This is a genomic window from Segatella sp. (assembly GCF_977051555.1).
This window is the reverse complement of sequence record NZ_CDRSSE010000004.1, coordinates 1-110,666: the sequence shown is the minus strand read 5'-3', so window position 1 is coordinate 110,666 and position 110,666 is coordinate 1. Positions and strand designations below refer to the sequence as shown.

General features: G+C 45.2%; 75 protein-coding genes and 1 pseudogene. 37 read left to right on the top strand and 39 right to left on the bottom strand.

Translation table 11 applies throughout. The annotated features are described in order from the left end of the window. Window positions 1-55: 55 nt before the first annotated feature. The 7 genes and pseudogenes from ACWJAO_RS01895 to ACWJAO_RS01865 form a co-directional block, all read right to left on the bottom strand. The gene (locus ACWJAO_RS01895) at window positions 56-1,243 is read right to left on the bottom strand and encodes a BACON domain-containing protein (protein ID WP_287798199.1); all 1,188 of its coding nucleotides are present in this window, start codon (window positions 1,241-1,243) and stop codon (window positions 56-58) included. Between the two features lie 9 nt (window positions 1,244-1,252). Beyond that, window positions 1,253-2,527: a DUF4302 domain-containing protein gene (locus ACWJAO_RS01890; protein WP_287798198.1), complete on the bottom strand. Its 1,275-nt coding sequence runs from the start codon at window positions 2,525-2,527 to the stop codon at window positions 1,253-1,255. A gap of 9 nt (window positions 2,528-2,536) precedes the next feature. Then, window positions 2,537-3,433: a zinc-binding metallopeptidase gene (locus ACWJAO_RS01885; RefSeq protein WP_233338496.1), complete on the bottom strand. Its 897-nt coding sequence runs from the start codon at window positions 3,431-3,433 to the stop codon at window positions 2,537-2,539. Window positions 3,434-3,456: 23 nt separating this feature from the next. Then, window positions 3,457-5,034: a RagB/SusD family nutrient uptake outer membrane protein gene (locus ACWJAO_RS01880; RefSeq protein WP_449139069.1), complete on the bottom strand. Its 1,578-nt coding sequence runs from the start codon at window positions 5,032-5,034 to the stop codon at window positions 3,457-3,459. 18 nt (window positions 5,035-5,052) lie between these two features. Next, a pseudogene (locus tag ACWJAO_RS01875) lies at window positions 5,053-8,359 on the bottom strand (SusC/RagA family TonB-linked outer membrane protein). 243 nt (window positions 8,360-8,602) lie between these two features. Continuing rightward, window positions 8,603-9,352 carry a LytR/AlgR family response regulator transcription factor gene (locus ACWJAO_RS01870; RefSeq protein WP_181975323.1) on the bottom strand — a complete coding sequence of 250 codons (750 nt, stop codon included), beginning with the start codon at window positions 9,350-9,352 and terminating at the stop codon, window positions 8,603-8,605. Between the two features lie 397 nt (window positions 9,353-9,749). Beyond that, window positions 9,750-10,733 (bottom strand): hypothetical protein, encoded by a 984-nt coding sequence (locus ACWJAO_RS01865; protein WP_449139068.1) that lies wholly within the window; start codon window positions 10,731-10,733, stop codon window positions 9,750-9,752. Window positions 10,734-11,228: 495 nt separating this feature from the next. Here ACWJAO_RS01865 and ACWJAO_RS01860 point away from each other — a divergent pair, with 495 nt between their 5' ends. Next, complete coding sequence (locus tag ACWJAO_RS01860; RefSeq protein WP_181975322.1) at window positions 11,229-12,131, top strand: sensor histidine kinase; 903 nt, start codon at window positions 11,229-11,231, stop codon at window positions 12,129-12,131. Window positions 12,132-12,429: 298 nt separating this feature from the next. On the opposite strand, the gene ACWJAO_RS01855 is transcribed toward ACWJAO_RS01860, so the two are convergent. The 3 genes from ACWJAO_RS01855 to ACWJAO_RS01845 form a co-directional block, all read right to left on the bottom strand. Then, complete coding sequence (locus ACWJAO_RS01855; RefSeq protein ID WP_449139067.1) at window positions 12,430-13,746, bottom strand: ATP-binding protein; 1,317 nt, start codon at window positions 13,744-13,746, stop codon at window positions 12,430-12,432. 613 nt (window positions 13,747-14,359) lie between these two features. Further along, complete coding sequence (locus ACWJAO_RS01850; protein WP_264901614.1) at window positions 14,360-16,144, bottom strand: ATP-binding protein; 1,785 nt, start codon at window positions 16,142-16,144, stop codon at window positions 14,360-14,362. A gap of 157 nt (window positions 16,145-16,301) precedes the next feature. Beyond that, window positions 16,302-18,491 carry a glutamine synthetase III family protein gene (locus tag ACWJAO_RS01845; RefSeq protein WP_287798341.1) on the bottom strand — a complete coding sequence of 730 codons (2,190 nt, stop codon included), beginning with the start codon at window positions 18,489-18,491 and terminating at the stop codon, window positions 16,302-16,304. Window positions 18,492-18,759: 268 nt separating this feature from the next. Between ACWJAO_RS01845 and ACWJAO_RS01840 the strand changes: the two genes are divergently transcribed. Further along, window positions 18,760-20,133, top strand: coding sequence for an ATP-binding protein (locus ACWJAO_RS01840; RefSeq protein ID WP_449139066.1), 1,374 nt, complete (start codon window positions 18,760-18,762; stop codon window positions 20,131-20,133). Window positions 20,134-20,352: 219 nt separating this feature from the next. On the opposite strand, the gene ACWJAO_RS01835 is transcribed toward ACWJAO_RS01840, so the two are convergent. Continuing rightward, on the bottom strand, window positions 20,353-22,293 hold the full coding sequence (locus ACWJAO_RS01835) for an alpha-L-arabinofuranosidase C-terminal domain-containing protein (RefSeq protein WP_449139065.1): 1,941 nt from the start codon (window positions 22,291-22,293) through the stop codon (window positions 20,353-20,355). Between the two features lie 220 nt (window positions 22,294-22,513). Then, window positions 22,514-25,783 (bottom strand): glycoside hydrolase family 2 TIM barrel-domain containing protein, encoded by a 3,270-nt coding sequence (locus tag ACWJAO_RS01830; RefSeq protein ID WP_449139064.1) that lies wholly within the window; start codon window positions 25,781-25,783, stop codon window positions 22,514-22,516. A gap of 371 nt (window positions 25,784-26,154) precedes the next feature. Between ACWJAO_RS01830 and ACWJAO_RS01825 the strand changes: the two genes are divergently transcribed. The 13 genes from ACWJAO_RS01825 to ACWJAO_RS01765 all read left to right on the top strand — a co-directional run bounded on the left by ACWJAO_RS01825 (window position 26,155) and on the right by ACWJAO_RS01765 (window position 40,745). Further along, window positions 26,155-26,346, top strand: coding sequence for a hypothetical protein (locus tag ACWJAO_RS01825; protein WP_217314088.1), 192 nt, complete (start codon window positions 26,155-26,157; stop codon window positions 26,344-26,346). A 388-nt stretch (window positions 26,347-26,734) separates the two neighbouring features. Then, complete coding sequence (argS, locus tag ACWJAO_RS01820) at window positions 26,735-28,555, top strand: arginine--tRNA ligase (RefSeq protein WP_006848023.1); 1,821 nt, start codon at window positions 26,735-26,737, stop codon at window positions 28,553-28,555. 154 nt (window positions 28,556-28,709) lie between these two features. Further along, a complete protein-coding gene (locus ACWJAO_RS01815; protein ID WP_449139063.1) occupies window positions 28,710-29,183 on the top strand; it encodes an RNase H family protein in 474 nt (157 codons plus the stop codon). 112 nt (window positions 29,184-29,295) lie between these two features. Continuing rightward, a complete protein-coding gene (locus tag ACWJAO_RS01810) occupies window positions 29,296-29,853 on the top strand; it encodes an RNA polymerase sigma-70 factor (protein ID WP_117691847.1) in 558 nt (185 codons plus the stop codon). Window positions 29,854-29,894: 41 nt separating this feature from the next. After that, the gene (locus ACWJAO_RS01805) at window positions 29,895-30,905 is read left to right on the top strand and encodes a FecR family protein (RefSeq protein WP_449139062.1); all 1,011 of its coding nucleotides are present in this window, start codon (window positions 29,895-29,897) and stop codon (window positions 30,903-30,905) included. A gap of 120 nt (window positions 30,906-31,025) precedes the next feature. Then, window positions 31,026-31,628, top strand: coding sequence for an HAD family hydrolase (locus ACWJAO_RS01800; RefSeq protein WP_449139061.1), 603 nt, complete (start codon window positions 31,026-31,028; stop codon window positions 31,626-31,628). Between the two features lie 73 nt (window positions 31,629-31,701). Continuing rightward, on the top strand, window positions 31,702-32,040 hold the full coding sequence (locus ACWJAO_RS01795; RefSeq protein ID WP_117727341.1) for a type II toxin-antitoxin system RelE/ParE family toxin: 339 nt from the start codon (window positions 31,702-31,704) through the stop codon (window positions 32,038-32,040). A gap of 2 nt (window positions 32,041-32,042) precedes the next feature. Further along, a complete protein-coding gene (locus ACWJAO_RS01790) occupies window positions 32,043-32,354 on the top strand; it encodes a helix-turn-helix domain-containing protein (RefSeq protein ID WP_153079658.1) in 312 nt (103 codons plus the stop codon). 327 nt (window positions 32,355-32,681) lie between these two features. Further along, the gene (locus tag ACWJAO_RS01785) at window positions 32,682-36,071 is read left to right on the top strand and encodes a TonB-dependent receptor (protein WP_449139060.1); all 3,390 of its coding nucleotides are present in this window, start codon (window positions 32,682-32,684) and stop codon (window positions 36,069-36,071) included. A gap of 13 nt (window positions 36,072-36,084) precedes the next feature. Continuing rightward, the gene (locus ACWJAO_RS01780) at window positions 36,085-37,479 is read left to right on the top strand and encodes a RagB/SusD family nutrient uptake outer membrane protein (protein WP_449139059.1); all 1,395 of its coding nucleotides are present in this window, start codon (window positions 36,085-36,087) and stop codon (window positions 37,477-37,479) included. Between the two features lie 90 nt (window positions 37,480-37,569). Beyond that, a complete protein-coding gene (locus ACWJAO_RS01775; protein WP_449139058.1) occupies window positions 37,570-38,469 on the top strand; it encodes a glycerophosphodiester phosphodiesterase family protein in 900 nt (299 codons plus the stop codon). A gap of 21 nt (window positions 38,470-38,490) precedes the next feature. Beyond that, the gene (locus tag ACWJAO_RS01770; RefSeq protein ID WP_449139057.1) at window positions 38,491-39,390 is read left to right on the top strand and encodes a glycerophosphodiester phosphodiesterase family protein; all 900 of its coding nucleotides are present in this window, start codon (window positions 38,491-38,493) and stop codon (window positions 39,388-39,390) included. A 14-nt stretch (window positions 39,391-39,404) separates the two neighbouring features. Then, a complete protein-coding gene (locus tag ACWJAO_RS01765; RefSeq protein WP_449139056.1) occupies window positions 39,405-40,745 on the top strand; it encodes an MFS transporter in 1,341 nt (446 codons plus the stop codon). 97 nt (window positions 40,746-40,842) lie between these two features. Here the strand turns inward: ACWJAO_RS01765 and ACWJAO_RS01760 are convergent, their stop codons facing one another. The 3 genes from ACWJAO_RS01760 to ACWJAO_RS01750 all read right to left on the bottom strand — a co-directional run bounded on the left by ACWJAO_RS01760 (window position 40,843) and on the right by ACWJAO_RS01750 (window position 44,990). Then, window positions 40,843-40,986 (bottom strand): hypothetical protein, encoded by a 144-nt coding sequence (locus ACWJAO_RS01760; protein WP_449139055.1) that lies wholly within the window; start codon window positions 40,984-40,986, stop codon window positions 40,843-40,845. Window positions 40,987-41,280: 294 nt separating this feature from the next. Continuing rightward, the gene (locus ACWJAO_RS01755; RefSeq protein WP_181985833.1) at window positions 41,281-42,720 is read right to left on the bottom strand and encodes an AAA family ATPase; all 1,440 of its coding nucleotides are present in this window, start codon (window positions 42,718-42,720) and stop codon (window positions 41,281-41,283) included. A gap of 197 nt (window positions 42,721-42,917) precedes the next feature. Then, window positions 42,918-44,990, bottom strand: a complete 2,073-nt coding sequence (locus ACWJAO_RS01750; protein WP_449139054.1) for a glycoside hydrolase family 127 protein — start codon at window positions 44,988-44,990, stop codon at window positions 42,918-42,920. Window positions 44,991-45,204: 214 nt separating this feature from the next. Here ACWJAO_RS01750 and ACWJAO_RS01745 point away from each other — a divergent pair, with 214 nt between their 5' ends. Next, window positions 45,205-46,023: a Cof-type HAD-IIB family hydrolase gene (locus tag ACWJAO_RS01745; protein WP_449139053.1), complete on the top strand. Its 819-nt coding sequence runs from the start codon at window positions 45,205-45,207 to the stop codon at window positions 46,021-46,023. 84 nt (window positions 46,024-46,107) lie between these two features. On the opposite strand, the gene ACWJAO_RS01740 is transcribed toward ACWJAO_RS01745, so the two are convergent. Then, window positions 46,108-48,069 carry a glycoside hydrolase family 97 catalytic domain-containing protein gene (locus ACWJAO_RS01740; protein WP_449139052.1) on the bottom strand — a complete coding sequence of 654 codons (1,962 nt, stop codon included), beginning with the start codon at window positions 48,067-48,069 and terminating at the stop codon, window positions 46,108-46,110. A 156-nt stretch (window positions 48,070-48,225) separates the two neighbouring features. On the opposite strand from ACWJAO_RS01740, the gene ilvA reads away from it, so the two are divergent. The 3 genes from ilvA (at window position 48,226) to ACWJAO_RS01725 (ending at window position 50,723) form a co-directional block, all read left to right on the top strand. Then, the gene (gene ilvA, locus ACWJAO_RS01735; RefSeq protein WP_449139051.1) at window positions 48,226-49,425 is read left to right on the top strand and encodes a threonine ammonia-lyase; all 1,200 of its coding nucleotides are present in this window, start codon (window positions 48,226-48,228) and stop codon (window positions 49,423-49,425) included. A gap of 93 nt (window positions 49,426-49,518) precedes the next feature. Then, window positions 49,519-49,893, top strand: coding sequence for a RidA family protein (locus ACWJAO_RS01730; protein WP_006848032.1), 375 nt, complete (start codon window positions 49,519-49,521; stop codon window positions 49,891-49,893). Window positions 49,894-49,946: 53 nt separating this feature from the next. After that, on the top strand, window positions 49,947-50,723 hold the full coding sequence (locus ACWJAO_RS01725) for an ABC transporter ATP-binding protein (RefSeq protein WP_449139050.1): 777 nt from the start codon (window positions 49,947-49,949) through the stop codon (window positions 50,721-50,723). Window positions 50,724-51,184: 461 nt separating this feature from the next. On the opposite strand, the gene ACWJAO_RS01720 is transcribed toward ACWJAO_RS01725, so the two are convergent. From ACWJAO_RS01720 to ACWJAO_RS01640, 17 genes are all read right to left on the bottom strand, one after another. Then, window positions 51,185-53,020, bottom strand: coding sequence for a VapE domain-containing protein (locus ACWJAO_RS01720; RefSeq protein ID WP_449139049.1), 1,836 nt, complete (start codon window positions 53,018-53,020; stop codon window positions 51,185-51,187). Window positions 53,021-53,150: 130 nt separating this feature from the next. After that, window positions 53,151-53,603 (bottom strand): DUF6078 family protein, encoded by a 453-nt coding sequence (locus tag ACWJAO_RS01715; protein ID WP_449139048.1) that lies wholly within the window; start codon window positions 53,601-53,603, stop codon window positions 53,151-53,153. Window positions 53,604-54,110: 507 nt separating this feature from the next. After that, on the bottom strand, window positions 54,111-56,309 hold the full coding sequence (locus tag ACWJAO_RS01710) for a glycoside hydrolase family 66 protein (RefSeq protein WP_449139047.1): 2,199 nt from the start codon (window positions 56,307-56,309) through the stop codon (window positions 54,111-54,113). 5 nt (window positions 56,310-56,314) lie between these two features. Beyond that, window positions 56,315-58,393: a glycoside hydrolase family 97 protein gene (locus tag ACWJAO_RS01705; protein ID WP_449139071.1), complete on the bottom strand. Its 2,079-nt coding sequence runs from the start codon at window positions 58,391-58,393 to the stop codon at window positions 56,315-56,317. A gap of 208 nt (window positions 58,394-58,601) precedes the next feature. Further along, a complete protein-coding gene (locus ACWJAO_RS01700) occupies window positions 58,602-58,784 on the bottom strand; it encodes a hypothetical protein (RefSeq protein WP_449139046.1) in 183 nt (60 codons plus the stop codon). 69 nt (window positions 58,785-58,853) lie between these two features. Continuing rightward, the gene (locus ACWJAO_RS01695) at window positions 58,854-60,716 is read right to left on the bottom strand and encodes a leucine-rich repeat domain-containing protein (RefSeq protein WP_449139045.1); all 1,863 of its coding nucleotides are present in this window, start codon (window positions 60,714-60,716) and stop codon (window positions 58,854-58,856) included. Between the two features lie 35 nt (window positions 60,717-60,751). After that, entirely contained in the window at window positions 60,752-60,982 is a 231-nt protein-coding gene (locus tag ACWJAO_RS01690) for a glycoside hydrolase family 97 N-terminal domain-containing protein (RefSeq protein ID WP_449139044.1), read from the bottom strand. A 42-nt stretch (window positions 60,983-61,024) separates the two neighbouring features. After that, window positions 61,025-62,281 carry a fimbrillin family protein gene (locus ACWJAO_RS01685; RefSeq protein ID WP_449139043.1) on the bottom strand — a complete coding sequence of 419 codons (1,257 nt, stop codon included), beginning with the start codon at window positions 62,279-62,281 and terminating at the stop codon, window positions 61,025-61,027. 81 nt (window positions 62,282-62,362) lie between these two features. Further along, window positions 62,363-63,121, bottom strand: a complete 759-nt coding sequence (locus ACWJAO_RS01680) for a FimB/Mfa2 family fimbrial subunit (RefSeq protein ID WP_449139070.1) — start codon at window positions 63,119-63,121, stop codon at window positions 62,363-62,365. 250 nt (window positions 63,122-63,371) lie between these two features. Beyond that, the gene (locus ACWJAO_RS01675) at window positions 63,372-64,769 is read right to left on the bottom strand and encodes an alpha-galactosidase (RefSeq protein ID WP_449139042.1); all 1,398 of its coding nucleotides are present in this window, start codon (window positions 64,767-64,769) and stop codon (window positions 63,372-63,374) included. A 127-nt stretch (window positions 64,770-64,896) separates the two neighbouring features. Beyond that, on the bottom strand, window positions 64,897-65,973 hold the full coding sequence (locus tag ACWJAO_RS01670) for a SusE domain-containing protein (protein ID WP_449139041.1): 1,077 nt from the start codon (window positions 65,971-65,973) through the stop codon (window positions 64,897-64,899). A 33-nt stretch (window positions 65,974-66,006) separates the two neighbouring features. Continuing rightward, window positions 66,007-67,881 (bottom strand): RagB/SusD family nutrient uptake outer membrane protein, encoded by a 1,875-nt coding sequence (locus tag ACWJAO_RS01665; protein WP_449139040.1) that lies wholly within the window; start codon window positions 67,879-67,881, stop codon window positions 66,007-66,009. A gap of 29 nt (window positions 67,882-67,910) precedes the next feature. Continuing rightward, window positions 67,911-71,003: a SusC/RagA family TonB-linked outer membrane protein gene (locus ACWJAO_RS01660; protein WP_449139039.1), complete on the bottom strand. Its 3,093-nt coding sequence runs from the start codon at window positions 71,001-71,003 to the stop codon at window positions 67,911-67,913. Window positions 71,004-71,073: 70 nt separating this feature from the next. Beyond that, window positions 71,074-71,340, bottom strand: a complete 267-nt coding sequence (locus ACWJAO_RS01655) for a carboxypeptidase-like regulatory domain-containing protein (RefSeq protein WP_287861998.1) — start codon at window positions 71,338-71,340, stop codon at window positions 71,074-71,076. A 49-nt stretch (window positions 71,341-71,389) separates the two neighbouring features. Next, complete coding sequence (locus tag ACWJAO_RS01650) at window positions 71,390-73,744, bottom strand: TIM-barrel domain-containing protein (RefSeq protein ID WP_449139038.1); 2,355 nt, start codon at window positions 73,742-73,744, stop codon at window positions 71,390-71,392. A gap of 233 nt (window positions 73,745-73,977) precedes the next feature. Further along, the gene (locus ACWJAO_RS01645; RefSeq protein ID WP_449139037.1) at window positions 73,978-75,654 is read right to left on the bottom strand and encodes a DUF6377 domain-containing protein; all 1,677 of its coding nucleotides are present in this window, start codon (window positions 75,652-75,654) and stop codon (window positions 73,978-73,980) included. A 287-nt stretch (window positions 75,655-75,941) separates the two neighbouring features. Next, entirely contained in the window at window positions 75,942-76,313 is a 372-nt protein-coding gene (locus ACWJAO_RS01640; protein ID WP_218432684.1) for a hypothetical protein, read from the bottom strand. A gap of 248 nt (window positions 76,314-76,561) precedes the next feature. On the opposite strand from ACWJAO_RS01640, the gene ACWJAO_RS01635 reads away from it, so the two are divergent. After that, window positions 76,562-78,142 (top strand): AAA family ATPase, encoded by a 1,581-nt coding sequence (locus ACWJAO_RS01635; RefSeq protein WP_449139036.1) that lies wholly within the window; start codon window positions 76,562-76,564, stop codon window positions 78,140-78,142. A gap of 63 nt (window positions 78,143-78,205) precedes the next feature. On the opposite strand, the gene ACWJAO_RS01630 is transcribed toward ACWJAO_RS01635, so the two are convergent. Together ACWJAO_RS01630 and ACWJAO_RS01625 are read right to left on the bottom strand one after the other, a co-directional pair. Then, window positions 78,206-79,045 (bottom strand): LytR/AlgR family response regulator transcription factor, encoded by an 840-nt coding sequence (locus tag ACWJAO_RS01630; RefSeq protein WP_144153595.1) that lies wholly within the window; start codon window positions 79,043-79,045, stop codon window positions 78,206-78,208. A gap of 33 nt (window positions 79,046-79,078) precedes the next feature. Beyond that, entirely contained in the window at window positions 79,079-81,142 is a 2,064-nt protein-coding gene (locus ACWJAO_RS01625; RefSeq protein WP_449139035.1) for a tetratricopeptide repeat protein, read from the bottom strand. A gap of 161 nt (window positions 81,143-81,303) precedes the next feature. On the opposite strand from ACWJAO_RS01625, the gene ACWJAO_RS01620 reads away from it, so the two are divergent. Then, entirely contained in the window at window positions 81,304-82,974 is a 1,671-nt protein-coding gene (locus ACWJAO_RS01620) for a pseudouridine synthase (protein ID WP_449139034.1), read from the top strand. Window positions 82,975-83,042: 68 nt separating this feature from the next. On the opposite strand, the gene ACWJAO_RS01615 is transcribed toward ACWJAO_RS01620, so the two are convergent. Continuing rightward, window positions 83,043-84,701 carry a putative transporter gene (locus ACWJAO_RS01615; RefSeq protein ID WP_264901667.1) on the bottom strand — a complete coding sequence of 553 codons (1,659 nt, stop codon included), beginning with the start codon at window positions 84,699-84,701 and terminating at the stop codon, window positions 83,043-83,045. Between the two features lie 153 nt (window positions 84,702-84,854). Between ACWJAO_RS01615 and ACWJAO_RS01610 the strand changes: the two genes are divergently transcribed. From ACWJAO_RS01610 to ACWJAO_RS01540, 15 genes are all read left to right on the top strand, one after another. Further along, window positions 84,855-85,724 (top strand): PfkB family carbohydrate kinase, encoded by an 870-nt coding sequence (locus ACWJAO_RS01610; RefSeq protein ID WP_449139033.1) that lies wholly within the window; start codon window positions 84,855-84,857, stop codon window positions 85,722-85,724. Window positions 85,725-85,962: 238 nt separating this feature from the next. Next, window positions 85,963-86,883, top strand: a complete 921-nt coding sequence (locus ACWJAO_RS01605; protein ID WP_449139032.1) for a fimbrillin family protein — start codon at window positions 85,963-85,965, stop codon at window positions 86,881-86,883. A gap of 85 nt (window positions 86,884-86,968) precedes the next feature. After that, window positions 86,969-90,529: a leucine-rich repeat protein gene (locus tag ACWJAO_RS01600; RefSeq protein WP_449139031.1), complete on the top strand. Its 3,561-nt coding sequence runs from the start codon at window positions 86,969-86,971 to the stop codon at window positions 90,527-90,529. Window positions 90,530-90,578: 49 nt separating this feature from the next. Then, window positions 90,579-91,475, top strand: a complete 897-nt coding sequence (locus ACWJAO_RS01595; protein WP_449139030.1) for a fimbrillin family protein — start codon at window positions 90,579-90,581, stop codon at window positions 91,473-91,475. Window positions 91,476-91,531: 56 nt separating this feature from the next. Then, window positions 91,532-92,593, top strand: a complete 1,062-nt coding sequence (locus ACWJAO_RS01590; RefSeq protein ID WP_449139029.1) for a hypothetical protein — start codon at window positions 91,532-91,534, stop codon at window positions 92,591-92,593. 1 nt (window position 92,594) lies between these two features. Beyond that, window positions 92,595-93,590: a hypothetical protein gene (locus ACWJAO_RS01585; RefSeq protein WP_449139028.1), complete on the top strand. Its 996-nt coding sequence runs from the start codon at window positions 92,595-92,597 to the stop codon at window positions 93,588-93,590. A 3-nt stretch (window positions 93,591-93,593) separates the two neighbouring features. Beyond that, the gene (locus tag ACWJAO_RS01580; protein WP_449139027.1) at window positions 93,594-95,240 is read left to right on the top strand and encodes a leucine-rich repeat domain-containing protein; all 1,647 of its coding nucleotides are present in this window, start codon (window positions 93,594-93,596) and stop codon (window positions 95,238-95,240) included. A 35-nt stretch (window positions 95,241-95,275) separates the two neighbouring features. Next, complete coding sequence (locus ACWJAO_RS01575) at window positions 95,276-95,845, top strand: hypothetical protein (protein WP_449139026.1); 570 nt, start codon at window positions 95,276-95,278, stop codon at window positions 95,843-95,845. Between the two features lie 36 nt (window positions 95,846-95,881). Then, on the top strand, window positions 95,882-96,847 hold the full coding sequence (locus tag ACWJAO_RS01570; RefSeq protein ID WP_449139025.1) for a serine/threonine protein kinase: 966 nt from the start codon (window positions 95,882-95,884) through the stop codon (window positions 96,845-96,847). A 73-nt stretch (window positions 96,848-96,920) separates the two neighbouring features. Then, entirely contained in the window at window positions 96,921-98,987 is a 2,067-nt protein-coding gene (locus tag ACWJAO_RS01565) for an AAA domain-containing protein (protein ID WP_449139024.1), read from the top strand. A 15-nt stretch (window positions 98,988-99,002) separates the two neighbouring features. Beyond that, on the top strand, window positions 99,003-99,404 hold the full coding sequence (locus ACWJAO_RS01560; protein WP_118190210.1) for a hypothetical protein: 402 nt from the start codon (window positions 99,003-99,005) through the stop codon (window positions 99,402-99,404). Between the two features lie 62 nt (window positions 99,405-99,466). Then, on the top strand, window positions 99,467-100,831 hold the full coding sequence (locus tag ACWJAO_RS01555; protein WP_449139023.1) for an MATE family efflux transporter: 1,365 nt from the start codon (window positions 99,467-99,469) through the stop codon (window positions 100,829-100,831). A 102-nt stretch (window positions 100,832-100,933) separates the two neighbouring features. Then, complete coding sequence (locus tag ACWJAO_RS01550) at window positions 100,934-101,446, top strand: sigma-70 family RNA polymerase sigma factor (protein WP_449139022.1); 513 nt, start codon at window positions 100,934-100,936, stop codon at window positions 101,444-101,446. A gap of 10 nt (window positions 101,447-101,456) precedes the next feature. Then, entirely contained in the window at window positions 101,457-102,134 is a 678-nt protein-coding gene (locus ACWJAO_RS01545) for a DUF4974 domain-containing protein (RefSeq protein ID WP_449139021.1), read from the top strand. 68 nt (window positions 102,135-102,202) lie between these two features. Continuing rightward, a complete protein-coding gene (locus ACWJAO_RS01540) occupies window positions 102,203-104,773 on the top strand; it encodes a hypothetical protein (protein ID WP_449139020.1) in 2,571 nt (856 codons plus the stop codon). A 4-nt stretch (window positions 104,774-104,777) separates the two neighbouring features. On the opposite strand, the gene ACWJAO_RS01535 is transcribed toward ACWJAO_RS01540, so the two are convergent. Next, window positions 104,778-105,116: a hypothetical protein gene (locus ACWJAO_RS01535; protein WP_449139019.1), complete on the bottom strand. Its 339-nt coding sequence runs from the start codon at window positions 105,114-105,116 to the stop codon at window positions 104,778-104,780. 219 nt (window positions 105,117-105,335) lie between these two features. Between ACWJAO_RS01535 and ACWJAO_RS01530 the strand changes: the two genes are divergently transcribed. Continuing rightward, window positions 105,336-107,882 carry a hypothetical protein gene (locus ACWJAO_RS01530; RefSeq protein WP_449139018.1) on the top strand — a complete coding sequence of 849 codons (2,547 nt, stop codon included), beginning with the start codon at window positions 105,336-105,338 and terminating at the stop codon, window positions 107,880-107,882. A 984-nt stretch (window positions 107,883-108,866) separates the two neighbouring features. Here the strand turns inward: ACWJAO_RS01530 and ACWJAO_RS01525 are convergent. Beyond that, complete coding sequence (locus ACWJAO_RS01525; protein WP_449139017.1) at window positions 108,867-109,229, bottom strand: hypothetical protein; 363 nt, start codon at window positions 109,227-109,229, stop codon at window positions 108,867-108,869. A 130-nt stretch (window positions 109,230-109,359) separates the two neighbouring features. Continuing rightward, window positions 109,360-109,653 carry a hypothetical protein gene (locus tag ACWJAO_RS01520; RefSeq protein ID WP_449139016.1) on the bottom strand — a complete coding sequence of 98 codons (294 nt, stop codon included), beginning with the start codon at window positions 109,651-109,653 and terminating at the stop codon, window positions 109,360-109,362. Between the last annotated feature and the right edge of the window lie 1,013 nt (window positions 109,654-110,666).

The following is a 110,666-nucleotide window of genomic DNA, read 5'->3' as shown; positions in this document are numbered from 1 at the left end:
AGCAAAGAGAGGCAAAGTGTAGATAATAATCTCATGATTACTTATTTTATCAAGTTTATTTTATGATAGATGATTTGCGATACGACTGCCATACTGCAAGCTTGGCTGCCATGCTGCTGGCAGATGGTCCCATCTGTCGGGCCAAGGCTGGAGCCTGACGCTTCGCAGAAGATGCATCACCGCCCTTTGGTATATCCATGAGGAATGGCTGTACCATCCAACCCTGATCGAGCACGTAGTTAGACTTGGAAGGACTCTTCGCCTTGAACACCTGCAGAATCATAGCCAGGAAGTTACCCGACTGGTTTTTGATATTATAGGCTGTACCGCCAAAGAATCCGTAAGTGCCATACTGCTTACTATACTTGAATGTGGCAGAAATAACTCCAGACTCTGAGCCCATGTAGTAAGCGCCATCCTCGTCGAGGAAGGTATCGTAGATAAAGTACTTACCCACCTTACCCAGGCACTGGCTGCTGCGGGTCTCCACGCTACCTGTTTTCTCATTCACAGTGATTGGGAATACCAGTCCCATTTCAGGAATAGAAAGCTCGGTGCGGCTCAATGTAGCATGCACGGTCTGCTGCTCCAGCTTGTCATCCTCGTTGAAATCGTAGTAAGAATAAACATACTCGCCGGCAATATCCTTGTCGAAATCAAACTGCTTCACCACGAAAGAGTCGGTAACGGCTGCCACCTGATACTTGATATAGTCGGCACGCAGATGACCTGTAGTATTCTCACTGAGCGATACCTTCAATTCCTTGCTCACGGTATCAACCGAAGCCTTTGCCCACTCAGGAGCATAGATAACCTTCACATCAGCGTTGGAATTGTATGCCTTCACGAACTCCGTAGCCTCGTCGCTGCAGAAAATCATATCAGCCTTGTTCATCTCGAGCACCAGGCCATACTGAGAAACATTGATTACCACAGAGTCAGCCTCTGTCTTCTTGATAACCAGCTTGGCGTTGCGCGACTGGCGTGAGTCGTTGGCAAGAGCCGCCAACTTCACGGTGCTGCCCTCGATGCTGGCGCTGAGCCATGAAGGTTCGTCGGTGTAAGCCTTGGCAGGAGTACAGTCCACGGTTACTTCACCTTCGCTGGCATTAGGTCCGAGCGAAGTCTGGGCAGAAAGCACGTTGATAGTGCTCTCGGCCACAGCCTGATAATCGCTGTCACTGCTGCATGAGGCCATCAGCCCCATGGCAGCCATACCTATTATATATATAGATTTCTTCATCTTACTTGATTATTTGTTTGGAGTCAAATTAGAAAGATAATACCATTCGATGACAAACACGTACTGGTTGTTCTCCTTGATAGGCTCTCCTTTTGCGGTACAAGCCAGGGCAACGAATGTATCAGAAGCATAGCCCTCAGAAGCCAAGGTTCCATCGTCCTCGAAGTCACCTTCCTGAGATACGCCGTGCCATACCACGTTCATACCACCCTTTCCGAGCAATGTTCCCTTATTCAGGTCTGCATTCATCAGCCTGAGGGCTGGATATTTACCGCTAGGATCTTCAATCAACTGAGATGGCAGGTTAAGATTACCCGTCTCCGGGTCGAAATCCAATCCTATATTATAAGTATATCCACCTGTGGTGAATGTACCCTTCAGCATGTTCTCCTCATCTTCTACCTTAGAGATGGTTATATCGCAGGAACCCTGCATGGCTGAGAGGATCCATTTGCCTACCCAGGTATCGATGCTTGGAGCATAAGTTTTCAAGGTAAGAGCCTCGTTGTCTTTGGCTGACAACACACCAGTCGGGCTGACCAGGAAGTCCTGTACCTCGTTGCCATCCAGAACCACTGGCTCATTTACGGCATGGATACCGGTAGGAGTAACATAGAAAGGCTGCTCTACCATCTGTCCGTCGGCAGTGCGCGAAAGAATGCGGCGTGTGGCGGAGTTAATCTCCACCATCTTGCTGGCATCCGAAGAATTGCCCACGCTGTAGTTCACGCCCAGGCGCTTCTGCACGTCGGCGATGCTGTCCAGATAGGAAGTCCAGTCTACGCCGTCAGCCATGCGGGTGAATACCATCTCGTTCTCCCACTTCTTACCTTTTACGAAGATGCTGTCTTCTGTAAGCTTGGTAATCACAAACTCCCAGTCGCCCTGCTCACCTTCTATATTGCCGTATGTAGGCTCACCCAAGAAGTGGAAGATGTCGTTATAGGTGTTGAAAGAAAGCACAGGCCCCATGCTGCGGTCAACGGTATAACTGGATGTGGCACGCTCGGTAGGTGCAGCAACGGCTGTATCGCCAGCCACGGTCACCTTGCCATTGGCAAACTTCATGAGGAAGGTGTAGCCGCCACCGGTCATTCCCTTGCCTGTGAAATAATGAAGCTGCCATCCGTTCTCAGAAGATTCCAGAAGCTTCTGAGTGTTCTCTACAGTGCTCTCGATGCGGTTGGCAGCCGAGTCGTCGAAGAATTCCTTGTCATCGTGCAGACACGACTGCAAGCTCATGCTGCCCAACAAGCAAACGATAGCTATAAATATATGTTTCATAAATCTATTCTATTTTAAATGTTCCAAATCCAAAGAACTTAACTCCTTACCTCTTCGCAGGATGGCTGCTCGCAATACATCGATATCCACATCCCATGAATCCAGCATATAGTTTTTCACAATGTTAAGTTTCTGGTTCAATGCAGATACAGCCTCGTCGCCACCTACCTTCTGGGCATCGTCGAGGATAGCCTGCCACTGCTCAGGAGTATAAGTGATATAGGTTGACAGCATCTCGGCAAAGTCCTCCAAGCCCTCTGACATGGCGTATGGGGTAACAAAGCCCTTGCCGTGAGCCACAGAATCTGCTATCTGATACCAGTTACCACTCACGTAGCCCGACTCGGTAATCTTGTTATAAGATGTGTCGTAAGGCTTCTTCTGGTTCAGGATGTGGGTGAACTCGTGGTGCATGGTGTGGAAGTAATACTCTGTCATAGAAGCATAGCTCTCCAGCATGGCATCGGTCAGACTGTTCACCTGATAGAGTGTAACCTTCAGACCGCCCTCGGCAGTACCCAGAACTATAGTTCCGTTGCTATTGTAGGCTGGGCTACCAATCAGGTGGATAACTCTTGGCACATTGTGCTTCACGAAATCAGGTCCCAACACCTCGGCGTATGAATCGAGCCAGAGATACTTGATGATGATAGCTAACTTAGCTGACTTGGCAGAATCGGCTGGTGTCAGGGTATACTTATAATCAGACTCGATGTCCTCCATCTTATACTTGAAATCGATGTTGTAAGGACTGGTGTAGTTCTTCTGCAACCACATGTCCAACTGGTCTCTCTCTGGAGAGGTAACAGGGAAGATGGTTGGTCCGTCCGGGTCATTGTCTGAGCAGGACACGAAGCCCAAAACCATCACCAATGCCAACATCAACATATATATATTATGTTTCATTTCTTTCTATTACTTTATGTTTTTTACTTATTGCGAGGGTTTGGTGTAACACCTGCAGTGATAACATCCTGTGGCAACTGGATAGCGAGACGTGGGTCACGAGCCTCCATGGTGTCGGTGATGCCTGTAATCTTGTAGTTGCTCTTCACATCACGACGGTAGATAGTGATGCCGTAGCGCTTTACATCCTGCATGCGCAAGCCCTCATGAATGGTCATGATTCGACGGAGGTGAAGGATGCACTGCAACATAGGCTCCTCTGTATCCTTGTCGATGGCGAAACTGGTGTGCAGCGCCTTGCGTGGAGTTGGCTTCTCAGGAGTGTAATAAGCGGTAACTGCATCGCTATAGAATTTCTTCACATCATCCAAAGTAAGCTGCACGCCCGTCTTGGAGAAGGCAGCCAACTCGGTGTTCAAATCGTTCAGAGCCTCTGTGTAATGACCGAGCAATGCCTGTGCCTCAGCTCTTACGAGCAAAGTCTCATCGGCAGTGAACTCTGCGAACACGGCGTGAGGAGTACCGATACCTGCCTGGATATCACTATACTCGAAATCGTAAGGAACCTTACGTACGATATACTTAGAAAGGGATGCATTGGAGAACACAGTATAGTTGAATACCTTGTCGCTAACACCCCAAGGACCATCAGACTGAACGGTCTCCTTGGTTGCTACGATGGCACTGTGTGCATACTTGTCACCATACTGATATGGACCGCCGATGGCACCCCATTCAGAAGCAACCACCTGCAGCAGCAGGTTTGCCTTCACAGATGAGTCGATGTAGGCATTAGGCTGAATCTGCTTGTTGGCAGAAAGAGCACCCCATGCAGACCAGTCTCTCAGCATACCCTTGGCGTTGCTGCCCAACACCTTGTTGGCATACTCCACAGCCTTGTCATACTTCTGATAATAGAGGTAGAAACGAGCTGCGAAGGCGGCAGCAGAAGTAGATGTGAAGTGGAACTTTGGCTTGTCGTAGGTAGAACCTACCAGCTTCAAGCCTTCCTGCAAGTCCTTGTCAATCTTGGCATAAAGCTCGGCAAGGGTACCACGGTCGTACTTCACATGTACATTGGTCTCAGCCACCTCTGGGTAAGGAAGTCCCAGGTCGGTGGCTGCAGTGGTCTCGTCGTAAGCCATGCAGAATACGTTGGCCAGCTGGAACATGGCATAGGCACGGCACAGGAGCGCCTCGCCCTTCTGTGCAGAATAAGAGCTCTGGTCTGCCTGACTGTTGATGTGCTCCAGTGCGATATTGGCTGTGGTAACGGCATCATAGTAGGTTGACCAGTAAGTAGAAGGAGCCTCATAATCACTGGTTTCTGTAATGTCGTCCCATTCGTATGCCTGCTGCTGGAAACGACTGGCAGCATCCCAACCGGTATTCAGGTTACAATCGGTATTGTCAGAATACATCTCCAGCAGATAGGCTGGATGCACCTGTGGGTAGGCATTAACCAGGAGCTTCGACACATCGGTAGGGCTCTGCAGATCCAGACGGCTATCTGGCTGCTTGTCCAGATAATCGTTGCAGGAAGTCATGCCAGCCGACAGTGCCAACGCTACAATGGCGATATATAATTTCTTTATTTTCATTTTTATTTTCTACAATAATTAAAGTCCAAGTTTCAATGTAAGAGTAAACTGCTTTGGCATTGGCGAAGCCACACCACCCGCATTCATGAACTCAGGATCCTGACCGTTCAGCTTCTTGTCTGCATAGAGCAGCATGAGGTTGGTAGCCTGAAGCTTCAATGAGATGTTGTTCACTGGTGAGTTCTCGAACCAGCGGTGTGGAAAATCGTATGCCAGTGAAATCTCCTTCAGGCGGATGAAGTCACCCTTGGCTGTACGCACAGAAGTATAGTTGTAGGCATTGTAGGCTGTGGCCAGCAATGTATGGTTCTGCTCATACTCATAACGGCTCAGTACACCAGGCACATTGGTAACATTCTCATCACCAGGCTGCATCCAGCGGTTCTTGAAGTTGTGGGTCATTGATGTCAAGTCGTTATACTTGGCTTTGAAAACCGGGTCAAGGCGCACCACGTTGCCGAAGGCGTATGTAAGGAACAGGTTCAGATGGAAACCCTTATAGTTAAAGGTGTTACCCAGGGAACCATTGTAGATAGGGTCTGTAGAACCCTCGTAAATCAGATAGTCTGTATTGTCACGCCCCTGGAAGTTGATGTCACCCACGGTAGCCTGACCCTTCTCGTTGATGCATACAGGATAGCCCTTCTCGTTGATGCCCACGAATGGGATGGAGAACAAGGCGCGGGCTGGATAACCCTGCTTGGCGAAACCGTTACCCTGAACCAGGTCGATAACGCGACCCCGATTGTAGAGTTCGGTAATCTCCGTGCGGTTGTGAGAGTAGATCAGACTGGTCTGCCAGCTGAAATCGTTGGTCTTCACGTTGGTAGAAGAGATGCTCAACTCCTCACCCCATGACTTCATGGAACCCACATTGGCATAAACGGTGCCATAGAGCTGGGTAACAGTAGGAGCAATCTCATCGAAGTTGCGACGCTGATATACATCGAATGTCACGTTCAGACGGTTGTTGAAGAAACCTGCATCCACACCGAAGTTGAACTCGTGCTTCTTCTCGTAAGTAATATCATTGTTACCGAGTGCTGCCACAACAAATCCCAACTCCTTGTCGGTAGTTGTAGGACGGTAAGGGGTGTTCATAGAGAGCTTGGTGAGCACATTGCAGTAAGCTGCATCTGGAGGAGTACCTGTCAAACTGTAAGACACACGGAAGGTGAGGCTTGACAGTGGCTTGAGCTTAGGGAAGAAGCTCTCCTCATGTACGTTCCATGCACCAGATACGTTCCATGTAGGCATCCAGCGTGCCTTGGTGGTACGACCCATCTGGTTAGAACCCTCATAGCGGACTGTTCCGTTCACAACATACTTTCCGTTGAAGGAATAGGTGGCATTGGCATAGAATGCCGCACTGCGTGAATCGGTGTTGCGCAGGCTGTAGTAGTTGGAGTTCTCCTGATCCAGCTTCTTGAAGTAGAGATACTCGAAGTAAGCTGTCTCGCCGCGGTAGTTCATACCCCAGCCGTTAAACCAGGTGCGGTTACGGCTGATGCCGGTAGTCTCGAGACCACCGAAGAGGTTGACGATGTGCTTCTGCGCAAAAGTATGGTTGTAGTTGGCTGTGACACGGAAGTCATAGTCCAACATGCGGTTTTCTGTACGCTGATAGATACCACCCTGCTTCAACACGGATACTGGCAGGGCATAGAGGTCGTCCTTGTCAGTGAAGAGCAGCTTGTTGGCATCGCGTATCAGCGAGTTGTCCATGGCGCGGTAAGCCAACGCCTGGTTTGAATCCTCCAGGATGTTATGCTCCTGCGAAGAAGTGCTATACTTGATGGCACCCAGTGTAGAGAGCTCCAGGTCCTTGAAAGGCTTCCACTTCAACTCCAGCTGGAACTTGGCATCAGCCACGTTCAGGTCGATGTAGTTGCTCTCCAGCTCATGCAGAATGTTGAATGCTGCATAGTTGGCATGATAATATGTATAAGGATCGAGCGCGCGCGATGTGTTCAGCGCGTAAGAGTATGGGTTGATATCGAAGTCACGCTTCACCTGACCTGATACCACGTCCACATCCTGTCCCAGAGTACCTGGTGCTCTCTGCTTACGGTAAGAACCGCCACCAATCAGGTTGACAGAGAGGTTATCCAGAATATGATGGGTCATATTCATGCTCACGGTATAACGGTTCACCTTGCTATCCTTGTACCATCCTGGGTCAACCATAGCAGAAAGTGAAGCATAATAGTTACTCTTCTCGGTACCACCGCTCAAGCTTACAGAGTGGTTCTGCATGATGGCAGAAGAGAAAAGCTGCTTAAACCAGTTGGTATTGCGATACTCAGCCTGCTGGAGATAAGCATTCTGAGACTCCTGATTGTTGGCAAGTCCGAACATACCAGAAGTACTGTTGTAGGTATTGATGAGCTCATACATCTTTCCATATACACCATAGTCGCTACCATTGAGAATATCAGAAAGATTGAGCCATCCCTTATCCCTCAACTCCTTGTAGATGGCCATCTGGTCCTGAGAGTTGAGAATATCAAAATTGTCATAAGATGGAATCAGACGGGTAGTAAACTCACCGGTATAGTTCAGATGAGCCTGTCCCTGCTTACCCTTCTTGGTAGTAACGACGATGACACCTGCCATCGCACGCGCACCATAAATAGAGGTAGCAGAACCATCCTTCAGAATCTGGAAACTCTCGATATCATCAGAGTTCAAGCCTGCGATGGCAGAAGAAATCAGAGTCTCCGGGTCACCGGAAGCCAAATCATCTGCGCTCACATCGGATACATCCTCCATGATAACGCCATCCACTACCCAAAGAGGTTTTGAAGAACCATAGATTGATGTTGCACCACGCACACGGATCTTCGGAGCAGAACCAAAGGTACCACTCACGTTCTGCACAGACACACCGGCAGCACGGCCTTCCAAAGAACGGCTGATGTCGGCAACACCATTCAATTTTGCTTCCTCGGCATTTACACGGTCAGTAGCACCGGTAAATAAGCGTCGGTCTGTTTTCTGTAAACCAGTCACAACCACTTCCTGCAACTGCGCTTCAGGACGAAGCACCACCTTCATGTTGGCAGTAGCAGCCAATGTCTGACTTTTCATTCCCACGTAGCTAAACACGAGTTTAGTTCCGTTAGGAACATTCAGTTTAAATTTACCGTCAATATCCGTGACTGTACCCTTAGTGGCTGCCCCCCCCAGAAATTAAAACAGAAGCACCAATAATCGGTTCATTGTCATCCGCAGATATTACGGTTCCAGATACGTCAATCTGGGCAAACGCAGCTCCAATGCTCATCAAGAGACAAACAAAGAAGAGCGAGAGTCTTTTTTCCATAATTTCTCGTCTTATTTTAAAATTATTATGTAATAATGTGATATCGGCTGCAAAGTTACAATAAAAATATGAAATATTATCTTTTTTTGCATAAAATCTGCAAAAATATTCTATTTTTCCTATTTTTAGTAAGAAAAAAAGGAAAAATGATAAAAAATAGATAGTATAAGACCATGATAAGGCTACAAAATATAACCTTATCATTACCCATTCGTTAAAAGCAAGAAAAGCCCTCTTCCCCTACTATTGGTTCAGCTTCTCCTTCAGTTCCTTCACTCTATCTCTACTCACCTCGAAATCTTTCTCGGGATAGCGGCGGAGCCTGAGGATAAGCTTGGCATTCCAGGTGCTCTCCATCTTCACGATATCTTCGATGTTGATGATATGCTGCCTACTGCAGCGGAAGAACATCTTGGGATCCAATTCGGCTTCGAGTTCGTTCATACTCTCAGAAATATGAACCGATGTGCCATCTTCCAGATAGGCAATCGTATTCTTGCCATCAACATCGAAATGACTGATGGAAAAACTGTTGACGATTTGAAACTGGTCACCTTTTGGTATCAGGAAGCGTTCCCTGTATTTTGGGGTCTGAGGCTGGAGCATGGCGAGGAGCCGGGTGATATCCTCCTGTGGAGAAAGCATTTTTCTGGCTTTCTCCATCGCTTCCTTCAATTCGTCTTCCTCTACGGGTTTTTGGACATACGCCACGCCATTATTTCTGAATGCCTTCAGCGCATACTCATCATAGGCGGTAATGAAAATGACGGGTACCGTCGGCTTCTGCTTTTCAAAGGCATTGAAACAGGTACCTCCGTTGATTCTCACGTCAGAAAGGATGAGGTCGTAACGATTGCCGTCTTCGAGAATTTCTCTCAGCTCAGCCACACTCGTCACCGGACCCTCTATCACCACATTGGGTTCTATCTTCAACAGCATCTTTCTGAGCTGATTGAACATTCTCTTTTCATCTTCTATTACTAACAGTTTCATTGCCATGACTTAATATTTTTGGGGAAGTTTTGCAGGCAGCAAGCATCCAAGACTATTTGTATTTCCCCGAAGGAGCTAATAAGATCTAATCTTGCTTACATTTGTCCCCCTTCGGAAACTGAAAAGAAAAACCTTACAACTTATCCTTAAGAAAACCAAGAATGCCACCTACAAAAACTCAATTGTTTATATTTATTTCATACGTACTTTTTTATAAGAACGATTCTACAATAAATTATTGTATCAAGAACAATAAAAGGATGTTAAACTACAATTTTCTAAGTAAATATAGTTATTACTTCATTCAGATATGCATGTAACTATGACATATTGAACTTTCGCAAGTAAGCCCAGACGTACTTGAGCTACATACGAAAGTTCTGTGAAATATAATAGACTATTTAAAATTATCCCATATTTGCGGACTATAAATAGATACCATTAAACCAGCATAAATCATAGCTTTCTCATCATCATTAAATTCATTATTCGATTCTATAATATTTATATAATCGTTGGTAATCTGTATGATATCATCTACATTTTCAGGATATGTTGTAAAAAGTTTCAAGTATTCTTTTATAGCATTTTCAGCACGAACAGATTCAGTTGGATTTTTTCTAAAATAGCCATTTATATCTAGCTCTCCATCAATGGTAGACTTATCCAAATTGGAGATAATTTTATCAAATTGATTCTTAAAATCCTTACTATTTAATGCAATCTTAACTTTTTCTTTGTCCAGTGTGAGAATAGGTGGTGTTTTAGCATCTACAGGATCTCGTACTACGGTTGCTCTTGTTGAAGGAGAGCTATAGTTACTTCCTAAAAGAAGTTTGTTATGGGCTTCCCCCACATCTTTTAATGTTTCAAAGCCTTTTGGAAGCTTTACATGTATAATTTTAGGATTATACATATATGGAATATAATAATTAGTCGTATCGGACTTTAAATTCTCATTGATAATATTCAAAGAATATTTATAAAAATCCTCAATTTTTGTAGTTAATCCCTTATTATTTCTATAACATTTATACGAAGCAGCAGCACCCCCAATGATTCCACAGCCAATTATTGTGGCAGCAGATCCCGTTCCTCCTGTTGCAATTCCAAAAAGCCCTGCAATAGCTTTTCCAGCATTGATTCCAGAAAATGCACCAACAATATCATGTGCAGCGATCTTTAGTCCACCATTTGTGCCTCTAGTTTGAGGATGCTGTAACAGCATTACTTGATTGTACTCTTGAATTTTTTTAAGCGTAATACTATTAGCTTGATTTACTGTAATTGTATCAGACAAATCTGCATCAGCAGAAGTACATGACACCAACGCTAACATGAGGACGAATGCAACGCCCATTAAATAAACGATTCTTTTCATAACTGTGATATTTAATGATTATTACTAATTGACGATGCAAAAGTACAAAGAGTTTTTCAAGATGGATCCCCATGATTCCCTGAACCGTATTTTTTAAGGAATGAATGGTTCTGCCCCTGTTTTCAATGGTTTGCAAGAGCTGAAGTAACGATTTAAGGCAAAAATAGAGGCATTCATTGCCTGTTTTTCACGATTAATGGGATTTTTGTTTTTCGGTTAAAGCTTTTTATTATACCTTTGCAAACAAAATGTAGAACCAATTAAAAGTTATTCATTATGAAACTTACGAAAAAAAAAATAATGGCATTAATAGGGCTTCCATTCTCAATATTGGGAGTTAGCAGAATCAGTGTCACCACATTTTTCTTCTTTTATATCATAGTATATTTCAGATTTCCAATGTCGATTCTGGTGCAAGATCCATTCTCTGAGACTTCCATGTACCTTGTGTTTTTATATTTGATATTGTTCTCGGGTTACTTTACTGGCAGTAATATGGCATGCGACTATGTAGCCAAACGCATATTGGACAAGGGTATCACCAATGTCAGGATATATATTTTTTGCCTGATATCATTGGCCTTCAATACCGTCTGCAGTGCTTTTTTAAGCTATGGAATCTGTGATATCCAGGAAATGAATGGATTGCAGAATTCTGCCGTGGAACTTTTCTATATCCAACTCGTCATGTTTATCCTGATATCAAACGTGAGCATGGTGCGTTCTTGTGGAATTATTCTGAAGCAGAAGAATGATGAAAACCTGGAGATGGCACAACAACTGAAGGGCGAAAGCGAAAAGGCGATGAAGGCCCAGCTGAACATGCTGAAACTACAGCTTGATCCACATTTCATGTTCAACAGTCTGGGCACATTATCGGGCATCATAGAGGAAGATCCTCGGAAAGCTAGCGAGTTTACCGTCAGGTTGGCCCATATCTACAAATATATTGTAGCCCATATCAGCGACGATACCGTTTCGCTGAACGAAAGTTTAAGATTCATCCGTGATTACTGCCATCACATCGAGATGAGATACACGGGCAACTTTGTGTTTACCATAGATGCTGGTATCTGTCACAGCGATGACGAGAAGATATTGCCACTGAGTCTTCAGCTTCTAGTAGAGAATGCCGTGAAGCATAACCAGCATTCGGAGGAGCATCCACTGGCGATACATATTTACAGGGATGGCGACTATGTATGCGTAGCGAATGCCTTCGTTCCTTATCCGGAAGAAAGTCCATCGGCTTTCTCCAGCTCAGGAATAGGCATCAAGAATCTCTTCGACCGCTATAAACTGCTGACAGCCTTCGTTCCCATCGTTCTGCAATCAGAAAAGACTTATATGGTAAAGGTGCCGATTATAATGATGAGGCAACATCAGGTTCTTCCGTGATTTTTTCTTTAGCTTTACATCGCTGAGATTTCCATATTTTCAACTGACTCCAATTTATTCATGAATATTGCAAATACAACAACGAATAGCAATATATTGTAAATCAACGCGTTACATATTTACACTTTTAGAATAACGAATAGAAATTCTATAGTTGTACGACTATAGAATTTTATTTTGCTGAAAGTGATAAAAAAGAGGAAACATGCATGTTATAATCCATCTTCTCACTGCTAGATTACCCCAAACCAAGAAAGCTAATTATGGATATAAATATTTACATTGCCACATAGCAAGGCTACTGCACATATCCTATCAACTGCTCTGTTCTATCTGCCAGGAAAAGAGGGATATTGACAAAAGTATCATCCTTTTTGAGATTAAGCATGGAATATCTGATGCGCAGACGGGGAGAATACTTCTTGTTATACTCTATCAAACTGCGCCCGGTAACACTTGTTCCCGACTTCACCTCCATAGGAATCACATCCAAACCACGCTGAATAATGAATTCTACTTCGGCCGTATTTCCTGATGCCCAATAATGAGAGCAACTGATTCCATTGGTCACCAGACTCTGAAGAACATAGTTCTCAGCCAAAGCTCCCTTATATTCCTTAAAGATTGGATTATCACTCAAATATGCCTCAGGACTCAACTCTGCAAGAACTCGCAACAAGCCCACATCAAGACTGTAAATCTTGAAGATGCTCAAATCTTCATATGATTTCAAAGGTACCTGTGGAGTAGAACACAAACTTACCTTGTATATCAGTCCTGCATTCTGAAGCCATGTAAAAGCATCCTCATATTCACGGGCTCTCGCACCAGGACGGACCAGCTGATAAACAAATTTTCTATTCTCCTTGGCCAACTGTGACGGCAATGACCGCCAGACATGCGAAATTCGATTGGCAAGCAAAGGCGTGGCATGCTTCACAAAGTCCAAGGAATAATCCTGCAGTATGCTACGAAGCATCGTTTCCACACCATTCAAATCTTTCTCTATCATCTTCATAGCCACTGCCGGCATTCCACCAGAAATACGATAGGCGGTAAAGGCTTGCGAGAGACGGTCGAAAAACACATCAGGAAGTGGTTCCAAACTATCTATCGACATATAATACTGATAGAGTCTGACATCACGCTGTTCCAGAAACTCAGAAAAAGTAACAGGATACATGTTCATGTGATCCACCTTTCCCACTGGAAACGAAAATCCCTGATGCCCAAAAGCCAACCCCTGGAGCGAACCGGCACAAGCCACAGCATACTCGGGGGTCTTTTCGCAGAAATATTTCATGGCACTAATGGCTTCCGGACAATCCTGTATCTCATCAAGGATAAGCAAAGTCTTTTGAGGCAAGATTGGCTCGGATGTAAGATACGACAACTGCTCGATGATTTGCAGCGGGTTCTTGATCTTGCGAAAGATATCACAAACACCCTCTTCTTCATCAAGACTGAAATAAGCACAATGCTCAAAGCTGTCTTTTCCAAATTTCTTCAGCACCGATGTCTTGCCTACTTGTCGAGCTCCCAGCATCATCAATGGCTTGCGGTCTCTACGCTCTTTCCATTGCTCCAATTCGTGAATAATCGTTCTGTTAAACATATCCTTATTTTTCTTGAAGTGGGGAAAATGTGGATTTTTACACATTTTTGATACCTCTTTTGTGTAATTCTCCACATTTTCCACACTTGAATCCATAATCATGGGGCAAAAGTACTAAAAAACAAGCAAGGAAACAAACTTCCTCACGTTCTTTATATTACTTTTAACCAACTTTACCATATTCCCGGAATCTAAAAGGGTGCGTCATAAGATAATTATTCACCCTCTTCTTGTTGTTGGAAGAGATAGGATAAGTTGTTGGAAGAGATAGGATAAGTTGTTGGAAGAGATAGGATATGTTGTTGAGGTAGTCAGTATCTCCGGTCGCACAACAGCTGTTGTGCGCTTGCATAACAGCTGATATACGCATGCACAACAGCTGTTGTGCATGCGGTGATCAACTGTTATGCGCCAACTATTATCTAGACTTATGACATACCCTCTTTTTAATTAGGCATTTCCTAGTCAAGGGTGCTTATTTATTATGCTACTATTATTATTTAAAGCTCAACACCTTATTTTCAACCATCAAGGCATGCTGAGGAACAATTTTTCTTGGCGTTCCGCCAGATTACAATCCGGAAGAACGCCTGGTGGGCTATATATCCGTATTTTACTCAACCTCTTCTATTTTCTTCAATTTCCAACCTTCAAATTGCATCACAATTTTATGAAGCAGGGTATCTTGACGCAATGCCTTAACTCTTGGAGCTTCAGCATAGCGATGAATCTGAGCTACGGCTTCATTCCATTGAGCCTCAGCCTTCGTTGTTTTTCTATCTTCACAAAGAGCAGAGAAATCCTTCTTTGGCAACACCTTCAGTTCTATGATGTAACTATGCTTTACAGCATAATGAGCCAAATTAGGCAATAAGAAGAAATCACAAAAGCCATGATTCAACTCTAACTCAGGTGCTGTGATATAGTAATTGCAAAGATTCAGATATGCCATGAAGAAGCCTTGTATATTCCTCTCCCCTTCTATACCATCACGCACTGAAGAAACCTTAGCATAAGACTCTGCCAGGAACGTCAGCCCTTCTTGCCATTTGCCCTCATAGGCCATGTCGTAAAAACAATCATCGAGTTTAGACGTATCAATAGGCAACTTCTCCTCAAACATCTCCTTGAGATAATCATAATACTGCTTGCGAACATTATTGTTAGGAATCCCTAAAACCATACGATCACCACGAGTGCCCTTAATAGTGAGCATGCCATAATAGAACAACAGACTTGGAAATATATTCGGGTCCGTCAACTGGTAGGCAGAAAAACTCTCCTCTAAGTGAGCTACTATTTCACCCGTTTCTGCTATCGTCTTGATAATACTCTTGCGATCGCCATCAAGTTTGTCAAGCTGAATGAGTTTTTTCATTTTGCTATAGTCGGTCCTAGTGTTACGGTCTATCATTTCCTTTGGCGCCTTTCCCTCGTTTATATAATTACGAAGATAATAAACCACCATGTCGCAATTGAAGACCTTGCTTTGTGTATTCAAAGCCCCCTCTGCAAAACAATAGTTATCATACCAAGGCTTCATATCATTAATCATCCACTCAATGTTGCAATCGGCAGCCAACTTACCCATACTTTTAAAATAGGTGAACATTTTACGTACATCTTCCTGAGAAAAACCAAGCATTTGATTGAAAGCCTTCTTGGTTGAGATGTGCCAACCAATATTAAAGCCACTTGTCACATCATCAAGGGTTACCGGACTTACACCCGTCATGAAAATACGGGTAAATGTACCCTTAAACTTCTTGAATACATCACGATAAAATCCATCGGCATGGGTGATGGCATGATACACATCTTCTCCCTTCTCATTGAGAATCGTATTCGTAAAATTATCATATTCATCAATAATCAGATAATTCTGGAGTCCCAGCTTCTGAGATTCATCATTGATTAAGATAAGTTTCGTATTGGCAGTGGGAGCCTCATACACCTTTTGAATGAACTCTGGAGAATAATGGTCACGATAGATATCCACAAAGCTATCAAACTTCACACGACAATACCGATCGAACTCCACTTCGACATCCTCTATTTTTCCACCAACACTCGAAAAGTCGAGGTGAAGTATCTGATACTTACCTTGCCAACGGGTAGGATGCTGTCCTATCCACAAATCTCCAAACCATCTATTGAATTGCTCAGGAGTTGTATTGCAGTCATAATAAGACTTAAGCATGCTGATAAACAGACTTTTACCAAAACGACGAGGTCGAATGAAGAACAAAAAGCGCCCTTCATTCTCCAATGTAGGTATGTACATCGACTTATCTACATAATAAAGGTTTTCATCCCTCATGACGGTAAAATCAGACACACCATAGGGTATCTCTTTGATTTCATCTGGCTGCAACATCTTAGATTTATTTTCTATCATAACCATGGAGTATTAATAATACAACTGCAAATATAAGCATATTTTTTGAGAAAGCAATCAGAAACGAAGGGAAAAAACAGATAAGACACAAAAAAGAGTGCACTGTAACAAACAATGCACTCTTTTTTTATTATCTTAATTCCTTATCCAGGAAATATTATCTGATGAACAACAGCTCACGATACTTTGGCAAAGTCCAAAGTTCATCGGCTACCAGGAGCTCGAGCTTGTCTATCTGATAACGGATTTCCTCCATCTTTGGAGCTACCGTGTCGTGATATGCTACTGCCTTCTCGCGCTCGCTCTCTATCTTGTTGGCTACCTTGCGGGCATCTACCAATGCCTCTACACCACGCTCTATTGCCTCGGTGCGCTCGGCTATCTCACGGATAATCTTCACGTTGCGGGCTGTCAGTTTCTTACCTTCCTCGCCACCGAAGATGTGAATCATGCCCTCTACGTTCTTTGCCAGACGGCTCTGATAGTGGGTAGCCACAGGGATAATGTGGTTCATGCTCAAGTCGCCCATCACACGAGCCTCAATCTGAATCTTCTTGGTATAGGTCTCCCACTTCACCTCGTTGCGTGCCTTCAACTCGCTCTCGCTCATCACGTTGGTCTTGGCAAACATCTCGATGCTTTCCTTGTCCAGATAACGGTCGAAGACTACCGGGCAGGATGCCTCGCAGTCCAGACCTCGCTTCTGAGCCTCTTCCTTCCACTCATCAGAATAGCCGTTGCCGTCGAAGCGGATAGGCTTGCAGGTCTTGATATCCTCGCGTACAATATCTATAATAGCCGATGTCTGGTCCTCGCCCTTAGCAATCAAGGAATCTACACGAGCCTTGAAGTCTTCGAGAGCCTCAGCTACGGCAGCATTCAGTACGATGAGAGATGAAGCACAGTTGGCCTCTGAACCTACAGCACGGAACTCGAAACGGTTTCCGGTGAAGGCGAATGGAGAGGTACGGTTGCGGTCGGTGTTATCGATCATCAGCTCCGGAATCTCAGGGATATCCAGCTCCATACCCTTCTTGCCAGCCAGGGCGAAGAGTTCTTCCTTGTCTGCCTTCTCGATATGGTCGAGCAGGTCGGTGAGCTGCTTACCGAGGAATGAAGAGATGATGGCTGGTGGTGCCTCGTTGGCTCCCAAACGATGGGCATTGGTAGCACTCATGATAGAAGCCTTCAGCAGTCCATTATGCTTATAAACGCCCATCAGGGTCTCTACGATGAAGACTACGAAGCGAAGATTGTCCTCCGGTGTCTTGCCTGCTGCATGGAGCAGTACGCCGGTATCGGTGCAGAGACTCCAGTTGTTGTGCTTGCCCGAACCATTCACACCAGCGAATGGCTTCTCGTGAAGGAGCACACGGAAACCGTGCTTGTGAGCCACACGCTTCATCAGACTCATCAGGAGCATATTATGGTCTACGGCAAGATTGCACTCCTCATAGATAGGTGCCAGCTCAAACTGGTTTGGTGCCACCTCGTTATGACGGGTCTTGCAAGGGATGCCGAGTTCGAGCGCCTGTACTTCCAGATCCTTCATGAAAGCCTGCACACGCTCAGGGATGGTTCCGAAATAGTGGTCGTCCATCTGCTGGTTCTTCGCAGAGTCGTGTCCCATCAGAGTACGGCCTGTGAGCATCAGGTCAGGGCGAGCCGAATAGAGACTCTCATCTACCAGGAAGTACTCCTGCTCCCATCCGAGATTGGTCTGCACCTTCTTCACCTGAGGGTAAAAATAGTGGCACACCTCGGTAGCCGCCTCACTCAGAGTATGGAGCGAGCGGAGCAATGGAGCCTTGTAGTCCAAAGCCTCACCGGTATAAGATATAAAGATGGTAGGGATACAGAGGGTATCGTCGATAATGAACACAGGCGATGTTGGATCCCATGCAGAATAGCCACGAGCCTCGAAGGTATTGCGGATACCGCCATTAGGGAATGAGCTGGCATCAGGTTCCTGCTGGACAAGCAATTTGCCAGAGAATTCCTCAATCATACCACCCTTTCCGTCATGCTCCACGAAGGCATCATGCTTCTCGGCAGTACCTTCTGTCAATGGCTGGAACCAGTGAGTATAATGTGTTACCCCGTTTTCCTCAGCCCAGAGCTTCATGCCGGCAGCCACGGCATCAGCGATGGAACGGTCCAGACGAGTACCGTTGTCTATCACATCGATGAGTTTCTCATACACATCAGATGGCAGATACTTGTACATCTTCTGGCGGTTGAATACATACTTGGCGAAGTACTCCGAAGGGCGCACCTTGGGAGCCTTTACCTCTACAGGTCTTTTCTTAAAGGCATCGGCTACAACCTCAAATCTCAAATTAGCCATTCTTTCTTTTATTATTAATTATAAGTTTGCGGGTGCAAAGTTACGAAAAAATGAGCAAATTGCTAGCGTTTGAGCGTATTTTTTATGCAAAATTCAAACTTTTCTTATTCTTAGCCTGCAAAAGATAAGACAATTCACGCATATTATTTCTCGGATTTGAGTATTTTATCGCCGATTATTTCTCGGATTTGAGTATTTTAACGCGATTTATTTCTCGGATTTGAGTATTTTCGCTATATTTGCACCTGTTATTCAAACAGTTACGATTATGGCAGAATATATACATAGAAACATAGACTCAGAACTCATCGTCTGGAAGGAAGATTCCATGCGGAAGCCCTTGCTGCTTCGTGGTGCCCGTCAGGTTGGGAAGTCATCAGCAGTTAAAAACTTGGGAAAGCAATTCGAGTATCTCGCCGAGGTAAACTTCGAACGTAACAAGGCAATCAAAGCCTTCTTTCAGGGGGATATTGACGTACGATTGATTGCTAAAAAAATCAGTAGCTATATCAATGTCCCTATAGAAGCAGGTAAGACGCTCCTCTTTCTCGACGAAATCCAGGAATGCCCTGAAGCCATCATGGCACTACGCTTCTTCAAGGAAGATTATCCTGAACTGCATGTCATAGCCGCAGGATCACTTCTGGAATTTACGCTTCAGGAGCTCCCTACTTTTGGAGTAGGAAGGATTCACTCGCTCTTCATGTATCCGATGACTTTCGATGAATTCCTGTATGCCAATCACGAAGAAGGACTCATTCTTCTCCGTAATGAAGCATACGGAAAACAGTCTTTAGATCAAGCCTTCCATGATAAACTCGTGGAATACTTCCGCACCTACCTGCTTGTTGGAGGCATGCCGGAATCTGTTCTGGCATGGACCAAGACACACGATTTCAACCGATGCAGAAACATCCAGGAAGACATCATTCTGACATACGAAGATGATTTCAGCAAGTATAAAAAGAGAGTCAACCCAGATTTACTGCGCACAACGATGCGTGGCATCTGTCATCAGGCAGGAGAGAAGTTGACATACAAGCAAATATCAGCAGATTATCAGAGTTCACAAATCAGAGAAGCCCTCCGCCTGTTGACACTTGCAGGAATCGTTACTCCTGTGGTCGCTACCTCGGGCAATGGTATTCCGCTGGATGCGGAAGCTGACGAGAAAAGCATGAAGGTCCTCTTTCTGGACCCAGGATTACTGTTAGCTGTGCTTCAACTGGAAGGCGACCTGTCTCAGCAGCTCATAGAACTTATTTTAGCCGGCACTCCTCAGGAACTTGTCAATAAGGGAGGCGTAACAGAAATGGTTGCCGGACTCGAGATAATGCGTTACAAACCATGCATCCAGCGCCAGAAGATGTTTTATTGGGAGCAGAAGGGGAAGAGTGTTGCCGAGATAGACTATCTGGAAATCCACAACATGAAGATTACACCTATCGAAATCAAATCGGGCACTCAGGGCGGCATGAAGAGTCTCTGGCTATTCATGAGAGAGAAAAAGCTCACCGAAGCATTCCGTTGTTCCTTAGAGAATTTTGGATCATTTGATTACATTGACAAGCAGGACGATAATGCCATAAGGCATGTCACCATACTGCCTCTCTATGCATTATCCCTATTGAGAAGCCGTTGATAGTCTGCTAACAAGCAGGATTAGGAATAAAAGTGCCTTTTTCCTACATGGCGACGTAATCTTTCCTACGTCCTGACACAGAAACTCCTGCGTCGCCATGTAATTTCAAGGGCATTAGAAGAGAAAAAATCCCTTGCAACCACTAGAGTCGCAAGGGATTCACATTATCCACTTATCTATTTGTACCTTAAGGGTTTATTGAAGATTGGAGGTCGGCAATTAGAAACGGTATACAACAAAGCTGTTTGGCTTCATCTTCACGTTCAACATATTGCCCTGAACCTGTGCATCTGATACTACAGGAACAACCACATTTTTATTGTCTATCTTGTTTTCTGCCTGAATATCGTCGGCATGGAGAGCGGTTACCTTACCTGGGTTCAACTTCTTGATACCATTAAAGGTGACGTTGATTTCCTTTGCCTCGTTAGAGGTGTTGGCAATCTTTACGATGTAGCTCTTGGTAGTCTTGTCGAAACAAGCGGTGGCATAGAGACCATTCTCGCCTGCTACAGCCTTGCCGTTCTCGGTAAGTTTCAACACATTGGTACCCTTGTTCTCACCGTAGAGCTGCTGAACATAGTAGTTGGCAGAACGGACAGAGCTAAGGTTATCGAACCAGATGAGGTCCGGACGCCACTGCCATCCCTCTACATGAGCGAAGAGAGGTGCATAGGTAGCCTGATAAACCACATCAGCATTACGCTCCAAACCGGTCATGAAAGCTGCCTCAGAAAGGGCTGTCTCCCAAGAGTTTGGATCATTCTCGGCATGAGCAGCATACTCACCGGCAAAGACCTTAGGACCCTTGCGGTCGTACTTGTCGTAACGGCTGGCATTGCTGCGGAACCATTCCGGACTCTTGTAGTAGTGCTCATCCACCATGTCTACGCCCAACTTGCGCATCTGCTTCCAACCGTAGTCGAAGTCCTTGCCATCAGCAGATGGACCAGATGAACCGCAGATCTTGATCTTTGGATACTTGGCATGAATCTGTTCCATGAACTTCTGCAGACGCTCAGGATACATCGGACCCCACTGCTCGTTACCGATACCAATCTGCTTCAGATTGAATGGTGCAGGATGACCCATATCAGCACGGAGCTTACCCCACTTAGAGGTGACAGGACCATTGGCAAACTCGATGAGGTCGAGTGCATCGTCGATATAGCTCTGGAGATCCTTGACTGCTACATGTGCATTAGGATCCTTATCATCGTTCTGATACTGGCAAGCCAGACCTACAGAGAGAATAGGCAATGGCTCAGCACCAATCTTCTCTGAAAGGAGGAAATACTCATAGAAGCCCAAGCCCAATGACTGATAGTAGTTAGGGAAAAGGCGATGTGGGAAGGTATCTCTCCAGCGGTTCTCGTTCAGAGGACGGTTCTCAGGAGCACCCACAGAGTTCTTCCACTCATAACGGGTATCGAGGTCGGTTCCCTCTACGATACATCCGCCAGGGAAACGGAAGATGCCTGGCTTCAGGTCGGCAAGATCCTGTACGAGGTCGGCACGGAGACCATTCCAGTTGTCCTCAGGGAAGAGAGAGATATGGTCGAGATCTACGCTCTCAGAACCCTTCTCCAGATAAACACGCATCAAACCCTTGGCATCGGTCTGAGGAGAAGTAAGGGTAGCAGTAAGCTTCTGCCATTTATTATTGGTGATGTTGATGACCTGCTTGGCAATGACATCATTCTTTGAATTGACGAGTTCTACGCGAATCTTGCCCTGCTTGCCATCGATGAGATGAAGACGGCCATATACAGTGAAATCGTACTTCATATCCTTCTTCAAGCCCATGCCGAAGAAGCCACGGTTCTCAAGACCAGTCTGCTTCTCACGTGCGCCTGCGCTCTCAAGTGTTACATAATGAGGGTTGCGGTCGAAGGCAGGTTTTACGTCGCTGAGGGTTACATTTCCGAATGTATTCCATCCCATCAGGCGCTGTGGGAATTCGAAGGAACGGTTCTCTACCATCTCTGCATAAAGACCACCATCGGCACCGAAGTTGATATCCTCGAAGAAGATACCATACATGGTAGGCTGGATTTCTGCTCCAGGCTTGTTAGCCTGAACAGTAAACTGATGCTGTGCGAAAGCTCCGAGTGAAGACATCGCCAGCAATGCTGCTGCGAAAATTTTTGCTTTTCTCATATTGTTTGTTATTTTTATTTTTTAGGTCTGTACTTGCACCTAATTAAATATAGGTGGTGCAGTAATTTGCTGCAAAGATTACACAAACGAGCGCAATGAAAGCTTGCTTTCAAATTGCCGAGTGCAGTAAATCTTCTGCAAAGATAAAAAAAACCACCCCGAATGAGGTGGATTTTCTGTTTAAATATATTGGATTTTCGTATAAATCCCTGCTTTTCTACTATTTATCTAATGGAATGAGCACGAAAGTGAAGTTCTTATCGCCATAATGGAGGCGATATTTCTCCAATGGCCATGCACCCCATGAGTTCTCACCAGCCACACCAGAATGCTCTGCATCGAGGAAGAGATTGGTGAATTTTGACTTCTTCAGGTTGAAACTGTGACGCTGATCCTTGTCATCACCATCATCCAGCTCTTCTGTATCGAAGTGGATAGCGGAAGCATAGAATGGCTTGCAGCTCTTCACCTTGAATCCGAAGCCGGAAGCATCGGTCTGGTTCCACCAGCGCATATCGTCCTTGGTACCACTCTCCTGTGGACGGATGTATGGGAAGTACTGGTTGTCGGCATCATCGCTATAGATTCCGATGCGCATGCAGTCCTCACGGTCTGAATAGTTCTCGATAGGACCACGGCCGTAATACTGGCTCTTGTCCATATCGTATGGCAACTGCATCAGCATACCGAAACGGAACAGATCGCTGACCTTGGCATCATCAGAAGCATCAAACTCCTGGCTTACCTTCATCGCACCGGTGTTAGGCATGATGAGATAATCGATTTCCAGCTCGCCCTTCACCTCTGGCATCTCATAGGTTGCACAGATATTGATGGTGTTTGCCTTCTTGTCCTTCTCTGCAGATACATACTTCAGGTTCATGACAGGGTTCTTCCAAACCTGGAACTTCTTCTGCAGGCCGGCACCGAAATCATTATCGGTAGGAGCACGCCAGAAGTTTGGCTTCAGGGTACCGCCCTCGCCGAGGAGCGACTTGCCACGATAGGTATATTCAGAGATGAGACCGGTGGTACGGTTCACCTTCACGGTCAGATCAGGAGTAGTAACGGTGATATCCTGCTCGCCCTTCTTGTCGATGAGTTTAGCCTTCACCTTCTTGCCATTCTGAGCCTTAGCCATGTTGTCTGCACAATGACCGCAGCACTTCTTCTCCTTCACTGCCAGCTGGGCATAAGCCACAATCTGACCAGCCTCCATCAGAGGTTCAGCCTTCTTCAGACGGAAATCGATGTTGAGGAACACCTCCTTGCCCTTTACCTTAGAAAGGTCGTAAGGGATGGTGAAGTTCTTAGTCTGCTGGGCAGCTACATCGATATCAGCGATGGTACCGTTCTGAGTCTCCACGCCATCCTCAATGAGGCTCCATGCCAAGGCATAGTTGCTCAGATCGCGGAAGAAGTTCTCATTGTATACACTTACTTCGCCCTTCTCTGCATTCACCATCTTAGCCCAGATGTTCTGATACTGGTAGGCAACCTCGTAGGCATGAGGATTGAGCTGACGGTCAGGACCGATGATACCATTGCAGTTGAAGTTATTGTCGCTAGGGTCGTAATTATTGTAATCACCACCGTAGCAGTATTCTATCTTGCGGAGCTCTTCATTGCTCATCTTCTCAGGATTCTTGATGGTCATCGGCTTCAATACCTTGCGGTGCAAGCCCTGGTCAACGAAATCCCAGTCGAAACCACCCTGGAAGATTGGATACTTGCGTACCAAGTCCCAGTAATCCTTCAGGTTACCACCCGAATTACCCATGGTATGGTTGTACTCGCACTGGATGAGCGGCATCGGACTGTTAGGGTCCTTCGCATACTTTTCACAAGCACTTACAGGATAGTACATAGGGCAGAAGATATCGGTACCCTCGCCTCTGCGAGCCTGCTCATACTGAACCGGACGGCTCTGGTCCTGGCTCTTGATCCACTTGTAAGCCTGCAGGAAGTTATCGCCCATCACAGTCTCATTACCCATACTCCAGGTTACGACACTAGGATGATTGAAGTACATGGAAACATTGTGCTGGTTGCGCTCCATAATCTGCTTGGCAAACATCGGTTTCTTGGCAGCTGCATCATCGCCATACTGGAAACCGTGACTCTCCTGGTTAGCCTCAGCTACCACATAGATACCATACTCATCGCAGAGTTCGTACCAGCGTGGATCGTCAGGATAGTGGCAGGTACGGACAGCGTTGATATTCAGGCGCTTCATAGTCTTGATATCCTGAATCATGCGCTCCATGCTCAATACATAACCTCCATCAGGGTCCATCTCATGACGGTTGGCACCCTTGATGAGCACAGGCTGACCGTTGACAAGGAACTGCTTGTTCTTGATTTCCACCTTGCGGAAACCTACCTTGACAGGAGTCATGCTAGCCGATTTCATCTCGTCCTTCTTCTGAGCACCCATCAGGGAAACCTGCAGGGTATATAAATAAGGTGTCTCGGCACTCCACTTCTGAGGATTAGCTACCTGCAGAGAGAAATTGGCAGAACCGTTCTTGGCTACGCCAGTAGTGGTTGCTACCTGCTTGCCGTCCTTGTCGAACAGGATGAAGGCCAATTTGCCATTACCCTTTACCTTGGTAGAGATATTGAGCACACCATCCTTGTAGTTGTTTACAAGGTCAGGAGTAACACGGATATCCTCCAAATGCAACTGGGCATCGCGGGCAAAGAGATAGCTTTCACGAGCCACACCACTCAAGCGCCAGAAGTCCTGATCCTCATCCCAGGAACCATCGCACCAGCGGAAGGTCTGGAAGGCAATCAGATTCTTGCCCTTCTTCAGATAAGGAGTGATGTCAAACTCGGCAGCTACCTTGCTATCCTCTGCATAACCGGCAAACTTGCCGTTTACATAGAGATATATGTTGGAAGTAACGCTACCGAAATGGGCTACAACCTGCTTGCCATCCCAGTTGGCAGGAATGTCGATGATACGGCGGTAAGAACCAACATGGTTGTCCTTGGTAGGAACTGCTGGTGGCTGCTGGTCAAAATGTCCACGCCATGCAAAACCATTATTTACATACTCCGGATCGCCAAATCCATTCATCTCCCAGTTGCCTGGAACATTCATGGTCTTCCATTTGGAATCATCAAGATCTTCCTTGTAGAAATCGGTAGGACGCTGGTCGGCATTAGCCACCCAGTAGAACTTCCAGGTTCCGTCGAGCGAAAGGAAATACTTGCTCTCCGTCTTGTTCATGTGCAGGATATCCTTGCTCACGATCTTACCGTCTTTCTCAAAAACCCAGTCATCTGCCGGATAGGTGAAGAAATTGGTGTGCAACGGAAAACGATTGATGGCATTCACCTGAAGGTCGTGCCATTCTGTGTAAGTTGGCTGTTGGATGGTCGTCTTATTCAACGACTTAATGGCAGTCTTCGGTTTGGTTGCACCAAAGGTTGCCATTGCTAATCCTGCCAAACTCAATGTTACGAACAGTCTCTGTTTCATGTTTGTTAGTTATTTATACATTAGATTGAAATTACACCTTATTATATATAGGCTATTCTATACCTTATTATATATAGGCATATCCTGGAGCATCTTATATACCTCCATGTTGCCGGTAGCCTCAGCTAAGCAACTGCAAATATATGAAAATTAAGTTAGAAACAAGCAGAACGACCGTTTTTTTATTGTTTTTTCAACACCGGAGCACCATTTTTCCAAGAAATAGGTACCCATACCATCATAGAAAGGCATATAAATATATAAAACTTTTTCAATATCCGCTAAAAGAAAATGACAAAAAAGTTTGGTGTTTCAAAAAAAATGCAGTATCTTTGCCATCATAAAATAAACAACGAAACGAGATAAAAATTATGATGACAATCGAAGAATACAGAGCAGCCATCTTGCAGGCTTTGCTCGAAACTAAGAACGAGGACGGCACTCCAGCCATTACTCCAAAGGAAGCACAGGAAGCACTCAACGGATTTACCGACGATGAGTTGCAAGACGGAATCCTATGGAATTCGCCCGAAGACGTGGCAGCTATTATCCTCGAGGGGTAATTCACGGAAGCAAGATCCAACATCAACAAATGAAGTTAAATCCAACTGTCAAATGATAAGAAAAGGAGTAGAGACTTATTCATAGTCTTTGCTCCTTTTTCGCTTTTTCTATCTTCTTTTTTCGTTTTTAGTTCCGTTTCTCTTTCCTTTCTTCCTAAAATCCTCTTATAAAAAGCTTCCTTCAAAAGCCTTGTAAGACTTCATTTCTGTTGCAAAAGCAATAAAAAACTAAAGAATGCGACAAAAAACAAAAGAATGTGCAATTTTTCTTTCACAATTCAATTATTATTTGTAAATTTGCAGCCGCATAAACGGAAAGGGAACTTGCAAATCCCTCTTCAATCAGTTTAAAAAGATAATTTTACCGGTAAAAAAGATATATTAAATAATGAAGATAGAAAACGAAATCATCAGCTCGGTCATCGCTGCGGTGAAGGAGCTTTATGGTCAGGACGTACCAGAGAAGATGGTAGCCCTGCAGAAGACCAAGAGTAATTTCGAAGGTAACCTTACCCTCGTCGTATTCCCATTCCTCAAAATGTCAAAGAAAAAGCCTGAGGATACAGCACAGGAAATCGGCGAATACCTGAAGAAAAACTGCGCTAACGTTATCGCAGACTTCAACGTGGTTAAGGGTTTCCTCAACCTTTCTATCGCTCCTGCCGCTTGGGTAGGACTCTTGAACACCATCAACGCTGACCCTAAGTTTGGTGAGAAGCCAGTTACTGAGAACAGCCCGCTCGTCATGATTGAGTACTCTTCTCCTAACACCAACAAGCCTCTCCACCTCGGTCACGTTCGCAACAACCTCCTCGGCTGGTCATTGGCCCAGATTATGGAGGCTAACGGCAACAAGGTAATCAAGACAAACATCGTTAACGACCGTGGTATCCACATCTGTAAGTCTATGCTCGCCTGGCTCAAGTGGGGCAATGGCGAAACTCCTGAAACTTCCGGCAAGAAGGGCGACCACCTCATCGGCGACTACTATGTAGCCTTCGACAAGCACTATCGTGAGGAAATCGCAGAACTCAAGGCTCAGTATATGAAGGATGGCATGGACGAAGAAGCTGCCACAGAGAAAGCTAAGGTAGAGGCTCCGCTGATCAAGGAGGCTCACGAAATGCTCGTAAAGTGGGAGAACAACGACCCTGAGGTTCGTGCTCTCTGGCAGAAGATGAACAACTGGGTTTACGCTGGCTTCGATGAGACTTACAAGATGATGGGTGTAAGTTTCGACAAGATATATTATGAGTCAAATACTTACCTCGAGGGTAAGAAGAAGGTAGAGGAAGGACTGGAGAAGGGTCTCTTCTTCCGCAAGGATGATAACTCTGTTTGGGCTGACCTCACCAACGAGGGCCTCGACCAGAAGCTCCTGCTCCGTTCTGACGGCACCTCTGTTTATATGACTCAGGACATCGGTACTGCCGACCTCCGTTTCAAGGATTTCCCTATCGACAAGATGATCTATGTAGTAGGTAACGAGCAGAACTACCACTTCCAGGTGCTCTCTATCCTGCTCGACCGTCTCGGCTTCAAGTGGGGTAAGGACTTGGTTCACTTCTCTTACGGAATGGTAGAGTTGCCTAACGGTAAGATGAAGAGCCGCGAGGGAACCGTAGTAGATGCAGACGACCTGATGGCAGAGATGATTAAGGATGCTCGCCAGACAAGCGATGAGCTCGGCAAGTTCAAGGACATGAGCGAGGAAGAGCGCCAGGAGATTTCACGCATCGTGGGTCTCGGAGCGTTGAAGTACTTCATCCTCAAGGTAGATGCCCGCAAGAACATGCTCTTCAACCCAGAAGAGAGTATCGACTTCAACGGCAATACAGGTCCTTTCATCCAGTATACCTATGCTCGTATCCGCAGCATCATGCGCAAGGCAGCAGCCGAGGGCATCGAGATTCCTGCTGAGTTGGGCGCCGATGCTCCTATCAACGAGAAGGAGATTGACCTCATCCAGAAGATGAACGACTTCGCAGCAGCCGTAGCCGATGCCGGCAACAACTACAACCCTGGTGGCATTGCTAACTACTGCTACGAGTTGACCAAGGAGTTCAACCAGTTCTATCACGACTACAGCATCCTGAATGCTGAGAGCGAGGCTGAGAAGATTACCCGTCTGGTTCTTGCAGCCAACGTGGCAAAGATTCTGAAGAACGGTATGTCTCTGCTCGGCATCGAGGTTCCAGAAAGAATGTAATATATACATAAGATATAATAACCTACAATTTAAAAATAAAAAAAATATTGACTATTTGACATAATGAGCATGGCCCTGGAGCTCGACTCCAAGGCGCATGCTCATTTCAGTTTTAGCCAATCCTTTTTGTTTTCCAACCCCAAAAAGAATAAAGATGAATAAAATGCCCGTAAATCCTCCTTCATGGAGAAACGATACCGTTTTGCCTCTACCCAACGAGGTAGTAGCCAACGCCTGGGCTGTGGATGCCGCCTGTTCCGGCAATCCCGGTCCAATGGAATACCAATGCATCGACCTTCAGACCGGTGCCCAGGTTTTCCACTATGGTCCTATCCACGGCACCAACAACATCGGCGAGTTTCTCGCCATCGTCCACGCCCTCGCCCTGATGCAGCAGAAAGGCATTACCGACAAGATCATTTATAGCGACAGCGTGAATGCCCAGCTCTGGGTAAGCAAGAAACAATGCAAGACCAAACTGGAGCACACTCCCCAGACCGAACAGCTCTATCAGGTCATCGCCCGAGCCGAAAACTGGCTCCGCACCCACCCCATCACCATACCTATTATAAAATGGGAGACGAAGAAATGGGGCGAGATTCCAGCCGATTTCGGAAGAAAGGGATAAAAAGGACATTTTTATGTGCCTTTCCCGAAATAATACCCGTAAAAGCTTGCAATTTCAGATATTTTGCTTAATTTTGCAGCTATTATCGTATTAAACATACATAATCGTAAGAATGGAAATAGAAAAAGAAACAATATTATTAATGTCGAAAGGAGACAAGAAAGCATACGAAACGATGTTCCGCAGGTTCTATCCTAAGGTACACCGTTTTGTAGCCATGCTCTTGAAAAACGAAGATGATGCAGATGACGTCAGCCAGCTCATCTTCTTAAAGGTATGGAACAAGCGCGAGAAGTTTGCCGATATCCAAGACTTCGATTCCTACCTCTTTATTTTGGCAAAATATACTGTCATCAACTATATTTCCTCCAAGCATATCATCCCAATAGATATAGACAGTCTGCCAGACAGATACGCCAACGAATCTTCGCCACATGACGATGTGGTGGCAAAGGATACCCAGCTGCTCATCGACATGGTGGTAGAAAGCATGCCGCAGCAACGCCAGCAGATTTATCGCATGAGCCGCGAGCAGCATCTCAAGAACGAAGAGATAGCCCAGCGCCTGGGTATTCAGAAGAAAACGGTAGAAAATCATCTTAACCTAGCTCTTAAAGAAATTAAAAAAGCCTTATATTTGATGATTTTGTTACCTTGGCATTGGGTGTAACACCATTGAAACATGTCTTAAAAGTAAATGAAGTTTTTATTATGGCAACAAAGATAAGGGATATCATAGATTATTATAGCGGGCACAATGTGCCGGATGAAATAAAAGAAAGGGTATTAGATAGGATTTCCAATACACAAGACGATAAAGAGGCGAACGAGGCATTTAGAGAATTATGGGACAAGGCTGATTCAGCCTATATGGAAGAAGAAGAAATTTCTGCTGCATACAACCGCCTCTTCGAAACAGAAGAAACAAGAGAAATAGAAAAGAAAAAATCGCTTCGAATCTTCAACTTTGCCAAACTGGCTGCCGTCTTCGTACCGCTGCTGATGCTGATTGTATTCGGCAAGCTCTACGTCCAGATGAACAACCAACTCAAGGATATAAAACTGGCAACCATGCTCCAGGAGCATACCATCAACGAAGAGAGCAAAGTCATCGCCTTGGCAGACGGAACGAAAGTAAGACTCAGCCAGAGTTCCGTACTCCTCTATCCTTCCTCTTTCAAGGGAGCAGAAGAACGCAAGGTTTTCCTGTCGGGAGAGGCATTCTTCGACATCAGGCATGATGATGCCCAGCCGTTCCACGTCAGCACTCCTCATTTCGAGATTACCGACTTGGGCACCTCTTTTACGGTTTCATCTTATTCAAATACAGATGAAGTATCTGCCACACTCAAAACCGGCAAGATAGAACTCCGCATCATAGGTCAGGAAGACAAGGTTTACAGCATGAAACCTAACGACCAGTTAGTATATAATGTAAAGACCAAGGCAGTAAACCTCCGCAAGGTTTCGGCCGAAGAAGATGGTACAAGCTGGCGCAACAAGGAGATTGACCTGAACGATGTTACGCTGGCAGAAGCTGGTAAGATTCTTGGTAATGCATACGGAGTGAAATTCACCTTCCGTTCAAAGAATCACCAGAACACGAAGGTTACAGTTCATTTCAACCGTGGCGAAACCCTCTCGGGAGCCATGTTTGTTCTGAAGAACCTGGTTCCTGGTCTGAAATATGAAGTGAAGAAAGATGAAGTAATCATCAGATAGGCATATATTATAATAGGTAAAGAAAAGGTGCATTATGTAAAAATGATGCGCCTTTTTTCATAAAAGTGTATCTCTGCGGGGGATATGGAAACAGAAATAATAACATAAACTGGAAATATCATGATAAAGAATTTGATTTTTGATTTTGGAAAAGTACTCGTAGATTACGAATACTTTGAAACGCTTGACCAGATATTCAAGACCCACGAACAGGCTGAAGAATTCTACCACCTTCTGATAGACGGCAAGTGGAATGAGAATATGGATCGCGGAGATTCTTTCGAAGAAACCTTCTGCAAGATGCAGCAGATCATGCCGCAATACAAGGAAGAAATAGCAACCGTAGCCCAGCGCTTTAACGATTTTGTAAGGGGCGAAAAAGAAGGAATGCGCAGTTTGCTGACCCAGTTGAAGGCAGAAGGCTACCACCTTTACGGACTTTCCAACTGGTGTACCAAGGTTCACGAGACGATGGCCCAATATCCCATCTTCCAGCTTCTGGAAGGACAAGTGATTTCTTCAGAAGAGAAAATCATCAAACCCGACAGAGCTATTTATGAAAGAATCTGCCAGAAATACAATCTGAAACCGGAAGAATGCCTTTTTGCTGACGACAGAATGGAGAACGTAGAAGCCGCCCAACATTTCGGAATGCAGGCCATCTGCTTTGAGGATGCCGCACAGTATGAACGGGAATTGAGAAAAATCGTTATAAATAGTTAATAACCTTCCCAAAAGTTTCCATATATAGATTCTTTTACTTATATTTGCACATGTTTTAAATATAAGACAAATAATGAAAGAAAGATTTAAGGTTCTGTTTTCAAAAGACGCTGACGACTTTTTGGAAAGTCTTTCACAAAAAGCAAAGGATAAGATATTGTCAAATATCCGAAAGGCTAAATATGTCTTAAATCCTAAACTCTTTAAAAAGCTGGAAGGAACTGACATATGGGAATTCCGTACAAAATATGATGGAATCCAATATCGTTTACTTGCATTTTGGGACACTTCAACTAATTCATTAGTCGTAGCAACTCATGGGTTTATCAAGAAAGTGCAAAAAACGCCAAAACAACAGATAAAGCGAGCAGAGGAAATCAGAGCATTATATTTTAAAATGAAAAGAAAGTGACTATGGAAGAAATGAAATTTTATAGTGAAGAAGAAATGCTAGATAAGCATGTCGGAAAGATTGGAACTCCTCATCGTGATCAATTTGAGGATGAAATCAACACATTCTTAATTGGCGAAGCTATTAAGGAGGCTCGTAAAAACAAAAAACTTACGCAAGAACAGTTAGGCAATCTTGTCGGAGTAAAGAAGGGACAGATATCTAAGATTGAGAATGGCAAGAACCTTACACTCAATACTATTTCCCGAGTACTTCATGCTATGGGATTACAGGCTCATCTAAATATTCCGACAGTAGGACAATATGCAATTTAGATCCTACATTTAAGATACTCATTAGAAAGAAGACAAGGGCAGAAACTCCCAGTTCAGGAAATCATACTGAACTGGGAGTTTCTGCCCTTTACCTTGCTCTTCTGTCGGCAACCGTTAGTTCTGGATATGTGATGCTTTGCGAGAAAAAAATCAATCGTATATATTATTAGGTGAGAAAATAAAAAAGAAAAACACAGTTGTTTGCGAACACAAGATATTTTTTCCAGAAAAACTTCATTTTAACAGTTTTGTAATTGGGTGTAACTCTCTTTCCCGTTGTCTTCAAGACGTAACAAGAAAATTATTAATAACTTAAATAGATAAAGTATGAATCTTAAACGAATCTCTGCGTCATGCTTCTGTTTGCTTCTGGCAGGCCAGATGACCCTTTCGGCTCAGAACGTCAGCTTCAGCTCAAACAAGGTAACGCTTAAGTCAGCTTTTGAGAAGATTGAAAAGGAATCTAAGTATAAGATTGCCTACAACTCCTCACAGTTGGATGCTAACCGTTCGGTTACATTAACCAAGAAAAGTGATGATGTCTTTGGTATGTTGAACCAATTGCTCAAAGGTACTAATTTTACCTATGAGATGGAAGGCAACTACATCGTCATCAAGCCTCAGCAAAAAGCTAAATCTCAGGCTCATGGCAAGAAAATCAAGGTACGTGGTGTAGTGAAAGACGAAACTGGCGAGCCAGTTATCGGCGCTACCGTCATGGAAAAGGGTACCACCACCAATGGTGTTGTAACCGATATTGATGGCAACTATACCATCGAGATTCCTGCCGACGGTATGTTGGCAGTATCATACATTGGCTGCAAGGACCAGGACATCAAGGTAAATGGTCGCGAAGTAATCAATGTTAACCTGGCAGATGATAATAAGGTATTGGAAGAAGTTGTGGTTGTAGGTTATGGCGTGCAGAAGAAGCGCGACGTATCTACCGCTGTGTCTTCAGTCAAGGCAGAAGCTCTCGCCAATAATCCTTCTACCGACTTCCGTCAGGCTTTGGCTGGTAAGATGCCTGGTGTTCAGGTAACTGTACCTAGCGGAGACCCAGAGGGTAGCGTAAGCATTCGCGTTCGTGGTGTAAGTACCGTCAACGCCGGTAGCGATCCTCTCTATGTAGTAGATGGTGTTCCTATGGAGCGTGGTTTTGCCAATCTGAACACCAACGATATCGAGTCTGTTGAAGTTTTGAAGGATGCGTCTGCAGCAGCTATCTATGGTAGCCGTGGTTCTAATGGTGTAGTTCTCGTTACAACCAAGAAGGGTACCTCTGATAAGCTCTCTGTTTCTTACGATGGTTACGTAGGTGTACAGAGTGTATCAAAGAAACTCGATATGATGAACGCTTACGAATATGCAGAATTCGTAAAGGATGCACACGACAACGCATATTTGGATAAAAATCCTAACGGAAGCGCTAACGATCCTAACAGTTCGCGTAAAGAAGGTTACATGAAGATTCCTGATATGTTGGTTCCATATTTGGAAGGAAAGACTGGTCTTACAGATACAGACTGGCAGGATGCGATCTTCCGTAGTGCGATGACTACCGGACACAACATTTCGCTTTCTGGTAAGTCAAACAGCATCAATTACTTCGTATCAGGTAACTATATGAAGAAAGAAGGTATCATTATCGGTTCTGACTTCGAAAAGTATGGTGGCCGTTTGAACCTCTCTGGTCAGAACAAGCGTCTGAAGTTCGGCGTAAACTTCGCACCTTCTTACTCTGTATCTAACTCAGTAAATGCTTCAGGTGCAAACGGAATCGTTCAGTCTGCATTGATGATGCCTCCTATTTTCCCTGTTTATAATCCAGACGGCTCTTATAATTATCAGGGTAATGGTTTCTTGCGTATCGGTACTGACTATCAGATTAACGAGGTGTTGAACCCTGTTGCTATGGCTCGCTTACAGTCAAATGTTACTGATCGTATGTCTATTACAGGTAAGGCATTTGCAGAATTGGAACTCATGAAGGGACTTTCTTATAAGTTCTCTATGGGTGGTGATTATTATGGTGCTCATAATGATAAATATCGTCAGTCTTCGTTGCCTTTGACGGGAAAGAATTACTATGATACTCCTTCTAATCCAACGGGTTACAGTTCTTCTTCTTTCTACTTCAATTGGTTGATAGAGAACCAGCTTACTTATACTACAACAATTAATAAGAAGCACAATATTTCTGCAGTCTTGGTACAGTCTGCTCAGAAAGAGACAATGAAGTCTGATAATGTTACGGCAACAGATTACCCTAACGACTACATCCATACAATAAATGGAGGTACTGTAACTGAGGGTGGTTCAGACAAGACTCAGTGGTCTATCGCTTCTTATTTGGCTCGTGTTCAGTACAACTACGAGGGACGCTATATGCTTTCAGCAGCAATCCGTACAGATGGTTCATCACGTTTCGGTAAGAACAACCGTTGGGGTTACTTCCCATCAGCTTCTGCCGCTTGGCGTATCAGCGATGAGCAATTCTTCAAGAATGTGAAGGAATTGTCTTTCATCAATGATATGAAGATTCGTGCCAGCTATGGTGTGACAGGTAACTTCCAAATTGGCGATTACGACCATTTGGCAACCATGTCTATTGACAACTATATTCTTGGCAATGGTCTGGCTTATGGCTACAAGCCTGATAACATCAAGCGCGACGACCTGAGCTGGGAGAAGAACCAGATGATCAACGCCGGTATCGACCTTCAGATGTTTGACGGATACCTCGGCTTATCTGTAGACTACTATAATACCAACACCTCAAACATGTTGCTTTATGTACCAGTACCTCTCTTGACTGGTTATAGCACCTCTCTTCAGAATCTGGGTAAGGTAAACAACCGCGGTTGGGAAATCGGCTTGACTTCACAGCATACATTTGCTAATGGTTTGGGATACTCATTCAATGTAAACTATGCAAAGAATACCAATGAAGTGAAAGAGTTAGGTCCTGGTAATGCACCTATTATTTCTTCTGGTAGTGTTGGTCATGCTTATTATATTACAGAGGTTGGCAAACCAATTGGTAGCTACTATCTTTTGAAGTATGATGGTGTATTCAAGAACCAGCAGGAACTTGATAGTTATCCACACCTTGCTAACGCAAAAGTGGGTGACTTCCGTTTCGTTGACGTTGATGGAAGTGGCGATATTGACTTGGACAAGGACCGTACAGTATGCGGCAACTACATGCCTAAGTTCACCTATGGTTTCGGTGGTAAGTTCTGGTACGGTGGTTTCGATATGGACTTCAATTTCCAGGGTGTTTATGGCAACAAGATTCTGAACTTGAACCGCCGTTACATCGACAACATGGAAGGTAACGTAAATGGTACTAAGGTAGCTCTTGACCGTTGGAAGAGTCCTGAAAATCCAGGTAGCGGTTGGGTAAACCGTGCTAACCGTAAGCAAACAGGTAGTAACGGACGTACTTCAACCTGGCATTTGGAAGGCGGTTCATACCTCCGTCTTCAGAACTTAGCATTGGGTTATACTTTGCCACGCACCTTTACACAGAAGTTTAAGGTAGAGAAGATGAGAGTTTATGTTTCAGGACAGAACCTCTTTACCATCACAGACTACAGCGGTTACAACCCTGAGGTAAATGCCCGTCCATCTCAGAACCTGACTCCAGGTGAGGACTATGGTACTTATCCTTTGGCAAGAACTTATATGTTTGGTTTGAACATCACATTATAAAGAATTACACAATATGAAAAAGATATTATTTTTAGCATCTTTAGTAACTTTGCTGATGACTTCATGTGGAGACAGCTTCTTTGATTTGGAGCCAGCAAGTAAAGTAACGATTGATAAGGTGTATAAGACTGCAAGTGATTATAATGTTGCTGTAGTCGGCTGCTACGCTAAGTTGCAGTCTCAGGTAAATTTCTACAAAGAATGCTGTGAGTACCGTAGCGACAACATGGAGGTGAAAGCCCCTACAGCTGGTACTCAGGACCGTTATGACATCAACCATTTTGAAGATAAGCCTTCAAATGGTATTCTGTCTAACTACTGGGCAAACTTCAACAACAACATTTACCGTTGCAACCTGATTCTCGACCAGATTGACGGAGCGCAGTTTGACGAGACTTTGAAAAAGCAATATAAGGGTGAGGCCATGTTTATCAGAGCCTTGAACTACTTCAACATGTATCGTGTATGGGGTGGTGTTCCTGCAACAAAGCATGTAGTAAGTGCTGCTGAAGCTTTGAAGATTGCAAGATATTCTGACGAACAGATGTTCGATCTGATTGCAGGTGATTTGAAGGAGATTGTAGATAACAATTATCTTCCAGAGAAGTATTCAGCATCAGAAACAGGACGTGTAACAGCTAATGCTGCCAAGGCTCTGTTGGGTAAGGTTTATCTTACATTCCATAAGTGGAACGAGGCAAAGAATGTTCTTTCTCAACTCATCGGCAAGTATTCTCTGTTGCCATCAATCGGTCAGGTATTTGACGTGAACAACAAGAACAACGCAGAGATTATCTTTGCTGTTCATTTTAATAAGGAGATTGTAAACGAAGGTCATTCTTATTGGTACGATATTACCAACTTGACCGACGAAAGCGGTCAGGCAGAAGCACTTGTAAACTGCTTTACACCAGGTGACACCCGTAAGGAGATGATTACTTATGTGAAGGCAGAAAGCAAAGCCTATCTGATGACTAAGTTCCTGGATACCAAGAACGTATCATTCAACCAGGTAGGTAATGACCAAATCCTTCTCCGTTATGCAGACGTACTTTTGATGTATGCAGAGGCATTAAACGAACTTGGATATGATGCATCAGAAGGTTCTATCGCATTGAAGCAATTGAATGCAACCAGAACAAGAGCAGGTCTTTCTAAACTGACAGCTGCAGATGTTCCTACACAGGAAAGCTTCCGCAAGGCTATTCTCGATGAGCGCCAGAAGGAGTTCCCATACGAGGGTCATCGTTGGTTCGACTTGGTTAGAATGGGATATGCTAAGAGCGTATTGGCAAAACAAGGCTTGAACATTCAAGATTATCAACTCCTTTTCCCTATTCCTCAAACAGAAATAGAAAAGGTGGGAGATTCTAAAATCCTGTGGCAGAACCCAGGCTACGACAAGTAAAATATTTCATTTCAAGAGGGCTCCGGTCCTCTTGAAATCTATAGTATAAAAAGGTATCGTTTTTCCTCATCTTATAAACTAAAATAAACAATGAAAAAGATATATATACTTTCCGTATTGTGCATGCTTTCTTCTATGAGCTTTGCACAAAGCAATCTGAAAGAGATTCTTAAGAATTTCAACAAGCCAGCAAAAGAAAATGTTATGGTAGTTTCTCATCGTGGAGACTGGCGTAATGCCCCTGAAAACTCTATTCAGGCATTCCAGAACTGTATCGACATGGGTGTTGATATGGTTGAGTTGGACTTGAAGAAGACAAAAGATGGCGTTCTGGTTCTGATGCACGACAAGAAGATTGACCGAACCATGAATGGTAAGGGATTCCCAGAGAACTATACCCTCGATTCTTTGAAGATGCTCCGTTTGAAGAATGGTGTAGGCTGCAAGACCCGCCATCAGATTCCAACTTTCCGTGAGGTAATGGAACTCTGCAAGGGCAAAATCATGGTGAATGTTGACAAGGGTTACGACTACTTCGATGATGCCATGAAGGTTTTGAAGGAGACTGGTACAGTTGACCAATGCATCATCAAAGCAGAACTTCCTTACGAGGTGGTAAAGGCTGAACATGGCGATGTTCTCGACAAGATGATTTTCATGCCTGTAGTTAACCTCGGCAAGCCTGGTGCAGAAGAGGTAATCGACGGTTACATCAAGAACATGAAGCCAAAGGCTTATGAATTGGTATTCAAGACTGATGATGCCAACACTCGCCGTCTGATTAAGAAAGTACGTGATAGTGGAGCAAGAGTTTTCATCAATACGCTCTGGCCTGAGCTTTGCGGTGGACATGATGATGATCGCGCCGTAGAACTCAAACAGCCAGAAGAGAGCTGGGGATGGATTGTAGGTCAGGGAGCTAAACTTATCCAGACAGACCGTCCTGCTTTGCTTCTTGATTACTTGAGAGCCAAGAAACTTCATAAGTAAAATTCAATAGGTTTCGCATATATGTTCAAAAGGTTAACAAGTTTAGGTTTGTTGTGCATGCTTGCTATTGCAAGTTATGCACAGCACCTAAATGAAATCCTCTCAGATTTAGCAGCTCCTGCCAAGCAATCAGTCTTGGTTGTTTCGCATCGTGGTGATTGGCGTAATGCTCCCGAAAACTCACTTCAGGCATTTCAGAACTGCATAGACATGGGGGTAGACATGGTTGAACTGGACTTGAAGAAAACCAAGGATGGAGAACTTATCCTGATGCACGACAATACGCTGAACCGCACAACCAATGGTACAGGAAAACCAGAAGACTATACGCTGGCAGAACTGAAAGAACTCAGGTTGAAGAACGGCGCAGGCTGCCTTACCCGTCATAAGATTCCTACACTTAGAGAAACCATGCTGCTATGTAAGGGAAAAATTCTGGTGAATGTTGACAAGGGCTACGAATACTTTGAAGATGTTCAAAAGATTCTTGAAGAAACCGGTACGGCTAACCAATGTGTTGTCAAGGAAAAGATACCTTATCAAACGATTAAAGAACAGCATGGCGATATTCTAAACAAAGTAATTTTCATGCCTAAGGCTGACTTGTGCAAGCCAGAGGCAGAAAGCATTATCGACAGTTACTTGCAGAATGAGAAACCTTTAGCGTTTGAGGTTAGATTTTCTCAAGTAAACGATAAGGTATTTGAACTGATTAAAAAGCTAAACGACAACGGCATCAAAGTATTTGTCAACGCCTTATGGCCTGCACAAAATGCTGAGCACGACGATGATAGGGCTGTTGAACTGAAACAACCTGATGAAAGTTGGGGATGGCTTATCCAACAGGGGTTCAAACTGATTCAGACCGATCGCCCTGCCCTGCTTCTCGATTATTTGAGAGCAAAAAAACTTCATAAATAACAACTAAGGATTATATGTTTAAGAAAATAATAGACTTCTATAAGGTTTCGGAACCGATTCCGGCTAAAGCCTCAACACCTGAGGAAAACGAAAGAAAACTGAAACGTCTGCAATGGGCTACTTTCCTTTCTGCTACCATAGGATATGGTACATATTATGTGTGCCGACTCAGCCTGAACGTAATCAAAAAACCGATTGTAGATAATGGCGTATTCTCTGAAACTGAGCTCGGTATCATCGGCTCAGTCTTGTTCTTCACTTACGCTATCGGTAAGTTCACCAACGGTTTCCTTGCTGACCGAAGCAACATCAAGCGACTGATGTCTACCGGTCTGCTCGTTACAGCCTTGGTGAATCTGGCTTTGGGCTTTACCAATTCCTTCATCCTCTTTGCAGTTTTGTGGGGATTGAGCGGTTGGTTCCAGTCGATGGGAGCTGCCTCTTGCGTGGTAGGTCTCTCCCGCTGGTTTAATGATAAGAACCGAGGAACGTTCTACGGATTCTGGAGTGCGAGCCATAATATTGGTGAGGCGATGACCTTCATCTTTGTGGCTTCCATCGTGAGTGCCTTCGGATGGCAATATGGTTTTATCGGAGCTGCAATAGTAGGTTTGGCGGGCGTAGTCCTGCTCCTTACTTTCTTCCACGATACGCCAGCCAGCAAGGGTGTTACCCTGCCGGGCATCAAGGTAGAGGAAAAGAAGCAGGATACGGAATCTTACAACAAGGCACAGAGTGCGGTTTTGAAGAATCCGCTCATCTGGATTCTGGCTTTGAGTAGTGCTTTCATGTATATCAGCCGCTATGCTGTTAACAGCTGGGGTATCTTCTATCTTGAGAACGAGAAGGGATATACTACGATTGATGCCAGCTTCATCATCTCTATCAACTCTATCCTGGGTATTGTGGGAACCGTAACATCCGGTCTGGTATCGGATAAGATTTTCAAGGGCAACCGTTATTTGCCAGCCGTTATCTTCGGCTTGCTGAATGCGTTGGCGCTCTGTCTGTTCCTGCTGATTCCGGGGCATCATCTCTGGGTTGATGCTACGGCGATGGTATTGTTCGGTTTGAGCATCGGCGTATTGCTTTGCTTCCTCGGTGGTTTGATGGCGGTAGATATTGCGCCTAAGAATGCATCGGGTGCTGCTCTTGGCGTTGTCGGCGTAGCGAGTTATGTAGGTGCCGGCATCCAGGATATCATGAGCGGTCTGCTCATCGAGGGCAACAAGCATCTGGTAAATGGCGTAGAAACTTACGACTTTACCTATATCAATTATTTCTGGATTGGCGCAGCCCTGATGTCTGTCTTGATGACTTGCATCGTCTGGAAGGCGAAGCCAAAGACAGTTTAAGAAATAAACGAAGCTATCATCAAAATACTCTTCACTCTTCACCTTTCGGCCGGAAACCCCTGTGTTTATCGGCATTCCGAGGGGTGAAGAGTTGTTTTTATCTCTTCACCCACTCTTCACCACTCTTCACCGTCAGGAACGGAAACAGAGGCGAAAGACAGATAGGTGGATTGCAAATCCGACAGAACTGAAGGGTGAAGAGTGGTGAAGAGTAGGTGAAGAGTGCCCGAATACTCTTCACCCCTCAGAATACCGATAAACACAGGGGATTCGGGGCTTTTGGTGAAGAGTGAAGAGTATTTGGCAGGAAGCCTATACGAAAATAAAATAAAGGAGGTTTCGATAACTGTTCCAGTAAAACAGCCGACTAGCGACTCATGCGCTAGTCGGCTGTTTGCAGTTTGCCAGTTGGCTATTTATATTTTGCCAGTTGGCTATTTCCGGTTCTCGCATCAATCATTGCAAGTACCTACATCGACTATCGTAAGTACTTGCATTGACTATCGTAAGTACTTGCGTTAAAGAACGATATCAGTTATTTAAACAAATCATCCATTGTAACGACACTTTGTACCCGACCGGCATATTCGTTGAACTTAAGCCCATAAGTAGTAACCAATGTAAGATGCAAGGAACTCCTGCATTTCGTTTCTTCAGCAAACGTACTCAGTTTATGGCGCAGATTCTTGTCATAAGCAGCATTAATGGAGAAATCATCCTCACAGAATTTCATTTCACAAACATTGATGATACGGTCGGCTCTGTCAATAATCATATCTATCTGCGCACCATCTTTCTCTTTTCTGCTTTTCCAGGGACTCGCCTCTGTCTGCACTCCACTAATACCGAGTGCCTGCTTGATTTGTGGCAGATGATAATAGCAAAGAGATTCAAAGGTAAAACCTCGCCATGCTGTCAGCTCAGGTGTCAGCAGGTTGTCTTGCCAGAAATGCGGATTTGTCGTCTTTCTGCCATCTATGAATGACAAATAGAATTTGCTGTAGAAATCTGTCAGACGGAAATATACCTCACGCTTGGGATAATCATACTTAACATACGATGTTATGAAATCACTCACTTCGAGTGATTTTAATGTAGCTGAAAGTCCACCGCCATCAGGCATTTTTGTAAGCGAAACGATTTCTTTTCGCGTATATCCCTGTCTTTTTTGAGCCAGAAGGCGCACGATAGTCATGCAATCCTCCGCATTAGTAAAGAGAGAAGAATAGAGGCGGTCGAACTCTAAACCGAGTTTGGCTGCAGGTTCGAAGAAAAGTCTGTCCATATTCTGAGCCAGACTTTTGCCTTTCTGCAGCATGGAAATATAATAAGGAATGCCACCTGTAGCCATATAACATTGTATCTGGTCGAACTTAGACATCACGATGTTGTTAGCCTGATAGTATTCTTCGCATTCGCCCAACGTAAACGGGCGCAACTTGATTTCATCAGTTGTGCGATCAAACAAACCGCCTTTGTTGTTTAATAGCTTGTCTGAAATCCATGACGTGGCAGAGCCGCAGACGATAAGCATGATATTCTGCTTTCCTGCAGCCCATCCATTCCAAAAATGCTCTAATGCTGTAACAAATCCCGAGCGGGGAGTGTCAAGCCATGGCAATTCATCTATGAATATCACCTGACGCTTGTCTGCATCTTGCTCTTCCAAGAGATTGATGAGTGCATCAAAAGCTTCGAGCCAAGAGGATGGCACCTTCTTACCCTTGCTGCCATAGCGAACAAGACTGGAGTAAAAGCTAGTCAACTGTTGCTCCATTATTTTTTGACCACTCAACTCGTAAGGAGATAAACCCGTATGGTAAAAGCTCATTTTATCCTGAAACAATTCTCTTACGAGAAAGGTTTTTCCGACCCTTCTTCTACCATATATTACTGCAAAAACAGGTTTATTTTCCTTGTAAAGATCCAGGAGTTCCTTAATTTCCTGCTTTCTTCCGATAATTTTCTGTGCCATAATCCTTTCGTTTATTTTGCTGCAAATATACAAAAAATATCGTTTCGAGCAAAATAAACGCACGCTATTTTGCTCGAAATGGGGTGAAAATACCATTTCGAGCAGAATTTACTTAGCATTTACGAACCGATACTTCACTTCCGCCATCGGATAATTATCGTTCAGACAGCAGATGAATATCAATTTCTAATCATAAATTATTTATCCAACACACTTAAATTCTGATAGAACCAGACGTTCATCTGATTGGCTCCACGATGATTCCAGGCATAGTAAGGAATCAGAGTCAACACATTGTTCTTGACAGATACGCCATTGGCACCCTCTTCCAGAATCTGGGCATCAGCCTTGATAGCCTTGACAGAGAAGGCTGGAGCACCCTTGGTCTCGGTGTTCTGAATGCTGTAGTTATCCACCACAGAGAAGGCAGGCTTCTTGGCCATGACGGCACGGAGCACTGGCTCGTTCTGATTATCCACAGCCTCAGCGCAATATACCAATGGTCCACGCTCTACGGCAACCTTGCCCTTATCATCAGCCACCTTGCCGTTAGCTACAACTGTACGGATAGGCATATCAAAATGGATGCGGATTACATCGCCCTTCTTGATGTTCTTGACAGGCAGATAACCCTTGTTGGCATCGAGATCAGCCTCTACAGCCTTGCCGTTTACGGTTACTGTGTAAGCAGGCTTCTCTGCATCGCTATACTTGTAAAGGTCGCTAGGTACTACCTGGTTGCGAACCCATCCAGGAATACGGACCAGGAGGTTGGCATTCTTCACACCGCTCTTCTTCACAGCAATCTTGATGTCGCCGTTCCAAGGATACTCGGTAGTCTCCTCCAGAACCACATCCTTGCTATTCACCTTGATGGTAGATGTATTACCGGCAAAGAGGTTTACATAGATGTTGTTATCCTTCACACCATAGAGATAACCCGGCACAGAAGGGATGAAGCGGCACAAGTTACTCGGGCAGCAGGCACATCCAAACCATGGCTGGCGGGTGGTGTTGCCATCGGCATTAAACTTATACTTGCCATCGCTTGACAATGGGTTTGGATAGAAGAAACGACCGCCATCCATGCTCATACCCGAGATGACACCATTATATAAGGTACGCTCCATGCAGTCGATATACTTGCTCTCGCCGTGAAGGAGGAACATACGCTCGAAGAGGTAAACCATAGAGATGGCTGCACAGGTCTCATTGTAGGCAGTCATGTTTGGCAACTCATAATCGGCACCGAATGCCTCACCTGCATGGCGGGCACCTACACCACCTGTAAGATAGTATTTCTTGCCTACGATGTTTTCGAAGATACGGTCGATAACCTTCATATAGGCAGAATCCTTGGTCAGGGCAGCCACATCAGCAATACCAGCATACATATAGCCGGCACGAACAGCATGACCCACCGCCTCCTTCTGCTCCAGGATAGGAGCCTGACTCTGAGAATATGGGTTGCGGATATGAGTCTTGCCACGATAGTCGAGCAGATATTTAGCCTCATCCAAATACTTCTTCTCACCGGTCAGGGTATAGAGACGAGCCAAAGCCATCTCAGCAATCTGATGACCAGGAACGATGGTAGCCTGTCCTGGCTTAGGACCTACTTCCTTCACCACGCAATCTGCATAACGCTTGGCGATATTCAGAAACTTGGTGCTTCCGGTAGCCTGATAGTGAGCGCATGCAGCATCTACCATGTGACCGAGGTTGTAAAGCTCGTGGCTCAAATCCTCGTCCTTGACCCAACGCTTGTCACCCGACCACTGGTGTGGATGCTTTGGGTTGATAGTACGAGCGGTATAGAGATAGCCATCTGGCTCCTGTGCCGCACCTACCACATCGAGCACGCTGTCGATATAAGCCTTCAGTTTCTTATCTGGATAAGTCTGGAGAATATAGCTGGCACCTTCAATGGTCTTATAAACATCGGTATCATCGAAAGAGAATCCCATGAACTTGCTCACATCCCACTCCTTGGTATCCAAACCCGGGTGGTTAGGATGCTGCAGGGTATAGGCAGCCATATCGAAATTCTTGTAACGGTGCTCGCTCTCACACTTGCTGAAAGCCAATGGCACGGTTACTTCTCGGGCAGCCTTCAAGCGGGCACCCCAGAAAGTATTCTGTGAAATCTTCACACTGGTGAAAGGAACCTGAGTAAATGGATAACCATTGCCCAATGTCTTTGCATTCTTCGCCATGGTTGGCACAACTACGGCTGCCGAAAGCAATACTGCAGAAATTAATCTCTTCATTTTCAAATAGGTTTTATTAATTTTATATTATTGTTTGTTATTTCGGTTGCAAAGATAAGAAAACTTTCCGACTATAGTGTATAATAAACAATAAAAAACAGGTAATTATCAGTCAAACACCCATATTTATATCATATTTAACGCTTTTTTTTGTTACAATCGTTTTTTTATCTTACCTTTGCAGTCAAATTAGAAATACAATAATATATCAAATATGAATCATCTTCCATACCGTGCCATCGCCCTTGATCTGGATGGCACCCTGACCAACCACGACAAGGTGGTTACCCCGAAAACCCGCGAAGCGCTGCTCCAGGCAGAAGCCGAGGGTGTTGTTATCATCCTTGCTTCAGGCAGACCGACCTACGGCATCGAACCGGTGGCGGAATGTCTGGAACTGGATAAGCGAGGCGGATACATCCTATCTTATAATGGCGGCAACATCGTGAATGCCAAGACTGGCGAAAAACTCTTCGCCCAGTTCCTGCCTGATGAAGTGATACCTATATTATATAGGTACGCGAAGGAGAAGAACCATGCCCTTCTGGGCTATGCCGGCAACGAGATTATCACCGAGATGCCCGACGACCAGTATGTGAAGGAAGAATCGCGTATCAACAAGATGAACATCCGAAAGGTAGAAAACCTGTTCGAAGCCCTGGAGCCTCACCCTACCAAGCTCCTCATGACGGGCGACCCAGCAGATATGCTCAAGGCAGAAAACGAGCTTTCAGAGATTCTGGGCGACAGGATGGACATCTTCCGTTCAGCCCCATTCTTCCTGGAACTGGTTCCTAAAGGCATCGACAAGGCTAAGTCCCTGCTCCGGCTTCTGGCGAAAATCAATCTCACCCCAGCCGATATGATTGCTTTCGGAGATGGCTACAACGACCTGAGCATGCTGAAACTTGCCGGCATGGGTGTAGCCATGCAGAATGCAGCACCAGAGGTCAGGGCAGAAGCTGACTACATCACACTTTCCAACGAAGAAGATGGCGTAGCTGCTGCTTTGGAACATTTCAGAGAAAAGTAAAAAGGTAAAAAAGTAAAAAGGTAAAAAAGCCTAGCGGGGTATAATCTCCCTAGTTTCTTTTTACCTTTTTACTTTTTTACCTTTTTACCTTTCAAGAATCAGTCCACCCTTAGGCTGCATTTCCACCTTCAGGTTTCCCTTCTTATCCACCTTTACGGTCTTCATCTGAGAAACAGGCCAGAGAGCCTTCTTGTCCTTGCTGGCAGTTTCATGATAATAGGTAACGCTCTTGCCGGCAAGCATTGGCAGATTCAGGGTGAGCTTCATCACCTCATCGGTGCCATTCAAACCAGCCACATACCATTTATCACCATGGCGACGTGCCACAACCGCGTATTTTCCAGGATAACCGGCGATGAACTGGGTCTCATCCCAGGTAGTAGGAACGCTCTTCAGGAAATCAATCTCGTGCTGAGGAAGCTCAGAAAGATTGTTCGGATAGATGGCGATGCACTGGATGGCTGCCTGGTTCATGATAGCCGAAGCCATCTCGAAGACATCGGTGGTATAACGGCGATGACGACTCTTGTTATCCTTGGAGAGATACTTGTTCATGATGGTACCACCCCAATCCATCGCTCCCACGGCATTGCGGCAGAATGGATGCATGGTCAGCTCAAAACCCTCCTGCTTGGCATGATAATCTGAGAAGAATACATTCTCTGAAGCCAGGACAGCCTCGCTCGAAACATAGTTAGGATACATGCGTTCCCAACCTCTAGGCAAAGTACAGCCATGGAAGATAACTTGAATGCCATAATCGTTGGCATCGCTGAGGATGTCTTCATACTGCTGCATGGTATGCTGCTTGTCGCCACCGAAGAAATCTACCTTGATACCCTTGATGCCGATACTCTTCATCCAGGCCATCTCCTTCTTGCGGGCCACGATGTTATCCATGATGCCACGAGGCCCCTGAGGTGCATCGTTGGTCACACCATTGGAATTATACCAGAGCATCAGACTCACATTCTTGCTCTGCGCATACTTGCTCAACTCTGCTATCTTGTCTCTACCAATCTGGGTATCCCAGAGCGCATCAACCAGCACATATTCATATCCCATGGTAGCAGCCAGGTCGATGAACTGCTTCTGGTCGTTATAGTTGCAGGATTCATCCTGCCAGATGAGCCAACTCCAGGCATACTTGCCTGTTCCGTATTTCTGGGAAGCCTCGAATCTTGGCTCTACTACATCGTATGGAATGGTGGTCTCTACCAGAGGCTTCAAATCAGAACCCACGGTAATGGTGCGCCAAGGAGTGGAACCCGGAAGGATGAAGGCGCCCGATGTAGAACCGATGCCATCAGCCTCCTTCTCCATTGGGAAGGCGATCTGATAACCCTTTGCAGCATCATAATCGCTGATATGACAACCCGGATAGTTGCCGTGAGTACCCGTCTCGCTGACCAATACCCAGCCATCGCCGCCTACCTTGAAGAGGCAAGGGAAGGTATAGCCATGGCCATAACCCGACTTGGCTGTAAGAGGCTGATCCACCTTATAATCTTCTTCATAACTTGGTTTGGTTCGGGCAAAGCCGATAAGCGGATCCGACTGTGGACAGAGGTAGGTGGTGGTTACCTTCGGCAGATTGAAGGCTGTCTTCTCCTCATTCACGATGATATGCTGAGCCTTCAGTTGATCAAAAGTATAACGGAATGCCACGTCATTGTTGCTTACATTGAAAGTAACCGTCATTGGCTGCTTCTTACCGTTGATGTATGTCACGTTGAGCTGGTTGGCATGATAATCTACATGCGAAACCTTGGCGGTGCGGAGGTCATAGCTCTTCTCCACCTTTATCTCATTCTTGCCCTGATAGGTCAACCCCTGACTGAAATCGCCTACATTGGCAAGGAGTCCGAGCTGTGATTCCTCCATCATTCGCTTGCCTGCATAGTCGATGGAATAATAGAGTTTGCCATCGTGGTCTTCTACCACGACATTCAACTTACCATCAGGAGAACTGACAGTATTCTTCTCTGCGTATGCACCGATGCTCGCCATCAATGCCAGCAATACTGCTAAAACATTTTTCTTCATTTCCAGATAAAAGTAATTAGTTTATTTGTTACTATGTTTTTATGCCGCAAAGTTAAGCAATATTATCGAATAAACAAAAATTAAACCGAATTATTTTGTATTTTCTTCAAATAATAGTAACTTTGCACAAAATAAACTATACACATATCAGCAGTTATGTTACAACTTGACAATTTCTATAAGGCTCGCTTCGTGCTGAGCAAGGTAATAAGAAAGACTGAGTTGGTTCACACGCCAAGAATCAACCCAGAGAGTGATGTTTATTTGAAACCAGAGTGCCTGCAGAAGACCGGTTCGTTCAAGATTCGTGGTGCTTACTATAAGATTTCACAACTCACCGATGAAGAAAAGGCAAAGGGTGTGATAGCCTGTTCTGCGGGCAACCATGCACAGGGTGTAGCGCTGGGAGCTACAGCCATGGGCGTTAAGAGCCTCATCTGTCTGCCTGAAGGTGCTCCTATTAGTAAGGTGGAAGCCACCAAGCGACTGGGTGCTGAAGTCTGTCTGGTCCCTGGCGTTTACGATGATGCCTACCAGAAGGCGCTGGAACTGAAAGATAAGCATGGCTACACCTTCGTTCATCCTTTCGATGATGAGAATGTCATCGCCGGGCAGGGCACCATCGGATTGGAAATTATCGACCAGCTGCCTGATGTAGAGGCAGTAGTAGTGCCTGTTGGCGGCGGCGGTCTGATTTCGGGTGTGGCTTTCGCCATCAAATCGTTGAATCCGCATGTAAAGGTATATGGTGTTCAGGCTGAAGGAGCAGCAAGTATGGTACAGAGTCTGCACGATCACAAACAGGAGAAGTTGCCTTCTGTAGCAACCGTAGCCGATGGTATTGCCGTAAAGGAACCGGGCAAGATTACCTTTGAAACCTGCTCCAACTATGTTGACGAAATCGTAACCGTGAGCGAGGATGAGATCTGTGCAGCCATCCTGAAACTCATAGAGAGCGAGAAGATGGTAGCCGAAGGTGCCGGTGCGGCCAGCGTGGCAGCCGTGATGTACAACAAGGTTCCGGTGAAGGGTAAGAAAACCATCTGCGTGATAAGCGGCGGTAATATCGACGTAACCATCCTGAACCGCGTCATCACCCGTGGTCTTGCCAAGAGCGGCCGTCTCTGCACCATCGAGATGGAACTGGATGACAAACCGGGCGAATTGGTAGAGGTCTGCTCTGTCATCGCCGGATTGGGTGGCAACATCACCGGTGTTCACCACGACCGTTCTGCCAATCGCAACAAGGTGAATGCCTGCGTGCTCCGCCTCACCATGGAGACTCGCGACGAGGAACACGTAAGAGAAATCAAGGAGGCTTTGGAATCAAAGGGATTCCATCTCTGGATAGTATAATATTTAATGTTGAGTGTTGAATGTTGAATGATTAGTGTTCAATGTTTAGTGTTAAGTGTTAAATTATAAATTGTAAATTATAAATTGAAGATTATGAACGCAATTCACACAGACAATGCGCCTGCAGCTATCGGTCCATATAGCCAGGCTATCGAAGTAAATGGTTTTGTTTTTGCATCTGGTCAGATTCCTATCGACCCTGCAACAGGCAATTTCGTAGAAGGCGGTATCAAGGAGCAGACTCGCCAGAGCCTCACCAACGCCCAGAACATCCTGAAGGCAGCAGGTACCGACCTTTCTCATGTAGTTAAGACTACAGTTTATCTGAACAGCATGGACGATTTCGCTGCCATGAACGAGGTTTATGCCGAGTTCTTCAGCCAGCCATATCCAGCCCGTTCTGCCGTAGCTGTAGAGAAGTTGCCAAAGGGTGCCCTCGTAGAGGTTGAGGTTTTGGCAGCCAAGTAATTCTTCCTTTTTTCTATCAGGAAGTAAAGTTTCTAGGTGAAAATATTCTTTAGATGGTATCAAGCATTACATTAAAGAATCTGATTATAGGCTATCGTTCGAAGCACCAGCTCCGGGCGATAGCCTCACCTGTTCATGCCTCGCTCCAAGCTGGTGAACTGACCTGTCTCATCGGAGCCAACGGAGTGGGCAAATCTACCTTACTTAGAACTTTAGCCGGATTTCAGCCAGCACTTGATGGCGAAATCCTGATTCAAGACAAATCTCTTTCCGATTTCTCTGCCCAGGAACTCGCCAGGGAAATCAGCATCGTTCTCACATCGAAGACAGACCATGCCCAGCTCTCTGCCGAAGAGATTGTAGGCATAGGCCGTTCTCCCTATACCGGTTTCTGGGGCACATTATCAGCTGCCGACAAGCAGATTGTTGCTTCTGCTCTTCAGGAAACGGGCATTCAGCATCTTGCCCAGAGAAACATCAGCGAACTGAGCGATGGTGAACGTCAGAAGGTAATGATAGCCAAAGCCTTGGCGCAGCAAACCCGCATCATCATCCTGGACGAGCCAACCGCCTTCCTCGATTTCCCCAGCAAGATAGAAACTCTCCAGATGCTCCACCGTCTGGCGCACGAACAGCACAAGTCCATATTACTGTCAACCCATGATGTAGAGTTGGCGCTCCAGCTTTCCGACCGTCTCTGGCTGATGGAAGAAAGCCGTTTCTCTATCGGCACTCCTAAAGAACTGGCTGCCGATGGTTCCTTATCCAGATTCATCAATCGTGACGGCATCCGATTCAACAAGGCCTCCCTCCGCATCGAAATCAAATGAGTTTTCGTAATTGATTTTATTCTATGGTTGCACGCAAGCACATAAAGAAAAATTCTCAAGTGGCTCAGTTTGCTAACTCAAGTAGCTCAGTTTGCCAACTCAAGTAGCTCTATCAGACAACTCAAGTAGCTCAATCAGCGAGTTCAGACGTCTCAGTTAGCTGATGCAGACGTCTCGATGAGCCTACGGATACGGCTCCGTTAGCCTACGCAGTCATATCCGTAACCCGATGCAGCCACATCCGTAACCCAGCGCAGCCATATCCGTAACCTGATGCAGCCATATCCGTAACCCAGCGCAGCCTTCATACGAATAAATTTTAGACAATTATCTATCACCCATCACGATTTGCACATATCGCATATCTTAACATGTTAATATACAAACACTTAAATAGCGTGACAGATACTCCGAAAACAGGAATATCCATCACGCTATCCATCACGATTTGGGGTTATCCATCACGATTTTCTCACTACTAGGTATCGCATTCCGTCGTTGAAACGCTTGCGATGGATGGTTGGCATCTGAGAAAGCTTGCGACCGAAGGCTATGAGACTGTTCAACTTCAACGATGAACCGATGTGACTCTTCAGCTCCTGGAAAATCTCGGCTGCCGTAAGATATTCGCCTTGTTCGGCATCATCGGTCAGGTCGAAATAGAGATCGAAATACTGGTCTACCGGAGAAAGTACCTCAAACTTCCTGTTGTTCGCCATGATCTGTCGGGTTTGTTCCGCATCAAAATAAGTCTTCTCGCCTGCCCGTAATGCAGAGAGCGCCTGCGCATAGAGCTGTTCATAATTCGGACGCTGACTCACGTTGATAGGTCCCGTGAGCTCCACACCCAGAAAACGGCGATTACCGGAAGGATCGGAGAGAATATCCTCCATATTGCTCGTGGCAATAAAAGATGCCATTCTCGGGAATTCCTGTACATGACTGCCATACGGAGGCTTTATCTTGACACTCGGCAACTGGATGATGTTCTTCAGAAATCCCTGCTGCACCTGAGGAGAAATCTGGTTAAACTCATCCAGGTTGATAACCAGCGACTGGCACATCGCCTGAAGCACCTGCCTTTTTTCTGACAATACGAGATTATCATTATACCCCCATTGCAACTCCGGCGGAACCAGAGACCGGCAGAAAGTACTCTTGTTGTAACCCTGCTTGGAGATGAGAAGTGGTGCCACAGAGTTGCCGTATTTGCGATGACTGTAAGTGCGCCACTGGTCAACCATCGCCAGAAACCAGGTATAGAACCAATCCTCCCAATAAGGATTATCAGTAGGAACCGTGCGCGCCAAGGCACGGATATGATCCTTGCCGTCCCACTTTCCCTCACAATTAAACAGGAAATTTTCTACAGGATTATAGGTAGAAAGAAGATCCGACTCCAGATAATTGCGCACATCCTTGATACTCACACGGATGTTGGCGAGCTGAACCTCCAGCGTCATGCGCTTCTGCACACGGGCATCCACAGGCTGATAGCCCCAATAATCCTTTTCCTTCGGCCGGTATTCTGTGCATTTCATTACCGAATTATAACGGAAATCATATTTCTTACACAGAAATCCTATCATACTCATGATATTGTCGCTCAACTCTTTACCTTCTTTATCCACATCTCCGGAAGACTTATCAACCTCCCTCTCATCAACGCTCTCCACAGGTTTGTCTGCGCCATGAAAGACCTCATTCAACGTCAGGGGCAACGCATCTTCACGATAATAAGGAAAAGAATCTCTTGTCATCAGGAAATCAGAAAAGATAGAAGGCTCGGGCATCTGCATCTTTGCCTTTACAAGCGCCTGATAAAGCGGAGCAAAGGTCAGGAAAGCCTGCTTGTAAATTCTGTCAGCATCGGCCTCCTCATCAGGTAACGTCCCCTTTGCCAGCGCATATTTCGCCAGAACATGCAGACTGATGCCATCGGCTCCCACAAAGGCTGCAAGGGTGGAAGGCAGACTGGCTACTTTCTGCTTGATGGCATCTGCGCCTCCATCCTCATCAATATCAACAAACGTAAGCAGCAGAACGCCGTTGTTTTTCTTCATCTTCAGGAGTCCATTCTCCGATTTCTGAAATTCTGCTGCAGGGTGAACATGCATCCAGGTTGGCATATCCTTATACCCATCATAACCATTCGTGAGATAAGGTACATATTCACGGAAGTTCTCCACGGTATTCCTGGCATCATCGTTTACGATGCGCCCCAGAAAGCGTTCCAAGCTCTTGGTACTGACCAGGAGCTGGTTCTTTTTATCTCTATGTGTGATAGTAAATTTCATTGTCTGTCATTTAAAAGTTTATATTATGATGAAACACTTTATTTCATGCCATGAAACAGTTTGTTTCACCCTGTGAACCAAACCGATACGTCGCATTCCCGCTTTCGATACATCGGCAAGGGATTCTGCTTTACTCGTAAACGAATCCGATTTCTTCTGCATAATGATCATAGGCAGGTTCCCCATAACCATATTCAGCAAAGACCTTCTTCACCTGCTCCTGCATTTCCGGCGTAAGATGTTTCTCTCCCCGATGCACACGATAATAGGAAGTACGGTTCCCCAGAACATCCATGATGCGGTACTTGATGGTCTGCATTTCGGCATGTTTTACCTGGTCGTAGAGATGAGAAAATCCCCATGCTGCCTTGAACTGGTGCACACGCATGAAATGGGAGCATGATGCATGGAGGTTAGCATCGGGATAAACAGCATTTCCGGCAGTAACATCATCGGGTTTGAACTTAGCCGAGATGAATCGGATGCATTCTGCTGCCCGAGGACAATCGGCATTGAAGCAGTACATCCAATGATAATCTACCAGACTTTTGATAAACTCAGGATCATTAAGATTTAATTTCATGAAAGAATAAATTTAAAATTAAACATTAGGTTTCGCAGTGGTTAAAGCCATTGTGGAATCTGTGTTGTCAACTCTCCGCAAAGAAACACAGGGCAGCTGTGGTATAAGCAACAGCCCCATGTAACTTGGTTGCTACAAAGATACAAAATTTTAAAGCCAGATGCAAGCTTTGTCCCGAAAACTTTCATCTTTGTCCCGAATCACGTGCATAAAAAAACCGCTTTCAGCAAGAAGATAAGCTGAAAAACGTGATGGATAAAGGCAATAAGTGATAGATAGCGTGATGGATTTTGTAAACATTTCGGCTATCTATCACGCTACACAGATGAGGCAAACACCTCATTATCAAATGGTTAAAGATTAAAAAAGAGAAAACGTGAGGGATGTGAGGGATAAAAAGAGGAAATGCTTGATGGTACATTCTTCACGATAGAGATTGTCATATCGGCAGTATTCAACTTCACATCATACTTACCAGCCTCGTCAATCTTCCACTTATTGTCGGCATTACTTGAAAACAACCTTCTTACCTTTCTTCACATAAATACGCATCTGATCCAAGTCTATGGTGATGTCATAATATCCTGCTTCTTTTACCTTAAACTTATAATCTTCTTCTTTTCTTATTGATGTGGAAAGATGCGCCAAAGAGACCGCAGAGTTAAACTCGTAGTCTTGATACTCCGCATTGTAACTCTTGCAGACTCTCCAGTCAGGAGCATTGACAAACTTGAATAGTTCATTTGCCTTCAGATAGACGGTTGCCTTGAAGACCTTTCCATCCTCGTCTCGGTTCATCGCTATTGCATGGTCCAAGTCGTAGGCAGCATTGCCTGCTTGTTGCACAGCCTCTCCCGTGATATAGATGCCATCCTCCACATTCTCACCTTCCATCACAGCCATTGTCCAGTATTCCAATGAAGGAAGCGTGAAAGAAACATCATAGCCGTTTTGGGTAAAAGGAAGTTCCTGCACCGCCCCTGCATGACTATCAGGAGTTGCCACCCATACCTTGGAGACTTTCCTCGTAGATTTCACCGTCACAGGAATATTGGTCTTCTTCTCAGGTTTCACACGAGTACCCCAAAGGTCACGCCATGAGAGGTCGTTGGTATTGAGGAAGTTGAGAAAATGCAACACATCACACTTACCTACCTTCTTGGCGAATGTTGTCAGCGAGTACTCCTTAGGAGGCCAAGCTTGCACGGTCAGTCCTGAAGTCGAACTGATGATAGGCAGATAAGCAGACTTAGAGGTCGTACCACGCAACAAGTTCTGATAAGCAGTCTGGAAGTCGTAGTATCTGACAAGTGCCGTCTTCAACTCATCGCTCATCGCCAAAGGTGCTGCGGGGAAATACTCACGAGTCAACATGTGGTCGCCCATCTCAAGATGAGAACCGCCAAGGGCAAACATCGCCGCATCGGCAAGCAAGACTCCTGGCGTATTGACCATCCTATCTCCAGAGCCCCCATTGTCTGCTTTATCATAATTGATGTAAGCCGCAAAGACAGTCGGATGCTGATGGTCGCTATACTTATCATTAGTTTGGATGATACCAAAGAGATTGGCAAACTGGTCCTCCGATGCGCCACCATATCCATTGCCATTGCCCCAAACCTCATTATAACAGAAGTCTATATCATTCCTGACAATTTGCTCAGCCCCATAGCCTGAGACAGCATTCATCACCAAAGACTTATCGGGATGCGCCTGCTTCATGGCTTGGATGAAAGACTCATAAGAAGAAGGCAAATCTACCTCATGGCGATTGGCATCATACACGGTACCACGGTAGCCCAACTGGTCTATCTGGAAGCCATCAAAGCCAAAGTTGTCATACACCTCCTCATTACGTTCAACCATATACTGCAACCACCCTTGATTGCTTGGCACCTGCAAGTAAATGTTGCTTGCCCAAGAATCTGGCAAACCATGATAGTCTTGCTCATAATTGCCAGCGTTATTCTTCAGCAAAGCCCACTCGGTCTTGACCCCATCATTGGTAGCATTCTTCCATGCACCAAAGCAAAGGTTGTAGAAGATGGACTTCATGTTATACGAATGCTGCTCGGCAATGTAATTCTTGACATACTCCACACCGACCCAACGTTTACTGATATCTTGATACCATGAGGTGAGAGAACCATCAGCATTCAACTTCACGGGCTTGTGGTGCATCCACTGCCAATCCTGAAACTGCACACCATTGATATGGAGACGGTTGAGATAAGCCATCTCAGTCTTGATGTTGGCGTTCTTGTCTATGCTACCATCATAGTTGTTGAAATTCGCCACAAAACCATAACGTGGGAAACGCTTCCAGTTGCTTGACACATCAACAGCTATTGTTCCCAACACGACCTCCGTCCCATTCGACTTGGCAAACAATTCCACGAGATAACCTTGGTAGTCGGTAGTAGGTGGAGTCCATGTCCATCGGTTGTTGCTCATGACATCCGACAACTTATGCGTCTCCAACACCATAGCACCATGGCGGTAGCGCACATAGGCATTGCTTGGCAGACTGCCACTTGCACTGAACACCACAACCTGTCCTGGAGTATAACAAGCCTTGTCGGTTGTCATCTCCACCGACAGTTGTGAAGAGATGGTTGCAGCATGGCTCATCATCGCAAAGACGAATGGCAGAGCCAAAGAAAAGCCATACTTGCAACCCAAACGCAAGAGAATAAACTTTCTCATCATCATTATTTCTCAAAAATACTGATGGCATAACCACCACCTGCACCAGCCTTCAACTTGAGTACAGATTTATTTGTAACCACACGCTTCGTAATGACGTATGACTGTTGGTTAGCCTTATAACTTGCATCCTTGCCATCGGCATAGATGGTTGCCACATACTTCTTGCCTGGGGTAAGGAAATCAAGTTTCAAGTTGGAAAGGTGAGCCGTCTCACCTACAGTACAACCAACAAACCAATTACCTGTGCCCTTAGCCTTACGAGCAACTGTAATATACTGACCAGGCTCAGCCTCCAAGTAACGGCTCTCATCCCAGTCGATAGCCACATCCTTGATGAATTGGAAAGCATCTGCATACTTCTCGTAATTCTCAGGAATGTCTGCTGCCATCTGGAGAGGACTGTACATAGTCACGTATAAAGCCAATTGGCGAGCCAATGTAGAGTTGATATGATGATGCTTATTAGGGTCAATCTTGTTCATGTCACCCTCCAAGATGCCAGGAGTATAATCCATTGGACCACCCTGCAAACGAGTAAATGGCAATACTGTGGTGTGGAATGCCTTGTTGCCTGCGAAAGACTCATACTCAGTACCACGAGCCGACTCATTTCCTATCAAGTTAGGATAAGTGCGACAAAGACCTGTAGGACGTGTTGCCTCGTGAGCATTCACCATAATGTGGTGCTTGGCAGCCTCGGTTACGCAATAAAGATAGTGATTGTTGAGCCACTGACCATAGTGATGCTCGCCACGAGGAATGATGTTACCTACATATCCGCTCTTTACAGAATTGTATCCATATTTGTTCATCAAGTTGTATGCTGCCTCAAGATGGCGCTCGTAATTACGAACTGAAGCCGAAGTCTCATGGTGCATCATCAGACGGATGCCCTTGGAATGAGCATAATCGTTAAGTCCTTTGAGGTCGAAGTCTGGATAAGGAGTCTGGAAGTCGAACACATAGTCCTTGCTATGACCAAACCAGTCTTCCCAACCGATGTTCCAACCTTCCACAAGCACCTGAGAGAAGCCATTCTTCGCTGCAAAGTCGATGTACTTCTTCACGTTCTCTGTATTGGCAGGATGCTGACCATGAGGTTTCACCTTAGAATAATCAGTCTCTCCCAACTTCACAGAAGGAAGGTCGTTGGTGTATGACCATTGTTTGCCACCACCAATCATCTCCCACCAAACACCGATGTACTTCACAGGCTTAATCCATGAGGTATCAGTATATTTACAAGGTTCGTTGAGGTTGAGAATCAAACGAGAAGCCAACACCTTGCGAGCATCATCCACGACCATGATGGTACGCCAAGGCGTATGGCATGGTGTCTGCATGTGCGCCATGTTGCCCTGCGCATCAGGAGTAAGCTGTGACTCGAAAATCAAGCTCTTATCATCGAGATTCAAGTGCATACAAGAATAATCTACCAAGGCAGCCTCATGGATATTGAGGTAAATGCCGTCCTTGGTTTTCATCTGAAGGGAAGTCTGCACACCTGTTGGCGAGAAGATGGTCTGCGAAGCATTGCTGCAAACAGCATCTTTAAGCAAGCCTCTGATTTCTGAGAGTTTTGACTCTGTGTAGTCATACTCCTGCGTATCATAGTCGCCAGGAATCCACCAGGCCTTGTGGTCACCCGTCATAGCAAATTGAGTATGCTCTGCCTTCACTACGAAATAAGGGAGGAACTTCTGTTGTGGGAACTCATAGCGGAAACCTACTCCATCATTATATACACGGAAGCGAAGGTTCATGTATCTACCATTAGAAGGCTTTTCCATTTCAACGAAAAGCTCATTATAATGGTTACGAATCTCTTTCTCCTCACCCCATACTGGCTGCCATTTTTCATCAAATGTGGAAGTAGTCGTCTTATTGATACGGAACTTATCCATCAAAGAGTTTTCCTCCGCCAACTCGATGCCCAACGTACTTGGGTTAATGACAGTCTTGCCTTTGTAATCCACCTGATAGACCGGGGTTCCTTTGTCATTGAGCGAGAAAGTAACACTCAGATTGCCATCTGGAGATTTTACAGTTTGAGCAGAAAGCCATGCAGGAAGCATCATCATTAAACTTAAGAGCAAAATACTCAACAGTCCTTCTCGCTCGGAGAGGGATATTGTATGTTTCATCATTTTTATAGCTTTATTCAAGTTTGGTTATTTAAATACGTTAATCTATCTTAGTTGCAGGCAACTCATCCTCGCAAGAAGAAAATGTTGCAACAGCAGTAGCCATCACAGCCTGTTGGGGTGTGATGGTGTAATTAGATTACTTCTAGTAGGAACCGTCGTATTCTTCCTCCTCGTCGTCCATGAAGTATCTCATTCCTGGAGCATGTGCCGCCCCTGGATTGTCTATCTCTCCATTGCCGAAGCCAAGGCTGCTTGCGGCGAGTATCTGGCTCTCAACAGCAATTTCGATAACAGTGATAACCGGTGTTTGATATGTCTTCTTCATATTTTCTTTCATTTTAAATTATATATCGTATATATGTATACCTTTCACCAAGAACCTTGTCGGTCCACATTACTTAAGCACAACCTTCTTGCCGTTGTGGATGAACACACCGTGCTGTGGACGCTGCACCTTAACACCCTGGAGGTTGTAGTAAGCATCATCCTTTACAACTGGGTTGTTGGTGATGCCGTCGATTGCGGTAGAGGTGTTGCCAACGTAGAAGCGCAATGGGCTCGCGCTTACACTATTATCACGACCACCATTAATAAACAAGTAGCTCTTGCCAGGAAGTACCCAACCATCGTTTTTCGACTTCACGAATTCGCCATTATACAAGAAGTAGTCCTGGTTGCGGCCTGTAGACCAAAGAGCATCAACACAACCAATAAGCTGGTTGTCTACTGCGTCAAATTTGGCTTCATCCGAAGCAAGGATAGGCAATGTGTAGGTATTGTCTGCTTCACACTTAAGGATAAGACCAGTATGAGCAGGTACTTTCTTTACCTGTGTAAGGGCAACCGCATCTTTTTCCTTGTCGTACTTAGCGGTATAAGCAGTCAAACCCTTAACGCCTGAGAAGTCGAGATTGTATGCACTGGTGAATGTTGTCCACTCCTTGTCGGGGGTAATGGAGAGATCAGAGACAAACTTCGTGGTGTTACAAGGATTCTCATTTTCATCGTTTTTCAGTCCTTTGAAAGTATCAAGATAATTTGGCACTACATGCACTGTTGGATAATTGTCGAATGGGAAGCCATAACGTCCTGCCACAGGTTCTTTATTAGAAGTGATATAAACATCTGTCAACTTAGGACAGCTCCAAAATGCTTGATATGCCAAATAGCACTCAAGACCATTTACTACGACAGTTGTTAAGTTGGCATTATCACTAAACGCTCCCTGCTCAATAGTACTACAATTTGTTGGTATTACAACATTTGTCAACTGCGAATATTGGAATGCCCAAGCGTCAATCTTCTGCAAAAAGGGAGGAAACGTTATAGAAGCAATGGCTGATTTGAAAAAAGCATTTTTACCTATATAAGTCAAATCTTTTGGCAACTTGACATCATTAAGCTGTTGGCAATTATAGAAACTGCCATTAGGGAGACTTTTTATCTGTGTATTCGACAAGTCAACCGTCGTCAACTTGGTACCCTCAAACGCCCACTCACCAATACTGTTCAATGTATTAGGGAATGTAACTGCAGTTAAAGGACAGTTCTTAAACACATGATGTCCCAATGTTGTGCAACCCTCATTCAATTTAACGTTAGACAGAGAGGTACAACCTTCGAACACATTGTTGTATATCCCCACAACAGTTGAAGGCATAACTATATTATTGAGAGCGGTGCAACCATAAAAGGCATAATCCCAAAAATTCTCAAGTTTAAGAGGCAGCGTTATAGTAGTCAGAGAAGTATTTCTAGCGAACACACCATCCTTCATAATGGTTACGTTTGTATTCGACAAATCAACACTCTCTAATGCAGTACCCTCAAAACACTGACGCCGTATATCGTTCAATGTGGATGGTATATTCTCTATAGTCTTTAGATTTGAGCAAGATTTAAAGGCATGGTCACCTATCCACGTAACACCTGAGCCGTCCGCAAATTTCAGACCTTTTATTTTCTCGCAATTAGCAAAGGCTGCACGGTCATCACCGGTCCTGCCATTATTTTTATAAGCAGGATAGTCCTCACTACCAAGAATACCAGTCACATGACAATCTTTACCTTCAATCTCAACAGTCGCGGCGATAGTTACAATTCCGTTTGCTGGCATTGTGGCATTATCGTAATTAACAACAATACATTGACCATCAGACATTTCGTCGTATACTACGCCATCTTGCCTAACATCAGCAAAGGCATTAAGTCCACCAAACAGGGACATCAATGTCAAAGTAAAGAAAACTTTCTTCATAATAAGATTCTTTTAAAGTTTTATTTTTTAATTATCTACAATTTATTATGTTGGGTCTGCACGCTGAATCCGTCCATCAGGTTGTCGGCAGCAATAAGCTCGTAGCCAAGGGTAGACGGCTTTATAACCGTCTTACCCTTGTACGTCAAGCTATATTGTGGCTGCCCCGAAGGCGTAAGCTCCACATGCTGCTTTACCTTGCCGCCAGGTGATTGGCAGTCGAAGGCAAAGCCGGTGGCTACAGCCAACAACGAAAATATCAACAAAAGAAACCTTCTCTTTATATCTGTATATCTGTCTTATTTTATTTACTCCGATTTTGTGGCAGTCATAGTCATGTTCTTAACGTCAAGCGTAATGGTGTAAGTGCCTGCCTCGTCTGCCGAAACCTTCCACTTGTAGTCGCGCTCGTCGGGGTACTTAACGAGCATGCAGGCCGAATGAGACAGACCCACACCGTTCTCGGTAGGCATAATATAGTCGCACTCAAAGCCGTTGGTGATGCTGAGCGGGAACTTCATCTCGCCTTCCTTAAGGGCGATTGTTGCGGTGTAGGTGTTGTCGTCTACCTTGTTAAACTTAACCGACTGATCGATGCTCCAACCATTAGGTGTGGCATCGCCAACGGCGTAGACGTCGTTGAAATGATACTGAGCCTCGCTTCCAGGCACAACCACAACGTCGTTGCCTGTTACCTCTTCCCAGTTGGTTATGCCTGCTCCCTCTATCTTAACAGCACCGCTAGCTGTGAACGTAACGTTGTACACATACTTCTTGCCCGACTCAAACTTAACGTCGGCAGAGATGGCTGCCTTGTACACCTTACCGTTGTGCTCGAACTCGATGTTGCGTGTTGCGGCATCGTTGCCATCGATGTTAGGCAGCACGATAGCCTCAACATAGTGACCGTCAAAAGAGCGCATCTCCACATCCTTCTTGGTGTCGCCAGACACCATACTAAGCTCGTCGGCAAAGGCGCTGTACGACACCTTGGTGTACATACCCTTTAAGTTAGCCTTGAGGTCGGCCAGCGAAGAGCCGTCCTCGGCTTTGGTATTCATAAATATCTTTGTAAGCTTATGCTTGAAGTTGAGCACAGCCTGTGGCGCATCGGCGCTCACACCCGCTGTCTTTGCCCCAAGAAGGTCTATGAGAGCCTGGTTGTCCTGCTGCTGCACATCAAGCTCCACCACGCCAGCTGCAGCTGTAGTGCTGTACGGATAGTAAGCCACAACGTCTACCTTGCTGCCGTCGTTGGGCAGGCTGGCAGCCTTTCCTACAGGTTCAAAGTTGGCATTTGCCGCCCAGCCTTCTGTCAGGGTGTTGCGGTAGGCAAGGTTGTCGGCGGCATCAATGTCGGTTGTACCAGCCTTAAGGGTGTATACACCAATTTGGTCGCCGGCGTTCCACTGGTCGTCAAAGGCACGTGTCTGTGGCAAGGCGATGTTGGCAACGACCTGCAACTGGGCGTTCTTGGTATCGTTGCCGTTTACTTCTTCGTTGCTGCAAGAGGCAAGGGTCATAGCTCCTACCATTGCAAAAAGCATAAATGATGACTTTTTCATAATCTGTATTTTTAAATTAATATTGTTCTGTTTTTGTTTTGGTGTATCTCTATAAGAGATTTGTCGGTGTGCGTTTGGGGCTTATTGGCGTGCGTAAGGAGTGATAACGCCCATGTCAACAATGGTCCAGTTGGTTACAGATGAGTCCAATCCGTCCACACTTACCTTGCCTCCAACGTTAATGGTATCGTGAGAGCCGTCGTTGAAGTTGGCTACATATTTGCCTATCGACGTCTCAAGACGCTGCTGTGTACCGTCCGATAGGAACAGCACAAACTGCACGGTTACATCCTTGCTGAGGTCGAGCGCAAAGACATTGAAGGGTGCCGTTATTGTTCCTGTTGTGGCATTGACAATGAAGTCGGACACAGCCTCAACCGCAGTAGACGGAATGGATGTGCACATATTGTATGTTGCCATTGCATTGGAAAGGATGGCGTAGCCTCCCTGCACCACTGCGCTGCCGTCGGTAGACGTAACTTTGGCCTTAAGCGACACATTGAGTTGTCGTGTTGCCTGCTTCATGGGCAGCGTCAGACTTGTCTTGTCGCCCGTTAGGGATGTTATTGTCTGCGCTGCACAGTAGAAGGTGGAGGGTGTTCCGCTTATTGCTTCGGCATTGCCTGTGCTTTGCGAGGCTGCCTCAACCGTGGCTATGCTATCGTTCACGTCAACCCCCAACACCGGAACGTATGCCAGGACCGTATAGTCGCGGTTCGACTTAAGCTCCATCTGATATGTGTCCGACGCTACGTTGTAGTTGTCGCCGTTGACAGAGAGCACGTACTGCTGTGGCCGTTGCTGTGCATCTATGCCGCTCCAGTCGGTGTGTATGTCCACCAATGTGCGTGGCAGCATTATCGGGTCGGGCAGTTCGTCGCCGCATGATGCCATGCTTAGGAGCGTGGTGCAGAGCACGGAGCCTAATGCTAAGATTTTAAAATTATGGTTCATATCCTTGTAGTATATTTTTTATTTGTTCTACTTTCTGTTTATAAGCCTTGGCACTACCCTACCCTTATAAGATAAGGTGTAATAGGGTATGCCGTCCTTGCAGTAGGTGTTGAGCACAAACTGCTTTATCTCTACTCTACTGCTTGCTGAGCCTTACCACCTTGCATCCGTGTGCCGGAAGCGACGCGCTGACCTTCGACACCTCGCCCTCATCGGTGTGTGTCCAGAGGTCGCGACACTTCATTGTGCCGCTGATGCCAAGCTGCGACAATTCTACACCACGTGATATAGTGCGGTCCTCGCGGTTGAACAGAGCCACAACCACATCGCCGTTAGACATCGTTCCCCACCATATCTGCGAGTTGCCGTCGTTATAGTCGGTTGTCAGCGGCTTGCCTATAAAGCCGTCGGCATTAAGCGCAAGCATCTCCTTGTTCTGATAGAACTTGACGCGGTCGCCAACGGTGTTGTACTGGTCGGCTACGGCTATTGGTCCGCCAGCCATCAACTGCAGCGATATCGAGGTGCGACACTCGTCGTCGGTGTCGAACGAGTGGATAAGCGTAAAGTCGCCGTCGGCTATAATCTTGCCCTTGCCTGTGATGTCCGACCAATAGATAAAGCCCTCAAACTGGTTGTTGGTAGACGGCCACTGGTCGAGCTGGATATAGCCACGAACGCGGTTGGAGCAGTGGTCCCAGCCTCCCTCGAACGTGTCGGCCACGATACGGGCCATGTCGCAGTACTGAGTCTCATTCTCGCCGTGGTTCTTCATGTTAGGCATCACAATGGATGTAAAGACACCATACTTTGTGGCTGCCTCCTTGATGTATTGCAGGGCGAGCTTGTATTCGGCTGAGCCATAGCCACGTCCGACTACTTCGCCGCCGCCGTGGAATATACCGTCCTCAAAGGTGCACATAAAGTCCATACGGATAAATTCGACTCCTATACTTTTATAATACTTGAAGAATCCGTCGATATACTCCTTGGCTCCTCTGTGGCTCGGCACAATCCATGTAAAGACGTCGCTGGCGTTGGGGTTCTTGACGTGGTCCTTCGAGGGGTCGTACAGAAGGCTGCGCACTTTGTACTTGGTGCCTTCTATCGGCGTGTCGAGCGAGCCGTGTACCCACAAGGGGTTGTCGTATATGCCCAGACGCAAGCCCTTTGCCTTGCACATCTCCACGAGCTGGGTTAGCGGTATGTTGGCATAACTGGTCATATAGGTATGTCCGACGTTGTCGCTGCCCGACATAGTCATAAATCCGTCGGTGCATATCATATTATAACCGTATGGCAAGAGGTTGTCTGCCACCCAGTCGATATTCTTCTGCCACGTTTCAAGCGGCATGTTGCAGTTGGTTCCGGCTATCTCGGCCTTTCTGCCATATTCGTACACCGACCAGTAGAGCGGAGCCTTCTTTGTCACGCCTGTGGGTGTCTCCGGCGCAACGGGGTCGTCTGGGATATCTTCTGGAGTCCAACCTGTATTGAAGCTACCTCCATTTATCGAGTAATCGCTACATCCCATTGTCATAAGAGATAACATTACTGCGACAATTGATAAAACTATCTTTTTCATATATGATTCAACTTATTATTATTTTTTTTTAAACTTAACCTTCATGTCAATGACATTGATGCTAATCTTGTAGTTTCTAGATAGGGAGATCTGAAGGTACCTCTGCTTCTTTCTGCTTTTTAAAGGTAACAGTCATGTGATATGTATCAACTGTAACCTTATATTTACCCGCTTCGCCAGAAAGAACCTGCCACTTGGTATCAGGACTGTTTCTCTTGACAGCTCGTGAGTCAGTAATAGACTGGTTCTCGGAAGCAGCCATAATAAAATCGCAGCTCCAATCACTTGGGGTATCCAATGGGAATTTCAACTCACCTGCAGAAAGCTGACCGATCCATGTAAACAGGAACTTATTGACAGGATCTTGTGTCATTTTCAATGAGCCACCAATATTCCATCCTGCCGGACAAGCAGAACCAACCATATAAAGTTTGTTTATCTCTGGTTCAGGATAAGTAATTGAAGGTTGCTCGCTAGTTGAAAGATCAGCATTTACAACACAGAAACCGTCTTTTTCCACATGGAAAGTTCGAACAGCATCGCTCGCAGCATCTACTGCAATCTTGTAATCACCAGCCAACAATGCACCAGCATAACTGTACTTTGTTTCTGAAAGAACCTCTTCCATTAAAACACCCTCACCTCCTGTGGCATCAGCCTTGAATATGTAAAGATTACGCGGTTGAATCTCATAACCTGTCACATTGACCGTTGTTTTAGATATCTCAGGTTTCATGTAATGGTCTGCACCAGTTACTTCTGCGATAATCTCTCCTTCAACAACAGCAGTTGTACCAGTAGGAACACCCCACGTCTTCAAATATGAATTGAGCTGCTTATGAGTGAAACTAACGGAATTCTGTCCCTCGGGAATATAAATTTTACTGATGGAGTTCTCAAAGTTGCTACCCTCGAGATCCATCTTGAAATAATAATTTATTTTAGTACCCTCACCACGGTCTTGAGCTTTGCCCCATGTAAAGGTAACAGCAGTCTCTTCACCCTTATCCTGCTCCAGGGTCACCGATTCCTCAGAAGCAGCAAGGTGCATCTGATCGTCCACTCCAGGAATGGAGAACCGAATATCATCACCACTACAGCTTGCCAAAAACACAGGAATGGCGACAAGTATGAATAAAATGAATTTCTTCATGATAAATATCTTCTAAATAATGGTTTGTTATGTTTAATTCCAATATGGAGCCTGCTTCAACTTGGTATTTTTGTCTATCTCACTTTGATGAATAGGGAACCAATAGAATGCCTTTTTGTAAACACGAGTCTGATATTCTGTACGCTTATAAAAACTTGCAGCATCACGTCCATTGGCGTTCATTCCATAGAAAGGACCAGTAAGCACCTTCTCAGCTTCCTTCCAGCGTCGTAAATCATCATAGCGCAGTCCCTCACAATTAAGTTCTACGCGACGCTCTGCATGAATCAGATTTCTCATCTCAGACTGATTATCGAGATTGACATGTATGTAGTTGTCATCTGTATTACCTGTGGTATACTGGCGAACACCTGCACGCTCACGAATCTTATTGAGGTATGTCAGGATTTCCTCATTGCCCGGATCACACTCATTGAGAGCCTCGGCATAGTTAAGGTAAGCCTCTCCCAAACGGTAAAGTATTCCAGGGCGATACTGATAACTACCTTGTTTTACATTATCCTTATAGTAAATTTTCTTTTTTGCGAAATAACCGTTCTGAGGAGCATCATGAGTTCCGTTATTGTCGGTCTCTGTTCCATCACCTCTGAACATATTATAAACACGATCTTCCTGATTGAAATAACCATTGTTGAAGTTTACGCAAATATAAAAACGAGGTTCACGATGGCAATACATATTGTAAGTACCCTTGCGAGTGATGGATCCTCCATTACAAAGAGAGGCCCAATCGGTATTGTCGCGCTGTTCGTCGGCATCAGAGAAACCTTCTTCTTTATAATTAGATGCAGGATCGGTAATAGGAAGACCATTCTCCATTGAGAACGCATCCACCAAAGACTGTGTTACACCCATACCACCATTACCGCTGCTACGCAAAGGCGTTGCAAGCTTCTCATACTCAACATAATCACATCCACCAGGACGAGCAAACAGAATTTCGGTATTACCATCATCAAAACGTTTAAACATCATATCCTGGTATGACATAAATGGGTCAATCTTGCCGTCAGACTTTTTCACCTCATACAATTTATATCCAGCAGCCTCTGCCTCTGTAATCAACTCCTTGCAGGCATCGGCAGCCTTTCTCCATTTATTGGCATCGTAAGTCTGGCTTATGATGTTTTCTCCCTTGTCGTTCTTGTAGTTGGCATAGTCAGTATTACCATTAACCAATGGGCTTGCAGCATAGAGCAACATACGCGCCCTTACAGCCAGACACATGATACTGGTAGCACGACCATACTTGCGAGCCTCTGTATATTTGGCAGGTAATATCTTAGAAGCGGCCTGCAACTCCTTATCACACCAATCAATTACTTGGTCATAAGGGGTCTGACCAATCATCAGATCACTCAAGTTGAAGTTGGATGGTGTGATTTCGTCAGGTGCAAAAGGAATACCACCGTATGTATTGGCAAGCAGAGCATAGTAATATGCCTTCATGAAGCGACATTCAGCTTTCATGTACTCCACCTCAGCTGAGGTTATGCCCTGTTCGTTCAAAGCATGTACATTTTGGATAAAGATGTTTGCCTCACGAATACGCTGTGGAAAATTGGCCCAGAAGTTGCCATCCCAGCTGCTGTTGGTAGTCCACTCACCCAAGATAAAAGGAATGACTTTCCAATCGAACTGGCGATAACGCTCTGACGGTGTCATGTCGTCACCTAAAACCTCCCAACCCGCATACTTCAAATAGCCAAGATATGGATCAGGAATTCCAGAATAGACATTGGCAAGCCAGCCCTCGGTACGGGTCTTGTCATCAAAGACCATCTTCAGGTCAAGTTCGGTGTCACTCTCCTTGTCCAAGTAATCAGAACAAGACGAGAATCCGAACATGCCTAATACCATTGTCACAATATATAATGTCTTTCTCATTGTTTTTGTCTTTTATTATTTATTACTAATCAAAAATTCAACTGGAACCCAAACATTACAGAGCGCATGGATGGATATTTTAGGCCATCTGCTGTATCAAGCTCAGGATCCCACAATTTGAACTTAGAAATATAGAACAAGTTATTACCACTAACAAAGAAGCGGATATTGTTGGAATAAATTGCCTTAGTAATGCTTCTTGGCAAAGTGTAACCCAGTTCTATTGACTTAAGTCGCAAGAAACTCATGTCTTTCTTCCACCATGTTGAGGCATAATTGTTATTGGGATTGGTGCTTTCCGACAAACGTGGCCAGAACACATCTTGTGACGGATTTTCCTCAGTCCAGCAATCCTTATAGTTTGCATAAACATTTCCCATAACTCCTTGGCCACTTCCTGGAATAAAGTACTGAGTGCCTCCTATGATACGATAGCTCTGTCCTGTACCCTGGAAGAAGAAACTAAAGTCAAAGTTCTTGTATTCAACATTACCACCAAAACCATAAACAATTCTTGGGGTCGTTGTTCCACCTATATATCCCTCATCCTTGGCATCGACAACACCATCATCGTTCATATCGCGATATTTGATATCACCAGGTCGAACTACAGAGCCTATATTTGGAGTAGGAATACCTGCCTTCAACTTACCATTTTCGAAATCATCGTCTGTATAGAGACGTTCTGCCTGAAGTCCCCACAGTGTACCGATAGAACGACCGGTCAATGAACGATAAGTACCCTTTACTGACTCTGGTTCATCATACTCCTTGACTTCATTCTTAGCATAGGTGAAATTTGCTCTTAGAGCTACACGCAAATCCTTGCCAAACTTGTGATTCCAAGTAACAGTACCATCCACACCACTGTTGTCTACGACGCCATAGTTGGCATAGGGGTTACTCAAGAAACCTGCCTGTGTAGGAATAGTCTTACGCTGCATGAATATGTTGGTACGGTGCTCATAGAAGTAATCAAACTGGAGGTTAAACTCATTCCAAAGTCCCAACTCTATACCAACATTGGTCTTTGTAGAGGTTTCCCATGTCAAATTGTTAACACCTACCTCGCCCTCAGAATATCCTCCACGCCAATAATCACCAGAATAACCAAAATTATAGCCAGAAGCTCCAGTGTTAATAGTGGTAAGATAAGCGAAACGGCGACCTCCGATATCATCATTACCGACCTTACCTATAGAACCTTTCAACTTCAAAAGAGTCAGCCAATCAGCACAGTTTCTCATAAACTTTTCCTCAGAAATAATCCAACCTAAGGCAAGAGATGGGAAGAAACCGAAGCGATGGCCTTTGGCAAAATTCTCACTACCATTGTAACCGAAGTTGAACTCACCCACATAACGACGGTCGAATGTATAAGAAAGACGACCGGCTATACCTTGTGAACGCTTAGGCTGAATATCACCCCAATCGTAAGAACGCTGGTTATAAAGGAAGAGGGCATCTACGGCATGCTTCTTGGCAAAAGTATGATTATAGCCTAAGGAGAACTCTAAGTAAGTACTGTTATTACCATAGTTTGCATTGGAGCTATGGTCTAAGAACTCGCTACCATAGGAAAGTACACCATGAATCAACTCACCCTCATCACCACGCGACTTAGCCACACCATAATAGGTTGGGGTCTTTCCACGAGTTACAAAGTTCTCGTTATAGGTATCAAATGCAAAAGTTGCCTTGAACTTCAAACCAGGTGTAATCATTTTCAGGTTTTGTTCCAATTGGAAGAGAGATTCCAACTTACTTCGTGTTCCTCTATAATAGCCCTGCTGTGTACTCTCTGCCCAAGGATTGGCACGATTGGTACTGGCTTTAGGGATAGTACCATCTGAATAAATGGCAGGATGCACAAATGGTGGGGTTTCGAATGCATGAGTAAACACATTGTCGGTACTACTATTCGACTTGCGCAAGTTCTGCAGATATCCACCCACATTAAAACGAAGCAAGGTGGTTTTAGTCAAATCGAGATCAACATTGGCACGCATATTAAAGCGTGTCAGTTTTGACCCGGTATCATAAGGCAAAGTATCATCAGTATCCATAATGCCAGTCTCATGATAGACAGAAGCTGTCAATGAATACCTTAATATATTAGTTCCGCCAGAGACAGTCATGTTACCTCGGGTAGAAGTGGCATAATCCTTAGTGATTGCATCTATCCAGTCTACATCTGGATAAAGATCTTTATCGTAACCTGTATATGTTTTCATGATCTGATCCTTGGTAAACATTCTCTTACTTGGATCAGAACACAAATTGTTAAGTAACGTCATATATTCAGCTGCGCCGATGAATTCGGGCAATTTGGTCGGTTTCGTAATAGCCTGCTCAAATCTGAAGTCAATAGAAGGCTTAGCTACAGAGCCACGCTTGGTATTGATGATAATGACACCATTGGCACCACGTACACCATACATGGCACTTGCAGAAGCATCCTTCAATACAGAGAATGACTCAATTTCTGCTGGATCAATATCGTTCAAGCTACGCTCTACACCATCTACCAATACTAATGGAGAACTACCGCCTGCACCAAAAGTTGAAATACCACGAATCCAGAACTGCGAGTTGTCATAACCCGGTTCACCAGAAGGCTGATATGCGATAACACCTGCCAATTGACCAGCTAAGTTGTTACTCATTGAACGAGAAGAACCCATCTGGAGATTTCCCGGGTCAAGTGTCTGAATAGAGCCAATGACCGAAAGCTTTTTCTGGTTACCATAACCTACGACAACAACCTCATCGGCACTTACCGCATCTTCTTTCAACTGGATATTAAAGTTAATATCAGATCCAACCTTTACCTCTTGAGGCTTAAAACCGAGATAGTTAAAAACCAAGACACTGTTCTTGTCAGGTACATCGATATAGAAGTGTCCATCCATATCGGTAATAGCAATAATCTTGGTTCCCTTGACAGTGACTGTGGCACCTATCAAAGGATTGTTCTCATTATCGACAACAGTACCACTTGCCTTAATGCCTTTTTGTTGCTGCTGAGCAACATTAGGCAATGCAGCAGATATGGTAGTAACGCCAGCACCTACACCAGGCATCAGCAATAACGAGCATAAAAACGTCTGCCTTACATTCATGTTAATAAATATTTTTAGATATTAATATTTGCATCTTCTTTCATGATAACATTGATTTTCTTGCGTCCCTTTACCGCCTCGGTAAGAGAGACTCAAAACCCACGTATGAGAATACTAAGGTAGCCTTAGGAGAAACCTCGATGGTATAGTTACCATCCATGTCTGTAACTGCACCTGCCTTGGAAGAAGATGTCCTTACATTTACACCTATCAGAGGCTCACCAGAAGCATCAGTGACAGTACCCTGCACTTTCAGCATTTCCTGTGCCAAAAGCGTAAGAGGCATCAGCATGCACAAGCATAACAGTGCGGTTGTCTTTTTTAGGAATGTTTTCATTTGCTTTACTTTTAAGTTAATGTATATACTTTTCGGTAAGTAACCTTAATTAATCTATCTTATCTATTGCAGTCGCAGGACTATACTCCACGACGACTTTTCGTTCCAGCGAACAACTTCCCGAAGGTACTTCCACCGTAGTGCAATGAGTAGCCTCATCATAGCTGAAAGTTGCACTCACACCATCCACTTGGGCTGAGATAGGAGCAGAAGTATTATAGATGTGCATCACATAAGAACGGTTCTGAGGAGCTTTGCTTACTGAACCTTGACGTTCCGAGATGATGTATTCACCTCTGTTGCCATCACAAACTTGCTTCAAGGAAGTCTTGGCATAATCGGTAGCATAATCAGCATTGTCACCATCATCCTCATAAAGAGAACCTTCACCATTGGCACCAGCCACCACATGAAGCACCAAGTTATCAGGACGTTCCGTAACATTCATCACTGTAGATGGATTGAAAGGAATGACCGAACCTTCACGGAAGAAATAAGGTATCTGTTCTTCTGTAAATGTCATTGTGCGCTTGCATGGGCCTTCTATCATCTCATGAGTAGATGCACTCCACCATTTACCTTCAGGGAACCAGATTTCCTTATTGGTCTTTCTGTCACTCCCTGCTTGTGCCGTGATAGGAGCCACCAAGATGTCATCACCAAAGAAATACTCTCCATCGTATGTGTAAGCCTCCTCTACCTCTGGATACTCATAATAGAGTGGACGGCAAAGAGAAATACCTGTTTCGTATGTCTTGCGAGCCATCGTATAGATGTATGGGAACAAAGTATAACGCAAACGCACTGCCTCCAATATGGTAGGGAAATTAGAGAACTTCCAGATTCTACGTTCGATGCGGGCATCACTTGTGGCATGAGTACGGAAGATTGGGGTAAACACGCCAAACTGAATCCAGCGTAACACGAGGTTAGGATTGTTGATAAGTTCTTCACTTGAATACATGTGACCTCCCAGGTCGTGTCCCCAATAACCGTAACCAACATTAGAAGCCGTTGCTGTGAAGTATGGCTCAAATGCCAAAGCGTCATAACTGATATTGGCATCACCCGAGAAACCTATCTGATAACGATGGCTACCCAAACCTCCCCAACGATGGAAGATGACAGGACGATGGTCGGTACGCTTCGCTGCCTCATTATAGAACACATGGTTGCACCAGAATGTCTCACTCAAAGAGTTGGTATATGGACTCGTAAGATGCTGTTGCCAATCTATCCACCAGAAATCTACGCCTTCTTTTTCATGGTCACGGATGATATTCTTAAAGAAAGACTTTGTAAAATCTGTATAATCAAGACTCCAGTTGATGGTGTTCTTATCATCATTGAGATACTTGCCACCCAATTCGGACTTCATTGCCGCAAAATAAGATGGAGACTCCACCTTATTGATTCCATCGGCAGGATGCAAGTTGAGAGCAGTCTTAAAGTTCTGTTTGTGCATCTCTGAAAGTAATTGGGTAGCATTTGGAATCAAGTTTGTATTCCAAGACCAACCAGTCCAACCTCCACGACCTTCCGAACCACTGTAAGCATTACCATTCCAATGCCAATCCATGTCGAGAATCATCACATCAGTAGGAATCTTGTTCGTCTTCAAGTCCTTCATGATATTGCGATAATCATCTGCCGAATAAGAGGCATACTTGCTATACCAATATCCAAACACATAGTCTGGAGGCAAAGGTATGTCACCTGCTATCTTTGTAAAGTCGGCTATTGCCTTCTTGTAATTGTGACCATAACCCAAGAAATAAGTGTCCATTGCATGATTGTCTGCACGGTCAGCCCACCAACTATATCCAACTTCCGTACTTGGCACCAATGCGTATGAACGTCCACCATCTGCACGAGAGGAACTCCAAGAGTCGTCTATCACTGCCCAACCAGAACGTGACACAAGACCGTTTTCCATCTCTGAACGCTTGCTATCGCCCATCAGTCCATCCAAAGTACGGCAGGTTCCCTTCAGGTTCAATGGGTCTGGCTTACCTGGATACCATGCGGACTGAACACCATCACCGTTGACTGCAATGGTAAGGTTCATGGAAGAAGCTGGTATTGTACGAGGGTCTGTACCCTTGCGATACTTCAACTTCAAGTTGGATGTTGTTATATATAAATAGGTATCGTCTTCAGTTTTTGTAAATTGAGGAACATCCAAATTACGATTGACAACCGTAAATGTTGCTTGATCCTCAAACGTACCCTTTGCACTATACTCAATGCGTATCATCTCAGGAGTAAGCACGGTGAAACGAGCATTGCCACATTTCACGATAGCATTGGTTGCAGCCACAGGATTGTTGCTTACAACACCTTGCGCTGTTACCGTAAGAAATGCAGCACAAGCAATGAAAGCGAAAGATAATAATCTCTTCATGTTCAAATTGTTCTTTAATTGTTAGTTTATGTTATTTTAAATTCCAAATACAGTCTTGTCGGCGTTGTTGGTTGCAAAGATAGGGCTTTTTTAAATAGGTTATAACACCGTACACCAAAAATACAAATATGTACAAACAACACTTGTGCTGAATATCAGAGACTTATGATATTCAGCACAAGAGAAAAATACAAACCCTATCCAAAGGGTATTTCGCATATATTAAAGAGTTTTTAATCTATTTTAGCTACTCTTTCTTCAAAATCCTCAGGATAAAGAGAGCGTAAACGGATGCGAGAACGATAAGAATATACCGTCTGCTTGGAACATCTCAAGAAAGCAGCAATCTTCTCATTCTCCACAATACCCAAACGCAACAAGGCATAGATGCGTAACTCTGTGTTAAGTCGGCCGACCTTCTTGGGTTGAATATTCTCGTCTTCCTTCATCAAACCATTGAAGGACACAACAAACTCTGGAAAGATTCGGAGGAAGATACGGTCGAAGTCCTCAAAGAACTCTTCGATTTCATCCTCCACGATGGAACTTGACTTCAAACGTCTATAGAGTTCCTGCAGTCCACCATTGGCAGCCAATTTATTGAGTGAACGTCGATAAGCATCCAACTTATCTATATAAGCCGAACACTTGTTCATAAACTCCATGATATAGATATTCTTAATCTTATTACTCTCGAAGAGTGAGCTATTGGTCTCTTGCAGAGCCGTATTGGCTTCGTTCAGTTTGTCATTGGTAGAAGTCAATTGTGTATTGAGAGAATTCAACTTCTGGTTCATCTCATTCAAACTCTTGTTTGACTCTTCCAAGGCACGGTGAGCATGGGCGATTCGATGCAACTGCTTACGAGTATAAATCATCAAAGCCCCCACCAACATCAAGAGGAAGCTCACGATAATCAATCCTAAGGTGATATGTGCTCGCTCGGACTTGCGCATGGCATCATACGCATTATCTATAATAGGCAAAGCATCAGAAACCTCAATAATACGTAGTCTCGCATTACAAAAGGTAGCATCCTCCATCGACTTTCTCATATACAAGTAAGCACGAGTTACATCACCCTCCTCATATAATAAGGTGGCAAGACGACGAAGCGACACATACTCCTTGATACTATTTTTCAAATCAGACATGGCTGAAATGATGAGATACTGCTTTTCCTTATCCTTGTCATTTATCTGGCGATAAATATCAGAGATACAATAAGCCACATATCCCATCTCTCGGTCATCCACCGTCAACTTTTTATAAGAAGCAAGGAGAATATGCAACGCATCTGTATATTTCTGATTCGTTATCAAGAACCCAGCCTTGTCCCAATCGCTATTCAAGACATTTAAGTTCTTGAGCGAATCTCGGTAAAGCAAACGCCTCCGCTCATAGTATTCACGCTGGATAGAGGTTATCGCTGTTTGACGAAGTCCCTCGTAAAGATCGCCATACAAACTATAATAGTATTGGCGCATATCATTGGACATCAAACTGCCATCCGTTGCCGAAAGTATTCTGTTCGCCTCCAAATAGTTGCCACTCTTGGTAAAGATACCCGCAATATCCAACTCAGAATAGACACTGTCCTCATAAACATTCAATTTCTTTGCCAAACTAAGTTTTCGTTCCGCATACACGTATGCAGAATCCAAATTAAAAGGATAGTATTTAGCGAAGATGTCACGAGACACCGCCAATCTTTCCTCATCATTATTCGCTCTACGAAGCTTTTGCTTCAACACGTCAATCCTCTGCTCGTACTTATGAGTATAAACGCTACTGTTCTTGATGACCACATCAAGTTCCTCAAGTGTGTACACTTTGCAATACGGAGGTGTGGCAAGGGCAAAAGTATCCATGCACAGAGCTATCACCGTCAACAATAAATGCTTTATCACGATATTATTTATTATTTTGTAATGATAAAAAAATAACATGGTACATTTTGTATTACTTTTATGAAGTGATACATGGCTAAATGGTAGTACTTTGAGTACCCCATTCATTTCATATTTACTATAGTTTTCCTTTGCCATAATTTAATATTTCCTTATTTCCGCAATACTATAATTTAATGTTTTTTATAAGCAGAGGGTGTGTCATAAGTCCATGATGCACCCTTTTTCTCTTTTTCACCATCAAGTATCAATTGAAAGCCTTTCAACCATACAGGTCGCCAGATTTCCTATTTCCGTTTTTGCTGTTCTCTTATTATCCTGAACGCCAAATCGGCAAACTTTTTTAATGCTGCCTGAACCTGTCCTCGTCCGAAAGCCCAGAATATGAGGGCGGCAGAGGCTGGTGCTGCATGCGTTCCTACATATTGGCGCATTTTAGGAACCGTACAGTTTTCAATGCCAAGTTCATGCATGGCACAGAATATTTGGGCAGCCGGCACTTCAAAATCAGTCTTGGTGCGCTGATCTCTAAGTACCAACGTGGTTTTGTTAACCTTTACCACCTTGTATTCCTTATAGGCATTACTGCAATACACCTTGATAGTCTTTATCTTTTGAATAAAGCTATCGAATGTCAATGTATTTATATCTTCTATCATAACTAATGGGGTTTAAATGTTGTGGTGATAAGCAAATCATTCCACCTTTTTATTATAATTCTCCTCTATTATGGTGCAAAAGTAAGTTTTTTCTGTGAATAAACCAAGAAAAATTGCTTTTTTCTGAAGCATGTACAATATATTCTTTTATCAGGTATCTATTTACATCTTTTTAATTGCCAAAAACTTGCATGATTCAAAAATTAACCGTATCTTTGCGGCTAAAGATAGGAATAGGAGAAAAGATTATGGCAAACAATAAATTCAGAAAGCTGCCGGTAGGCATACAGTCTTTCAATGTCATCAGAGAAGAAGGATACCTCTATGTTGACAAAACTGACATGGTTTGGAAATTGGCGAACCAAGGTTTAAAGTATAATTACTTGAGCCGTCCTCGCCGATTCGGTAAGTCTGTGCTTGTTGATACACTCCAGGCTTACTTCGAAGGAAGGAAAGAGCTCTTCGAAGGACTGAAAATCATGGAGTTGGAGAAGGAATGGAAACAGTACCCGGTTATTCGACTCGACATGAGCCGAGGGGGAGCGACAGCAAATGAAGTTAAGGCATACCTGGATCGAACTTTTGATGTTTATGAGCAATTATATGGCATCCATATCAAACCAACAGATTCACTAGGAAACCGCTTCGACCTCATCATTAAAACCGCCTATGAGCAAACAGGGCTCAAGGTTGCCATTCTTATCGATGAGTACGACTCTCCTCTCCAGCACTCGTGGAAAACTCCCGAGCATGAGGGTTGCACAGAAGTATATAGAAGCGTGTTTGCCATTCTGAAAGCTGATGATGCGTACCAACGTTTCGTCTTCATTACGGGTATCACCAAGTTTACGCAGATTTCTCTTTTCTCAGTTCTCAACAACCTGACCAATATCAGTTTCCTTCCTGAATATGCAGCTATCTGCGGTATTACAGAAGAAGAAATCGGGGAGAACTTCAAGCCGGAACTGGAAAGAATGGCTGAAGTGAACGAGTGGACCTTGCAGCAAACTCATGATAACCTGAAGGATTACTACGATGGATACCATTTCAGTCGCAGAAACATGGTGGACATCTACAATCCTTTCAGTCTCCTTAATGCACTCGACGCACAAGACTTGAGCTGTTTCTGGGTTTCATCAGGAGCAACATCCATGCTACCTAAGTTTGTGGACAACATGGAACTGCGCTTACGGAATTTCGAAAATTGTCCGATTTTACGCAAGACTCTTGAGAGTTCTGACGTAATAAATGGTGGTGCCGAACTCTTTCTTTATCAGACGGGTTACCTTACCATCAAGTCGAGCGATGAATTTGGCTATTTCTTAGGTTTTCCAAACCAAGAAGTGAAACAGGCTCTTTACGAGGTTGTACTGCCAAGCCTGACCATGAAATCAGAAAGCGATATTATCAGTCTGCAAGGCAGTCTGTTCCGCCAATTGGGTACCGGGCAAATCGCAGATGCCATGAAAACGTTGAAAGCATTGGTTGCCGATGTGCCTTACAGCAACAAGAAACTTGCCTCGATGGATATGGAAGAGCGCTACCGTCTCATCATCAGTACTATTCTGAATGCCATCGGTCTGAAAGTGGAGGTAGAGCATATGCTTGCAACAGGAAGGATCGACCTCATCGCCCAAACTTCACGCTACATCTACGTGATAGAACTGAAACTGAAAAATAATGGTGGTAAAAAGGCTGCCATTCAGCAGATACTGGATAACAAATACCTGGAGCCTTTCCAAGCAGACAAGCGAAAGGTGATAGGCCTCGGCATTGAGCTGGACGAAGAAGGCAAAGGGCTATTGGATTGGGGAATTACTGAAGAATAAAAACATAGAAGAAGAGGGCGTGCAAAGACTATATCTTGCACACCCTCTTCTTTTTTCCGATTCCTACAATATCTCCAACTGATCCTTTACCGCCTTATAGCAGCGGCGGGAAACCGTGATTTCCTCATGGTCGAAAGGAGGAGAAAAGATGCAGCGGAGCGTATAATTCTCGATGCAGAGAAGATAATCGAGATTGATGATGCAATCCTGACGAACCTGAGCCAGAGAAGGCGACATGGAAAGGATGGTCTTTGCCGTGGCCTGCCTCTTCAATTTATAAACCTGCCCATTCGACAACTTCAACTGCCAAAGATGAGTAGCCTCATCAAAAGTGCAACTGAACACATCATCGGGCTTCAACATCAATAAACCCGAAATGGTCTGAATGGCAAGACGCTTGGCTGCTGTTCCCAGCATCCCATTCATTCCCGAAAAATCCTGAGCCTTCTGAGAAGCCAAGACTGATTCAGAAGAACAGGAAGAGAACTCTGGAACGGAAGAAGCATCTTCATCCACATCATCTCCATCTTTCATTTTCTGCCGGATTCGGTCTACCACCAGTTCAAACTCATCCTGCTGATAAGGTTTCAACAGGAAATCGAAGGCAGAGGCTCTGAGCGCATCAATCATATACTTATCGAAGGCGCTGTAAAATACTACGATAAGTTCCATCGGAATTTCATCTCTCAGAGATTGCAACACCTCAAAACCCGTCTGTCCAGGCATTTCAACATCGATGAACAGCACATCGGGCTGTATGCTCATCACCAGATTCTTTGCCGATACCGCCGAAGAGGATGTGGCAATCACCTCAAAATCTTCCAGAGTTGCCAAATCATCCTGCAACCTGTGGATGCTCTGTGGTTCATCGTCCACAATCACAACCTTAATTCTATCTTGCATGTTATTTCTTTTTAAATTCTTATGAAAAGTTTCTTACTTAAAGACATTATAATCGTAATTACATGGAACTCCGATACTTACACATATTCCTCTATTCCTGGTAGCACCCTCCTCTTCTGATGCTCCTCTGTTGCTCTGCATCTTGAAAAACATCTTGCGTTCGTTGCTTGCATTAAGCATTTCGATGGTACTGTTCAGAATTCTCAATCCGGTTCCCGTACTGGCAGCACAATTTTTCTTTTTCTTGCCAACGGTACCCGAAACTCCACATCCGTTGTCTGTAACATCTATGCGGAGCATATCGTCCTCAACCCAGATGTTTACATCCAGCAAAGGCTTATCTTCCGTCTCTTTCATTTCCACAAAAGCATATTTCAAAGCATTCTCTACAGGAATCTGGATAATCATAGACGGCAGCATGAGCTTCATATCCACATCCTTGGCAACATGGAACTGAGGCATCGGAAGGAACGGATTGGTTTCATGGCGAAGAGTAGAATAGCTCGTCACCATCTGCAGTTCCTCTTCCAAACTTACCGCCATCTTATCGCAAGAAAGCAAGTAGGCACGCAGTACCTGTATCAGAAGATGAAGCGGTTTGACATTAACCCCCTTCGGAAGATTAGATACGAAGATATTGAGCACATTAAATACAAAATGAGGCGAGAAACGATTGCGCACATTCTCCATCTTCAGAGCCATCATCCGGTTCATCTCCTTATGATGCTGATGCTTGCTGCGCATCCATTTGTAACGGATGAAAGCGATGAGAGCCAACACGCTCATTACCAGCAAGCCGATAATCAGGAGCAGGATGACTCTAAAGGATCTTACCTCTGCTTGCGTGGTGCTAAGGGATAAATCACGGCGAACGATGGCCGTATCCTGCTTGAATCTCAATTCATTCTCCTGAACATTCGAAACCATCGTAGCGTTACGGAGCGAATCGTCGTACTGATTCATCAGTTTCTGATATTGCAGAGCCTTGGCATATTGTCCCTTTCGTTCACAAAGAGCCGCCAGTCCCTTATGATAAAGGTAAAGATAATTAGGCGACATCTTGGAGAGATCGTATGGCTTGTTCAAAATCTCAGTAGCCTTCGCCAGACTATCCTGCTTCAGAGCCAGAGATGCATTCAACCCATCCACATAGAATTGCACATCGCTCTGCATTGAGGGCTGGGCAAAGAAGAATTTCGTGGTAAGAGTCAGATATTTCTGTGCAGAATCCAACCGGTTGAGTTCCAGATAAGTCTGTCCGAGATTAGCATCAACAATAGCCGTCGCCAGAGGCTGTTCCATCTGCCGTGTAGCCTTTTGAGCCTTCAGGAAGCATTTCAGAGCCTCAGCCGGTTTTTCCTGACTGCTGTACACATTTCCCCAACTGTTGTAAAAGAAATAAACATCTTTCGGATTCTTTGGCGGATACAGGCGTTCAGCCTTCTGGAAATAATGATGCGCCAGCTGATAATTCTGCAAATCATTATAAACCTGTCCCAGTCCTGAGAGAATACTGTTCTGGGCTTCATGCTGATTCAGAGAATCTGCCAGGAAATAGGCACGGCGATACCAGGAAGAAGCATCCGCCAGCTTACCCATCTGTCTGGACGCATCGGCAATATTGATACATACATCAATCGCCTTGCCGCAACTGTCAAGGTTCATGATTTCATGATAAGCTTTCTCATAATAAATTAAAGCCTCCTTCCTCTTGCCGGAAACCAGCAAAAGTATGCCTTGCAGATTATCAGCATAAGAAAGAATTCTGTTGTCAGGAGTTTGTTTGCAATAAGCGTTAACCGAATCTATCAACGACTGGCATTGGGCATCAGCCCCCTTCATATAATAACATTTAGCTATTAATAATTTTTTCCATTGATCGCTTTTATCGGGATTACCTTCACATTTGAAATTTCTTATCAGCATGATCATCGAATCAGGATGACTCTGCATGAGAGATTGGTGACCGGACACAAATTCATCAATATCTTTATGCCACGACTCATCACCCTTCTGCCGATGAGAACAAGCAGCAAACAGCAGCATCAGAACGAATAGCCACAGAAGGCACAGTCCGTTCTTAATCTGCATCGTCATTATCTTTCTATATACACTTACCATGATAGACTATTTAAATGAATTTATGTTTCAGTTGCGAAAGTACAACAAAAAATCCAAATAAACAAAAAAATAACTGAAAAACTCATGTTTTTGCAAAAATATGAACTAAAACGCGTTTAAATGTGTATCTTTGTAGCATGGAACTGCATTTATTCAAAAATATAGAACAAAATAATATACCTGAAAGGATGAACAATCCATTCAGCTACGAACCTCATCCGCTCTGCATCGAAGCATGCAGAGAGTTGCAGGATGAACTCTCACAGCGAAACGACTGGCGGGAGGAAATAGACCGTGGAAAGATGTTCGGCGTACTTATCGTAGAAGCCGACAACAGTAAGATTGGCTATCTGAGAGCTTATAGCGGACAGATTGGCGGCAGAAGCGACTGGGAAGATTTTGTACCAGCAGTATTCGATTATCTCCAACCCGACGGATATTTCAAGAAACATGAGGCTGAGATTTCAGAATTGAACCAGCAAATCAGACAGCTTGAGACTAATGAATATCTGAAAAGGGCGAAAGGTCTGATTGATATATTGCAACAGAAGCGCCAGGAATTTATCGCCAACTATCAGACGAAGATAAAAGAAGCGAAAGAAAAGCGAGATGCAAGGCGCAAGGAAGCTCTTTCTGCAGGAATATCTTTGAGCCAGGAAGAGGAAGAGGCGATGATAAAAGAGAGCCAGTTTATGAAGGCTGAACTGAAGAGACTGAAGAAATCGGTAAACGAAAAGACGGCGCTGGAAACGGAATACGAAGTCTACGAAAAGGACTTGAAAAAGGCGAAACAGCTCCGCAAAGAGCTATCAGAAGCGCTTCAGCAATGGCTGTTTGAGAAATTCCAGATGCTGAATGCGGAAGGAGAAAGCAAGGACCTGCTGGAGATTTTCAAAGACGAGGCGGTTAAGATTCCACCTGCCGGAAGTGGAGAATGCTGCGAGCCGAAACTCCTGCAATACGCTTACCAGCATGGCTACAAGCCTCTGCAGATGGCGATGTTCTGGTGGGGAGAGAGTCCGAAAGAAGAAATCAGACATCATCTTCAGTTTTATCCTGCCTGCAACGGAAAATGCAAACCGATACTACATTGGATGCTGCCTAAAACAGTCTTTGAAACCCAACAGACCGAAACTACTATATATAATAAGGTGGAAACGCTCTACGAAGACCGTGAACTGGCAGTCATCTATAAGCCCGAAGGTTTACTCTCGGTTCCGGGGAAAGATGCAGCCCAACCTTCCGTCTACGCTCTGATGCGCAGGAAATATCAGGAAGCTACCGGTCCGCTCATCGTCCATCGTCTGGACATGGCAACAAGCGGACTGATGATTATTGCCAAGACCGAGTTTGCCTATCATCGCCTGCAGAAGGAGTTTCTGAATCATCGGGTTCAGAAGAAGTACGTAGCCATTGTTTGCGGAAAAGACAAGGAATCGTGCAACCGGATTCTGAAAGAAGCTGAAAGCGGAAGAGGTTACATCTCGCTCCCCCTGATAGCAGATTTCCTAGACCGTCCACGACAGATGGTAAACCGCGAACAGGGCAAGGAAGCCATTACAGAATACGAGGTTCTAGAGCGTATTGACGATACCCATCTTCGCCTGGCGCTCTATCCTAAAACGGGCAGAACGCACCAGCTGAGAGTGCATTGTGCCCATCAGGAAGGTCTGAATGCCCCTATCATCGGCGATCCGCTCTACGGCAACGAGCCGGCAACAAGACTGCATCTTCATGCAGAGGAAATCACATTTGAGCACCCGATGACGGGAAAGAAGATGACTATAACAAGAAAGGCTGATTTCTAACCGAAACCAGCCTTTCTTCATATCTGCGGATGACAGATTCCGCAGAAACAGATGAAAACATCGTAACATCAGACAAAGAACATCACAATAACCTGAGCTATCACCACTCTGATAAACATGCCGAGCGGATAAACCGTAGCATAACTGATACTTGGCGTATCGCCATCCAGCGTCTCGTTGGCGTAAGTAAGCGCCATCGGATTCGCCATACTTCCACAGAGGATTCCGCAGATACTGCCGAAGTCATACTTCTTGGTCTTCAGGATGATGAGACCTACGATAACCACAGGCACAACCGTGATAAGGAAACCGATGCCTACCCACATCAAACCTTCCGGACGGACTACCGTCTCGAAGAACTGTCCACCAGCCGCCAATCCCAGGCAACCGAGATAGAGGGCAAGCCCCAGTTCTCGCAGCATCAGACCCGCACTTCGCGTCATGTAAGAGATGAAATGCACACGAGGCCCCAGCGCACCAATCAGAATACCCATTACGATAGGACCACCGGCAATACCCAGACGCACAGAAGCCGTCATTCCAGGAATATCCAGAGGAATGGTTCCCACGGCAAGACCGAGAATGATTCCGAGGAAGATGGCGCCGAGGTTCGGCTCGTTCAGAGTCTTTACGGTATTACCCAGAAACTGTTCTACATGGTCGATACTCGTAGGGTCGCCAACTACCGTCAGTCGGTCGCCGTACTGCAGACGGAGGTCATCTGTAGCAAGCAGACGGATATCACCACGAAGCACTCGGCTCACATTCACGCCATAGGAATTTCGCATCTGCAGACTGCCCAGGCGCTTGCCGTTCAGTCCCGGACGGGTAACAACGATAATGCGGCTTTCTACCTTCGCATCAATCGCATTCCAGTCTACCTTATCATTATTCCACTCCTTATCCACCTTCTTTCCAAAGAGAATCTGCATCGCCGAGACCTCTTCCTTATTGGTAACCACGAGCACATTATCATTCGTATGAAGAACCGTATCAGCCTGAGGAACTATCACCTGTTCGCCTCTCCACACACGAGAGATGATGAACTTGCGATGCGTCATCATCGTAATCTCTGCTATGGTATTGCCGTTCAGGGCAGGATTCACGATTACGTATTGTCCGATAGACGTATGGTCATCATCATCATTACTGCGAATCTCCAGATCTTCCGGTTTCACAAAGAGTTTGCGCAAGAGCATCATCGCCAGGATAACGCCCACAACACCCAACGGATAAGTAACCGCACAGCCCAGAGCCGCACCTTCGCTAGGCAAGCCCAACTGCTGCAACGCCTGCTGGGCAGCACCAAGGGCAGGCGTATTGGTTGTGGCGCCACACAGGATGCCCATCATATCAGGCAGACTGATTGGCAAAATCCAGCACAAGCCGAGCGAGAACAAGGTTCCCACCAGGATGACAGCCAGACTCCAGAGATTGAGCGAAATGCCTTCGTGACGCATCGAACCGAAGAAGTTAGGACCCACATAAAGACCCAGCACATACACAAACATGGTAAGGCCGAAGCTTTCTGCAAACTCCAGCATGTTCTGGTCAATAGAGAGCCCTAGATGTCCCGCTATAATACCCACGAAGAATACGAAGGCTATGCCAAGGGAGATTCCTTTGACATGAATCTTGCCGAGAGCAAGACCCAAAGTACAAATCAAAGACAGGATGACGATGCCTTGCACCGCCGAATGCACGTTGATTAAATTATCAAACCACATAATGTTTCTTTATATCTATTCTAGATAATATTTTAAAATTGCTTTTTCTCGATGCAAAGGTACATTAAAATGCGAACAAAACAAAATAATTCCCATTTTTTTTTGTATTATTCTCGATTTGCAGTACCTTTGCATCCGCTAAATGTAATAAGAATGAAAGATATTTGTTGTATTGGGCACGTAACAAAGGATAAAATCGTGACCCCGAACAGTACGGTTTACATGGCTGGCGGCACCTCTTTTTATTTTGCCTACGCCATCAACCAATTGCCAAAGGATGTAAGTTTCTCGCTCATTACGGCGATGGATTCTACCGAGAAGGAACCGGTTGAAAAGATGCTCAAGGCAGGAATAGACGTCACCTTGAACCCATCGCGCAATACGGTTTTCTTCGAGAATATTTATGGCGATAATCCTAACGACCGTAAGCAGCGAGTGCTTGCCAAGGCAGATCCTTTCACCATCCAGCAGCTGGAGCATGTAGAGGCCAAGGTCTTCCACCTGGGCAGTCTGCTGAGCGATGATTTCTCGCCAGAAGTGGTTGCCTTTCTTGCCAAGAAGGGAAAAGTTTCCATCGATGTGCAGGGATATCTGCGCGAGGTGAGAGACGAGAAAGTTTACGCCATCGACTGGAAGGACAAACTCCAGGTGCTCAAGAACACCTATTATCTGAAGGTGAATGAGACCGAAATGGAGACCATTACCGGACTGAAGGACCCGAAGGAAGCCGCCAAGCTGATTCATGCCTGGGGCGTAGCCGAGGTTATCATCACCCTAGGTAGCGAGGGTTCGCTGGTTTATGTAGATGATACGTTCTACGACATTCCAGCCTATCCTCCTCATGAAGTAGTAGATGCTACCGGATGCGGCGATACCTATTCGGCAGGCTATCTCTACAAGCGCCTGCAGGGAGCCAATCCAGTAGAAGCCGGCAAGTTTGCTGCAGCCATGTGTACCATCAAACTGGAGCACAACGGACCGTTCAATCGCACCATCGAAGATGTAATGAAAATCATCAGATAACAGACGGGGCAATCCCCGCTTTTAAGAGAAAGGCAGTTTCCAACAAGCAGGAAACTGCCTTTTTTCTTTGAGTTCACCCTCCGCTTACCCTCTGAAAATATGTTGTTTAGCAACTTTTTTCATATATGGACCATTATGAACTTGCATAATAACGCATTTTTTCATACCTTTGCAGAGTAAATGAAACTGACAGTTCCAGATACACCTAGGAAAAGTAATCATATAAAATAAAGAAATCATGAAACAGAAGAAGCATCTAGCAATCGTAGGGAGCATGCTATTCGCATTAACCGCATGTTCAGGTGGTAGTTCCGAACTGGACCCGACAGAAAAGCCTACCCCGCCAGCAAAAGTATCTATCAGCATCAGCACTTCGATACTAAGCCGTGCTACGGATCTGGCTTTCGAAGCGGGCGACCAGATAGGTCTGTTTGTCGTCAACCATCAAGCCGACGGCTCTGCCGCAACGCTCCAAACGACAGGTAACTATATAGATAACACGAAATTTATCTATGATGGAACCTGGAAGGCAGCATCCCCAACCTACAGGAAAGACAACAGCACCCATGCCGATTTCTACATTTATTATCCATACTCAGGCTCTATCGGCAACATAGAGGCGATGCCTTGGACTGTAAATGCAGACCAGAGCACAACCGAGAACTACAAGGCTAGCGAACTTCTGATAGGCAAGACGATGGATGTGACTCCTACCGAAAACGCCGTGAAGATAGACGCCAAACACGTGTTGAGCCAGATGATTATCAATCTCGTGGCAGGAAACGGTTTCACAGAGGCTTCGCTTGCAGCAGCCAAGATTAGCGTAAAGATTAACCGGCTGAAGACACAGGCTACAGCCAATCTTTCTACAGGCGCCGTAACAGCCAAGGGCGATGTTACAGACATCATTCCGCTCAAGGAAGAAGGCAACAACTACAAGGCACTCATCATTCCGCAAGCCGTAGGCGAGGGAAATCTCATTACCGTAAATGTTGACGGCAGAGATTTCAATCTTCCTAAGTCATCTAAGTTTTCCGCTTTCGAGGCTGGCAAGAAGCATAAATTTACCGTTACGCTCATCAAGACCAGCAACGGCGTGAATGTAAACATCAGCAAGTGGGAAGACGACGGTATCGACTATGGTGGTACAGCCGAATAAAAAAGTACAGACGATTTTCTATCCTAGAAATAATATGAGATGGGTTTTCTATCAACGAAGGCTCATCTCCCCAAAAGAATTATTTATGAAAAGAGTAAGACATTCATTATTATATCTGCTTGCGGCAGGAGCCATGCTCCTGACAGGCTGTAGCGATGACTTCTTCGGCGACAAGACCGAGCAGCACGACAGCAACCGCATCCAACTCTCGGGCGATATCGACCAGCTTGCCGTAACCCGCGTCAACGACAACGGTTTCTGCAACGGCGACGTGATGGGCGTTTATATCGTAGATTACGAGGGAAACAAGCCTGGAACCTTGAAGGTAAATGGCAACCGTGGCGATAATGTGCGCCACACTTTCGATGAGCCAAACTATAAGTGGAACTCTGCTTATGACCTTTTCTGGAAAGACAAGCATACGCATATTGATGTATATGGTTACTATCCGTTTGCCAATCCTGAGAGCATCGAAGATTATCAGTTTGAAGTACAGAAAGACCAGAGCAAGGCAACCGAGAATGGCGAGATGGGTGGCTACGAAGCGAGCGATTTCCTCTGGGGCAAGGTATCAGATGTGGCTCCTACTACCAGCGTAATCCGTTTGCCTATGGCGCATCGCATGTCTAATGCCCGCGTTACCCTAATTCAGGGTTCCGGCTTTGCTGAGGGCGAATGGGCGAATCTGGAGAAGATTGTCCTGACAGCCAACGTAGCCCGCAAGGCAAGCATCAACCTTTCTACCGGCGAAATCAAGACAGCAGGTGCTGTAGAGAGCACCATGACCATCCCATCTCGTACTAACGACGAGTGGCGCACCATCGTGGTTCCTCAAACCGTAGCAGCCGGCACAACCCTCTTCAGCATCACCATCGGCGGCGTGCCTTATAAGTTCACTAAGAACGAGGCACTTACCTATGTGGCTGGCAAGATGATGAACTTCGGTATCAAAGTAGACAAGCAGACCGGAAGCGGCGCTTACAAACTTACTTTGGTTAGCGAAAGCATTACTCCTTGGGAGAATGATTTGGTAAGCCATGATGCAACAGCGAAGGAGTATATTGTCATCAACTCTACTCCTGGAGGTTTGAAGAAAGCCATTACTGCGGCTAATAAGGACTATACCAAGATTAAGAACCTGAAGATTACGGGTGAGATTAATGCCAAGGATTTCTATTTCATGAGAGATTCTATGCCAATTCTTTCTGCTCTAAACCTCAAGGAAGTACATATCAAAGCATGGACTAATCCAAATAATTCCGACGAAAAATATCTTGAAGATAAGATTCCTGTTTCGGCATTTAACGCACAAGGTGGCGGTGGAAATTCAACCCTGGTCAATTTTGTTTTTCCAGATAGACTTAAGGCTATTGGTGACAACGCATTTACTAACTGTAAAAACCTATCAGGTTCGTTAATTATTCCAGAAGGAGTTGTAGAGATTCAAAGAGGAGCTTTTACTGGATGTAGTTCATTAAACGGTACTTTGTCTTTACCATCAACTCTAAAAAAATTAGGAACTTCAGGAGATGGACCTGACAAGGATATCAAAGACGAGGGTATCGACTATTACAATGGAGTATTTCAATACTGTTCTAATCTAACAGGAAATCTGATTATACCAGATAATGTTGAAATAATAAGAGGATATTGTTTTGATAGGTGCTCTGGTTTTTATGGAGAATTAAAACTTCCTTCTAAACTCAAAAAGTTAGGAGAGAGAGCTTTCTTCTTATGTAATAACCTAACAGGATCATTAGAAATACCACAAGGAGTTTCATCCATACCAAACGAAACATTTACGGGATGCGGTTTCAATGGTACTCTAACTTTGAATGATGGTATAACTAGTATTGGACAATCTGCATTTGGAGATAACAGTTTTAAAGGAGAATTACATCTACCAAAAGGTCTGAAAGTAATTGCAGACGATGCATTCTATAATAATGATTTTTCCGGAAATTTGAATATTCCTTCAACCGTCACTAGAATAGGTAACAAAGCATTTGCCTATAATTGGCGAATTATGGGTACTTTAGAGTTTCCTGAGGGACTTGAAAGCATCGGCGCTGGCGCATTTGCCAATTGCCGCAGCTTAGAGGGGCTCATATTCCCTGAAAGTCTCGAAAATATCAGATGGGAACCATCTTGGACAGATGATGGCGGAGCCTTTCAAAACTGCTTTGGTATCAACAGCATTATTTGTAAAGGAACGATGCCACCACATGTTTACAAACAAGTTTTCGATGGCGTAGCCAAGGACAACTTCACTCTCGAAGTCCCAGAGTCTGCCATTTCCCAATATCAATCAGCACCAGGCTGGTGCGACTTCAAGCGAATCGCAGCTCACCACGAACTCGTTTGCCGACCATCTGTAGCCTGCGCCTTGAGCACGGAGCACAAGCAGAAACTGGTGATTAACGCAGAAGGCGAATGGGAAGTAGCAAGCAAGCCAGACTGGTGTGAGGTTTCTCCTGCCAGCGGCAACAAGAAGACAGAAGTTACTTTGACCATCAAGGGAATGGCTAAGAATGCTGATAGTCGTGATGGAAAGGTGGTGTTCCGACTGAAGGACAAAGACTACACCCACGAATGTAGCGTTTCGCAGTATGGTTATGAATATGGAGAGGACGAATGGATTACCCTGCAGAAGGCTACCAAGGGCAACAATGGTGGAATCAATATCGTGCTGCTCGGCGACGGCTTTAGCGCAAAGGATATTGCCAGCGGAAAATATCTGAAGGATATCAAGCAGGAAGTGGAGTATTTCTTCGGTATCGAGCCTTACAAGACTTACCGTGATTACTTCAACGTCTATACCGCCATTCCGCTTTCTACGGAATCGGGCGTAGGAACCGTGAACACCATCCGCTACAACCGATTCAATACCACCTTTACCGGTGGCGTAGGACTGAAGGCTGATTATGACGAAGTATTCGATTATGCTCTGGGCGCTCCAACAGTCAACAAGGGCAATCTGAATCAGACCCTGATCATCATAGTTCCTAATTCTACCGATTACGGCGGCATCTGCCAGATGTGGGAAGATGGTTCGGCTATTGCCTTCTGTCCGCAGAGTACCTACGGTTATCCGCTCGATACCCGCGGCGTCATCCAGCATGAGGCAGGCGGACACGGATTCGGAAAGTTGGGCGATGAGTACATTTATCACAACGCCTTCATCGATTTCTGCGACTGCACCTGCTGCGGACACGTTCTTGAATTCAACGGAGCCAAGTCACTCGGTTGGTTTGATAACCTGGAACTTACCGGCAAGATGCACAGCGTAGGTTGGAGTCATCTGATTTTCGACGACCGATATAGCGACATCGTAGACATTTACGAGGGAGGCTACATGCACAACCGAGGCGTATTCCGTTCGGAGCCGAACTCCTGCATGAACAACGATATTCCTTACTACAGCACCATCAGCCGTGAGAGTATCGTGAAGCGCATCAAGGCTTATGCCGGAGAAACCTACAGTTTCGAAGACTTCGTTAAGAACGACAAACGGGATGCGGGAATCGTAGAGAGCCGTGCATTCGGCGGCAATGGCGACCAACGCACATCCGGAACCTACCAGCATGCTCCTATCTTCCATAAAGGCAGTCCGCTGAAAATGGCAAAGGTTAGAAAGCATCGCTAAGAGCGAGGGCAAGGTAAATCAGAATATGGACCATTAAAACAAGAAAAAAATGAAGAAACATATAATAAGATACGCCAGTTTTGCGTTGGCTATATTAGGAATGGTTTCATGTAGCGAGGAGGTGGAAACAACCTCCCGCTTCAAGGATGCCCAATCTACGCCGATGACTTTTGCCGTAAATTATCCCGGCCAGAGCCGTGCCACAGCAACCAGTTTCGAGTCAAACGACAAGATAGGTCTCTACGTGGCAGAAAGCAAGGCTCCACTCGAAATAGGCGGCAATCTCGTGAACAACGAAGCGCTCACCTACGATGGCAGCAAATGGGAAGCCGCCCGCACCCTCTATTGGGACGAAGGCACCTACAACGCCTACGCTTACTACCCATACATACAGGGCGTAAGCAGCACGACAGACCAGCCATTCAGCGTAGCCCTCGACCAGAGTACCCCGAAGACGGCAACTGCACCCGGCGGTTACGAGGCAAGCGACCTGCTCTTTGCCACCAGCAAGGACATCCAGGCATCCAACTCCCCTATCAGCCTCAACTTCAAGCACATCATGAGCAAGCTCAAGATACGCCTGATCAAGGGCGAAGACTTTGAGGGAGACATGCCTACCCATGCCCAGGTAACCATCCACAGCACGGTACCTACAGCCACCATCGACCTTCAGGCAGGCGTGGCAACCCGTTATGTGAAAGGAACCCAACAGAGCATCATCGCCCATCAGGAGAGCGACTACATCTACTCGGCCATCATCGTGCCTCAACGCATCGAAAACCAAAGACCACTCATCGAGGTGGTAATGAAAGGTGTAAGTTATCTCTACGAGAGCAGATTCCAGTTTAAACCCGGAACCGAACATCTTGTCAACTTCATTATTTCTGACAACCCAGACCAGGTGAAGATAGAGATAGGCGGCGAGATTCAGAACTGGGGGAAATAAATAAGAAAGCCTTTCTCCCGAAGGGCTATGAATGATAAGAATACAGAGAATTATAAATGAAGAAGACGGTATTGATATTATCCCTTCTAGCACTCCTTCTCGGAGGATGGGTGGCAGCCTTGTGGCTGCTGCCCTCTGCCGTTTATAAAGGCGACTGTCAGGAAATCCGATACGGAGTGAACGAAGGACTGGAACTTGTAGAACAGGACAACGGCGCGAAAGGCAAGCGATACGTGGTAGAAGATGCAGACGGTAACGAGCTGTTTGCCATCCCTTTGCGTGGCTGTCTGCTAGACACCCGTTTCCGCAACGGACAACTCCGGTTTCGCGAGCAAAACTCTAAGAGAGAGGGATTTATCGACCGTCAGGGCATGGTAGTATTCACAGAAGACAACAAGAATGCGGTTCCTGAAGACAACAGGCAGCATGCGCAGATGCTGATGAATGGAGAGGCAGAAGAAGGCACAAAGAACTCGGCTGATTACCAACCGGAAGAACAGGCAAGCAGACAAGCGAATGCACCAAAAGCAGGAAAGACCAGCCATCTTTCGCAGACAGATCTCAAGACGATGGCGCAGTCGAATCCTTTCTACAAGGAAGCCTCGAAAATCATGCAGGGCAAACTCACAGAAACCGATGCCAGACGCCGCCATACCATCCTCAACTACTGCGAACATTTCCGCACAGCCTATACCACCAAGGATCTTGATTTCCTGAAACAGGTGTTTAGCGACAAGGCACTCATCATCGTAGGAAACGTGGTAAAACCAGTAGCCAACGACAACAAGTGTCAGGCTGAAGCAAAGGTAACCTACGCCATTCACTCGAAGAAAGACTATATTTCAAGACTGGCGAAGGTATTTACAGCCAATCAGAAGATAGACTTGAAGTTCTCGGGATTCCGCATCATGCGCCATCCTACGATGGACGGCATTTACGGCGTCACCCTCCGGCAGCAATACAAGAGCGACCGCTACGCAGATGACGGCTATCTCTTTCTACTTTGGGATTTCCGCAACCCGTCCATGCCGCTCATCCACGTGCGCACCTGGCAACCGGCAGGAACCGTACATAGCGGAGATGATGTAATCAGTATACAAGACTTTAATTTAGAATAATATGATGACAGTTAGGAGTGAGAAGTTAAGAGCTGGGAGTTTAAGACTCACGATACTCTTATTCATATTAAGCCTGTGGTCAGCATCCGTTCAGGCACAGGAATTTTCGGTAGCAGGTTTCCGTCTGTTGCCCAACGATGTGAGTGCCTTTATCACCCCCGTACGCGACCTCAACGATGAGCCTTGCGCCCTGGTAAAGGTAGAAGCACCCTCCGACTTTGCCTTCTCTACCCCGCTCGGCATCGTATCGCGAAAAGACAAAGTGGGCGAAATCTGGCTCTATCTTCCTAAAGGATCCAAACTGCTTACCATCAAGCATCCGGAATGGGGCGTGCTGCGCGATTACCGGTTCAGCAAACCGCTGGAAAGCAGAATGACCTACGAGCTGAAAATGAAACTGCCCAAACCTGCTCCTATCATCCAGGAGAAGCACGATACCATCGTAGAGGTGAAGACGGTAACAGATACGATTACCATCCCACAAGTACGTCCGAAGATGCCACTCGCCCTCTATACGCTCGCCACGCTATCCCTTCATGAAGACGGACCTTCCTATGGCCTCTTCTTCGCCCTGATACGCCGCCACGGCTTCTTCATCCATGCCAGCAGCAACCTCAAGAGCATAGGCAGCACAGAAGGAACCTGCAACGAAGAAGGTTTCACGCCGGGCAGCAGCATCAAACCTTATTATACAGGCAATACACGCCACCAGAACTACACCTTTACCGCTGGAGCCATCCACCACATTACGCATGGCTTCTGTCTCTTCGAAGGCGTAGGCTACGGCAAAACCGCAACAGCCTGGCAACTTACCGAGAGCAGCGGAGGCGGATACCTGCTCAACGAAGACCTTACCCACAAAGGCTTCGCCGCCCAACTGGGTGTGCTCGCCTCGTTCAACAGGGTAAGCATCGCAGCCTCAGCCATCACCATCGCCGGAAAACAATGGCAGGGCAGCATCGGCATAGGTATTAAAATAGGAAAACTAAAGAAGTAAGAAATGAATATAAAAAGCATATTACGCAGCATCAGACTTCTTGCCCTCCTGATAGGAAGCATGATGATGGCAGGGTGCAGCAATAGCGATAAGCCTGCTTATCTGGAGCCGCACCTGGTAACCACAGAGGCAACCCACATCACCCGGACAGAGGCTACCCTCAACGGATTAGCCACCATAGAGGGAGAAACAGAAATGCCGAAACTCCTGTTCAGATACGGTACTTCGGAGAGCATGAGTCTCAGTACCAGCGAGGTTCATGCCCAGGGAGCTGACGTCTCGCTGGTCCTGACGGGACTCAAAGCGGGCACTACCTATTATTATATGCTGCAGGGCAGCAACGGGCGAACAACCACAACCAGCAATATGATGAGTTTCACCACCCAGCCCAATATGAGTCCGAAGCTGACATCGGCCACGCTCTTGAGCCACGGACCGATGAGCGCTTTCGTAAGTTACGAAATAACCGATGATGGAGGCGAACCGATGACCGAAACCGGATGCTACGTTTATCTGACCGGCGAGCCGGAGAACAAGCAGAAATACATCTTAGAAAACTTTGACGGAAAAGAGGGCAAAATCAAGTTGCGCATCGGAAATCTGGAGCGGAATGCCCACTACGAGTTTCAGCCTTTCGCCCGGAATACGGTAGGAGAAACCATCGGAACCGCCATCAGATATGATACGAGCGACGCCATTACGCTAAACGAAACAGGCGAACTGACCCAGCTGATGGGCAACCATCTCTACGAATATACCCAGCTGACCATAGCCGGAACCCTGAACGGCGAAGACCTCAGCTGTATGAGAATGATGATGGGGCGCGACAACAATAATGAAGCAACCTCCGGCAAGCTTTCGGATATAGACCTTACCGACGTTCACCTGGCAGCAGGCGGAATGGTAGGTCCTTATCATCACGAAGCTGCTGAAAACAAGATTGTGCAAGGCACATTTGCCGGTTGCGAAAAACTGACCCACGTAGTTCTTCCTGCCGATGCAACTACCATAGAGAAAGATGCGTTTGCCGATTGTACTTCGCTCCGCGAAATAGAGATTCCAGCCTCAGCAGGCAGCATTCTCCCATCCAGCGGATGCACGGCGCTCGAAGCCCTTACGGTTTCGTCTGCCAACACTCATTACCAGAGTCAGGACGGCGTGCTGCTGAATGCAGAGGGCAACAGAATCGTCTGGTTCCCGATGGGCAAGAAGGGAAAATACACCCTCCCATCCGCCTTTACTTCCATTGGCGCCTACGCCTTCAAGGAATGCAGCATCGAGGCGTTTTATCTGTCAGACAACGTTAAAACATTAGGACAAGGTGCCTTCATGGACAGTCAGATAAAGGAAATACATCTTGGGGCAGGCATCAGGCTGATTCCTACGGGTTTTTGCCAAGGCTGCCGGAACCTCACGAAAGTGTATCTGGGAGCTAACACAGAGCAAATAAGCACCTACGCCTTCGACGAATGTCCGCTTACCGACCTCTATATTTCAGCTTCCATGGTTCCTTACTGCGAAGAAAACGCCTTCGCCAACAAGGTAGAAGGCTTCTTCACCACCTGCGTACTCCACGTGCCTGTAGGTAAGAAAAAGGTTTACCAGAACCATAAGATATGGGGCAAATTCACCCATATCGTTGAAAAATAGAATTGTAGAACATTCATACAGTTAAAGAGTAAATTATGACAACACCCGAAATAGAAGAGCTCAAATCGCTCGTAGAACAGAAATACGGCAAGATTCTTGCCACAACAACCGACTTTGAAGAGTTTTCACTCTATCTGGATAAGAAAACATGTGGAACTATTTCGCCATCCACCCTCAAACGACTCTATGGTTATGTGAGCGACAATCACAAGCCACGCATGGTAACCCTCGATGTGCTTTCCCAATACATCGGGCATCGGAACTACATGGAATTTACCCATTGGCTCAAGACAAGCACCAAGTATAACAGTTCTTTCTTCAAGGCAAACCAGCTGGTAAGCAGCGACTTGCAAGAAGGCACTCTCGTTTCTATCGGCTGGAGCCCCAACCGTCTGCTGCAGCTCCGTTATCTGGGCGACAGTACCTATGAAATAGAGAAATCAGAGAACAGCAAGCTGCAGCCTGGCGACCGCTTCGTAACAGGCTGTTTCATCAAGGAGCAACCCCTCTTCCTGCCTTACATCGAGCGTGGCGGCGAGCGTACAGCCTCGTTCGTAGCCGGCAGAAACGGCGGACTTACCGTCATCAGCATCAACAAGAAATAAACATCTGTTTTTCCATCAAAAAAGAAATCCGTGAGCATGCAAGAAACTGAAGAAAAGAAGAAAACAACATCGGGATTTACCGAGGATATCAGCAAGGAGATGAGCACCTCAAACCCCTTGCCTGTGGAGGATGCGTTCAGCAATCTCCGCCAATGCTACGTGTCTATTTCGGGCCATACACGCATCTTTACAGCCACTAAATACGGCAAGCGTTTCATGCTGAAATGTCTCAAGAACGATTTTCTCTACATCCCGGTTTACCGCCAGGCACTCGCCAAGGAGTTTGAAATCGGTCAGCAGCTGGAGCATCCCAATATCTGCCGTACCATCGACCTGGAAAAGATTGACAACCTGGGCACGGTAGTGGTGATGGAATATATTGACGGCGACAATCTGGAACAGCTCATCAAGAAGAATGCCCTCTCTGTAGAACTCGCCCGTAAGATAGCAGGACAGCTGATGGATGCGCTGGAATACATGCACAACAAACAGATGATTCATCGCGACCTGAAGCCTTCCAACATCATGATTACCCATAACGGGCAGAACGTGAAGCTCATCGATTTCGGTCTCTCGGATAGCGATTCTTTCTGCGTATTGAAATCGCCAGCCGGTACTTCGGGCTATATTGCTCCCGAACAGATGTTGCCGGGTGCCAAGGCAGAACCACGTGCCGATATTTATTCTCTGGGCATGGTTCTGGGCGAAATGGCCAAGGCTACGGGCGATAAGGTGCTCTGCAAGATGGCAGAAATCTGTAGTTGCCGCGACCCGCAGAGCCGTCCGCAGAACATCGCCCAACTGCGCCAACGCCTGTCCTGTACGCCCCGTTACCGCCACACCATGTTCTTGCTCTGTGCCCTCATCATCGTCCTGCTGGCAGCCCTTGCCGGTAGTTATTATCATCTGGAGAAGAATGCCCAAGAGCCTGCATCTTCGGCAAGCGACAGTATTCAGTCCAACGACAATAAGGTAATCGACTATCAGCTTTGGGATAAATAAAGCAGGAACTTTAAGCATATTTATCTCTTTTTCTTTCCATATTCGGCAGAAATACGCTACTTTTGCACCCTATATGGAACAGATTTCACCAATTCAGGCATTATTGCAGCAACGCACGCTCCTCCAGCTGGAGTATTATACCGAGAAAGAAGCCTTCCGCAAGCTTACCGAACAGATGGGAATGCAACGGAAGGTGAAACGAGGTGATGCCTGGTTCCCGCTACAGGTGGGAAAGAGCTTTTATAATTCGCTGAACCAGACAGCCATAGAGGTTTTCCGTACCTCAGACCAGGATATCGAGCACAATTTTGAGTTCGGTCGCCCCGTCATGTTCTTTATGGTCAAGAAGATGGGCAAGAATGAGAACCAGGGCAACTCAGCCCTTCAGAAGGCAGAAAACCCCTCAGACGCTAATCATAAAGTTCAAAGTTCAAATCTCAAAGTTCAAAGTATCAAATATTTCTCCTTTACCGGAACCGTGAGTTATGTGGATGGCGACAGAATGGTGATTACCGTTCCCGATTCAGCCCCTCTGCTCGAACTTCAGCAGTCAACCGAGCCTATCGGCGTGCAGCTTTCTTTTGATGAAACCAGCTACAAACTGATGTTTGAGGCTCTGGACCGCGTGATGAAGGCGAAGAACAACCGTCTGGCTTATCTCCGCGATTTGTTCTATTCCCATCAGAAGGCAGGAAGATTCTCCTTCGAACCGATGAAGTTCCCTTGGCTCAATCCTACCCAGGAAAGGGCTGTGAACGAGGTGCTTTGGGCGAAGGATGTGGCCATCGTTCACGGACCTCCGGGAACCGGAAAGACTACAACCCTGGTGGAAGCCATCAACGAAACCCTGATGCGTGAGAGCCAGGTTCTGGTGTGTGCACAGAGCAATATGGCGGTAGACTGGATTTCAGAAAAACTGGTGGATAGAGGCATCAACGTGCTCCGTATCGGAAACCCGACCCGCGTGAACGACAAGATGCTGGGCTTCACCTACGAGCGTCGCTTTGAGAGCCATGCTGATTACCCTCAGCTTTGGGCGATTCGCAAGGCTATCAGAGAATTAAGAAAGAACAGGAAGAAGGGTAGCGAAAACTATCATCAGAAAATGGACAGGCTGAAGAGCCGTGCCGCCGAGATAGAACTCCGCATCAACGCAGAACTCTTTGGCGAAGCGCGTGTTATCGCCTGCACCCTAGTAGGTTCTGCCCATCATCTGCTGGAAGGCATGAAGTTTGGCACCCTCTTTATCGACGAGGCAGCCCAGGCTTTGGAAGCAGCCTGCTGGATTCCGATGAAGAGAGCCAGCCGGGTGATTCTGGCAGGCGACCATTGTCAGCTGCCGCCTACCGTAAAGAGTATTGCGGCATTAAGAGCCGGACTGGGCAAGACCCTGATGGAGCGCATCGCCGAAAACAAGCCGGAGGTGGTAACCCTGCTGAAAATCCAATACCGCATGAACGACGAAATCATGCGATTCTCGAGCGACTGGTTCTACGGGGGCAAGGTGGAGAGTGCGCCTCAGATCAAATACCGGAGCGTATTGGATTACGACCATCCGATAACGTGGATTGATACATCAAACGAGGAGAATCAGATAACGATAGAAGGAGAAGATGCTCCCGAGGATTCTGCTTCCACATCATCTTCTGTATCTGCAGCCAATCAGAATTCTGATTTGAACTTCAAGGAACAGTTTGTGGGTGAGAGTTTCGGGCGTATCAACAAGGCAGAAGCCGAGCTTACCCTGCTCACTCTGGCGGAATACTTCACCAAGATAGGCAAGCAGCGGGTATTGAGCGAGAGCATCGATGTAGGCATCATTTCGCCTTACCGTGCCCAGGTACAATATCTCAAGAAGCTCATCAAGAAGTATGAGTTCTTCAAGCCTTACCGCCGCCTGATTAGCGTGAATACGGTTGATGGTTTCCAGGGGCAGGAAAGAGACGTGATTCTCATCTCTCTGGTACGTTCCAACGATGAAGGACAGATCGGATTCCTGAAAGACCTTCGCCGCATGAACGTGGCGATGACGAGAGCCCGCATGAAACTCATCATCCTGGGTAACAAGGAGACGATGACGAAACATCCTTTCTACAAGAAACTGTGGGAGTATATTGAAGCTATCAACAACAACGAATAAAGTAAAGACTATTTTATGCTACAACGAGACTACATACAGCGACTGATTCGCGAGTTTATGGCGGCACTCGAAAGAATGCTCGAAAAGAAAGAGGTGGAGGTGAGACGTGAGAAAATCAAGGAGCTCTACAACCAATACGTAGGCCCCTACGCCTTCTACAGCATCGCCACCATAGAAGATGTAATGAAGGCAATGGCAGGAATAGAGGACGAGGAGAAGCGACTCTCCAAGATGGACATGCTTGCCGAACTCTATTATCACGAGGCTGACATGGTGGGACAGCCCACTAGAGACGAACTCCTGAACAAGGCTTTCATGCTCTTCGATTATGTGGAAGCCCACGGAGATACCTTCTCCATCGAACGCCGCAACAAAATGGCACAAATCAAACAGAAGATAGGAGATGCGCTCAAATAAAATGAGTGCATTCTCCCCCTCTTTCATATTTTTAGGATAACAAAAACTAATCATAAAGTTCAATGGTCAAAACTCAAAGTTCAAAGTCTACTAATGACATGACGGAGGGCTCGCCCTTGCGAGCCATCATCAAATTTGCAATTCCACTTATCTTGGGTTACATCCTTCAGCAGATGTATCTCATTATCGATGCCGCCATCGTGGGAAGATGGATTGGCGTGGGAGCTCTTGCGGCTGTTGGCGCATCCAGCTCCATCATGTTTCTCATCATGGGCTTCTGCAACGGTTCCTGTGCCGGTTTTGCCATCCCTGTCGCCCAGGCTTTCGGCGCCAGGGATTATGCCAAGATGCGGGCTTACGTAAGCAACAGCATCCGCATCGCCGTGGTGTTTGCCGTGGTCATCACCTTTCTTTCCTGCATCTTCTGCGGAAAGATTCTGCATCTGGTGAATACGCCGAAGGAGGTGTTCGATGATGCCTACATCTTCCTGATGCTGCAGTTTGCGGCGATTCCTTTTACCATCGCCTACAACCTGCTCTCCGGTCAGATTCGCGCCCTGGGCAACTCGAAGCAGCCTTTCTATTTCCTCATTACCGCCTCGATCATCAACATCATTCTAGATGGCATTCTGATTCTCGGTATGGGGTTAGGTGTAGAGGGAGCAGGTATTGCCACTTGGCTTTCTCAGGGAATCTCCGTGCTGCTCTGTATCTGTTTTATCAAAAAGAAGATGCAGATTCTGATTCCGAAGGGAGAAGAAAGAAAATTTGATAATAAAAAGGTAAGCATTCTGCTGAACAACGGCGTTCCGATGGGTCTGCAGTTCTCTATTACCGCTATCGGTCTCATCATGCTCCAGAGTGCGAACAACGCTCTGGGAACGGTTTATGTGGCTGCATTTACTGCCTCTATGCGCATCAAATATCTCTTTACCTGCGTATTCGAGAACATCGGAGTGGCGATGGCTACCTATTGCGGTCAGAACCTGGGAGCCAGGAAGCTGGATAGAATCGGTCAGGGCGTAAGGGCTTCCATCAGGATGATGCTGGTTTATTTCGTCTTCACCTTCCTGCTCATCTATCCGTTTGCTGATGAGATGATGATGCTCTTTGTGGATAAGGTCGAAACGGAAGTGGTGACTTATGCTGCTGAGTTTATGCGTATCGCCAACTATTTCTATCCTTGCTTAGGTCTGCTTACCATCCTGAGATACAGCATCCAGGGCTTGGGTTACAGTAACCTCTCGCTGCTGAGTGGCGTGATGGAAATGATAGCAAGATGCGGCGTGAGTCTCTGGCTAGTACCTGCCCTGGCATGGACGGGCGTGTGCTTCGGCGACCCTGTAGCGTGGGTCATGGCAGATCTCTTCCTCATTCCCGCCTTCCTGTGGCTTTATAAGCACCTGAAGAAGGAGCAAACCCGCTAGGGTAATTTTGACGTTTTAAAAATTTGCATTAAAAATATTCTGCTAAGGGTTAGGAAAATGAAAATTCGATTGTAATATAGGCAAAAGAAAAGAAATAAAGTAATGCAAATAAACAAAGAAACGATAGAACAGCTCTTCCGGCAGCATTATCTGAGGATGTACCAATTGGCCAGGGTACTTCTAAAGGATGATGCAGCCAGCAAGGATGTGGTGAGCGAAGTCTTTGCCGATGTGCTCGACGGAAAGACCCAGTTTTCTTCCGCCAACGCCGGGAGCTATCTTCTGGTGTGTGTGCGCCATAAATGCCTCAACCTGTTGAGCCGACAGAAGATGAAAGACCGGGTTCATCATCTTCTGAAAGCCGATGCTTCGCCTTCGATAGTTCCCCTGGAAGCGACGATTGCCGAAATAGACAGGGAGACCGACAAGTACGAGGCAATTCTGGCTTATATGGATGCAGAACTCACGCCACAAACCCGCAAGGTACTCGATCTCCGTTTTCGGCAGAAACTGAAATATCGGGAGATTGCTACAGAATTGGGCATCAGCGAAGTGGCAGTATATAAGCATCTGGCGCAAGGCATCAGAAAATTAAAACAAAAGTTTAACCCTTAGCAGATTTATTATGGACAAGTTTGAAAAAATACTGGATATCATCGACCATCAGGAGAAATATTCTGATGAGGAGATTCGTGAAATATTGCAGGATGAGGAATGCCGAAAACACTATCAGACGATGATGGAAGTGGATTCTGCACTTGAAAACCCCTCTCCTATTATTAATGTAGATGAGGAATGGGAGAAATTCAGCCAGGAGCATCATCTTCAGGAAGAAGCGACTCAGAATGCTGCTCAGAAAGTAGCATCCCATCCTATTACTTCCTGGCGCAAACTGGCTGCATCCATCGCCGGTTTCGTCTTGATTTCGGGTATTGCCTTTGCCGCAATCCATACTTACATCAAGCGCAACCAGGAACCAACCCAGGTAACCGCAGATGCTCATCCGGAAGTCATAAAATCAGATTCCGCAAAGCAGGTAGCAGAAAAGGATTCCCTAATCCATCCGAAACCAGAAAAGCCTGCCATTCACAAGACTTTCGAGAATGTAGCTTTCGAGAAGATGATTTCAGAGATTGCTTCTTATTATGATTTACAAGTGAAGTTTGAGAATAACGAGGACAAGACCCTCCGCCTCTATTACGAATGGAACAGTCATTCGAGCATCGAGAACATCGTAAAAGAACTGAACCAATTCGAGAACGTAAACATCGAATTGCAGCAAAACGAGCTGATTGTGAAATAGCTGAACTTTCGACATTCAAAGTAATCATAAAGTTCAATATTCAAAGCTCAAAGTTAAAAAGTATCATTATGAGAAGATTTTCAGCCATCATATTCCTGCTGTGCACGTTCGCCCTGGCGATGAGCGCACAGCACATCCAGCGCAACTATCATAATCGCAGCATGTCAGACGTTCTCATCGACCTTGACAAGGCTTCCAGACGCTATAAAATCAGCTTCATCTACAACGAACTGGAAGACTTCACAGTTACCCAGAGCGTGAAGACAGCCAATATTCCCGATGCCATCCGCAAGGTAATCGGTTTCTATCCGATGCAGATGACCGTGGGCGACAGCCTCATCACGGTAGAATGCATACGCAAGAGCGAGCGCAAGCTGATAGGCAGACTGATAGACAATCACAATCTTCCTGTAGAATTCGCCAATATCCAGCTGCTCAACCCGAAGGATTCCTCCTTCCTCTGTGGAGGCGTGAGCAACGCCAATGGCGATTTCGTCATCCCCTGCCAGCAGAAGCAGGCCCTCATGAAGGTTTCTTTTGTAGGCTATAAGACCATTTGCAAGCTGGTACCTATTGCCCGCATCGGAAATGTAAGAATGCAGGCGAATTCGTACCTGTTGAAAGGTGTGACCGTTGAAGCCGCAAGGGTTGTAGAAAAAGTAGATAGACAAATCATCTTCCCTACAAAAGAGCAGGTGAAAACGGCTTCCAATGGTTATGATCTGTTGGACAACTTGTCTTTGCCTACCATTATCGTAAATCGAGCAGAACGCAAAGTTCTGTCACTAAAGGGCGGAGATGTGCAAATACGCATCAACGATGTCAAGGCTAGCATGCAGGATGTTTTAGCCTTGCAGCCAGATGAAGTTACAAAGGTGGAATTCATCAATGTTCCAGGACTCAAATATGGAAACAGCAATCTGGATGCAGTCATCAACTACCAGGTCCGCCGACGTTATGCCGGTTATGTGGGTGGAGTCTCTACGATGCAAGGCACCAAGGCTGGTTTCAATAATAGCGACGGTTATTTCAAATACAATGTGAAGAAATCGGAATTCAGTATCAACTACAGTTTCTCCTATCGCTCGGTAGAGGAACGTAGCTATGAGAGTCTCGGTACTTATCATCTGCCTACCGGAGAAACTCTACATCGCAATTATTTAGGTTATGATTCTCCGTTCCTATACACCACCAATAATGTACAGTTGGGGTATAATCTTAGTGAGCCAGACAAATATACATTGAATGTACGGTTGAATTTCTACAATCACAACAGTCCGGTGAGAGGCATGAACCAGCTTTATCAGGAAAGCGGCAAGGCGAATCAATATCTGCAAAACAACAGAAAAATGCTGGAGCAGATTCCATCCCTGGATATTTATTATTCGCTCAACATGCCTCATGACCAGAACCTGGCTCTGAACCTGGTGGGTACTTACATCGGTACAGATTACCAGTATCGTATGAGGGAATATACGTTCAACAAATCGCCGGAGGAATCTGTAAAAAGCGCTCCGCTGACCGATTACAGTTATGATGCAACAGGTAGAAAGCGCTCTCTTATTGGTGAAGGAACATACAGCAAGAACTGGAAACAGATGGCTTTATCGGTGGGTGGACAATATAATATCAGCCATACAGATAATATCTATGTGGGAAGCAGTAATGCTGATACGGAATTGAAGTACAGCAATCTCTATCTTTTCACCCAGCTACAGGGACAGCAGAAGTGGTTCAGTTATCAGGTGGGAGTTGGCGCAACAAGGTCTTCCATCCATCAGGGGGAGAACGGATACAGCAAATGGCTGTTTCGCCCACAGGTAACTTTACAGGCAAAGGCTAGCGACCGTCTGAGTTTTAAATGGAGCAGCAAAATCACGTCAGACATCCCAAGCCTTTCCGATTTGAGCGAGTTGCGCCAATATTCCAACAGCTTTGAGGCACGTGACGGCAATAGCGGTCTGAAGCCATTTACCGGCTACAACAATACCTTGTCGGCTTCCTGGAACATTCCGCTGATGTCTGTGTACCTGGAGGGAAACTGGACGTATTACGACAAACCTATAGCTACTTCTATCTTGCCCGAAAAGCGGGAGGATGGCTCTTATCTCTTTGTGAGCAAGCCGGAGAATCAGAAGAGTCATAATTACAAGCACCTGCTGTTAACTCCAGAAGTTCACCTCATCAAGGATCATCTGGATTTGAACCTTATGTGCGAGTATCAAAATGTCAAGACAAAGGGTTTGGATTATTCCCACGAGTTCAATTACTTCCGTTATGGAGCAGAAATTCGGTACATGACGGGCAATTGGAACATTGGCTATGGTGCCTATAAGGTGGAAAAGAGTTTCTGGGGAGAAAAGACGAATGGCGGAGAGCCAACCTCCAATCTTGCCGTAACCTACAGTTATAAGAACTGGCAGTTTGGCGTTCTCGGATTATTCGTATTCTATCCTCATGGCTGTGTGTATAAGGATGAACTTTTCAACAAGTATGTGCAGCAGAAGAACAAAGTTCATCTTGCAGACCAGGGCAACATGCTTGTCTTTGCTGCCAGCTTCAACTTCAACCATGGTCGCAGATACCATACAGGCAGCCGTAAGTTGAACAATAGCGATAGAGATAATGGTATCAGATAGAATATCAGAATTCCAGTAGCCATTTCCATAGAGGGATTATCTCTATGCGGCAACCATCCTTCTCTACAACATCCTCCTCGTCCTTTGTCACAACAATCATCCGCTTGACATTCTGGACAGAAGAAAGCTTGATCAGCCCATCTGTCTCCCTCCGGAAAGTATCGGGATCTGCCATAGAGTAGGAAACCTGTATGGCTAATTCTTCTTCCGGAATCACAAAATCTACCTCGGCATTCCTGCTGTTCCAGAAATAGCTGCCGTCACCATATTTCCGCCTGAGCGTGACGGCAACTATGTTTTCCAGCAACGAAGTGTCTGCATCTACAAGAAAAAGATGAAGCAAACGATACGCATTTTATCGTTTATAGACGACAAGCATCATTTTTAACGCTATTTCGGATTAGGAAAAGATTGCCATTTGGCGTTTTTTCGTAATTTTGCACTAAAAAAATCTGCTAAGGGGTTAGGAAAAAGAAAACTCGATTGTAATATAGACAAAACAGGGCGAAAACACAGGTTCATGTCGCCTGAAATGAAGTTTAGAAACATAGAAAAAAGAATTATGAGAAGATTTTCAGCCATCATATTCCTGCTGTGCACGTTCGCCCTGGCGATGAGCGCACAGCACATCCAGCGCAACTATCACGACCGCAGCATGTCGGACGTCCTCATCGACCTCGACAAGGCTTCCAAGCGCTATAAAATCAGCTTCATCTACAACGAACTGGAGGATTTCACGGTTACCCAGAGCGTGAAGACAGCCAATATTCCCGATGCCATCCGCAAGGTAATCGGTTTCTATCCGATGCAGATGACCGTGGGCGACAGCCTCATCACGGTAGAATGCATACGCAAGAGCGAGCGCAAGCTGATAGGCAGACTGATAGACAATCACAATCTTCCTGTAGAATTCGCCAATATCCAGCTGCTCAACCCGAAGGATTCCTCCTTCCTCTGTGGAGGCGTGAGCAACGCTAATGGCGATTTCGTCATCCCCTGCCAGCAGAAACAGGTCCTCATGAAGGTTTCCTTCGTAGGCTACAAGACGATTTGCAAGCTGGTACCTATTGCCCGCATCGGAAATGTGAGGATGCAGGCGAATGCCTATCAACTGGGCAAGGTGGAAGTAAAGGGCAAGCTGCGTATCGACCATGGCGACCATGCCTCTTATACATTCTCTGACGAACAGATCAAGAACTCACGCCATTCACAGGATCTTCTGGGAACACTCCCGGGAATCTATACCGATCCGATGACCGGCAAGACATCCAGTATGACCGGCAAATCCATCAAGATTCTCATCAACAACGTGCCGATGACGAGCGAGAACGACTTGAAGGCTATTGCCGCCAACAAAATAAAGAAGGTGGAATACTACGAAGATCCTCCTATCAGATACGGCGATGTGGGCATCTTGATGAACATCATTACCAAGCCGCTTGATACGGGTTATACTACCGGTTTTGATGTGTCTAGTGCCTTGACCACAGGGTTTAGCGATGACAATGTGTATTTCAAGTACAACAAGGGCAATCATCAGTTTTCCTTCGATTACAGCATCAACGTGAGAAACTATCGTGACTGGATAGAAGACAACCAGTATTCCTTTACGCTTGACGACCAGCAGGCAGTCTATGATTACCATCTGCACAAACGTTTTGGCTATACCGACAACAAGTTCAACCTGAAGTATGCTTACAGCAAGCCAGATGACGTAACCTTCCAGGTCACCTTTTCGCCAGAATTGTCACATAAGTTCAACCGGGGAAATAGCGAGGTTGCAACGCAAGGAAACGAGGCTTGGAAGGATGGATTCGGAAACACAAAGGATATTGTAGATTACGTGAAGCCAGCAGTAGATCTCTATCTCAGCAAGCAGTTTGCCCATAAGCAGACACTCGATGTAGATGTGCTCGGCTCTTACTTCAACACCAGGCAGCAAATGCTCAACCGGCAATGGACTTCCGACAAGGATAGTATCTTGACTGATGATGCCATGCACTCCAGAAGTCACATCTACTCCCTGATAGGAGAAGCAGATTATACCAAAGAATGGGAGCAGGGAGAGCTGTCGGCAGGAGTTTATACCTGGAATAAGTGGAGCGACTATAATGTGCGCAATATCCTTTCCGGCTATGAGCCATCAAAGTATTCTTCATGCATCAAGATCAATACGGTTTATGCCCAATACCAGAACCATATCGGCAAGTTTACCTATCGTATAGGCGTAAAGAGCACGTGGAGAACCCAGAGCTATCAGGATCTCACCTATAACAACAACTATATTCTTCCGTTGCTGTATTTATCTTATAAGCTAAAGAACGGTTCGTTGCAGCTGCTATCATCCAGCGGCATCAATTACCCCGCCATTTCAACATTGAGCGAGAACATGACGATAGTCATCCCCGGACTGATGAAGCAGGGCAACCCGAATGTAAAGGCTACGATGGAATGCGGACCGATATTCAGATACATCTATAATGATGCGATGCTCTACCTGCAAGTAGCACTTTATGGAATCTATAATGGCAAGGTAATCACACCTTATTATTATTGGACTACGGTGAACGACCGGCGCAGTATCGTCTCTACCTATGAAAACGGCAGTTTCTATTGGCGTTATGGCACAGGCTATTATCTTCAGTTCAAGCCGTTCAAGAACGAGGTATTGAAACTGATGGTGGGTGGAGGCTTTGAGCGGGAGGTAATCAGCAATTCCTATGGTCGCCATTGCTACTGGTGGAGTCCTTTCAAATATGGCATCAATTTCCGGAAGGGAAACTGGGGAGCATCTTACCAGGGAAATATTCCTTCGAAGATGGCAGTCTTGGACTATCGCAAGGCGGATGAGTCCAAGAGTGAATTCTCTGCTTTTTATCAGAAGGGAGCCTGGCGTTTCTCGCTCTATGGCATGTGGATGTTTGCTCCTGCCAAGTACGAGAGCCGGTCGTTCGACAATCCGATTATGAACCAGACGGAACAGCACATCATCAAGGATAATCGCCGCATGCTGATGCTGGGTGTCAGCTACAACTTCTTCTCCGGAAAGAAGAAGAACATCCGGAAGAACATCAACAACTACGATTCAGATGCTGGCGTATTCAAGTAAAAAGCGTCTTCAGTTTTCAGAAAATCACAAATAAGCAAAAGGCTGGACTTCCTTACCCGAAGTTCAGCCTTTTTGCCTGTCATCAGTAATCCAAATACACATTTTATCGTTTATAGACGATAAAAATGTATCAATTCTGTCGTTTATAGACGACAAGCATCATTTTTAGGGCAATTTTGCGCTGGGAAGATTACCCTTCTAAGAGAAGAAAATAATATTTCCAGTTAGGAAAATAAAAATCTCTAACTGGGAAAATATTTAGGATGAAAATGACTCAAAACAGACAGCTGAGACTCACTTTCCGGTTTTTCCGGCTCTAAATCGGGCAATAGTCTCAGTTATCTCGTTTTTGCTTGCATTTTTTAGGAGAACATGTTTTAGTATTTCAGCAAGGTCTAAATCTACTTTAAAGCCAAAAACAAAGCAATTTTGCGGGTTTTGGAAACCTAAAAAGAGTGTTTTTGTAAAATCTTTGGAATAACCTAGAGGGCTGAGACCGAAAACAAAAAACCGCAAAACATTCATAAGTCGCTGCTTTCTAGTGAATTAGGTTATTATCTCTTTCCCTTTTACTTGCTTCCATAGTCTCAGTCTCAGAGTCTCAGTTGTTTTTCAAGCACCCCCTCTTCTTCTTATATACTTATATATTATATATATATTAATATATAATTAATTAATAATCAATAAGTTATAAAGATAAAGAAAGAGGGAGCGGAAGAATGGTACCCCCTTTATTTATAACTGAGACTCTGAGACTGAGACTCTCTGCTCATCCCGAACAAAAAAGCAGAAGTCTGCCAGCATCCCTGCCAGCAGACTCCTTTTCCATAAACCGAACCTAAATTTTACACTTTCTTTTTCTAGGAAATGCAATTACAATGTAAACCTAAATATAACCTATTACCTTGATGAAACTTCTAATACACTTTTCTCTATTATAACGCTTTGCAAATGAATACCTTCTTAAGACTATTCAGCAACAGCCTACTGCTCTACAGCCTTGTCCGCAACAGTCTGCTCTGTAGACTCCTGCTGAGTATTCTCTACAGGTGCATCCTGAGCCTTTACTTCCTCTGTAGGCTGCGCATTCTCCACCTGCTCTACAGGAGTTTCGCTTGCCTTTGCCTCTGTTGACTCTGTAGCATTCTCAACAGGAGTTTCCTGTTTGGCAGAATCCTCAACGCTAGCCTGAGAACTGATAGCTGTGCCTTCTACTGTAGAATCGGCTGGAGCTACTGTATCAACTGGAGCTACTTCAGAATTACCCATCATTTTGCTAGAAGCAAAAACATTACTTACTGAAACCATTACCATAGCTGCGATAGCTGCAAAAACGAACTTCTTCATAATCTTATCTTTTAAACTGTTATTACTAATATTGTTATTTACTTTCGTTGTGGATTCATTATCGAACCCGCTATTCATTATCACAAGATGCGTGCCAGAAAATGAGCAAATAGACTACTTTATTTGATTATCAACGACTTATCATTTTCGTATCAAAAACAGAGAGTGGGGAAAACGGGGAATGAGTGGGGAAAAAATCCACAAAAAAATGGGGATTCCGTTCCAGATAACTTCCATTTTCCCCAAAAAACTGTTTTGTTTCACCCCGAATATCGGAATTCTTTATTGCTTCAGATTCATTTCCAACCATAAAAGAGAACATGGTTACCATAAAAGAGAGCATGGTTACCCCAAAAGAATGCACAAAAGCAAGAGAAAAGAAACAGATATAGCCCTCAAAAACGCTCCTTTTTGGAAGATACATTCCTTTTTAAAGCCTTACGGAAGATTAACGATTGCATTAACCACTTGATAATAAGCCTTTTAGGAGAAAGCAGATTAGGAAATCTTCCAGATTCCAAATCTTCCAATTATTTTTTGAGCATATCCCTCCTACCCTCTATTTTGTATATATTTATATATTATATATATAATTAATTAATAATCAATAAGTTATATAATATATAGAAGTAAAGAAGATGGACAAGCGAAAGATGCATACCCTCTTAAAATTAATTGGAAGAACTGGAATCTGGAAGATTCAGCAGGTTAATTGGAACGCAAAAATTTTATTAACTATCTGATAATGAGCCTTCTAGAAGAAAAGGAAGCGTTCCCGTTCCAGTTGTTCCAATTATTTTTTCAGCATATCCCTCCTACCCCTATTTTTGTATATATTTTTATATATTATATATATAATTAATTAATAATCAATAAGTTATATAATATAAAGAAGTAAAGAAGAAAGACAAACCAAAGATGCATACCCACTCAAAATTAATTGGAACAACTGGAACTGGAACGCCACCCCTTGAAAATCCCCTCTTCTCTAGAAGGCAAAACCTAGCTATCTGCTTTTCCACTTAAATACTCTCTTCGCTTATGCAGGTAGCTGAAACCGCAGGAATTAAATAAAGAACAGAAAATTTCCTTTTTAAAAGGAAATAATTGCCGATTTCTTTCCTTTTTAGAAGGAAACTTTCTACGTTTACAGCCGATTGTAGGAATCGACTTTGATGGAATAAGGATAGGCATCTCGTTCTGCGCCGTGATGATTTCCTGCAAGTTTACCCTATGGTAGAAGCGGAAGTAGATGAGTTTATCCACATTCCCCAAGAAAAGCATAAAAATTCCTTAAATAAAGCAACTTTTAGAATTATTTCGAAGTATAGTTAGAAATATTTTCGTATTTTTGCAAAGTATACTTTAAAATATTTCTGTATGGACAAGCAAATTATCAAAAATATCATCATAGAGAAGCAAGTAGCCATCCCGAGC

Bases quoted from the DNA above. Each gene is read 5' to 3' on its own strand.
- ACWJAO_RS01845 (WP_287798341.1), bottom strand. From the start codon at position 18,491: ATGGCTAATTTGAGATTTGAGGTTGTAGCCGATGCCTTTAAGAAAAGA.
- ACWJAO_RS01830 (WP_449139064.1), bottom strand. From the start codon at position 25,783: ATGAAACAGAGACTGTTCGTAACATTGAGTTTGGCAGGATTAGCAATG.
- ACWJAO_RS01730 (WP_006848032.1), top strand. From the start codon at position 49,519: ATGAACGCAATTCACACAGACAATGCGCCTGCAGCTATCGGTCCATAT.
- ACWJAO_RS01790 (WP_153079658.1), top strand. From the start codon at position 32,043: ATGGAAGAAATGAAATTTTATAGTGAAGAAGAAATGCTAGATAAGCAT.
- ACWJAO_RS01580 (WP_449139027.1), top strand. From the start codon at position 93,594: ATGAATATAAAAAGCATATTACGCAGCATCAGACTTCTTGCCCTCCTG.
- ACWJAO_RS01785 (WP_449139060.1), top strand. From the start codon at position 32,682: ATGAATCTTAAACGAATCTCTGCGTCATGCTTCTGTTTGCTTCTGGCA.
- ACWJAO_RS01720 (WP_449139049.1), bottom strand. From the start codon at position 53,020: ATGAAATTTACTATCACACATAGAGATAAAAAGAACCAGCTCCTGGTC.
- ACWJAO_RS01700 (WP_449139046.1), bottom strand. From the start codon at position 58,784: ATGAAGAAGACATATCAAACACCGGTTATCACTGTTATCGAAATTGCT.
- ACWJAO_RS01815 (WP_449139063.1), top strand. From the start codon at position 28,710: ATGAATAAAATGCCCGTAAATCCTCCTTCATGGAGAAACGATACCGTT.
- ACWJAO_RS01615 (WP_264901667.1), bottom strand. From the start codon at position 84,701: ATGTGGTTTGATAATTTAATCAACGTGCATTCGGCGGTGCAAGGCATC.
- ACWJAO_RS01725 (WP_449139050.1), top strand. From the start codon at position 49,947: ATGGTATCAAGCATTACATTAAAGAATCTGATTATAGGCTATCGTTCG.
- ACWJAO_RS01750 (WP_449139054.1), bottom strand. From the start codon at position 44,990: ATGAAGAGATTAATTTCTGCAGTATTGCTTTCGGCAGCCGTAGTTGTG.
- ACWJAO_RS01705 (WP_449139071.1), bottom strand. From the start codon at position 58,393: ATGATGATGCTTCCTGCATGGCTTTCTGCTCAAACTGTAAAATCTCCA.
- ACWJAO_RS01890 (WP_287798198.1), bottom strand. From the start codon at position 2,527: ATGAAACATATATTTATAGCTATCGTTTGCTTGTTGGGCAGCATGAGC.
- ACWJAO_RS01670 (WP_449139041.1), bottom strand. From the start codon at position 65,973: ATGAAGAAATTCATTTTATTCATACTTGTCGCCATTCCTGTGTTTTTG.
- ACWJAO_RS01575 (WP_449139026.1), top strand. From the start codon at position 95,276: ATGACAACACCCGAAATAGAAGAGCTCAAATCGCTCGTAGAACAGAAA.
- ACWJAO_RS01545 (WP_449139021.1), top strand. From the start codon at position 101,457: ATGGACAAGTTTGAAAAAATACTGGATATCATCGACCATCAGGAGAAA.
- ACWJAO_RS01770 (WP_449139057.1), top strand. From the start codon at position 38,491: ATGTTCAAAAGGTTAACAAGTTTAGGTTTGTTGTGCATGCTTGCTATT.
- ACWJAO_RS01685 (WP_449139043.1), bottom strand. From the start codon at position 62,281: ATGAAAAAGTCATCATTTATGCTTTTTGCAATGGTAGGAGCTATGACC.
- ACWJAO_RS01525 (WP_449139017.1), bottom strand. From the start codon at position 109,229: ATGAAGAAGTTCGTTTTTGCAGCTATCGCAGCTATGGTAATGGTTTCA.
- ACWJAO_RS01860 (WP_181975322.1), top strand. From the start codon at position 11,229: ATGGCATGCGACTATGTAGCCAAACGCATATTGGACAAGGGTATCACC.
- ACWJAO_RS01710 (WP_449139047.1), bottom strand. From the start codon at position 56,309: ATGAGAAAGTTTATTCTCTTGCGTTTGGGTTGCAAGTATGGCTTTTCT.
- ACWJAO_RS01660 (WP_449139039.1), bottom strand. From the start codon at position 71,003: ATGAATGTAAGGCAGACGTTTTTATGCTCGTTATTGCTGATGCCTGGT.
- ACWJAO_RS01600 (WP_449139031.1), top strand. From the start codon at position 86,969: ATGAAAAGAGTAAGACATTCATTATTATATCTGCTTGCGGCAGGAGCC.
- ACWJAO_RS01780 (WP_449139059.1), top strand. From the start codon at position 36,085: ATGAAAAAGATATTATTTTTAGCATCTTTAGTAACTTTGCTGATGACT.
- ACWJAO_RS01590 (WP_449139029.1), top strand. From the start codon at position 91,532: ATGAAGAAGACGGTATTGATATTATCCCTTCTAGCACTCCTTCTCGGA.
- ACWJAO_RS01635 (WP_449139036.1), top strand. From the start codon at position 76,562: ATGGCAAACAATAAATTCAGAAAGCTGCCGGTAGGCATACAGTCTTTC.
- ACWJAO_RS01850 (WP_264901614.1), bottom strand. From the start codon at position 16,144: ATGATAGAAAATAAATCTAAGATGTTGCAGCCAGATGAAATCAAAGAG.
- ilvA (WP_449139051.1), top strand. From the start codon at position 48,226: ATGTTACAACTTGACAATTTCTATAAGGCTCGCTTCGTGCTGAGCAAG.
- ACWJAO_RS01610 (WP_449139033.1), top strand. From the start codon at position 84,855: ATGAAAGATATTTGTTGTATTGGGCACGTAACAAAGGATAAAATCGTG.
- ACWJAO_RS01555 (WP_449139023.1), top strand. From the start codon at position 99,467: ATGGTCAAAACTCAAAGTTCAAAGTCTACTAATGACATGACGGAGGGC.
- ACWJAO_RS01565 (WP_449139024.1), top strand. From the start codon at position 96,921: ATGGAACAGATTTCACCAATTCAGGCATTATTGCAGCAACGCACGCTC.
- ACWJAO_RS01800 (WP_449139061.1), top strand. From the start codon at position 31,026: ATGATAAAGAATTTGATTTTTGATTTTGGAAAAGTACTCGTAGATTAC.
- ACWJAO_RS01560 (WP_118190210.1), top strand. From the start codon at position 99,003: ATGCTACAACGAGACTACATACAGCGACTGATTCGCGAGTTTATGGCG.
- ACWJAO_RS01620 (WP_449139034.1), top strand. From the start codon at position 81,304: ATGGAACTGCATTTATTCAAAAATATAGAACAAAATAATATACCTGAA.
- ACWJAO_RS01715 (WP_449139048.1), bottom strand. From the start codon at position 53,603: ATGAAATTAAATCTTAATGATCCTGAGTTTATCAAAAGTCTGGTAGAT.
- ACWJAO_RS01570 (WP_449139025.1), top strand. From the start codon at position 95,882: ATGCAAGAAACTGAAGAAAAGAAGAAAACAACATCGGGATTTACCGAG.
- ACWJAO_RS01605 (WP_449139032.1), top strand. From the start codon at position 85,963: ATGAAACAGAAGAAGCATCTAGCAATCGTAGGGAGCATGCTATTCGCA.
- ACWJAO_RS01825 (WP_217314088.1), top strand. From the start codon at position 26,155: ATGATGACAATCGAAGAATACAGAGCAGCCATCTTGCAGGCTTTGCTC.
- ACWJAO_RS01755 (WP_181985833.1), bottom strand. From the start codon at position 42,720: ATGGCACAGAAAATTATCGGAAGAAAGCAGGAAATTAAGGAACTCCTG.
- ACWJAO_RS01740 (WP_449139052.1), bottom strand. From the start codon at position 48,069: ATGAAGAAAAATGTTTTAGCAGTATTGCTGGCATTGATGGCGAGCATC.
- ACWJAO_RS01540 (WP_449139020.1), top strand. From the start codon at position 102,203: ATGAGAAGATTTTCAGCCATCATATTCCTGCTGTGCACGTTCGCCCTG.
- ACWJAO_RS01695 (WP_449139045.1), bottom strand. From the start codon at position 60,716: ATGAAGAAAGTTTTCTTTACTTTGACATTGATGTCCCTGTTTGGTGGA.
- ACWJAO_RS01855 (WP_449139067.1), bottom strand. From the start codon at position 13,746: ATGTTTAACAGAACGATTATTCACGAATTGGAGCAATGGAAAGAGCGT.
- ACWJAO_RS01530 (WP_449139018.1), top strand. From the start codon at position 105,336: ATGAGAAGATTTTCAGCCATCATATTCCTGCTGTGCACGTTCGCCCTG.
- ACWJAO_RS01865 (WP_449139068.1), bottom strand. From the start codon at position 10,733: ATGAAAAGAATCGTTTATTTAATGGGCGTTGCATTCGTCCTCATGTTA.
- ACWJAO_RS01630 (WP_144153595.1), bottom strand. From the start codon at position 79,045: ATGCAAGATAGAATTAAGGTTGTGATTGTGGACGATGAACCACAGAGC.
- ACWJAO_RS01595 (WP_449139030.1), top strand. From the start codon at position 90,579: ATGAAGAAACATATAATAAGATACGCCAGTTTTGCGTTGGCTATATTA.
- ACWJAO_RS01765 (WP_449139056.1), top strand. From the start codon at position 39,405: ATGTTTAAGAAAATAATAGACTTCTATAAGGTTTCGGAACCGATTCCG.
- ACWJAO_RS01640 (WP_218432684.1), bottom strand. From the start codon at position 76,313: ATGATAGAAGATATAAATACATTGACATTCGATAGCTTTATTCAAAAG.
- ACWJAO_RS01625 (WP_449139035.1), bottom strand. From the start codon at position 81,142: ATGACGATGCAGATTAAGAACGGACTGTGCCTTCTGTGGCTATTCGTT.
- ACWJAO_RS01650 (WP_449139038.1), bottom strand. From the start codon at position 73,744: ATGAAGAGATTATTATCTTTCGCTTTCATTGCTTGTGCTGCATTTCTT.
- ACWJAO_RS01805 (WP_449139062.1), top strand. From the start codon at position 29,895: ATGGCAACAAAGATAAGGGATATCATAGATTATTATAGCGGGCACAAT.
- ACWJAO_RS01550 (WP_449139022.1), top strand. From the start codon at position 100,934: ATGCAAATAAACAAAGAAACGATAGAACAGCTCTTCCGGCAGCATTAT.
- ACWJAO_RS01885 (WP_233338496.1), bottom strand. From the start codon at position 3,433: ATGAAACATAATATATATATGTTGATGTTGGCATTGGTGATGGTTTTG.
- ACWJAO_RS01665 (WP_449139040.1), bottom strand. From the start codon at position 67,881: ATGAGAAAGACATTATATATTGTGACAATGGTATTAGGCATGTTCGGA.
- ACWJAO_RS01520 (WP_449139016.1), bottom strand. From the start codon at position 109,653: ATGTATCTTCCAAAAAGGAGCGTTTTTGAGGGCTATATCTGTTTCTTT.
- ACWJAO_RS01895 (WP_287798199.1), bottom strand. From the start codon at position 1,243: ATGAAGAAATCTATATATATAATAGGTATGGCTGCCATGGGGCTGATG.
- ACWJAO_RS01880 (WP_449139069.1), bottom strand. From the start codon at position 5,034: ATGAAAATAAAGAAATTATATATCGCCATTGTAGCGTTGGCACTGTCG.
- ACWJAO_RS01655 (WP_287861998.1), bottom strand. From the start codon at position 71,340: ATGAAAACATTCCTAAAAAAGACAACCGCACTGTTATGCTTGTGCATG.
- ACWJAO_RS01835 (WP_449139065.1), bottom strand. From the start codon at position 22,293: ATGAGAAAAGCAAAAATTTTCGCAGCAGCATTGCTGGCGATGTCTTCA.
- ACWJAO_RS01675 (WP_449139042.1), bottom strand. From the start codon at position 64,769: ATGGGATGTAGCGATTACTCGATAAATGGAGGTAGCTTCAATACAGGT.
- ACWJAO_RS01840 (WP_449139066.1), top strand. From the start codon at position 18,760: ATGGCAGAATATATACATAGAAACATAGACTCAGAACTCATCGTCTGG.
- ACWJAO_RS01745 (WP_449139053.1), top strand. From the start codon at position 45,205: ATGAATCATCTTCCATACCGTGCCATCGCCCTTGATCTGGATGGCACC.
- ACWJAO_RS01775 (WP_449139058.1), top strand. From the start codon at position 37,570: ATGAAAAAGATATATATACTTTCCGTATTGTGCATGCTTTCTTCTATG.
- argS (WP_006848023.1), top strand. From the start codon at position 26,735: ATGAAGATAGAAAACGAAATCATCAGCTCGGTCATCGCTGCGGTGAAG.
- ACWJAO_RS01795 (WP_117727341.1), top strand. From the start codon at position 31,702: ATGAAAGAAAGATTTAAGGTTCTGTTTTCAAAAGACGCTGACGACTTT.
- ACWJAO_RS01810 (WP_117691847.1), top strand. From the start codon at position 29,296: ATGGAAATAGAAAAAGAAACAATATTATTAATGTCGAAAGGAGACAAG.
- ACWJAO_RS01870 (WP_181975323.1), bottom strand. From the start codon at position 9,352: ATGAAACTGTTAGTAATAGAAGATGAAAAGAGAATGTTCAATCAGCTC.
- ACWJAO_RS01585 (WP_449139028.1), top strand. From the start codon at position 92,595: ATGATGACAGTTAGGAGTGAGAAGTTAAGAGCTGGGAGTTTAAGACTC.